This window comes from Gordonia westfalica (assembly GCF_900105725.1).
Classification (GTDB): domain Bacteria; phylum Actinomycetota; class Actinomycetes; order Mycobacteriales; family Mycobacteriaceae; genus Gordonia; species Gordonia westfalica.
Genome location: NZ_FNLM01000034.1, coordinates 3,786,906 through 3,901,897, shown reverse-complemented (window position 1 = coordinate 3,901,897; position 114,992 = coordinate 3,786,906). Strand labels below are relative to the sequence as shown.

General features: G+C 68.5%; 98 protein-coding genes and 5 pseudogenes (2 of these 103 cut by a window edge). 57 read left to right on the top strand and 46 right to left on the bottom strand.

Going from position 1 to position 114,992, the window contains the following annotated elements:
* Together BLU62_RS23350 and BLU62_RS23345 are read left to right on the top strand one after the other, a co-directional pair.
* Positions 1 to 565, top strand: the 3' portion of a protein-coding gene (locus tag BLU62_RS23350) for an HpcH/HpaI aldolase/citrate lyase family protein (protein WP_074852274.1). Its footprint begins 272 nt before the window's first position; only the last 565 of its 837 coding nucleotides appear in the window; its start codon lies off the left edge, out of view; the stop codon is at positions 563 to 565.
* Between the two features lie 97 nt (positions 566 to 662).
* Positions 663 to 2,234: a hypothetical protein gene (locus tag BLU62_RS23345; protein ID WP_074852273.1), complete on the top strand. Its 1,572-nt coding sequence runs from the start codon at positions 663 to 665 to the stop codon at positions 2,232 to 2,234.
* 34 nt (positions 2,235 to 2,268) lie between these two features.
* On the opposite strand, the gene BLU62_RS23340 is transcribed toward BLU62_RS23345, so the two are convergent.
* Positions 2,269 to 3,261 carry a polysaccharide deacetylase family protein gene (locus BLU62_RS23340; RefSeq protein WP_425284582.1) on the bottom strand — a complete coding sequence of 331 codons (993 nt, stop codon included), beginning with the start codon at positions 3,259 to 3,261 and terminating at the stop codon, positions 2,269 to 2,271.
* The gene (locus tag BLU62_RS34965) at positions 3,239 to 3,370 is read right to left on the bottom strand and encodes a hypothetical protein (RefSeq protein ID WP_425284581.1); all 132 of its coding nucleotides are present in this window, start codon (positions 3,368 to 3,370) and stop codon (positions 3,239 to 3,241) included. The genes BLU62_RS23340 and BLU62_RS34965 overlap by 23 nt, the downstream gene beginning before the upstream one ends.
* Before the next feature lie 252 nt (positions 3,371 to 3,622).
* Here BLU62_RS34965 and BLU62_RS23335 point away from each other — a divergent pair, with 252 nt between their 5' ends.
* Both BLU62_RS23335 and BLU62_RS23330 read left to right on the top strand, forming a co-directional pair.
* Positions 3,623 to 4,537, top strand: coding sequence for an alpha/beta hydrolase family protein (locus BLU62_RS23335; RefSeq protein ID WP_074853199.1), 915 nt, complete (start codon positions 3,623 to 3,625; stop codon positions 4,535 to 4,537).
* A 171-nt stretch (positions 4,538 to 4,708) separates the two neighbouring features.
* The gene (locus BLU62_RS23330) at positions 4,709 to 5,506 is read left to right on the top strand and encodes an SDR family oxidoreductase (protein ID WP_074852271.1); all 798 of its coding nucleotides are present in this window, start codon (positions 4,709 to 4,711) and stop codon (positions 5,504 to 5,506) included.
* 11 nt (positions 5,507 to 5,517) lie between these two features.
* Here BLU62_RS23330 and BLU62_RS23325 read toward each other — a convergent pair whose 3' ends face one another.
* Positions 5,518 to 6,477 carry a phosphotriesterase family protein gene (locus BLU62_RS23325; protein ID WP_074852270.1) on the bottom strand — a complete coding sequence of 320 codons (960 nt, stop codon included), beginning with the start codon at positions 6,475 to 6,477 and terminating at the stop codon, positions 5,518 to 5,520.
* Positions 6,478 to 6,655: 178 nt separating this feature from the next.
* Between BLU62_RS23325 and BLU62_RS23320 the strand changes: the two are divergent.
* A pseudogene (locus BLU62_RS23320) lies at positions 6,656 to 7,200 on the top strand (dihydrofolate reductase family protein).
* A 3-nt stretch (positions 7,201 to 7,203) separates the two neighbouring features.
* Here BLU62_RS23320 and BLU62_RS23315 read toward each other — a convergent pair.
* The 5 genes from BLU62_RS23315 to BLU62_RS23295 form a co-directional block, all read right to left on the bottom strand.
* The gene (locus BLU62_RS23315; RefSeq protein WP_074852269.1) at positions 7,204 to 8,481 is read right to left on the bottom strand and encodes a TY-Chap domain-containing protein; all 1,278 of its coding nucleotides are present in this window, start codon (positions 8,479 to 8,481) and stop codon (positions 7,204 to 7,206) included.
* 95 nt (positions 8,482 to 8,576) lie between these two features.
* Entirely contained in the window at positions 8,577 to 9,419 is an 843-nt protein-coding gene (locus BLU62_RS23310) for a hypothetical protein (RefSeq protein WP_244278293.1), read from the bottom strand.
* A gap of 150 nt (positions 9,420 to 9,569) precedes the next feature.
* Positions 9,570 to 10,745 carry a TY-Chap domain-containing protein gene (locus BLU62_RS23305; protein ID WP_074852268.1) on the bottom strand — a complete coding sequence of 392 codons (1,176 nt, stop codon included), beginning with the start codon at positions 10,743 to 10,745 and terminating at the stop codon, positions 9,570 to 9,572.
* A gap of 302 nt (positions 10,746 to 11,047) precedes the next feature.
* Complete coding sequence (locus BLU62_RS23300) at positions 11,048 to 12,712, bottom strand: DUF6777 domain-containing protein (protein ID WP_074853197.1); 1,665 nt, start codon at positions 12,710 to 12,712, stop codon at positions 11,048 to 11,050.
* A gap of 219 nt (positions 12,713 to 12,931) precedes the next feature.
* On the bottom strand, positions 12,932 to 14,452 hold the full coding sequence (locus tag BLU62_RS23295) for a flavin-containing monooxygenase (RefSeq protein ID WP_074852267.1): 1,521 nt from the start codon (positions 14,450 to 14,452) through the stop codon (positions 12,932 to 12,934).
* Positions 14,453 to 14,585: 133 nt separating this feature from the next.
* On the opposite strand from BLU62_RS23295, the gene BLU62_RS23290 reads away from it, so the two are divergent.
* Positions 14,586 to 16,814: a molybdopterin-containing oxidoreductase family protein gene (locus BLU62_RS23290; RefSeq protein WP_074852266.1), complete on the top strand. Its 2,229-nt coding sequence runs from the start codon at positions 14,586 to 14,588 to the stop codon at positions 16,812 to 16,814.
* A gap of 89 nt (positions 16,815 to 16,903) precedes the next feature.
* Here BLU62_RS23290 and BLU62_RS23285 read toward each other — a convergent pair whose 3' ends face one another.
* On the bottom strand, positions 16,904 to 17,563 hold the full coding sequence (locus BLU62_RS23285) for a fasciclin domain-containing protein (RefSeq protein ID WP_074852265.1): 660 nt from the start codon (positions 17,561 to 17,563) through the stop codon (positions 16,904 to 16,906).
* A 154-nt stretch (positions 17,564 to 17,717) separates the two neighbouring features.
* Here BLU62_RS23285 and BLU62_RS23280 point away from each other — a divergent pair, with 154 nt between their 5' ends.
* The gene (locus BLU62_RS23280) at positions 17,718 to 19,262 is read left to right on the top strand and encodes a molybdopterin-dependent oxidoreductase (RefSeq protein WP_074853196.1); all 1,545 of its coding nucleotides are present in this window, start codon (positions 17,718 to 17,720) and stop codon (positions 19,260 to 19,262) included.
* Between the two features lies 1 nt (position 19,263).
* On the opposite strand, the gene BLU62_RS23275 is transcribed toward BLU62_RS23280, so the two are convergent.
* The gene (locus BLU62_RS23275; RefSeq protein ID WP_074852264.1) at positions 19,264 to 19,833 is read right to left on the bottom strand and encodes a mycothiol transferase; all 570 of its coding nucleotides are present in this window, start codon (positions 19,831 to 19,833) and stop codon (positions 19,264 to 19,266) included.
* A 146-nt stretch (positions 19,834 to 19,979) separates the two neighbouring features.
* On the opposite strand from BLU62_RS23275, the gene BLU62_RS23270 reads away from it, so the two are divergent.
* Positions 19,980 to 20,597: a pyridoxamine 5'-phosphate oxidase family protein gene (locus BLU62_RS23270; RefSeq protein WP_074853195.1), complete on the top strand. Its 618-nt coding sequence runs from the start codon at positions 19,980 to 19,982 to the stop codon at positions 20,595 to 20,597.
* A 240-nt stretch (positions 20,598 to 20,837) separates the two neighbouring features.
* On the opposite strand, the gene BLU62_RS23265 is transcribed toward BLU62_RS23270, so the two are convergent.
* Positions 20,838 to 22,412 (bottom strand): AMP-binding protein, encoded by a 1,575-nt coding sequence (locus BLU62_RS23265; RefSeq protein WP_074852263.1) that lies wholly within the window; start codon positions 22,410 to 22,412, stop codon positions 20,838 to 20,840.
* A 95-nt stretch (positions 22,413 to 22,507) separates the two neighbouring features.
* Between BLU62_RS23265 and BLU62_RS23260 the strand changes: the two genes are divergently transcribed.
* A complete protein-coding gene (locus BLU62_RS23260; RefSeq protein WP_074852262.1) occupies positions 22,508 to 23,311 on the top strand; it encodes a LuxR C-terminal-related transcriptional regulator in 804 nt (267 codons plus the stop codon).
* A gap of 283 nt (positions 23,312 to 23,594) precedes the next feature.
* On the opposite strand, the gene BLU62_RS23255 is transcribed toward BLU62_RS23260, so the two are convergent.
* Positions 23,595 to 23,870 (bottom strand): DUF7218 family protein, encoded by a 276-nt coding sequence (locus BLU62_RS23255; RefSeq protein WP_074852261.1) that lies wholly within the window; start codon positions 23,868 to 23,870, stop codon positions 23,595 to 23,597.
* A 254-nt stretch (positions 23,871 to 24,124) separates the two neighbouring features.
* On the opposite strand from BLU62_RS23255, the gene BLU62_RS23250 reads away from it, so the two are divergent.
* Positions 24,125 to 25,213: an S-(hydroxymethyl)mycothiol dehydrogenase gene (locus BLU62_RS23250; RefSeq protein ID WP_074852260.1), complete on the top strand. Its 1,089-nt coding sequence runs from the start codon at positions 24,125 to 24,127 to the stop codon at positions 25,211 to 25,213.
* Positions 25,213 to 25,842, top strand: a complete 630-nt coding sequence (locus tag BLU62_RS23245) for an MBL fold metallo-hydrolase (protein ID WP_074852259.1) — start codon at positions 25,213 to 25,215, stop codon at positions 25,840 to 25,842. Before BLU62_RS23250 ends, BLU62_RS23245 begins: the two co-directional genes overlap by 1 nt.
* A 71-nt stretch (positions 25,843 to 25,913) precedes the next feature.
* On the opposite strand, the gene BLU62_RS23240 is transcribed toward BLU62_RS23245, so the two are convergent.
* Positions 25,914 to 26,492 carry a hypothetical protein gene (locus BLU62_RS23240; protein WP_074852258.1) on the bottom strand — a complete coding sequence of 193 codons (579 nt, stop codon included), beginning with the start codon at positions 26,490 to 26,492 and terminating at the stop codon, positions 25,914 to 25,916.
* 134 nt (positions 26,493 to 26,626) lie between these two features.
* Here BLU62_RS23240 and BLU62_RS23235 point away from each other — a divergent pair.
* From BLU62_RS23235 to BLU62_RS23225, 3 genes and pseudogenes are all read left to right on the top strand, one after another.
* Positions 26,627 to 28,079 (top strand): annotated as a pseudogene (locus tag BLU62_RS23235) (SulP family inorganic anion transporter).
* A gap of 61 nt (positions 28,080 to 28,140) precedes the next feature.
* On the top strand, positions 28,141 to 29,508 hold the full coding sequence (locus BLU62_RS23230) for an MFS transporter (RefSeq protein WP_074852257.1): 1,368 nt from the start codon (positions 28,141 to 28,143) through the stop codon (positions 29,506 to 29,508).
* A gap of 43 nt (positions 29,509 to 29,551) precedes the next feature.
* On the top strand, positions 29,552 to 31,069 hold the full coding sequence (locus tag BLU62_RS23225) for an ATP-dependent DNA ligase (protein ID WP_074853193.1): 1,518 nt from the start codon (positions 29,552 to 29,554) through the stop codon (positions 31,067 to 31,069).
* 92 nt (positions 31,070 to 31,161) lie between these two features.
* Here BLU62_RS23225 and BLU62_RS23220 read toward each other — a convergent pair whose 3' ends face one another.
* The 6 genes from BLU62_RS23220 to BLU62_RS23195 all read right to left on the bottom strand — a co-directional run bounded on the left by BLU62_RS23220 (position 31,162) and on the right by BLU62_RS23195 (position 36,725).
* On the bottom strand, positions 31,162 to 32,004 hold the full coding sequence (locus BLU62_RS23220; RefSeq protein ID WP_074852256.1) for an anti-sigma factor: 843 nt from the start codon (positions 32,002 to 32,004) through the stop codon (positions 31,162 to 31,164).
* A gap of 33 nt (positions 32,005 to 32,037) precedes the next feature.
* Positions 32,038 to 32,844 carry a DUF1295 domain-containing protein gene (locus BLU62_RS23215; protein ID WP_074852255.1) on the bottom strand — a complete coding sequence of 269 codons (807 nt, stop codon included), beginning with the start codon at positions 32,842 to 32,844 and terminating at the stop codon, positions 32,038 to 32,040.
* Positions 32,841 to 34,163 carry a class I SAM-dependent methyltransferase gene (locus BLU62_RS23210; protein ID WP_074852254.1) on the bottom strand — a complete coding sequence of 441 codons (1,323 nt, stop codon included), beginning with the start codon at positions 34,161 to 34,163 and terminating at the stop codon, positions 32,841 to 32,843. Before BLU62_RS23210 ends, BLU62_RS23215 begins: the two co-directional genes overlap by 4 nt.
* Positions 34,160 to 34,927 (bottom strand): DUF1365 domain-containing protein, encoded by a 768-nt coding sequence (locus tag BLU62_RS23205; protein ID WP_074852253.1) that lies wholly within the window; start codon positions 34,925 to 34,927, stop codon positions 34,160 to 34,162. Before BLU62_RS23205 ends, BLU62_RS23210 begins: the two co-directional genes overlap by 4 nt.
* On the bottom strand, positions 34,924 to 36,249 hold the full coding sequence (locus BLU62_RS23200) for an NAD(P)/FAD-dependent oxidoreductase (RefSeq protein WP_074852252.1): 1,326 nt from the start codon (positions 36,247 to 36,249) through the stop codon (positions 34,924 to 34,926). The genes BLU62_RS23205 and BLU62_RS23200 overlap by 4 nt, the downstream gene beginning before the upstream one ends.
* 68 nt (positions 36,250 to 36,317) lie before the next feature.
* A complete protein-coding gene (locus tag BLU62_RS23195) occupies positions 36,318 to 36,725 on the bottom strand; it encodes a YccF domain-containing protein (RefSeq protein ID WP_074852251.1) in 408 nt (135 codons plus the stop codon).
* A 96-nt stretch (positions 36,726 to 36,821) separates the two neighbouring features.
* Between BLU62_RS23195 and BLU62_RS23190 the strand changes: the two genes are divergently transcribed.
* Both BLU62_RS23190 and BLU62_RS23185 read left to right on the top strand, forming a co-directional pair.
* Positions 36,822 to 37,076 (top strand): hypothetical protein, encoded by a 255-nt coding sequence (locus BLU62_RS23190; protein WP_074852250.1) that lies wholly within the window; start codon positions 36,822 to 36,824, stop codon positions 37,074 to 37,076.
* A gap of 38 nt (positions 37,077 to 37,114) precedes the next feature.
* The gene (locus BLU62_RS23185) at positions 37,115 to 37,765 is read left to right on the top strand and encodes a hypothetical protein (protein WP_074852249.1); all 651 of its coding nucleotides are present in this window, start codon (positions 37,115 to 37,117) and stop codon (positions 37,763 to 37,765) included.
* A 135-nt stretch (positions 37,766 to 37,900) separates the two neighbouring features.
* On the opposite strand, the gene BLU62_RS23180 is transcribed toward BLU62_RS23185, so the two are convergent.
* A complete protein-coding gene (locus BLU62_RS23180; RefSeq protein WP_074852248.1) occupies positions 37,901 to 38,461 on the bottom strand; it encodes a maleylpyruvate isomerase family mycothiol-dependent enzyme in 561 nt (186 codons plus the stop codon).
* Between the two features lie 37 nt (positions 38,462 to 38,498).
* On the opposite strand from BLU62_RS23180, the gene BLU62_RS23175 reads away from it, so the two are divergent.
* The 5 genes from BLU62_RS23175 (at position 38,499) to BLU62_RS23155 (ending at position 43,630) form a co-directional block, all read left to right on the top strand.
* Positions 38,499 to 39,332: a helix-turn-helix domain-containing protein gene (locus BLU62_RS23175; protein WP_074852247.1), complete on the top strand. Its 834-nt coding sequence runs from the start codon at positions 38,499 to 38,501 to the stop codon at positions 39,330 to 39,332.
* Between the two features lie 104 nt (positions 39,333 to 39,436).
* Entirely contained in the window at positions 39,437 to 40,744 is a 1,308-nt protein-coding gene (locus tag BLU62_RS23170; protein ID WP_074852246.1) for a GAF domain-containing protein, read from the top strand.
* A 295-nt stretch (positions 40,745 to 41,039) separates the two neighbouring features.
* The gene (gene exaC, locus BLU62_RS23165; protein ID WP_074853191.1) at positions 41,040 to 42,563 is read left to right on the top strand and encodes an acetaldehyde dehydrogenase ExaC; all 1,524 of its coding nucleotides are present in this window, start codon (positions 41,040 to 41,042) and stop codon (positions 42,561 to 42,563) included.
* 59 nt (positions 42,564 to 42,622) lie between these two features.
* Positions 42,623 to 43,048: a DUF779 domain-containing protein gene (locus BLU62_RS23160; protein WP_074852245.1), complete on the top strand. Its 426-nt coding sequence runs from the start codon at positions 42,623 to 42,625 to the stop codon at positions 43,046 to 43,048.
* 99 nt (positions 43,049 to 43,147) lie between these two features.
* Complete coding sequence (locus BLU62_RS23155; protein ID WP_244278292.1) at positions 43,148 to 43,630, top strand: hypothetical protein; 483 nt, start codon at positions 43,148 to 43,150, stop codon at positions 43,628 to 43,630.
* 39 nt (positions 43,631 to 43,669) lie between these two features.
* Here the strand turns inward: BLU62_RS23155 and BLU62_RS23150 are convergent, their stop codons facing one another.
* The 3 genes from BLU62_RS23150 to BLU62_RS23140 all read right to left on the bottom strand — a co-directional run bounded on the left by BLU62_RS23150 (position 43,670) and on the right by BLU62_RS23140 (position 50,351).
* On the bottom strand, positions 43,670 to 45,196 hold the full coding sequence (locus BLU62_RS23150) for a dynamin family protein (protein WP_074852244.1): 1,527 nt from the start codon (positions 45,194 to 45,196) through the stop codon (positions 43,670 to 43,672).
* A complete protein-coding gene (locus BLU62_RS23145; protein ID WP_074852243.1) occupies positions 45,196 to 47,133 on the bottom strand; it encodes a dynamin family protein in 1,938 nt (645 codons plus the stop codon). The genes BLU62_RS23150 and BLU62_RS23145 overlap by 1 nt, the downstream gene beginning before the upstream one ends.
* Before the next feature lie 149 nt (positions 47,134 to 47,282).
* Positions 47,283 to 50,351: an IniB N-terminal domain-containing protein gene (locus tag BLU62_RS23140; protein ID WP_074852242.1), complete on the bottom strand. Its 3,069-nt coding sequence runs from the start codon at positions 50,349 to 50,351 to the stop codon at positions 47,283 to 47,285.
* Positions 50,352 to 50,643: 292 nt separating this feature from the next.
* Between BLU62_RS23140 and BLU62_RS23135 the strand changes: the two genes are divergently transcribed.
* The 3 genes from BLU62_RS23135 to BLU62_RS23125 all read left to right on the top strand — a co-directional run bounded on the left by BLU62_RS23135 (position 50,644) and on the right by BLU62_RS23125 (position 55,785).
* The gene (locus BLU62_RS23135; RefSeq protein ID WP_074852241.1) at positions 50,644 to 52,341 is read left to right on the top strand and encodes an Hsp70 family protein; all 1,698 of its coding nucleotides are present in this window, start codon (positions 50,644 to 50,646) and stop codon (positions 52,339 to 52,341) included.
* Positions 52,328 to 54,829, top strand: a complete 2,502-nt coding sequence (locus tag BLU62_RS23130) for a helix-turn-helix domain-containing protein (RefSeq protein ID WP_074853189.1) — start codon at positions 52,328 to 52,330, stop codon at positions 54,827 to 54,829. The genes BLU62_RS23135 and BLU62_RS23130 overlap by 14 nt, the downstream gene beginning before the upstream one ends.
* 236 nt (positions 54,830 to 55,065) lie before the next feature.
* A complete protein-coding gene (locus BLU62_RS23125) occupies positions 55,066 to 55,785 on the top strand; it encodes a hypothetical protein (protein ID WP_099047879.1) in 720 nt (239 codons plus the stop codon).
* An 87-nt stretch (positions 55,786 to 55,872) separates the two neighbouring features.
* On the opposite strand, the gene BLU62_RS23120 is transcribed toward BLU62_RS23125, so the two are convergent.
* The 4 genes and pseudogenes from BLU62_RS23120 to BLU62_RS23105 form a co-directional block, all read right to left on the bottom strand.
* Positions 55,873 to 56,337, bottom strand: coding sequence for a hypothetical protein (locus BLU62_RS23120; protein ID WP_074853188.1), 465 nt, complete (start codon positions 56,335 to 56,337; stop codon positions 55,873 to 55,875).
* 156 nt (positions 56,338 to 56,493) lie between these two features.
* Positions 56,494 to 57,783 (bottom strand): sensor histidine kinase, encoded by a 1,290-nt coding sequence (locus BLU62_RS23115; protein ID WP_074853186.1) that lies wholly within the window; start codon positions 57,781 to 57,783, stop codon positions 56,494 to 56,496.
* Positions 57,784 to 57,793: 10 nt separating this feature from the next.
* A complete protein-coding gene (locus BLU62_RS23110) occupies positions 57,794 to 58,432 on the bottom strand; it encodes a response regulator (RefSeq protein WP_074852239.1) in 639 nt (212 codons plus the stop codon).
* A gap of 2 nt (positions 58,433 to 58,434) precedes the next feature.
* Positions 58,435 to 59,492 (bottom strand): annotated as a pseudogene (locus BLU62_RS23105) (alpha/beta hydrolase fold domain-containing protein).
* Positions 59,493 to 60,077: 585 nt separating this feature from the next.
* Between BLU62_RS23105 and gltB the strand changes: the two are divergent.
* From gltB to BLU62_RS23090, 3 genes are all read left to right on the top strand, one after another.
* Positions 60,078 to 64,661 carry a glutamate synthase large subunit gene (gene gltB, locus BLU62_RS23100; protein ID WP_074852238.1) on the top strand — a complete coding sequence of 1,528 codons (4,584 nt, stop codon included), beginning with the start codon at positions 60,078 to 60,080 and terminating at the stop codon, positions 64,659 to 64,661.
* A complete protein-coding gene (locus tag BLU62_RS23095; RefSeq protein WP_074852237.1) occupies positions 64,654 to 66,108 on the top strand; it encodes a glutamate synthase subunit beta in 1,455 nt (484 codons plus the stop codon). Before gltB ends, BLU62_RS23095 begins: the two co-directional genes overlap by 8 nt.
* A gap of 131 nt (positions 66,109 to 66,239) precedes the next feature.
* Positions 66,240 to 67,127: a cutinase family protein gene (locus tag BLU62_RS23090; RefSeq protein WP_074852236.1), complete on the top strand. Its 888-nt coding sequence runs from the start codon at positions 66,240 to 66,242 to the stop codon at positions 67,125 to 67,127.
* Between the two features lies 1 nt (position 67,128).
* Here BLU62_RS23090 and BLU62_RS23085 read toward each other — a convergent pair whose 3' ends face one another.
* Entirely contained in the window at positions 67,129 to 67,827 is a 699-nt protein-coding gene (locus BLU62_RS23085) for a methyltransferase domain-containing protein (RefSeq protein WP_074852235.1), read from the bottom strand.
* 121 nt (positions 67,828 to 67,948) lie between these two features.
* Here BLU62_RS23085 and BLU62_RS23080 point away from each other — a divergent pair, with 121 nt between their 5' ends.
* Positions 67,949 to 68,512, top strand: coding sequence for a TetR/AcrR family transcriptional regulator (locus BLU62_RS23080; RefSeq protein ID WP_074852234.1), 564 nt, complete (start codon positions 67,949 to 67,951; stop codon positions 68,510 to 68,512).
* Between the two features lie 64 nt (positions 68,513 to 68,576).
* On the opposite strand, the gene BLU62_RS23075 is transcribed toward BLU62_RS23080, so the two are convergent.
* The gene (locus BLU62_RS23075; protein WP_074852233.1) at positions 68,577 to 69,011 is read right to left on the bottom strand and encodes an SRPBCC family protein; all 435 of its coding nucleotides are present in this window, start codon (positions 69,009 to 69,011) and stop codon (positions 68,577 to 68,579) included.
* A 594-nt stretch (positions 69,012 to 69,605) separates the two neighbouring features.
* Complete coding sequence (locus BLU62_RS23070; RefSeq protein ID WP_074853184.1) at positions 69,606 to 69,836, bottom strand: RNA-binding S4 domain-containing protein; 231 nt, start codon at positions 69,834 to 69,836, stop codon at positions 69,606 to 69,608.
* A 141-nt stretch (positions 69,837 to 69,977) separates the two neighbouring features.
* Between BLU62_RS23070 and lysX the strand changes: the two genes are divergently transcribed.
* The 9 genes from lysX to BLU62_RS23025 all read left to right on the top strand — a co-directional run bounded on the left by lysX (position 69,978) and on the right by BLU62_RS23025 (position 82,074).
* Entirely contained in the window at positions 69,978 to 73,391 is a 3,414-nt protein-coding gene (lysX, locus tag BLU62_RS23065) for a bifunctional lysylphosphatidylglycerol synthetase/lysine--tRNA ligase LysX (protein WP_074852232.1), read from the top strand.
* A gap of 3 nt (positions 73,392 to 73,394) precedes the next feature.
* Complete coding sequence (locus tag BLU62_RS23060; protein ID WP_074852231.1) at positions 73,395 to 74,312, top strand: alpha/beta fold hydrolase; 918 nt, start codon at positions 73,395 to 73,397, stop codon at positions 74,310 to 74,312.
* 34 nt (positions 74,313 to 74,346) lie between these two features.
* Entirely contained in the window at positions 74,347 to 74,835 is a 489-nt protein-coding gene (gene rraA / locus BLU62_RS23055; RefSeq protein WP_074852230.1) for a ribonuclease E activity regulator RraA, read from the top strand.
* Positions 74,836 to 74,901: 66 nt separating this feature from the next.
* A complete protein-coding gene (locus tag BLU62_RS23050; protein WP_074852229.1) occupies positions 74,902 to 76,455 on the top strand; it encodes a succinic semialdehyde dehydrogenase in 1,554 nt (517 codons plus the stop codon).
* Positions 76,456 to 76,513: 58 nt separating this feature from the next.
* Positions 76,514 to 77,734: a PQQ-dependent sugar dehydrogenase gene (locus BLU62_RS23045; protein WP_074852228.1), complete on the top strand. Its 1,221-nt coding sequence runs from the start codon at positions 76,514 to 76,516 to the stop codon at positions 77,732 to 77,734.
* Position 77,735: 1 nt separating this feature from the next.
* A complete protein-coding gene (locus BLU62_RS23040; RefSeq protein ID WP_074852227.1) occupies positions 77,736 to 78,551 on the top strand; it encodes a cyclase family protein in 816 nt (271 codons plus the stop codon).
* A gap of 10 nt (positions 78,552 to 78,561) precedes the next feature.
* Positions 78,562 to 79,410, top strand: coding sequence for an alpha/beta fold hydrolase (locus BLU62_RS23035; RefSeq protein WP_074852226.1), 849 nt, complete (start codon positions 78,562 to 78,564; stop codon positions 79,408 to 79,410).
* Between the two features lie 127 nt (positions 79,411 to 79,537).
* A complete protein-coding gene (locus BLU62_RS23030) occupies positions 79,538 to 80,635 on the top strand; it encodes a ferredoxin reductase (protein ID WP_074852225.1) in 1,098 nt (365 codons plus the stop codon).
* Between the two features lie 38 nt (positions 80,636 to 80,673).
* Positions 80,674 to 82,074 (top strand): fatty acid desaturase family protein, encoded by a 1,401-nt coding sequence (locus BLU62_RS23025; protein WP_074852224.1) that lies wholly within the window; start codon positions 80,674 to 80,676, stop codon positions 82,072 to 82,074.
* An 11-nt stretch (positions 82,075 to 82,085) separates the two neighbouring features.
* On the opposite strand, the gene BLU62_RS23020 is transcribed toward BLU62_RS23025, so the two are convergent.
* The gene (locus tag BLU62_RS23020) at positions 82,086 to 82,778 is read right to left on the bottom strand and encodes a hypothetical protein (RefSeq protein ID WP_074852223.1); all 693 of its coding nucleotides are present in this window, start codon (positions 82,776 to 82,778) and stop codon (positions 82,086 to 82,088) included.
* Between the two features lie 130 nt (positions 82,779 to 82,908).
* Positions 82,909 to 83,601 carry a DUF6474 family protein gene (locus BLU62_RS23015; protein ID WP_074852222.1) on the bottom strand — a complete coding sequence of 231 codons (693 nt, stop codon included), beginning with the start codon at positions 83,599 to 83,601 and terminating at the stop codon, positions 82,909 to 82,911.
* 116 nt (positions 83,602 to 83,717) lie between these two features.
* On the opposite strand from BLU62_RS23015, the gene BLU62_RS23010 reads away from it, so the two are divergent.
* On the top strand, positions 83,718 to 85,358 hold the full coding sequence (locus BLU62_RS23010; protein ID WP_074852221.1) for a TM0106 family RecB-like putative nuclease: 1,641 nt from the start codon (positions 83,718 to 83,720) through the stop codon (positions 85,356 to 85,358).
* Positions 85,359 to 85,392: 34 nt separating this feature from the next.
* Here the strand turns inward: BLU62_RS23010 and BLU62_RS33980 are convergent, their stop codons facing one another.
* The gene (locus BLU62_RS33980) at positions 85,393 to 86,370 is read right to left on the bottom strand and encodes a hypothetical protein (RefSeq protein WP_244278291.1); all 978 of its coding nucleotides are present in this window, start codon (positions 86,368 to 86,370) and stop codon (positions 85,393 to 85,395) included.
* Between the two features lie 295 nt (positions 86,371 to 86,665).
* Here BLU62_RS33980 and BLU62_RS23000 point away from each other — a divergent pair, with 295 nt between their 5' ends.
* The 3 genes from BLU62_RS23000 (at position 86,666) to BLU62_RS22990 (ending at position 89,129) form a co-directional block, all read left to right on the top strand.
* Positions 86,666 to 87,241: a helix-turn-helix transcriptional regulator gene (locus BLU62_RS23000; protein ID WP_074853180.1), complete on the top strand. Its 576-nt coding sequence runs from the start codon at positions 86,666 to 86,668 to the stop codon at positions 87,239 to 87,241.
* A 182-nt stretch (positions 87,242 to 87,423) separates the two neighbouring features.
* Positions 87,424 to 87,936 carry a hypothetical protein gene (locus tag BLU62_RS22995; RefSeq protein WP_074853175.1) on the top strand — a complete coding sequence of 171 codons (513 nt, stop codon included), beginning with the start codon at positions 87,424 to 87,426 and terminating at the stop codon, positions 87,934 to 87,936.
* The gene (locus tag BLU62_RS22990; protein WP_074852220.1) at positions 87,927 to 89,129 is read left to right on the top strand and encodes an MAB_1171c family putative transporter; all 1,203 of its coding nucleotides are present in this window, start codon (positions 87,927 to 87,929) and stop codon (positions 89,127 to 89,129) included. The genes BLU62_RS22995 and BLU62_RS22990 overlap by 10 nt, the downstream gene beginning before the upstream one ends.
* 15 nt (positions 89,130 to 89,144) lie before the next feature.
* On the opposite strand, the pseudogene BLU62_RS22985 reads toward BLU62_RS22990, so the two are convergent.
* From BLU62_RS22985 to BLU62_RS22975, 3 genes and pseudogenes are all read right to left on the bottom strand, one after another.
* A pseudogene (locus BLU62_RS22985) lies at positions 89,145 to 89,905 on the bottom strand (SDR family NAD(P)-dependent oxidoreductase).
* Between the two features lie 120 nt (positions 89,906 to 90,025).
* A complete protein-coding gene (locus BLU62_RS22980) occupies positions 90,026 to 90,748 on the bottom strand; it encodes a TMEM165/GDT1 family protein (protein WP_074852219.1) in 723 nt (240 codons plus the stop codon).
* A 149-nt stretch (positions 90,749 to 90,897) separates the two neighbouring features.
* Positions 90,898 to 91,419, bottom strand: a complete 522-nt coding sequence (locus tag BLU62_RS22975; RefSeq protein ID WP_074852218.1) for a peptidase — start codon at positions 91,417 to 91,419, stop codon at positions 90,898 to 90,900.
* 240 nt (positions 91,420 to 91,659) lie between these two features.
* On the opposite strand from BLU62_RS22975, the gene BLU62_RS22970 reads away from it, so the two are divergent.
* Positions 91,660 to 93,756, top strand: a complete 2,097-nt coding sequence (locus BLU62_RS22970; protein WP_074852217.1) for an ABC transporter ATP-binding protein — start codon at positions 91,660 to 91,662, stop codon at positions 93,754 to 93,756.
* Positions 93,753 to 94,505 (top strand): energy-coupling factor transporter transmembrane component T family protein, encoded by a 753-nt coding sequence (locus BLU62_RS22965; RefSeq protein WP_074852216.1) that lies wholly within the window; start codon positions 93,753 to 93,755, stop codon positions 94,503 to 94,505. The genes BLU62_RS22970 and BLU62_RS22965 overlap by 4 nt, the downstream gene beginning before the upstream one ends.
* Before the next feature lie 84 nt (positions 94,506 to 94,589).
* Here BLU62_RS22965 and BLU62_RS22960 read toward each other — a convergent pair whose 3' ends face one another.
* Complete coding sequence (locus BLU62_RS22960; RefSeq protein ID WP_074852215.1) at positions 94,590 to 95,219, bottom strand: superoxide dismutase; 630 nt, start codon at positions 95,217 to 95,219, stop codon at positions 94,590 to 94,592.
* A 200-nt stretch (positions 95,220 to 95,419) separates the two neighbouring features.
* Positions 95,420 to 95,572, bottom strand: a complete 153-nt coding sequence (locus BLU62_RS33080) for a hypothetical protein (protein WP_167544025.1) — start codon at positions 95,570 to 95,572, stop codon at positions 95,420 to 95,422.
* 175 nt (positions 95,573 to 95,747) lie between these two features.
* Between BLU62_RS33080 and msrA the strand changes: the two genes are divergently transcribed.
* Both msrA and BLU62_RS22950 read left to right on the top strand, forming a co-directional pair.
* On the top strand, positions 95,748 to 96,461 hold the full coding sequence (gene msrA, locus BLU62_RS22955) for a peptide-methionine (S)-S-oxide reductase MsrA (RefSeq protein WP_074852214.1): 714 nt from the start codon (positions 95,748 to 95,750) through the stop codon (positions 96,459 to 96,461).
* A 1-nt stretch (position 96,462) separates the two neighbouring features.
* On the top strand, positions 96,463 to 97,545 hold the full coding sequence (locus BLU62_RS22950; RefSeq protein ID WP_074852213.1) for a winged helix DNA-binding domain-containing protein: 1,083 nt from the start codon (positions 96,463 to 96,465) through the stop codon (positions 97,543 to 97,545).
* Between the two features lie 103 nt (positions 97,546 to 97,648).
* Here the strand turns inward: BLU62_RS22950 and BLU62_RS22945 are convergent, their stop codons facing one another.
* On the bottom strand, positions 97,649 to 98,419 hold the full coding sequence (locus BLU62_RS22945; RefSeq protein WP_074852212.1) for a VOC family protein: 771 nt from the start codon (positions 98,417 to 98,419) through the stop codon (positions 97,649 to 97,651).
* A 110-nt stretch (positions 98,420 to 98,529) separates the two neighbouring features.
* Between BLU62_RS22945 and BLU62_RS22940 the strand changes: the two genes are divergently transcribed.
* The 5 genes from BLU62_RS22940 (at position 98,530) to BLU62_RS22920 (ending at position 102,962) form a co-directional block, all read left to right on the top strand.
* Positions 98,530 to 99,393, top strand: coding sequence for a S49 family peptidase (locus tag BLU62_RS22940; RefSeq protein ID WP_074852211.1), 864 nt, complete (start codon positions 98,530 to 98,532; stop codon positions 99,391 to 99,393).
* Positions 99,394 to 99,798: 405 nt separating this feature from the next.
* Positions 99,799 to 100,161, top strand: a complete 363-nt coding sequence (locus tag BLU62_RS22935) for a rhodanese-like domain-containing protein (RefSeq protein WP_074853174.1) — start codon at positions 99,799 to 99,801, stop codon at positions 100,159 to 100,161.
* A 107-nt stretch (positions 100,162 to 100,268) separates the two neighbouring features.
* Entirely contained in the window at positions 100,269 to 101,171 is a 903-nt protein-coding gene (locus BLU62_RS22930; protein ID WP_244278290.1) for a DUF4328 domain-containing protein, read from the top strand.
* Positions 101,168 to 101,977, top strand: coding sequence for a glycerophosphodiester phosphodiesterase (locus BLU62_RS22925; RefSeq protein ID WP_074853172.1), 810 nt, complete (start codon positions 101,168 to 101,170; stop codon positions 101,975 to 101,977). Before BLU62_RS22930 ends, BLU62_RS22925 begins: the two co-directional genes overlap by 4 nt.
* 61 nt (positions 101,978 to 102,038) lie before the next feature.
* Positions 102,039 to 102,962 carry a DUF5926 family protein gene (locus tag BLU62_RS22920; protein ID WP_074852209.1) on the top strand — a complete coding sequence of 308 codons (924 nt, stop codon included), beginning with the start codon at positions 102,039 to 102,041 and terminating at the stop codon, positions 102,960 to 102,962.
* Positions 102,963 to 103,045: 83 nt separating this feature from the next.
* Here the strand turns inward: BLU62_RS22920 and BLU62_RS22915 are convergent, their stop codons facing one another.
* From BLU62_RS22915 to BLU62_RS22900, 4 genes are all read right to left on the bottom strand, one after another.
* Entirely contained in the window at positions 103,046 to 103,582 is a 537-nt protein-coding gene (locus BLU62_RS22915) for a ferritin (RefSeq protein WP_074852208.1), read from the bottom strand.
* Positions 103,583 to 103,678: 96 nt separating this feature from the next.
* Positions 103,679 to 104,836 carry an LCP family protein gene (locus BLU62_RS22910; protein ID WP_244278289.1) on the bottom strand — a complete coding sequence of 386 codons (1,158 nt, stop codon included), beginning with the start codon at positions 104,834 to 104,836 and terminating at the stop codon, positions 103,679 to 103,681.
* Positions 104,837 to 105,150: 314 nt separating this feature from the next.
* Positions 105,151 to 105,948, bottom strand: coding sequence for a CPBP family intramembrane glutamic endopeptidase (locus BLU62_RS22905; protein WP_074852207.1), 798 nt, complete (start codon positions 105,946 to 105,948; stop codon positions 105,151 to 105,153).
* Between the two features lie 61 nt (positions 105,949 to 106,009).
* Positions 106,010 to 106,762 (bottom strand): DUF2470 domain-containing protein, encoded by a 753-nt coding sequence (locus tag BLU62_RS22900; RefSeq protein ID WP_074852206.1) that lies wholly within the window; start codon positions 106,760 to 106,762, stop codon positions 106,010 to 106,012.
* 161 nt (positions 106,763 to 106,923) lie between these two features.
* On the opposite strand from BLU62_RS22900, the gene pheA reads away from it, so the two are divergent.
* Both pheA and BLU62_RS22890 read left to right on the top strand, forming a co-directional pair.
* A complete protein-coding gene (gene pheA, locus BLU62_RS22895; protein WP_074852205.1) occupies positions 106,924 to 107,895 on the top strand; it encodes a prephenate dehydratase in 972 nt (323 codons plus the stop codon).
* Entirely contained in the window at positions 107,895 to 108,554 is a 660-nt protein-coding gene (locus BLU62_RS22890; protein ID WP_074852204.1) for a histidine phosphatase family protein, read from the top strand. Before pheA ends, BLU62_RS22890 begins: the two co-directional genes overlap by 1 nt.
* A gap of 12 nt (positions 108,555 to 108,566) precedes the next feature.
* On the opposite strand, the pseudogene BLU62_RS22885 reads toward BLU62_RS22890, so the two are convergent.
* The 3 genes and pseudogenes from BLU62_RS22885 to BLU62_RS22875 all read right to left on the bottom strand — a co-directional run.
* Positions 108,567 to 108,848: pseudogene (locus tag BLU62_RS22885) on the bottom strand (hemerythrin domain-containing protein); the annotation flags it as partial.
* Between the two features lie 95 nt (positions 108,849 to 108,943).
* On the bottom strand, positions 108,944 to 109,294 hold the full coding sequence (locus tag BLU62_RS22880; RefSeq protein ID WP_074852203.1) for a metallopeptidase family protein: 351 nt from the start codon (positions 109,292 to 109,294) through the stop codon (positions 108,944 to 108,946).
* Positions 109,295 to 109,297: 3 nt separating this feature from the next.
* On the bottom strand, positions 109,298 to 110,488 hold the full coding sequence (locus BLU62_RS22875) for a septum formation family protein (protein WP_074852202.1): 1,191 nt from the start codon (positions 110,486 to 110,488) through the stop codon (positions 109,298 to 109,300).
* 96 nt (positions 110,489 to 110,584) lie between these two features.
* Here BLU62_RS22875 and BLU62_RS22870 point away from each other — a divergent pair, with 96 nt between their 5' ends.
* The 5 genes from BLU62_RS22870 to BLU62_RS22850 all read left to right on the top strand — a co-directional run.
* Positions 110,585 to 110,995, top strand: coding sequence for an ankyrin repeat domain-containing protein (locus BLU62_RS22870; RefSeq protein WP_074853168.1), 411 nt, complete (start codon positions 110,585 to 110,587; stop codon positions 110,993 to 110,995).
* 123 nt (positions 110,996 to 111,118) lie between these two features.
* On the top strand, positions 111,119 to 111,520 hold the full coding sequence (locus BLU62_RS22865; RefSeq protein ID WP_139180065.1) for a hypothetical protein: 402 nt from the start codon (positions 111,119 to 111,121) through the stop codon (positions 111,518 to 111,520).
* 145 nt (positions 111,521 to 111,665) lie between these two features.
* Complete coding sequence (gene serS, locus BLU62_RS22860; protein WP_074852200.1) at positions 111,666 to 112,925, top strand: serine--tRNA ligase; 1,260 nt, start codon at positions 111,666 to 111,668, stop codon at positions 112,923 to 112,925.
* A gap of 14 nt (positions 112,926 to 112,939) precedes the next feature.
* On the top strand, positions 112,940 to 113,875 hold the full coding sequence (locus tag BLU62_RS22855; protein WP_074852199.1) for a hypothetical protein: 936 nt from the start codon (positions 112,940 to 112,942) through the stop codon (positions 113,873 to 113,875).
* Between the two features lie 5 nt (positions 113,876 to 113,880).
* Positions 113,881 to 114,992, top strand: the beginning of a protein-coding gene (locus BLU62_RS22850; RefSeq protein ID WP_084811869.1) for an ATP-binding protein. It continues 1,630 nt past the right edge of the window; the window shows 1,112 of its 2,742 coding nt (coding positions 1-1,112); it begins with the start codon at positions 113,881 to 113,883; its stop codon lies off the right edge, out of view.

The following is a 114,992-nucleotide window of genomic DNA, read 5'->3' as shown; positions in this document are numbered from 1 at the left end:
CAAGTGCGATGATCGCGCGACCCTGGAACGCGTGGACCGGATACTCACCGATCTGGAAGCCCAGGAGGGGCGTCCGCCGACACCGGTCTCACCGCTGATCGAAACAGGTGCCGGACTGGTGAATGCACCGGCGATCGCCGCGGGTCCCCGGGTCGAGTTCGTGCAGATCGGTGAGGTCGACCTGGCCGCGGACCTCGGGGTCACGCCGGTCGTCGGCGACGAATTACTCTGGGCACGATCGCAAGTCGTGGCCGCCTCGGCAGCGGCACGGATCCGGCCACCCCTCGCGGCGGCATCGCCCGTGATCGACGACCCCGAGTCGTTCGAGACCGAGACCCGGCGACTCACCGGTCTCGGCTTCTTCGGTCGCGCGTGCATCCACCCGCGCCAGATCGGGCCCGCACGTGCCGGTCTCGCACCGACCGCGTCCGAGGTGGACACCGCGGTCGACGTGCTGGCAGCGTTCGACGCCGCCGGGCATGGAGCGGCGACCGACAGTGCGGGGCGACTAATCGACGAGGCGGTCGCCCGGATCGCGCGAAGGACCCTGGCTCGCCGGGTCTGATCGCCGAGAACGACATTTCTGTGACATGTTGCCGAAAAGGGCCGAGGTCTTCTCAGGAACTGCTCAGGTTGCCTGTTTTGTCCGCTAATGTTTAGCAATGCGCAAAGGCCTGAGCCATTCTCGACGTTCGACGCGTCCGCTGGTTGCGGCACTCGCGGTGACAATCTCGGCGACGTTCGCGGTGGCGGGGGCCGGAGCGTCTGACGCCGCACCCGTGGTGAACCCACAGGCCGGGAAGGTCGTCGCCCATTCGGGGTTCAACGTCAAACGTGACGGTTTCTCCTTCGAGAACTGGGGAGCCAACGACGCCCTGCACCGACGCGGCCTCACCATCGAGGGCATGCGCGCGGTCTTCGGCGACGAGGTGTGCGCCCGCATCGTGCTCGGCATCTGCTCGCCCACCACAGTCGCCGAGCTCGTCCAGGAAGAGTTCAACGAGTCGATGACCGGTGGCCACTGCTATGGCATGGCGGCGCTGGCGGGTCTGTACAACACGAAGCGGCTGAGCCAGTTCCCGTTGGCGCTGCCCGGACAGAGCGTCTACAGCATGCCCGCGTCGGGGCCGCTCGACGAGTTGATCGCCCGGATGTTCATCACCCAGGGTTTCCCTCCCACGGATCTCGCGGCCTCCGAGGTCTCGGTGCCGCAGGCCCTGTCGAAGCTCCGTACCGCATGGTCGCGCAACGACAACTACATTCTCGCCATCTACACCGACGACGAGAAGTCGGCCGGGCATGCGATCAATCCGATCGCCCTCCGCGACCTCGGTGACGGCAAGCGCGGGATCGTGGTCTACGACAACAACTTCCCGGGCACCGAGAAGATGGTGGTCGTCGACCCCGCCGCGGACACCTGGTACTACTCGACCGCGACCAACCCATCCGAGCCGACGATGCTGTTCCAGGGCTCGCAGAAGAACAAGATGATGCTGGTCCCGCTGTCCAAGGTCCTGGCGCGTCATCAGGATCCGGACCTGCGCACCGACGACACCGTCGTCGTGGTGTCCGACACCAACGGTTCGGCCAGGGGTGCCGGGGACGTCGACTGGGACGCCCGTGTCACCGACCTGTCCGGGAATCCGATTCCCGGTGTGGAGCAGCAGATCCTGTTCAACAACGACAACACGGCCCGATTCACCGTGCCGGCGGGCAAGAAGTTCAGGATCGTCGTCGACGGCGTCGATGCGGGACGTACCGCGGACATCACGGCCACCGCGCTGAGCGCCGGTGGCGCAGTGGCGGTCGGGGACCTCGAGGTGCCCGCGGGCGCGACGTCGGCGCTCGACATCGATCCCGTCCGCCACGCGATCCGGGTGACCTCATCGGCACCGACGACCGCCGAGTTCGAGGTCGCGACCGAGGATTCGCTGCGTTCGGTCTCGACCGAGACCTCACAGCTCGCGATCGGTCCGGGATCGTCGGTCTCGGTGGGTGCCACCTCACCCGTCGGCGTGACCGTGCAGACCGAAGGTCGTGCGCAGAAGTTCCGGGTCGCGGTCGAACGCAGCGACACCATCGCCGACCGAAGCGCGGTCACTCAGACTCCGGTGACCCTCCGCCCGGGCGCGAAGCTCGATGTGCCGGTGAATCTCTGGACGGGGTGGACCCCGCTGACCGCGACGGTGCGTGCCGGTGGGTCCACCACGGCGGTGCCCCTGACGGTCAGGTGATCGCGCCGTCAGGTGCGTCCGTCGCGGGGGTGTCCTAGCGGTGCGCGTCGACGGCCACCGGGGCCATCGAACGCCACTCCTTCAGAACCGCGGGGTCCTGCAATTCCATCCACGCGATGACGTCTTGATGGGTGGCGCAGATGACGTCCGGCTTGGTGCACGCGCGACGCATGAAGGCGGCGGTCGCCGGGTTGAAGGCGTTGGCGTTCCAGGTGTTCAGGTGGTTGGCGATCACGAGCGGCGCGCGGTTGCCCGCGTAGGCGCGACGCAGCATGTAGTCGTAGGTACTCGTCACGACTTTGGCGATGCGCGCCCGGTCGGCGGGCCGGTCGGTCGCCTTGTTGACGCTGTACCAGAAGTTGTAGTCGAGCGCTGTCTGGCGTTGCTTCAGGGCGGGCGACCAGACGTAGGGGATCGGGAACTCCCAGATGCCGTTGATCTTCGTCGGCCAGTAGACGCCGGGACGCGATGCCGGCATCGACGAATCCCACATCAAGTCGAAAGCGCGCAACGCGGGGAACAGTGCCTTCATCGATCCCTCGAGGCATTGTGTCCGGGTGCCCTTCACGGCTTCGGGTCCGAATGCGAGGTCGGGGCCGGTGCGGATCCCGTTGAGTTCCCGCCACTGCGTCATGAGCCGGAAGAACTGCGCCAACTCGTGACGCCACTGGGCGCTGGTCCACGACTTGCCAGGATTCTTTGTGCCCGCGCAGAAATGGCCGACGAAATGGGTCCCCATCTCGTGACCGTCGTACCAGGTCCGGTTGAGGTACCTGATCTCCTCGATCACGTCCTTCTTCGATCCGCCGAAAGCGATCGCCGCCTCACCGGGTTTGTATCCCGGACCGCGGTACTGTCGCTTCTTGGCGTCGGTGAGGAAGTAGAGCCCCGTCATGAGCGCGGTGAATCTCGCGTCGGATTCGGCGGCGGTGCGCAGGAAGAGATCCCAGTTCTTCGACACCCCCACGCCGTCGAAGGAGAACAGGATGAACTGCGGGGGCTTCTCACCCGGTGCCAACCGCTTCATCGGGACATTCGACGCCAATCGGGTCGGCGGTGGCGGCGGAGCCGGCGACGACGCTGTGCTGATGCTCGGTATCGGTTCGGGAACAGCCGAATTCGCCGACGTCGCGCATCCGGCGATGAATACGGAAAGGACGGACGCGAAGATCGGCGCCGTGACCGCTCGCTTTCCGCGCATGATCCCCAATCGATTACCCCTGCATTACTTTCGCTTTACCTTATGCGGCAGGATGCGTGATGGCCTTGTGGCCGGAAAGGCGGGCACAGAATTGTTGCCTTCATTGACCTCGAGCGATTCCCGGCGGTCCCGCTGGTCGCCTGTCCCACTACGGTTTCTGGGTCTGGCGCTCGTTGCCGGTCTGGGACTGACGGCGTGCAGCGCCGACGATCCGACGGCGTCGGGCCCGGTCGAGACCGGGACGACGACCACCACCGAAGAGGTCGAGTACCTCGACGAGGTCACCGTTCATCGGTTCGAGTACCCGACGCCCGGCGAGGCCGACAGCGACCAGAACTGGGCCGAGTTGTACCTCCCCGCAGGGGAACAGAAGATCGACTCGATCCCGCTCGTCGTCCTGATCCACGGCGGCGCCTGGCAGAGTGCGTTGGGCGCGGACATCTTCGAGCCGCTCGCACGCGATCTCGCCGATCGTGGCATGGCCGTCTACAACGTCGAGTACCGCCGCGTCGGCTCGGGTGGCGGGTGGCCGACGACCTTCCGCGATGTCGCGAGTGCGCTCGACCACGTCTCGGTGGTGGACAAGCAGTTCCCGCAGATCACCACCGATGACGAACTCGTCGTCGGACACAGTGCCGGTGCGCAGCTCGCCGTGTGGGGCGGGACCCGGCACAAGCTCGAGGACGACGAGGTGGGTGCGCGGCCGGTGTTCCGGCCCACCCGCGTGGTGTCACTCGCCGGTCCTCTCGACATGGTCTACGCCGCAACGCATGGCGACGATCGGATCGTGACCGCCCTCGGTGGCACACCGCGTCAGGTGCCGCAGCGATACACGATGGTCGACCCCATCCAGAACATCGATCCGTCGACGCCGGTGGTCGCCGTGCACAACACCGGCGACCGCATGGTCTCGTCGGTCAACTCGAGCCGCTACGTCGACGCCGTCGTGAAGCAGGGCGGCGAGGCCACGGCGGTGCTGATCCCGGGCGGCAACCACGGCTCGGTCGTGACCTCGACCGCGCCCGAGTACCCGAAGGTTCTCGACATCATCACCGGCGCCTCGGCGGCAGATCTGGACGACGTCGACGAGGTGAAGGGCTGACCCCTCGGGGCTATCGCTCACCCGTTCCGTTCCCGCTCACGAAGAACGGGTGAGCGGGAACGGAAATCGTGAGCGGGGCGGAGAGTCCTGCCCTCGGCGAGGGTCAGCCGCCGGAGATGATCCGCACGTCTGGTAGGTCTGTATCCAGACTCACCGATCGAAGGAGATCCCATGGACGTCGCGGGCAAGGTAGCAATCGTCACCGGCGGTGGGGGTGGGATCGGTGGTGCGCTCGCGCACGCGCTGGTCGAGGCGGGCGCGAAGGTCGTGGTCACCGACCTCGACGCGGCATCGGCGGAGAGCGTTGCCGAAGCCCTCGGCGAGTCCGCGGTCGCGATTGCCGGTGACGCCTCGAGCGACGATCACATCGATGCGGCGGTCCGCCTGGCCGAGTCCACCTTCGGGCCCGTCGACCTGTACTTCGCGAACGCGGGCATCGGCCGCGGTGGTGGCCTCGACACCGATGAGGCGATGTGGGATCTGGTGCTCGACGTCAACCTGCGCAGTCACATCCGCGCCGCGCGGCGTCTCGTTCCGGAGTGGGTCGAGCGCGGCAGCGGATACTTCGTCAGCACGGCGTCGGCCGCCGGCCTGCTCACCCAGATCGGCAATGCGCCGTACTCGGTCACCAAGCACGCTGCCGTCGGCTTCGCCGAGTGGCTCAACATCACCCACGGCGACGACGGTGTGCGCGTCAGTTGCCTGTGCCCGATGGGCGTCGACACCAAGCTGCTGCGCCCCGAGGACGACTCGGCCACACCGGACCAGAAGCTGATGCAGAGGGCCGTCGAGACCGCCGGCGAGGTGTTGACCCCGGGCGCGGTCGCCGCGATCGTGCTGGAAGCGGTTGCCGACGAACGATTCCTGATCCTCCCGCACGCCGAGGTGCTGGACATGTACCGCCAGAAGGGCGCCGACTACGACCGCTGGCTGCGCGGTATGCGCCGCTACCAGCGATCCCTGGCCTGACCTGCAGGCCGCTACTCGAAGTACCGACGCGGAACGTTGACGAGCATCGTCGTGATATCCGCGTCGCTGACGCCGCGTTCGCGCAGCGCGGGCAGGACGTCATCGCTGATGTGGCGATAGTTCCACTTGGGCAGCGCCTGCTTCTTCGCCTCGTGATCGAACCAGTCGATGAAGCACGACGCGTCGTGGGCGAGGGCCATGCGGTCGGCGTAGCCGCGCTTGCACAGTTCGGCGACCGTGTTCACCCGGTCGTCGAACGGCAGCAGCAGATCGAGACCGAATCGGTCCATGCCCAGGATGGAGCCGGCATCGGCGATCTTCATCAGGTAGTCGAGGTCGACGCTGTCGCCGGAGTGGCCGATGACCACCTTCGTGAGATCGGCACCCTCCTCGGCCAGCACCTTCTGCGCCACCAGACCCGACTGGGTGTGCGGGTTGGTGTGCACGGTGATGGGTGCGCCGGTCTGCGCGCTGGTCTGGCCGACGGCTCGCATCACCCGTTCGACGCCGGGCGTCAGTCCCTGCTCCTCGATGGCGCACTTGAGGAATGCGGCGCGTACACCGGTGTCGGCGATGCCCTCCGTCAGGTCCTTGGTGAACAGATCCACCAGCGGTTCGGGCACGTCGAAGAGCAGACCGGGACCCGCGTAGTGGAACTGGAACGGGATGTCGTTGTAGGTGTAGAGCCCCGTCGCGACGACGATGTTGAGGTCGATCTGCTCGGCGATCCGCTGGATGCGCGGGATGTACCGGCCGAGCCCGAGGACCGTGGGATCGAGGATGGTGTCGATCCCCAGTTCCTTCAGTTCGGCGAGGTCGTGGACGGCCTCGGCGACTTTCGCGTCCTCGTCCCAGTCGTCCTGGTAGTTCTGCCGGAACTCCTCGCCGACGATGAAAACATGTTCGTGCACAAGCACTTTGCCGAGGTCGGCCGAATCGACCGGGCCTGCTGCGGTGTGAACGGTGGCCATCGAGAACCTCCTGGAGGGGCGCCTCGTTGCGCACCCGTTGGGCCGAACCCTAATCGAGGCGGCTTCGGCCTGTACGTCGTTTCGCCGGGCATCGGCACATGCCGCCGATGAGTTCCGGACGGGCGACTGGTCTGACATCGTGACCACAACGCACACTCGCGAGCACAGGAGCATTCCGATGGGAAAGATCCACGTCCACGAATTCGTCACCCTCGACGGCAGTTACGAGAACCCCGCCTTCACGATGCCCTACGGGTTCCCCGACCGGATGGCCGAGGTGCTGGGGGTGGCATCACCGATGCGTGTGACGGAATTCTGCTGGGCCGCAACACGTTCGAGATGTTCGGACCGGCCTGGTCGACCCGCACGGTCGACGACGACCCGGGTGCGCCCTTCTTCAACGACACCACCAAGTACGTCGTCTCCGCCACGCTCGACGAGGCGAAGGGCTGGCAGAACTCCGAGGTCATCGGCGGTTACGACGCCGAGAGGATCCGGGAGCTCAAGAACTCCCACGACCTGTACGTCAGCGGTAGCGGTACGCTGGTGCGAGCGCTCCTGCGGGACAAGCTGATCGACGAACTGCACCTTCTCGTCTATCCGGTGGTCCTCGGCAGCGGCGCACGTCTGTTCGACGGCCTGGCCGAGCTGCCGCTCACGCTGGTGGAGACGGAGTCCTTCGACAACGGCGTGGTGCACCTGTCGTACGGGTCCACCGACTGAGGGTCAGGTCAGCTCCATCGCGCTGAGGAGCAACTGCGCCACCTCCGCGTAGGCGCGGTGCTCCGCCTCGCAGAACGCGATCTCGTCGTCACCGAGCTCGGCCTTGCGCGCCGAGGCGAGGTTGTCCATCCACTCGCGCATCTCGGCGGCGCAGATGTCGAAGAACTCGTGAACGCGCTCGGGATCGCGCCGGCAGGCGAGGAGGACGGTGGTCGGCGACAGCTTGTTGCCGGGCTTCTGGTTGACGCGCAGCAGTGCCAGCAACGCGCCGGGGAGTCGTTCGCCGCGACACCGGTGCGTGGACTTCTTGTCACCTTCGATCCGGGCGATCATCTCGGCACGGGCGGTGCCGGCGAACTCGTCCCAGCGGCGGAGAGCGGCGTCGAGGTTGGCGGGGCTGAACACCGCCACGTCGAGGCGCCGCTGCGCGTAGACCAGGCCGTTGCGGACGACCACCGCGATCTCGGGCCAGCGCGGAGAGAACTCGGAGACGAGCATCCCCAGGACCGACGGCGGTGGCACCGCCGAGCTCAGGATCGTCACGATCTCCAGCGCACGCGCATCCCGTGTGGGACGGAGAAGCGACGTGCCCGACGACCGCAGGAAGATGGCCTTGCGGGGGCTGATCACCACCGGCCGGCCCGCCGCCGACATCGCGGCGCGGACCAGTTCGACGAGATGATCCTTGGACTGCGGCACGACCCCGTTCTCGGCCGGTGCGTCGAGCGGACGGGCCAGCGAGGCGAAGCGGATGGTGTCGGCGTTGGTGGTCTCCGGATCGAGCGCATGCGACCCGAACTCGCGACCGTGCCGGTCGGTGGCGGGGGCGTCGTCGGTGGGCTCGACGTCGGCCGTTCCCGAGGTCAGGTGGTGCCGGGCGTACGACGGGTCGCTGATGCTGACGAACGACGGGTGGATGACTCCCCACACCTCGCGGAGGGCGCGTACCGCGGCGCGGGCCAGCTCGCCGAAATGGTGTTCGTCGACCTCGTAACAGAACGCACTACGACCCTCCAGACGACACCAACCCCGGTCGACGATGTAGGTGGCCTGCTGCATCCAGCGGTCCTTGTCGGTCCAGGTCAGGTCACCCGCGGAGATGGTGCAGCGCAACCGGTCCGCGTCGGCGACGGCGAACGTCATCCGCCGGCGCCAGCCACCGGCCGCCGCCTCGACGACCGTCAGCGACTGCCCTGGCGCCAGCTCGGGCACGCGGCCCGCGAGGGTGTCGGCGAAGTCCCGCCATGCCGCCTCGACGACGGCATCGAAATCGGGGGACATTCGCACTCCTTGGGGATCGATCGTCGTGCCGGGCAACCGCCGGGAAACCTGCGGAACCCGAATATTACGACGCCTACCTGACACCCGGGTGAGTTCTACGGGGTGAGATCCACCGGGGACGACGAGGACCTCGTCGTTCCACCTCTTGTCGTTCCACCTCTTGTCGATTCGCCGTAGGTCGAATACCACGGAAGTCGATGGTCGATGTAGTCCGCACAGGTCAGCGGCGAGTGTCGGGGGGTGCGGCCGGTCAGCGATTCCCAGGTCAGCGAGTTGACTATCCGGACGGCGGCGGACCCGATGAGGGTCGGATGCCACGTGTCGGCGGATTCGAGCGGACCGATCATCCGGGGGACCGCGGTTCGCGGCTGGGCGCGCGCACGCTCGGCCCGGGAGATGTCGCAGAGGATACAGGTGCCGGCGGTCGACGTGTGACGCCGGCGTCGCGCCCAGGCGTCGGCTCGCATCGGTATCACCGTCAGTTGCACGAGCGTTCCGCGCGGATCGGGCCCCTGGCGCGAGTGGGTCGACGGAGCGACGAACTGCCGGTGATCGCCCGCGCCCGTCCGGTACGACGCCAGGGTCTGCTGCGTGGGCACCTCGATGTAGTCGTCCGACTCGAAGTCGGGCGTTCCGGTGAACTTCTCCCCACTGATCGCGTTGACCCCGTCCACGCCGATCATCACCAGGAACGGGTGCTGATGGGGCGACGAGAAATCGATCCACGTGGCCTCCGACTGCCACATCGGGATGACGGCGTCGGCGTCACCGGTCGGGGAACCCTGCGCGAGCCGCAGGGTGGTGTCGGCGGTGAGTCCGGCCCGGTTGGCGAGATCGGTGGCGCGCAGTGTCCGCGGAAACGCGACGTGCAGGCGGGCGTCGGGTCCCGATTCGGGGAAGGCGAACGTCAGCGTGCTGCGTTCGGTGGTGAGGGTCATGCGATGCTCCGATGGATGCCGGGCGGGGTCGCCCGCGGGAGACCCTCTTCCGATATAGCGCACGCACCACCGATGCGCTCGTGTACCGAACCGAAATCCTTCGGGTGGACTACCGGAAACGGCGGGCGGGGAGCAGGGGCCCGATCGGGGCTACTTGGCTGACGGGCGACGATCGGCCACGTCGTCGTCGGACAGTACGACCACCCGGAGCGCGGCCCGGAGATTGTGCGTCGTCGCGCGCCACGCGTCGGCCTCATGGCGGCAGGCGTCGGCTTCGGCGGTATCGGCGGCCGCGGTCGCGTCGACCGCCGAACGCTTCCACGTGAGGTACTGCTCCTCGCAGGTGTGGATGAACGAGAGGATGTCGGCCTGGTTGTACCGGCAGATCTTGGCGACCTCGCGGGCGCTCAGCGACCGGCCGTCCGGATCGAGTTCCAGCAGGGTCTGCAGTGCATCCGGGAGGCGTTCCTCGGTCTCGGCGCGAGCCGGTGCCGCGGTCTGCGTGATCTGCTCGATGACGTTGGGGGCGCAGTCGGCGAGGAAGCTGAACCATTCGGCGAGCGCCGAGCTCAGGTTGTGGGGATGGAAGACCGCACATTCGACGGTCAGGGTCGCGAACACCTCGTCCTGCAGCAGGTGCACGCGGACCGCCGAACCCATCGTCGGCTGGGCAGCCACGATGTCGGCGGCGCGTCGACGGTCGGGGATGTCGCCGGCCAGGCGGGCGAAGAACTCGAAGCGGGGCGCGTCGGAACGCGGGCTCAGCCACGACGACACGGGCTTGGTCGGGAGCGCGATGTCGCCGTCGGCATCGGTCTGGATCCGGCAGCCGGTCAGGTCCTCGAGGGAGCCGACTAGAAGTGCACGCAGATGATCGCCGTCGAACGGCTGGACCGCGACCTCGATCTGCGGTTCGGCGCGAGCCGCGGGCGAGTGGTCGAGGAACGCCGGGTGCACGACCTCCCAGATCTGACGCAGCGTCGCCACCGTGGTGTGGGCGAGTTCGTCGACGCGGCGGCGACCCACCTCGTAGATGTGGGTGCCGTTGCGCAGCCGGCGCCAGCCGAGGGCGTCGAGCATCTCGAGATGCTCGAGGAAGTACTCCTCGGTAGGGTGCAGATCGGTGTCCTCGATCGTGCAGCGCAGACGGTTCGAACCGGTGAGGGTGAATCGCAGTCTGCCGTGAGGACCTTCGGGGATCAAGGGGTCCTGCTGAATGGTGAGTGTCGAACCGGGGGTGAGGTTGGCCAAGCGGTCGCCGACGTGAAGCTGGAATGTGCGCCAGGCGTCATCGATGTTCGAGTCCACGGTGAAGTCGGGTGTCATGTCGACTTCCTTTCTCGTGCGCTGCGATCGTGAGCACTCGGTGCGGCGGGGTGTGGAACGTGCGTCGGGTCGCGGCGGTGTCGGTGGGGGACGAGCGGCCCGGATGTGCCGGCTCGGACGCGGACCGACCGCGAACCTCTTCGGGATCAGGTTAGGTGACCGGGGTGACAATGTTGGTCGGTTGATCAGACCTCTTACGGAACGCTTGCTCGAACCGTACCCCGCCCTGGGTGAACCGGCTGACTCAGCAGACCGTTTTCCCCGTGCCGACAGCATCATGGCAGGTCAGAGGCATGTCAAACTCATGCGGCCGGGGATGAGTACGGCACCTCCGCAGGCGACTGGGAAGGCTGGGCGGGTTCTTCCGGCGGCGGGACGTATTCGCTCGTGGTCGGCTCGGTGGTCGTCGGGGTCTCCGTGTGGGTTTCCTCCGGCGGCGGCGCCTCTTCGGTCGACGTCTCCGCAGGCGGGGCCGACCCCGGGATCTCGGGCTGGGCGACGGTCCAGGATGCGGACCGGACCGCGACGGCCCGGGTCGACAGGGCCAGGGTCCAGACCCCCGTCGCGTCGGTCGCGCCGACGACGCCCGCACGCTGCAGGGCCGCCGAACTCACCGAGCGCGGTACACCGTCGGTGCACGTGAGTGTGATGGAGCCGGAGAGTGCGCCCGGAGGGACGGAGCAGCTGACCGACAGACCGGCGTCGTCGAAGACGAAGCTGCCGATCATGTCACCGGCACCGCTGAACGAGGTCGGGACGGACGCCGCCGACGGTGCACTCCGGGCGGCGGGATTCTCGGCATCGGGCGCGGTGGACGGCGAACCCGATGCCGGCACCTCCGCCGAACCCGGTACGCCGGACGGCTGCTCGGACGGCTCCTCGGATGACGAGTCGGAGGCGGGTGCGCCGACCGGCAGCCCGTTGTCCTCGGCAGCACGTTCCTCGACGGCGGGCGCGGCCGCGGGGTTGCCGGCCTCGATCAGTCCGTTGCGTTCGGCGTCGTCATCGGTGCCCGCCTCGAAGGGCGTGTTCAGGGCGGCGGGCGTGGGCAACGGTTCGGAGAGCGGTGGGAATCCCGACAGGTCGAGCAGACCGCCCAACGGTTGCGACAGGATCTCGCCGCTGAGGAAGTTCAGCAGCTGCAGGACCGACGACCCGGGTGTGGTCGCGACCGGCGTGGGGGCGCCCGGGACGATCATCGTCGTCCGGTTGACCGCGGTGACGTTCTGGTTGTTGTAGGCGATGCGGGTGACCTCGCGGCTGTGATAGTCGGGCCACGGCTGACCTTCGAGCCGGTAGCCGCCGAGGGGAGCGGAGGCCGGCGGCGCGAGGGGATTTCCGCAGGAGCACATCGCGCGCGGAACTCCCGCGGCGTCGACGTAGACCGATGTGCCGCGCTGCAGGACCGACTGGAACGGTTCGGCCCGGCCCGTCGTGTACGTGTGGTTGGTGACCCAGGTGTCGGCGGTCAGGACCACCGGGGTGAGGGTGTTGAGGTAGTGCGGGATGGCGGCGGTGCCGATCCCGAACACGCCGGCCCAGGCAGCGGCCTTCGCCGGGTCGGCCATGAGGCGGTTGCTGAGTGCCGCCGTGTCGCAGGCAGAGGTGTCACCGGTCGCGTAGAGGCCCGGTTCGGTGCCGTTGACCGCGCGGCCACCCATGTCGGGGGCGCCGGCACTGGCCGTCAGCGCGACGTTCTCGGGCAGGTTCCCCGCCCCGGCGACGAGAACCGGATCGGTGAACGGGTCGATGCCGGGATCGTTGACGGCGGCGAGCGTGAGACCGGGAACGTAGATGTCGCCCTTACGCGCCTTCACGACGAAGACGATCCCCGCGGCGAGCACGAGGGCCAGGACGACGACGATCGCGCCGAGTACGAGGGTGAGGGTCCGCCGGTTCTGGGGCTGGGGAGGGATCGCACCGAACGGCGTCGAGGGATAGGTCGGGGGACCGGGCGGATAGGTCATCGGGCGAACTCCTCTTGCCGACGCGCCGGTGACACCGGACGCGGTCGTGGCGGGCGGGCCGCTCGCCGAGTTCGAGTATCGGGCGACGATCAGACGCGGGGCAAGGCCTGACCTGCGAAGATCGGACATCTGCCGCGAAATCTAGATCGTTCGGACCACACCGCGTAACGCAGCGAATCCAACGAGCCGACAAACCGGCTCGGGCCGACCGGGCGTGGGTCAGATCCGGCCGAACACCATCGAGTCGTCGATCTTGCCGACGCGGTGGTCGAACGCGTCCCGGTAGTAGTTGTGGCGCACCTTCCAGTGCCCGTGGGTGCCCGACTTCGGCAACGCGTCGGGAGACCGCTCGACGTATCCGGCCTTGAGATCCCACAACGGTTGAGATGCCATCGGCTCCGAACCGAGATGCGGGTAGGCGTGGGTGTAGCCGTTCTCGCGCATGTACTTCACCAGATCCGCGACGGCCCGCGCCGTCATGTCCGCGCGCAGCGTCCACGACGCGTTCGTGTAACCCACCGACCACGCGAGATTGGGCACGTCCTCGAGCAGGTGGCTCTTGAAGACGAAGCGGTCGTGCGGCTTCACCTCGTCGCCGTCGACGCGCAGACGCGTGCCGCCGAACCCGAGTAACTGCAGACCGGTGGCGGTGACGATGATGTCGGCGTCGAGGTGCCGTCCCGAGGTCAGGCGCACCCCGGTCTCGTCGAACCGGTCGATGTGGTCGGTGACCATCTCGATCGATCCCTCGGTGATGCCGTTGAACAGATCGGCGTCGGGAACCAGGCACATGCGCTGGTCCCACGGGTTGTAGGTCGGGTTGAAGTGGACGTCGACCGGATAGTCGTCGGGCAGGTTCGCGGCCACGTTGGCGCGGATCAGCTTTCGGCCGAGCTTCGGGAACTTGTGGGTGATGTGCACGATCGCCGCGGTCTGCGTCGCATAGCGGAACCGGATCGCACGGTGGGCGGCGCCCGGCGGCAGCAGCTTCTTCAGAGCCGGTGCGAGGTACGCCTTCTGCTTCGACGAGAAGATGTACGACGGCGAGCGCTGCAGCATCGTCACGTGCGCGGCCTCGTCGGCGAGATTCGGGATGAGGCTGACCGCGGTCGCGCCGCTGCCGATGACGACGATGCGCTTGCCTCGGTAGTCGAGGTCCTCCGGCCAGTGCTGGGGATGGACGATCTGTCCGGTGAAGTCCTCGGCGCCCGCGAATCGCGGTGTGTAGGGCTGGTCGTAGTCGTAGTAGCCGGTCGCGAAGATGAGGAACCTGGCGCGGTAGGTCTCGGTGCGCTTTTCCTCGCCCCCACCGTCCCTGACACCGCCGACCTCGACGCTCAGCGTCCAGGTGTCGGTCGAGGAGTCCCAGTCCGCGGTCAGCACGTGCTGGGAGAAGCGGATCCGATCGGAGATGCCGTACTTGTGCGCGGTGTGCTCGATGTACTTCCGGATGTCGTCACCCTCGGCGAGCGCGCCCGGCTTGCGCCAGGGTTCGAACGGATAGCTGAGCGAGTAGATGTCGCTGTCGGAACGGACTCCGGGATATCGGAAGAGATCCCAGGTGCCGCCCACCCGGGCGCGCCGTTCGAGGATCAGATAGTCGGCGTCCGGGTTCTGTTCGCGCAGGCGATAGGCGCAGTCGATGCCGGACAGACCGGCTCCGATGATGATGACATCGCGCACGTGGGTGTCGGGATCGCTCGCTGATCGGGCGGCTTCGGTGGCGTCGATCTCGGTCACAGGGACCTCCTGACGTGAGATGCCTCGGGTGGTGTCATCATGCAACACTTGTCATCAGATGTGAACGGAATCACACCGACAATCACGACGATAGGCCTCGGGCCGACAATCCGCGGCCAGGGGGGACGGCACCATGACCCAGGACAAGCCCACCTACTGCCGGATCTGTGAGCCGCTGTGCGGGATGATCGCCACCGTCGACGGTGATCGGCTCGTCTCGCTCCGGCCCGACAAGGACCACCCGCTGTCGAAGGGGTTCGCCTGTCCCAAGGGCATCGCCTTCGCCGAGATCGTCAACGACCCGGATCGTCTACGTCACCCGCTGCGCCGTCGCGCCGACGGCGACTTCGAACAGATCTCCTGGGACACCGCCCTGGCCGAGATCTCCGACCGTCTCCTCCGCGTGCAACGCGCCCGGGGGAACGGATCGATCGGCTGGTATTTCGGCAATCCCGCGACCTTCTCGACCGGGCACACGCTCTGGACCGGGATCTTCATGAGCCTTCTCGGTACACCCCACGTGTACTCGGCGGGTTCGCAGGACGTGAACAACCGTTTCGTGGCGAGTCATTTTCTGTACGGCAATCCGGTCGCGGCACCCATCCCGGACATCAACCGCGTCGACTACCTGATCGTCATCGGCGCCAATCCCGTTGTCTCCCATGGCTCCGTGATGACCTCGCCCCGCATCCGCGACGGATTGCACGCCATCACGGCACGGGGCGGCACGGTGCTCGTCGTCGACCCGCGGCACACCGAGACCGCCCGCGAATTCGATTGGCTGCCCATCACTCCCGACACCGATGCGCTGTTCCTGCTGTCGTTGCTGCACGTGATGTTCGACGAGGGGCTGGCCGGGGAGGACCGGTTGCGGCAGCGGGCGCGCGGGGTCGACGAGCTGAAGGCGACGGTGGCCGCCTATGCGCCCGAGGTGACCGCGGTGCGTACCGACATCCCGCCGGAGCGCGTCCGGGAGATCGCGCGGTCCTTGGTCTCGACCGAACGCGCCGCCGTGTACGGGCGCGTCGGTACGTCCCTGGGTCGGACGGGCACGCTGACCACGGCACTGCTCGACATGGTCAATCTCGTGGCCGGCAATCTCGACGTGGTGGGCGGATCGATGTTCGGGGACCTCGGCATTCCCGGACAGCGGGTGGGTGTGGCTGCACTACAGCGTGTTTCGCGGTTCGCCTGGGGCAGGCGACGCAGCCGCGTCGGAAACATGCCCCAGGTGCTGGGGACCGCGCCGGCGTCGTTGATGGCCAAGGAGATCACCACTCCGGGGGAGGGACAGCTGCGTGCCCTGTTCGTCAGCGCCGGCAATCCCGTGCTGTCGGTACCCAACGGCGACGAACTCCGGGCCGCGCTCGATGAGCTGGATCTCCTGGTGTCGCTGGACATCTACCGCAACGAGACCAACGCCCACGCCGACTACATCCTCCCGGCCACCACGATGTACGAACGCGAGGACTTCCTGCTCCCGTTCCAGGCGCTGTTCACCACGCCGTTCAAGCAGGCCACCGAGGCGGTGATCCCGCCACAGGGCAAGGCGCGGGAGGAGTGGACGGTGATCAACGAGCTGATCGGCGCGCTCGCACGGCGGAATCCGCTGGTCGGTGGACTCCATCTCGGCAACGTGATCGCGCGACGTCTCGGACGTCCGATCACCCCGCGCGTGGTGTCCGACCTGGTGATCCGCCTCGGATTGGGCGGCGACCGGTTCGGTCTTCGACGCGGCGGGCTCAGCTATCGCAAGCTCGTCGAGGAACACCCGCACGGTGTCGTCGTGGCGGACGGTCTCGCTCCGGGGCAACTCAGCAAGACGGTGACGTTCGCCGATCGGCGGATCCGGCTGGCCGCGCCGGAGATCATGTCCGAGATCGGGCGGCTCAGCGTCGAGCGCGATGAGCGATATCCGTTGCGTCTCATCGGCATGCGCGAGATCCGTTCGGAGAACAGCTGGCAACACAACGCGCCGATGCTCCTGCGCGGCGGCCGCTCGCATGCGGCGCGAATGCATCCCGACGATGCGACGGCCCGGGGCCTCGGCGAGGGCGACCTGGTGACCGTCGCGTCACGGCACGGCCGGATCTCGCTGCCGGTGACGATCACCGAGGACATCAAGCCGGGCGTGGTCGCGATCCCACATGGCTGGGGGCACAACGGCTCCGGGGGCTGGACCCGTGCGAACGCGGCTGCCGAGAACGACCTCGGTGCCGGCGGGGTGAACGTCAACGCGCTGATCTCCTCGGACCCGGCCGACCTCGAACGCCTCGCCGGGATGGCCAACATGACCGGCGTGCCCATCCAGGTGTCGGCCTTGACGGCAGATTGCGCCGTCAACGAGATGGCCGAATACTGAACGCACGCATGCCGGTTCCCCGAACGAGCGGCGTGCTCGTCCAGGGAACCGGCATGTGGTTCCTCGTACCGAACCGATGGGATCGATGATCAGCCGGCGGCGGGCGGCATCAGGACCGTGTCGATCATGTAGACCTGCGCGTTGGCGGTCGCGACGCCACCGCAGGTCACGCTGCTCGTCTCGTTGACCTTGAGCATGTCCGGCGACCCGGTCACCGTCAGGGTCTGGCCCTCGAGGGTCTTGTGTTCACCGACAACCTTGTCCGGCGTTGCCTGACCCGAAACCACGTGGTAGGTGAGGATCTTGGTCAACAGTTCCGAATCGGTCTTGAGCTGGTCGACGGTTTCGGCCGGCAGCTTGGCGAAAGCGGCGTCGGTGGGTGCGAAGACGGTGTACTCACCGTTGTTGAGCGTGTCGACCAGGTTCACCTGCGGATTCAGCTGGCCGGACAAGGCCTGCGTGAGCGTCTTCAGTTCGGGGTTGTTCGATGCGGCAGTGGCGACCGGGTCCATCGCCATCCCGGAAACGGAGCCCGCGCCAGAGGGGTTGGCCGAAGCGTAGTCCGCACAGCCGGGACCGACCGGTCCGCTGGCGGTGTCGGCGGACTCGCTGGTCATCTCCGACATGGCAGTGGTCGTGGAAGTGCTGCTGTCCGAGTCGGAGTCGCTGGAACACCCGGCAACGACGCCGACGGCCAACACCAGTCCGGACGCCGCGACAACGAGGCGCTGAATTCGTTTGATGGCCATGGCCCATCCAATCTAGTAGGTCGTGGTCCGACCGTGTGGCCGGACTCACGACGTCATTCGCTGCCCGATTCGTTGCGGATTGCTCCGGTGCCGGATTGATCCAATCCGAGGCCTGTCGGTGAGCGAACTCCCGTCGGAGGAAAGGGAGCTGACGATGGTGCGAGTGTTTCGAGAGTCGACTGTGCGGGCAGCGGTGTCCGGTGTCGTCGCGGTGGCAGGCGGCTTGGCGGTCGGCGAACTCGTCGCGGTCGGTATCTCGCAGTTCGCGTCCCCGTATCGCGCGGTTGCGGCGTTTCTCGTCGACCATGCGCCTGCATTCGCCCGCGAGTTCGCGATAGACCGCTTCGGAACCGCGGACAAGCCGGCGCTGCTGGCGGGCATGGCGCTGGTGATTCTGCTGATAGCCGTGACTGCCGGAGTGTTGCAGGTCAAGCGCCCGCCCGTCGGGGTGCTGATCGTCGTGGCCTCCGCGGCGCTCGGCGTGGTTGCCGCGCTGACCCGCCCCACGGTGGAGATGTCCTACGTCGTTCCGCCGGTGGCCGCCGGATTGGTGGCGGTGGGTGTGCTGATTGTGCTGGGGCGCGGGAGCGCCGTCGGGAACGTGTCCGAAGAGGATGCGTCACGTTCAGGGGGATGGTCTCGCCGTCAGTTCGTCGGTGCGGTCGGGATCGTCGTCGTGACGGGTGCGGTGTGCGCCGGCCTGGCCCGGCGCGCCGCGGACACCGGTGGCGCTCTCGCCGAACGCATGCGGCTTCGGTTGCCGCGCACGACTTCTGCGAGCAGGCCGGTCCCGTCGGGTACCGAGCTGCGGATCGATGGTGCCACACCGTTCATGACCGGCAACCGCGAGTTCTACCGGATCGACACCGCGCTCCAGGTCCCGCAGCTGACCACCACCGATTGGCGGTTGCGGATTCACGGGATGGTGGACCGCGAGATGACGCTGAGGTGGGACGACCTGCAGTCGATGCCCGCGATCGAGCGGATCATCACGCTCACCTGCGTGTCCAACGAGGTGGGCGGCGACCTCGCCGGGAACGCACGCTGGCTCGGATATTCGATGCGCGACATCCTCGCCGAGGTCGGGGTAGACGCCGACGCAGACATGCTGCTGGCCACCAGCGTCGACGGATGGACGTCGGGAAGTCCGCTCGAGGCGATCCGGGACGGCCGCGATGCGCTGCTCGCCGTCGGCATGAACGGCGAACCGCTACCCCTCGAGCACGGATACCCGGTGCGGCAGTTGATCCCCGGTCTCTACGGTTACGTGTCGGCGTGCAAGTGGGTCGTCGACTGGGAGATCACCCGCTTCGATCGTGCCGAGGCCTATTGGACCCAGCGGGGCTGGGGTGAACGGGGACCGATCAAGACGGCGTCGCGGATCGATCGGCCCGCCCCGCTGTCGACGACGCCCGCGGGACCGGTGGTCGTCGCGGGCACCGCGTGGGCGCAGCATCGAGGTATCCGTTCGGTGGAGGTCCGCGTCGACGACGGACCATGGAACCCGGCCGAGCTCGCCACCGAGTACTCGACCGACACCTGGCGGCAGTGGACATGGACCTGGGACGCCACGCCCGGCCGACACACGTTGTACTGCCGCGCGACCGACGCCACCGGCGCGACGCAGCCGGAAGAGCGGGTGCCGCCCATCCCGGAGGGCGCGACCGGTTGGCACAGTCGGGCGGTGACCATCGAGTGAGCTACTGCATCCACTCGGCGTCGGCCCAGTCCTGACCCTCGGAGATGGCGCCCATCGTGGTCTGCCCGTCGAGGGCCTCGCGGATGATGTCGGCGTGTCCGCAGTGGTGAGCGGTCTCGCGGAGCAGCTGCAGGATCATGGTGCGGATCGTGGACCACTCGCGTTCCGGGGCCCATGGTGCGGTGGGCTGAGGGATGAGGTCGTCGAGGCTCTCGGCGTCGGCGATCACACGGTCGAATCGAGCGGCGTTGCGGTCGTAGGCCTCGAGCCAGCCGGCGAGGGTCTCGTCCTCGGTCAACTCGTATTCGGTTGCTGCGCGGCTCATGTCGAACTCGGCGTTCTCATCCCGCTCGGTGATGACCTTCGCGGCGTTCTCCTCCCCGTTGGCGAGGTGCTTGATCAGGGCGCCTATCGTCAGTGTGCTGACGGTGCTCTGCTTGCGTGCCTGTTCGTCGGTCAGGTTGCGGGCGGTGACCTTGAGCATGTTTCGCTGGTCCTGCAGGAGGGTGAGGAGTTCGAGCTTCTCGCCGGTGACGTCGGCGCTGAGTTCTGCGGTGGTGTAGGTGCCCATGGTGCTCTCCGGTTGGTCGTAGGTGATCGTTCGCGCTGGTGAGAACCACGTTACGAACCAATGCGGACAACTGATGTCCTCGTTGGAAAGGGATGTGGCGGCTATATCGGTTGAGCCGGCGGCAACCGTGCCCGACGATGGGCGCCATGACATCTCCGCTCGACGCGCTCACCCGGAAGCCCGACCGTGCCACCGACCGCGCCGCACTCGACGAACTCCTCGACGAGGCGAAGGTCGGCACGCTGAGCACGGTCGTCGAGGGTCTGCCGTGGTCGGTGCCGATGCTGTTCGCCCGCGACGCCGACGACATCCTGCTGCACGGATCGACCGGTGCAGGCGCGTTGCGGCATGTCGCGGCCGGTGCGCCCGTCACGTTCACCGTCTTCGTGATGGACGGGCTCGTCATCGCCGACACTCTCTTCGACCACTCCGCCAACTATCGGTCGGCGGTGGTGCGGGGTGTACTCGAGCCGGTCGACGACGCGAAGTCGGTGCTGGAGGTGTTGTCGGACAAGCTCATTCCGGGACGCGTCGCCGAGGTTCGCGAGACCACCCGCAGAGAGCTCGCGGCGACCGTGGCACTGCGGCTGCCGATCGTCGACGGCCAGTGGATCGCCAAGGCACGCACGGGCGGACCGGGTAGCGAGTCTGCGGACTGGACCGGTGTCGTACCGATGAGGACGGTCTACGACGAGCCGATCACGTATTCCGGTGAGACCGTGCCGGATTCGGTGCTGGCGCTGGCCAAGCCTCCGGTCGGGTAGGGCCGACCGCGTAGCGAGGTCCGCCCGGGCAGAAGTGGGCCGGCCGACGGGTCATCCGGGGGCGAATGACCCGCCGGCCGAGGGTTCGCGACAATGCGAACCGAATCGAGGTCACCGGGCCGGCCGGATTGCAGCAGCCGGTCACGGTTCTCGACGAGTACGCGGCCCAGCGGGAGGGGGGCACCCGCTGGGCCGCGCGTTGGGAGACCGCGCCCTGGGATCGCCGGGACGCGGTCGGCTCTATCCCTTGCGCAGCAGGAACCGCTGGATCTTGCCGCTGGGGGTCTTGGGGAGTGCGTCGACGAAGTGCACGACGCGCGGGTACGCGTGGGCGGCGAACTCGCTCTTCACCAGCTGCTGCAGCTCCTTCTCGAGGGCTTCGGTGCCCTCGACGCCGGGAGCGAGCACGACGAACGCCTCGATGACCTCGCCGCGCAGTTCGTCGGGCCGCCCGACCACCGCGACGTCGACCACCGACGGGTGCGTGATCAGCACGCTCTCCACGTCGAACGGTCCGATGCGGTAGCCGGCCATGATGATCACATCGTCGTCGCGGGCGCTGAAGAAGTAGCGGCCCTCCTCGTCGGCGCGACCGGTGTCGCCGGTCAGATACCAGCGACGGTCCTCGGTGAACCGTGCGGCGGTCTTCTCCGGGGCGTCGAGGTATCCGGTGAACCACATGAGCGGGCTGGCCGGGACGTCGATCGCGATCTGGCCGTCGACGATGCCGGCTGCGAAGCCCGGCATCGGCTTGCCCATGGAACCGGGGACGAGCGCCTCGTGGACGTCGTCGTGCCAGTGGTTGTTGATGAACATGCCGTGCTCGGTCTGGCCGTAGTGGTCACGCACCTCGGTACCGAGTGCCGTCTGCGCCCAGCCGATGACGTCGGGGGTCAGCGGCTCGCCGGCCGACGACGCGCGTCGCAGCGAGAACCCGGTGATCCGCGGGTCCTTGCTCAGGGTGCGGTAGACGGTCGGCGCCGCGGCGAAGTTGGTGACGCCGAGGCCGCCGAGGATCTGGGCGGTGAGCTCGGGGCTGAAGCCGGCGTGGAGCAGCAGGTTGCGGTGACCGGTGGCCAGCGGTCCGAGGATGCCGTAGTAGAGGCCGTACGCCCAGCCCGGGTCGGCGGCGTTCCAGAAGACGTCGTCGTCACGGACGTCGAGGCCGTAGTGCATGTACGCGACGAACGAGGCGAGTGCCCTCACCGGCACCGGAACGCCCTTCGGCGCACCGGTGGTGCCGCTGGTGAACAGCAGGATCAGCGTGCCGTCGCCGCCCACGGCCACCGACTCGGCGATCGGCTCATGCGACGAGATGAGCTCCTCGAACTGGTCTCCTGCGATGATCGCCTGGACGTCGTCGATGCCGTCCAGCTTCGACGCCTGGCTGGGCTCGGTGATCACGACCTTCGCGTTGCCGGCGCGGAGACGCATCTCGATCGCGGGGGTGGCGAACGCGGTGAACAGCGGGATGTAGACGGCGCCGAGGCGGGCGATGGCCAGCAGCGAGACGACGAGTTCTTCGCGCTTGCCCATGAGGACGCCGACGGTGTCGCCGCGGCCGACGCCGAGGTCGGCCAGTGCGGAGGCGAAGCGCTTGGAGCGTTCGGCGAGGTCGCCGTAGGTCACGTCGGTGGTGACCGGAGCCGGGGCGGAATCGGCGTCCGCGGAGGCCTCGACCTCGATCACGGTGAACGCGACGGCGTCGGGATCGTGACCGTCGACGAGGAGTGCTGCCGCGTTCGCGTCGGGCGCCCCGTAGATTGCCAACCAGCGGTCGACCATGTGGGTAGGGGTCATGGTGGCCTGTGTCATCGTGAACCTCGCTCTTGACTTCAGTAAGCTGGGTCACAGTGTGACCAGCGCACGTTGTCCCGGCCACCCTCCGAAGAGGGGGATAGAGAGGTGAGATGCCCGAGTCGCTGAGCGGGATCGTCACCGACGCGTTGCGGCGGGTGCGCAGATCCAGTGGTGTGCCGCTGGCCTTCGCCGGCGTCGTCAACAATTCGACGAGCCTGCGCCTCCAGCACTTCGCCGGTAGCCACGTCGGGGCGCTGAGCGGGCTGTCGGTCGACGTCGGGCACGGATTGGGCGGCAAGGTCGTCTCGCTGAATCGCCCGATGGTCGTCGAGGACTACCTGCGGACCCCGCACATCACCCACCGCTACAACACGCTCATCGAACGCGAGGGTCTGCGCGCGATGATGGCCGCGCCGATCATCGTCGATCGGACGCCGGTCGCGGTGATCTACGGCGCGTTGCACACCCCCGACCCGATCGGCGGCCGCATGCTCGACGTCCTCGCCGCCGAAGCCCGGGCCGTCGAACAGGAGATCGTGGCCTCCCGGGCCCGGTTGGAGCACGGTGCGCAGAACGAAGACGAGATGCGTGACCGCATGACCGCGGCCTATGCACGTCTGCGGTCGTTGGCCGACACGGTCGACGACGCCCGACTCTCCGAACAGCTCGCCGCGATCACCGACATCCTGGTCGCCGAGGCGGCGGCCGATTCGCCCGCGGTCGAGCTGACCGGACGTGAACAGGACGTGCTGTCGCTCGCCGCCCTCGGCCATTCCAATGCGCGGATCGCCGAGGTCCTCGGTCTGACCGTCCACACCGTGAAGAGCTACATGAAGGACGCGATGCGCAAGCTCGGCGCGTCGTCGAGGCTCGAGGCCGTGGTCGTCGCCCGGCGGTCCGGCCTGCTGCCCTGACCGCCCACGATCCGTCCCACGATCGGTAGAAAGCATGGGGATACAGCGCGCGGTCTCTCTACGGATCGCGGTGGCGGAGGTCACGCACGCACCTCTGGAATAGATCGGCGAACGTCGCAGTTGAAGAGCTCGACGGTGACGGATTCAAGCCCCGGGCCTCAACCCATCTGCCGCTTCGAGCGGCCACTCGCCGAGAGGCGCATTGACCGGCATCGTCCTTCAACACGCCGAAGCCGCCGACCCCACAAGGGACGGCGGCTTCGGTGCTGTCTGAGCTACCGGATCAGTGGTTGCGCAGCTTCTCGACCAGCTCGTCCTTCTTCAGATCGGAATACCCGCTGATGTCGAGCTCCTTCGCACGTTCCTTGAGCTCGTCGACCGTCCAGTCCTCATAGGAACCGGATTTGCCGCCACTCTTGCCCAGTTCCGATCGCGAACTGTTCGCCGCGGCGTTCGCGATCCGCGCCGACTTCTCCTTCGAGTTCCCCTCGTCGCGCAGCTTCTCGTAGAGCTCGTCGTCCTTGACCGACGGTCCCGGGTCGCGCTTCTTCTCCGCCATCGTCTGCCTCCTCGTGGTCGACACGAACGGTTCTCCCACGAGGCGTGCCCGTTCACGGGTACAACGAAACCCGGCCCGGTCGCCGGCGCAACGTGTGACTACCTGCAGTTAACGATGTTCACCACGAGAGGACGGCGGCGGCGACTACCGATAAGGTTGTGGCGATGTGTCCGGTGCGGGCGATCATGTCGTCGCGGTCGGGAGCACAGCCGAGCACGAAACGCTGACAACGCAGTTGCGGAAGGAATCTACGCATGTCTCAGACAGTCAAGGGAGTCATCTCGCGCAGCAAGAAGGCGCCGACCGAGGTCGTCGACATCGTGATCCCGGACCCGGGGGCGCGCGATGTGGTCGTGGCGATCAAGGCCTGCGGCGTCTGCCACACCGACCTCGCCTACCGCGAGGGCGGCATCAACGACGAGTACCCCTTCCTGCTGGGTCACGAGGCGGCGGGCGTCGTCGAGTCGGTCGGCTCGGATGTCACCCATGTCGAGGTCGGCGACTTCGTCGTGCTGAACTGGCGTGCGGTGTGCGGTCAGTGTCGCGCGTGTAAGCGCGGTCGCCCGTGGTACTGCTTCGACACCTTCAACGCCAGCGTCCCGATGACCCTCACCGACGGCACCGAGCTGACCCCGGCGCTGGGTATCGGCGCCTTCGCCGAGAAGACCCTCATCCACGAATTGCAGTGCACCAAGGTCAATCCCGAGACCGACCCAGCCGTCGCCGGGTTGCTCGGCTGTGGCGTCATGGCCGGCATCGGTGCCGCCATGAACACCGGCAACGTGGGCCGCGGCGACTCGGTCGCGGTCATCGGCTGCGGCGGTGTCGGCGACGCCGCCATCGCCGGCGCCAAGCTGGCCGGTGCGACCACGATCATCGCGATCGACCGCGACCCGTCGAAGCTGGAGTGGGCCAAGGACCTCGGCGCGACCCACACCATCGACGGCACGAAGGTCGACGACGTGGTCACCGCGGTCCAGGATCTCACCGACGGCAACGGCGCGGACGTGGTCATCGACGCGGTGGGCCGCCCGGAGACCTACAAGCAGGCCTTCTACGCTCGCGATCTCGCCGGCGTCGTCGTCCTCGTCGGCGTGCCGACGCCGGAGATGACCCTGGAGATGCCGCTCGTCGACTTCTTCTCGCGCGGTGGCGCCCTGAAGTCGTCGTGGTACGGCGACTGCCTGCCCGAGCGCGACTTCCCGATGCTCATCGATCTGTACGAGCAGGGACGTCTGCCGCTCGACAAGTTCGTCACCGAACGCATCGGCATCGACGACGTCGAGGCCGCGTTCTCGGCGATGGAGGCCGGTAAGGTCCTGCGCTCGGTGGTGGAACTCTGATGGCCGGGCTGCGGATCGACAACGTCGTCACCTCGGGCACCTTCAGCCTCGACGGCGGCACGTGGGACGTCGACAACAACGTGTGGCTCGTCGGCAACGACGACGAGGTCATCATCATCGATGCCGCGCATTCGGCGGCACCGATCCTCGAAGGTGTCGGCGACCGCACGGTGAAGGCGATCGTGCTGACCCACGGTCACAACGACCACGTCACCGTCGCGCCAGAGCTGTCGGAGGCCACGGGCGCGCCGATCCTCCTGCACCCCGGCGACGACATGCTCTGGAACGACACCCACCCCGACGTGTCGCACCAGGATCTCGCGGACGGGCAGAAGATCGGCATCGCCGGAACCGAGCTGACGATCATCAACACGCCCGGACACTCGCCGGGCTCTTCGGTGATCCACCTGCCCGAGGCCGGCGTGCTGTTCTCCGGTGACACCCTGTTCCAGGGCGGACCGGGCGCGACGGGCCGCTCGTACTCGAGCTTCCCGACGATCATCGCCTCGATCACCGAGAAGATCTTCACCCTCGACCCCGAGACCAAGGTGTACACCGGTCACGGCGACGGCACGACCGTCGCTGCCGAGGCACCCCATCTCGAGGAATGGATCAAGCGCGGCAGCTGATCCGCGGATCCAGGAGAACACCCGGCGCGGGCTGCCGATCAGGCGCCCGCGCCGGGTGTTCTCATGTCATGTCACGGGTGTTGCCGCGGCGGACCCGGCTGGTTGCTGCCGGGCTGATTGCCGCCGGGTAGGTGATCCCCCAATTCGTGCCTGCCGGGATGGGTTTCGGGATTGTGGGCGCCTGCACCGGGCGTTCCGGGCCCGGGCGTCCCGGTGCCGGGCACGCCGGCGCCGGGTGTTCCGGGACGGGCGCCTTCCCGGCCGGCGGGGTCATGACGATGGTCGTCCCCGACACGACCGCGGTCGCCGCGGACATCGGGATCGAGCTCGTCGGCGCGGGCCAGGGTGCTCTCGACCTCCTCGCGCTTCTCCGCGGCCTGTGTGCCGTGGGCTCGCGCCTGTTCGTTGAGTCGCTTGGCCTCGGCGGCCTTCGCGTCGGCCTCGGCCTGGGCCTTGCGCGCCCGTGCGTCGGACTCCTCGGCGATCGCCTCGCGTTGCCGCAACTCCGACACCTGGCCGGTCGCGTTCTCCCGGATCTGGTGCGCCTTCGTCCTCCGGACGTCCTGCCGCTTGCGCAGGAACAGCATCAGAAGAGCGAGCAGGACGATCACGACGACGACGGCGATGACGATCCATACAGCGGTATCCATGGGGGCCTCCTCAGGGGCGGGAACATGGCGTCGAACGGGTACCCAGAACGGATTGCCGTCAATCTGCACGTACACGTGCCCGGCCGGATGCAAGTGAGCCTGGGTTCCGGGTCTGCGGGGGTACCGTCTACGACATGATCGCGCTCGATGCGCTGGTCCCGCCGGCGCTGCGCGGTTACCGGCTCGCGTGGTTGCGCGCCGACATCACGGCCGGCGTGACGCTCGCGGCCGTCGCGATCCCGGAATGCATGGGCTACAGCTCGATTGCCCATGTACCGGTCGAGGCGGGGCTGTACACCATCATCCTGCCGACGATCGCCTTCGCGCTCTTCGGCGCATCACGCCTCCTGGTCGTCGGGGCGGACTCCGCGACCGCGGCGTTGCTGGCCTCGGGCATCGCCGGGATCGGCGTCGGCGGCGTTCACGGCGGCGGTGGTGTGCGTGCTCCTGACGTCGCGTCGCACGGTTCCGCGGTTGCCTGCGGCCTTCGTGCTGGTGGTGGCATCGATTGCGCTGGTCGCGGTCTTCGGCTGGGATGACAACCTCCCGGTCGTCGGCAATCTGCACGGCACGCTGCCGGATCTCGGTCTGCCCACCGGGTTGGGATGGGACGCGGTACCGAAGGCGGCGACCGTTGCCTTCGGATGCACGGTGGTGATCCTGGCCCAGAGTGCGGGTACGGCACGAGGACTCGCGCATTCACACGGCGAGACCACTGACGTGAACCGCGACATCGTCGGCCTCTCGGCGGCCAACATCGTTGCGGGACTGAGCTCTACGTTCGTGGTCAACGGAAGCCCGACCAAGACGCAGTTCCTCGACGAGCAGCGCGGCCGCACCCAGGTCGCGAACCTGACGATGGCTGCGTCGGCTCTCGTCGCCGTCGTCTTCCTCGGAAGTGCACTGGCCTACCTTCCGCACGCGGTGCTCTCGTCGATCGTGTTCCTGGTGGCGATCGACCTAGTCGACGTGCACTCGTTCCGCCGGATGTGGCGGATCCGCCGGGTCGAGTTCGGGATCGCGGTGCTCACCGAGATCGTCGTCGTGGTGTTCGGGGTGCAGAACGGGATCCTGACGGCGATGGTCGTGTCGCTTCTCGAGATCATCCGCCGGCAGTATCGGCCGGAGCGGTTCGTCGTCGGGGTGTCCGATCACGGACGTGCGCGAGAGTATCGGCCGGCCCGGCCGGGTCAACAGTCACTTCCCGGACTGATCGTGTTCCGTTACGACGCAGATCTGTTCTACGCCAACGTCAATCGATTCTCGGACGATGTGATGGCGCTCGTCGAGTCGGCTCCCGATCCGGTGCGGTGGCTGGTGCTCGACTGCACGGTGATCTCCTACGTCGACTATTCGGCGACCGGTGTCCTCGACGACCTCGTCGCCTTCGTGCATTCCCGGGGCGCCCATTTCGTCCTTGCCGGCGTCGATCCCGAGCTCGAGCATGTCCTGCGTACGGAAGGGCTCCTCGAGGATTTCGATCCGGCCCACGTCTTCCCGACTGTCGGAGCGGCAGTGCGGGCCTTCGAAACGGCGGATTCCCGGTCCGAGCCGGGGGACGACACCGGCGAGACGGATGGCCGGTGAGTGTCTCCGAGTGTCACCCACCTGCGTATGTGACCTGACTCGCAGGGGTAACCTGCGAGCAATGAGCGAGTCCGCGGTCCGCAACATCGACCACCCCGAACAGCCACCGGTCCCCCGGAGTCGCATCGTCCTCGCGTCGATGATCGGTACGAGTATCGAGTTCTTCGACTTCTACATCTATGCCACCGCCGCCGTGCTGGTGTTCCCGGTGTTGTTCTTCCCGAAGGGCGACGACACGGCCGCACTGCTGTCGTCGTTCGCGACGTTCGGACTCGCCTTCGTCGCGCGGCCGATCGGCTCGATCCTGTTCGGACACTTCGGAGACCGCGTCGGACGCAAGGCGACCCTCGTCGGGTCATTGCTCACGATGGGTATCGCGACCTTCATCATCGGCCTGCTGCCCACCTACGAACAGGTGGGCTACCTGGCCCCGGCACTGCTGGCGCTGATGCGCTTCTGCCAGGGCCTCGGTCTGGGCGGGGAATGGTCTGGCGCAGCGCTTCTCGCGACCGAGACCGCCGAGAAGGGCAAACGCGCCTGGGCCGCAATGTGGCCGCAGCTGGGTGCACCGATCGGGTTCCTCTTCGCCAACGGAACCTTCCTGATCCTGATCTACGGTCTCGACTTCGACGCCAAGACCGCCGCTTCCGACCACGCGTTCATGACGTGGGGGTGGCGAATCCCGTTCCTCGCCAGCGCGATCATGGTCGCCGTCGGTCTGTACGTGCGCCTGAAGCTCACCGAGACACCGGTTTTCGCCAAGGCGGTGCAAGAGGGCAAGAAGGTCAAGGCGCCTCTCGCCGAGGTCGTGAAGTCCAGCTGGCGTCAGCTGATCGCGGGCACCTTCATCATGGTCGCGACGTACACGCTGTTCTACATCGTGACCACGTGGATCATCTCGTACGGCACCGGCAAGGTGACCGATGCGTCGGGTGTGAAGCTGTCGATCAGCTACGCCGACTTCCTCGAGCTCCAGCTCATCGCCGTTCTGTTCTTCGCTGCGTGCGTGCCGATCTCCGGACGCCTCGCCGACCGCTTCGGCCGCCGATCCTTCCTGATCGTCATCACCGCCGCGATCATCGTGTTCGGACTCTGCTTCGAGCTGATCCTCGATCCGGCGTCGATGACCGACGGTACGATGCTCTTCTTCCTGATCCTCGGTATGACCCTGATGGGTCTGACCTTCGGTCCGATGAGCGCGATCCTGCCGGAACTGTTCCCGACCAACGTCCGCTACACGGGGTCGGGCATCTCCTACAACGTCTCGTCGATCATCGGTGCCGCGGTCGCGCCGTTCATCGCGACGTGGATCGTGTCGGACTTCGGTGTCGGCTGGGTCGGCGTGTACCTCGCGGTCGCCGCGTGCACGACGCTCATCGCGCTCATCAGCGTCCGGGAGACCAAGGCGGTCGACCTGAGCGAGGTCTGAACCACCCGCGGAAGTGTCGGGGCCTCGGCGTAACGTCGAGGTCGTGAGACTGATCGACGTGGTGCAGACATCCTCGGACGTCGCACGCGATCGTTCACGCACCCGCAAGACCGAGGTGTTGGCCGGTTTGCTGGCCACGGCCACCGACGCGGAGCTGCCGATCGTGGTCGCCTGGTTGTCGGGTGAGGTCCCGCAGGGCAGGCTCGGCGTCGGCTGGCGATCCCTGTCGAAGCTGACGTCCGAACCGGCGGCGGAGCCGTCACTCGAGGTCGCCGAGGTCGACGCCGCGTTCGGGGAGCTCGCTTCGGCGAGCGGACCGGGTTCGACGACCCGTCGCGCCGACACCCTCACCGCGATGTTCGGTGCCGCCACCGAACCCGAGCAGAAGTTCCTCGTCGCCCTGCTCACCGGCGAACTGCGCCAGGGTGCGCTGGCCGGGGTCATGACGGACGCGATCGCGAAGGTCACCGGTGAACCCCTCACCGCGGTGCGTCGGGCGCACATGCTCACGGGATCCCTCCCGGAGACGGCCGCCCTCGCACGCTTCGGCGCCGAGGCGCTGGCCGGCATCGGACTCGAGGTGGGCCGCGCCGTGGAGCCGATGCTCGCGACGCCGGCCGACACCCTCGACGCCGCCCTGGACCTCCTCGGACCCGACCTCGTCGTCGACTACAAACTCGACGGCGCGCGAATCCAGGTACACCGCAAGGGCTCCGACATCTCGGTCTACACGCGCACACTCCGTGACGTCACAAGCAACGTGCCCGACCTCGTCGAGGTGATCGCCGGGCTGCCGTGCGACTCGGTGATCCTCGACGGCGAGACCCTCATGCTCGGTGACGACGGACGGCCGAGGTCGTTCCAGGACACGATGAGCCGGTTCGGATCGGGGCCCACCGCGGCCGGTGAGCCGGAACGTCTGCTCAAGCCGTTCTTCTTCGACTGCCTGCACCTCGACGGTGTCGACCTCATCGACCGTCCGCTCTCCGAACGTCTCGCCGCGATCGACTCGATCGCCCCGCAACTGCGGATTCCGGCGGTCACGCGACCGACCGCGGAGGAGGCCAGGGACCACTTCGACGCCGCGATGGCCGACGGCCACGAAGGTGTGATGGTCAAGTCCCTCGACGGCCTCTACGTGGCCGGCCGGCGCGGAAAGGCCTGGCAGAAGGTCAAACCCACGCACACCTTCGACCTCGTGGTACTCGGCGCCGAGTGGGGGTCCGGCCGCCGGACCGGCTGGTTGTCGAATCTGCATCTGGGGGCTCGTGATCCGGAGACCGGCGAGCTCATCATGGTGGGCAAGACGTTCAAGGGCCTCACCGACGAGATCCTTCGATGGCAGACCGAGGAGTTCCCGAAGCACGCCACGCATGAGGACGCGCACACGGTGTACCTGCGCCCGCAGATCGTCGTGGAGATCGAACTCGATGGTGCACAACGGAGTTCACGCTATCCCGGTGGAGTGGCGCTACGGTTCGCGCGGGTCGTGCGGTATCGCCCCGACAAGACTCCGGACCAGGCCGACAGCATCGAGGCAATCCGGGCTTTGTTGAAGTGACCCCATCTGCTGCCGACCCCTCGATGCCTGAGGTGCGAGGAGCGTAAGCGACGAGCCACGAAGGCGCGCCGAGATGTGCACCCGGCCGCGCGTCAGCTCAACGACAGCTGAGCGACCGGAGCACTGGTCGGTTGCGCCGATCCTCCGGGGGGTTCGACGGTGAACGCCAGGGCGTCGGCCGTGTTGATGCCCGACAGCACCGCGGTGGTGACGGGTTCGACGTCCTCGTCGGTCATGGTGCCGGCCGAACGTGTGCCGCCGGGTCCGACGAGCCACATCTGGTACACGGTGCCGGGCTTCGGTGGCGGCACCGAGTTCATCACCAGCACAGCGGAGTCGGCGGACTGGGCCAGATAGACGGTGGCGCTCCCGGTGGCGACCGGCGCGCTCGTGGAGCGCAGGTCCTTGGCCGAGAACACCTGCTCGGCCGGTGAGGCGACGGGCGCGGGAGCGCTCGGTTCGTCGGAGTTCGACAGTCCGATGGCCCAGCCGAGTGCGCCGACCGCGATCGCGGCGACGGCCGCCGCGGTCAGGTAGGTGAAGCGACGTGAACGGCCGGTGCGTCGGGTGTCGAGATCAGCGGGCGGTTCGCCCGCCTCGGGTGCCTCGACAGCAGGCTTCTCGATGATCGGGACCCCGGGACTCGGAGCGACGTCCGGTGTCGGCGGCGTGTCGAGGCCGGCCTCGGCGCGCGCCGCGGCGAGCACCCGATCACGCAGCGACGGCGGTGGAGGCGTCGCGGTGGCGGCGCTGATCGCCGCCATGGCCTCGCGCGTGGCCCGGACCTGCTTGGCGAACAGCTCGCGAAAGTCTTCCGGAGCAGCGGCAACCCGCGTCTCGATGTCGTGCAGCTCGTCTACGGAGAGTGCGTTGAGCCCGACGACCGGCGCGAGTTCGAGCAATTCGGCAGCCTCGGGATCGAGGTGATCAGACATCGGGCGCCTCCTCTCCTCGGCGTCGTGCCGCCATCATGTGTCCGCGTGCCGCCGTGACCGGGGCGGCCGCGGCAAGAAGTATGACGTACGGCGCTGGTATTCGGGGTAGCCGGGCCGACGGCTCATGGTCTTCTCCAGAAGTCGTGCACCCGTGGCGTACACCAGGAAATAGGTCATGGCCACCGGGGAGAGGATGGTGAGCACCCCCGGCCAGGCACTTGCCGCGATCAACCACAGACCCCACCACACACTCGAGTCGCCGAAATAGTTCGGGTGTCGCGTCCACGCCCACAGCCCGCGATCCATGATCTTGCCCTTGTTCGCGGGGTCGGCCTTGAACTTTCGCAGTTGGGCGTCGCCGATCGCCTCGAAGGAGACCCCGACGATCCACAGCAGCGTGCCGGGCGCGAGGATCGGGAGAAGACCGGTGGACTCGGACACCGCCGACACCTGCAGCGGCAACGACACGAACCATTGCGACACTCCCTGAATTCCGAAGATCTTGCGTGCGATCGTGCCGAGGCCGTTGCCGCCGGAACGCTCCAACAGGTCCACGTATCGCGGATCCTCGCCTCGGCCCTTCGATTTCACGTACATGTGCCAGGTCAGGCGCAGACCCCAGACCGTCACGAGGATGGTCAGCAGCCAGTTCCGGAGCGGGTCTCCGCCACCGATCAGTACGCCAATCCAGGCGACGCCGACGAATCCGAGTCCCCACGCGACGTCGACCACGTTGTAGCGACCGATCCGGTGACCGACGGCGAACGTCGCGGTCTGGAGTACCGCGAGGAACACCAGGCTCGCGGTCGTGATCGTGAGGAAGCCGGCCCAGCCGGTCATCGGCCGGCCTCTCGGCCGCCCGCATCGCGGGTGAACACCAGCTGATGGACGTCGAGATAGCCTGCGCGGAAACCGGCTTCGGAGTAGGCGAGGTAGAACTGCCACATCCGCAGGAAGGTGTGGTCGAATCCCAGCCGGAGGACCTCGTCGGCATTGGCGAGGAAACGCTCACGCCACAGACGCAGGGTCTCCGCGTAGTGGGGGCCGATGGCGGTGCCGCCGGACAGGCGCAACGACGAGTGATCCCGAACCACCTGTCGAAGACCGGGAATCGAGGTGAGCTGACCGCCCGGGAAGATGTACTTGTGAATCCAGGTGTAGGTGTTGCGGGATGCCATGAGCCGGTCATGGGGCATCGTGATGGCCTGGATCGCGACCCGGCCGCCCGGCGCCAGTACGCGGTCGATGACCTGGAAGTAGGTGGCCCAGTACGCCTCACCCACCGCCTCGATCATCTCCACCGAGACGACCGCGTCATAGGTGCCGTCGACCTGGCGGTAATCGAGCAGATCGATCTGGACGCGGTCGGCCACCCCGGCCTCCGCGATGCGGGCACGGGCCAGCTCTTGTTGTTCCGACGAGAGGGTCACGGATCGGACCGACGCGCCGCGGGCAGCCGCACGCAGGCTCAGTTCGCCCCAGCCGGTGCCGATTTCGAGGAGTCGGGTGCCGGGGCCGACCCCGGCGAGGTCGAGGAGGCGGTCGATCTTCCGCTGTTGTGCGACGGCGAGCCCGGACCACTCCGGGTGACCGACGTCGTGCGGAGGGTTCCCGGACACCTCGAACAGCGCACTCGAATAGGTCATCGTCTCGTCGAGGAACGCAGCGAACAGATCGTTGGACAGGTCGTAGTGGCGGGCGATGTTGCTGCGCGTGTTGGCGGTGGTGTTCGCCTCCGACGCAGGATGTCTGGGGAGAGTCGCCGCGCGCAGCCACTGAAGCGGCCGGGGTACGAGGTCGCCGGCGTGTTCGGCGAACGGCACGAGGACGCCGACGAGGTCGTCGGTCGTCCAGTCCCCGGCCATGAACGCCTCACCGAAACCGATCAGGCCGCCGGTACCGATGCGTCGCCACAGGTCATCCGGCCGCCGGATGATCATGCGGGGCTGGACGGCGGTGCGGTTCAGGCCGCCTAGAGACCCGTCCGGATACTCCACGCGGATGTTCAGCCGGTCTGTCGCGCGCCGGAAGAGGCGCTCGGCGGCCGCCGCGCGTACCGAAGCGGTGCGTCCGGCCGGCAGGGAGGCCACGTCGGGCCACCGCGCGGCGTCGACCGGCCCGAGATCGGGTACTCCGGAGTGCTGCATCGGGATGCTCATCGAACCTTCTCCTCGAGCGCGATGGTGGTCTGTCGGGTGTGTTCCGGTCGTGCGACGACGGGGAGCCGTCGCAGCCACAGTGCGATGCCGTGCCGGCGGATCCGGGCGGCGACGACCGCGGGTGCGAACGGGGTCCGCAACTGGGTGGCGAGCACCGCTCCGGCGGTCGCGGGCCGCACCCTGCCCCGCAGCGTCGCGACGAAGGGCCGCTGTCCGGGACGATCGAGCGTGACCGACACGAAGACGGTGTGCCTGCCCGGCTCGGGCAACCGCAGCCGATACGTGCCGTCGACCGGGTTGAACGGCGAGACGTAGAACTCCTTGCCCACCCGCGCGTCGCCGCGCTCGTCGGTGCGGACGACGTAGCAGTGGCGTTGCCCGTAGGTGTTGTGGACCTCGGCGACGACGTAGGCGAGGGCACCGTCGGCGTCATGACACCAGAACACGCTGATCGGGTTGAACACGTAGCCGGCCACACGCGGGGACAGCAGTGCGGTGACGCGGCCGGTCGGCGGATCGACGCCCGCGCCGCGCAGGTGCGCGTCCAGCCGGTCTCGCAGGGTCGCACCGGGAGTGGCGGGTTCGGGGAAGTGGTCGTCGGCGAGGAAGCGTGCGAAGGGTCGCAGCGCACGGGGCGGCCGAGGCAGGTCGTCGAGGTCGACGAGCCACGTCGTACTGCGGTAGGTGAACGAATGCCGGACCGGTGTCGTGCGCGCGTGCACGATCTCGGCGTCGACGATCGCGGGAAGGGGCGGCGGCGTCATGCCGGCACCTCCGGCCTGGCCCAGGTGTAGCCGAGGCGGGCCGCGGCGCGCACGCCCGACGCGGCGCCGTCCTCGTGGAAGCCCCACCCGTGGTAGGCGCCGGCGAAAGCGATGCGGTCGGTGTCGATCGTCGGCAGTTCGGCCTGTGCCGCAACGGAGGTCGTGGTGTAGATGGGATGCTCGTAGGCCATCGCGGCGTGTACCTTCGCCGGGTCGACGAGGTCGGTGCGGCCCAGGGTGACCAGCATGCGCGGGGCGGTGGTGGGCAGGCTCATCAGACGGGTGAGGTCATAAGTTACCGCGACCTCTCCGGCGCCGGAGGGTGTCGTCGGCTCGTCGCGGATCTGGTAGTTCCACGACGCCCAGGCGCGTCGGGCGCGGGGGAGCAGGGAGGTGTCCGAGTGCAGGACAGCCAGTTTCGGCAGATACTGGATCGCACCGAGGATACGCTTCTGGTCGGGTGTGGGTTCGGCCAACATCGACAGCGCCTGGTGCGGGTGGGTCGCGACGACCACGGCGTCGAAGATCTGGGCCGGGCGGTCTCCCACGGTGACCTCGACCCCGTCGGCCGTGGGGAGCACCCGGTTCACCGGTGTGCCACAGTGGATCTCGCCGCCTCGAGCCACCAGGGCATCGGCGATGGCGGTGACGTACCGGATGGAGCCGCCGACGACGGTCCGCCAGGTGGGGGAGCCGAACACGCTGAGCATCCCGTGGTGGTCGAGGAAGGTGAACAGATACCGCGCCGGGTAGTCGGCGGCGGTCTGTTCGTCGCACGACCAGACGGCGGCCACGAGGGGGAGCAGGAAGTTGTCGCGAAAATTGTCCGAGAAGCCCTCGCGTGCGACGAACCGGGCGAGCGGCTCGTCGGCGCCCGGGTCGTCGAGGACACGGCGGGCCGCGCGATGGAAGCGCACGACCTCGCCGAGCATGCGCAGATAGCGGGGGCGCGTGAGGTTGCGAGCCGTGGGGAACAGGCCCGTCACACCGAGTGCCCCCGCGTACTCGAGTCCGGTGAGCTTCGAGGACACCGACATCGACATGTCGGTGTCGAGGGTGGCGATGTCGAGTTCGTCGAAGAGGCGCAGGAGCGTCGGGTAGGTGCGGTCGTTGTGGACGATGAACCCGGAGTCCACGGCGAGCGGACCCGTCGGCAGGTCGAGAAGGTGGGTGTGTGCGTGCCCGCCGAGGCGGCTGTCGGCCTCGAACAGTGTCACCCGCGCATGCCGGGACACGACATGGGCCGCGGTCAACCCGGCCACCCCGCTACCGATGACCGCGATCGATTGCGGTGCCCGGTCGGGGCCGGTCTTGAGTGTCATGCCCGGTCTTCGGACCCGACACCCTCATCGGATGGGTCGGAAACCCCCGCCGACCTCGGGTGGACGTATCAGATCCGGGTCGGCGCGCCGCCGGGCATCTGCTGGTCGGTGGGGACGATCTCGGCGCCCAGGGGCAGCAGCGACACCGGCACCATCTTGAAGCTGGCGATGCCGAGGGGAATGCCGATGATGGTGATGCAGAGGGCGAGGCCGGTGGCGATGTGGCCGAGGGCCAGCCAGATCCCGGCGACGATGAGCCAGATGATGTTGCCGATCATCGACGCCGCGCCGGCAGTCGGTTTGCGGACGACGGTGCGGCCGAACGGCCAGAGTGCGTAGTTGGCCATCCGGAACGACGCGATACCGAACGGGATGGTGATGATCAGGATGCAGCAGATGATGCCGGCGACGACGTAGCCGATCGCCATCCACAGACCGCACAGCAGCAGCCAGATGACGTTGAGGATGGTCTTCATCCGTCCATTGTCCACGCGCCGGCGCGCAGTGGGGACGAAAGCGTGACCAGCACTGACCTGCATACGCGGGGATGGGTCACATTACGATTGGTCCCCATGGGTGGTCGGTCGGGTCGGACGCGGGAAGCGGTGTGGGCGTTGGTCACCACGCTGGTCCTCGTCATCCGCATCCTGGCGACGATCGCCATGGTGCTGTTCGTGATCGGCTGGGCCGTCGCAGCAGTCCGCGACTCCCTCGACAACGCCTTCCTGTGGCCGGCGATCGGTGCAGGTGTCGCGTTGCTGCTGAGCACCTACATCTACAGCCATCTGCGGGCGCGGTACCCACGGCACAACGGCTGGATTCCGTAGGTTCGCCCCTGCGGACCCGTGTGCGGCAGGATGCGTGCATGGGTCGACTCTGTCTGTGGTTGATGCTCGCGGGAAGTGTGATCGCGGTGCTGACGGCCGCATTGTTCGAAGGACTCTCGGGGCCGGGCTTCGGTGAGTTCTACGCGATCTCCTCACCTGCCGGAGGGCCCGTCACTGTCTCGGAACCCGGCCGATACCTCGTCGTCGCGGCCGTGGGCGCCGTGGTGGGGTTGCTGACCGGCGTGGTCCTCGGTATCGCCGGCGCGCGGATCGACGAACGACGCCGCCTGGGTGTCACCGCCGTTGCGGGCCTTGGAGGTTGTGCGGTGGGAGTTCTTCCGGCTTTGGCACCGGCGTACAACGCAGCCGACTTGCCCGGCGGGATGACGCCGCTGGTGCTGTATGCGGTGAGTGGTGCCGTTGCCTACGGTTTGGCAGTGGCTGCGGTGTACTGGGTCCTGCGCGCGGGAGGTGATCCCGCAGCGCGAGCCACCGCCAGGACCACGGCTGTCGTGCTGCCCGTCGGCGCGGTGGTCGCGACCTTGGCCGGTATGGGTAGCGCGTGGCTTCTGGGGTTCTCCACCACCACCTCGACGTGGCTCGTGGTGGTGTCCGTGGTCCTGGTGTTCCTCACCGTCACGTTCGCAGCCGCGCGTGTGCTCGGGATTCGTTCGCACGAAACCGGGTGAGGCCGGATGCCGTCGGCTGACGTGCTGGTGGGGGCTTCGACGCGGTGCCTCGCTGCGCTCGGAACCGGCTCAGCCGGCGGGGGTGGATCGGTTCGGCCGGCGGGGGTGGATCGGTTCGGCCGGCGGGTCGCTGAGTCAGGCCCGCCGGCCCAGCCGGGCGAGCAGCGTCGTCTGGCGATCGGCGCCGGCCGGGACGTCGACGCGTTCACAGACCCCTTCGGAGTAGAGAGCGTCCCCGAAGCCGTCGGCTGCGGTCTCCATCTCGGTGAGCTGGTCGTCGGTGAAGCGGTGGTCGAGGCCGGCGGCCGCGGCGATGTCCCACCGGTGGGCGATCATGTCGAAACCGTAGAAGCGGACCAGGGTTTCACCGATGGTCGTCGGACCGAAATGGCCGTCGAAGGCGCGGTCGGCGATGGTCGGGTCGGCGAGACGCGCGGAGACGGCGTCCCGATGAGCACGCCAGGCCGCCACCGGGTCGTCGAACGACGGGGCCGGACCCAGGTCGACGTCGTGCCGGGTGAAGAAGTCGCGCTGGGTGTCGACGACGTGCGCGACGACGTCGCGGGCGGTCCAGCCGTCACACGGCGACGGGTTGGACCAGGCCTCGGCGGTCAGCGTCGCGAGGACGTCGCCGAAACCGTCGGCGTAGGAGTTGTAGCGGGTCAGCAGTGGTGAATTGTCAGTGTTGGTGGTCATGATGACAGTCAAGCGCGAGGGCAGGGGGCGGTGATTGATGAAACCCGACAACTCGGGATCGACGCGACTCGACGACGTCGAACGCGCTCACCTCGTCGACCCGGCGGACGCGAGCTACCGCATCGGCCGATGGGGGCCGAGTCCGGACCTCGACGAGATGATGCGCCGGTTCTGGGTGCCCGTCTGGTCGGTCCCGCCCGGGGCCGAGGCGCCGCAACGCGTGCTGCAGTATCCGGTCTGCCTGCTCGTGATCAGCAACACCTACGCCCGTTTCTACGGAGTCGTCACCGGCCTGTCGGAGACGGTGCTGACCGGTGACGGCTGGGCGGTCGGCGTGATGTTCACCCCGGGTGCCGGCGGGTTGCTGGTGGACGACGTCGCGCAGTGGACCGACCGGTTCGACGAGCTGTCGGTGGTCTTCGGCGAGTCCGGCGAAGGTCTCGCACGGTCGGTACGCGCGGTGATGGAACGCGCGCCCGAGGACGAGGAAACCCAGCGCGCCGCCACCGACATCGTCGAGGAATGGTTGCGCGGATATCTCCCGATGGATGATGACGGCCGGCTCGTCAACGCGATCGTGGAGTGGGTCGAGAACGATTCGACGGTGGTGGCGGTCGCGCAGATCTGTGAGCGGTTCCACGTCACCGAACGCAGCCTCCAGCGGCTCACCCGACGCCGGTTGGGCCTCACACCCAAGTGGCTGATCCAGCGCCGACGCCTGCAGGAGGCAGCCGAACTCCTTCGCGAACCCGACGAGACACTGGCCGAACTGGCCGCCCGACTCTCCTACGCCGACGAAGCCCATTTCGTCCGTGACTTCAAGGCCGTCACCGGGATGACGCCGAGGGAGTTCTCCGCAAGGTTCGCCTGAGCGGACCGAGTACACTCTCTACACGCGTCTGGAAAGCCCGATTGTTGCCGGGATCACACTTTGCCAGGCAGAATCGTCGACATATGGCGAGCGACGGAGGGCGCATGACTGACGCGGCTGCGGTGGCGACACGCATCCGCCGTGCTTACGAGGAGTTCCTCTCCGGTGTCACGCCTCCGTCGGATGCGGTCCGCTCGATCGTCCGTGATTCGTGGGCCCGGTCGTTGAGCCGCGGCATCGACCCCAGCGACGTCAACCCGGCCGACGGCCTGCCGACCGGCGAGTCGGTGCCGATCATGACGGCCGACGAGTTCGCCGAATACCGGGCGACACATCCGATCACCGCGGTCCGGCCGCTGGTGCAGTCGTTGATGGTCGACGCGATCGCCGACACCGGCGTCGTCGTCGCCCTGACCGATCAGGTCGGACGGTTGCTGTGGGTCGAGGGTGACTCCGCGGCCCGCGACAAGGCCGGCCACATCAACTTCGTCGAGGGCTCGATCTGGAGCGAAGAGGCAGTCGGGACCAATGCCCCCGGTCTCGCGCTGGCCGTCGATCGCGGGGTGCAGATCGTCGGACCCGAACACTTCGCCGGCCCGGTTCAGGAATGGAGCTGCGCGGCAGCACCGGTGCACGACCCGTTCACCGGTCACGTCATCGGCGTGATCGACGTGACCGGCGGACGCGAGGTCGCGGCGCCGTTCGCCCTGGCCGCGGTGCGGTCGGTGGTCGCCGCGGTGGAGCGCGAACTCCAGTCGAGCGCCGTCGATCTCGCCGACCCGTCGACCTTCCGCCCGGGTGTCTCGCGGACGAGCGCCGCATACCTCACCGTCCTCGGCGACGGTCCGCATCGGTGGCGTCGCACCGCGGATGCGACGAGTGCGCGCACCGTGTCACCCCGTCACGCGGAGATCCTGGTTCTGCTGCAAGCGTTTCCGGAAGGCCTCAACACCGAGCAACTCGCGCTGAAGCTGGCCGAGGAAGGCCTCGACCCGGTGAGCGTGCGGGCCGAGATCTCCCGGCTACGGCGCGATCTCGGCGCCGACGTCCTCACGAGCCGCCCCTACCGTCTCACCCTCGACATCTCCTCCGACATCGAGGAGATCCGAACACGCATCGAGACCGGCACCGATCTGGCAGCGGTGGTCGACGACCTCGGCCGCGGTGGGCTGCTGTTCGAGTCGACGGCGCCGGGCATCGTCGAGATCTTCGAGGAACTGCGTGAGGACCTGCGGTCCCGGCTCATCGCCGGCGGCGACGTCGCGGCCTTGCGCAAGTGGACGTCGTCGGTCCATGGTCGCGACGACCTGGGCGCCTGGCGTCGCCTTGAGCACCGGCTGCCCGTCGGGCATCCCGACCGCCCCGTCGTCGGCGGGCGCATCAGGTTGCTGGACAAGCGCTACGGCGTGTGACGCTCTCTGCTCCCTGAGGAGGACCGTCCCCTGCTCCCTGAGGAGGTCCGGAGCCTGCGGAGGACCATCCACTGCTCCCTGAGGAGGTCCGGAGCCTGCGGAGGGCCATCCACTGCTCCCTGAGGAGGTCCGGAGCCTGCGGAGGACCGTCTCGAAGGGCACCTTCCGAACGTTGCAACCCTTGTGCAACGAGTCCGCACCTACCGTGTGGAACAGATCACACCGGACGTCCAGTGGTGTCCCACGTGACAGATTCCAGTGCCCTCGAGAAGAGGCCGACACGCAAGGAGTGACCATGACCGTCTTCGCAAAGCCCGGTGCCGATGGCTCGGTGATGAGCTACGAGTCGCGCTACGACAACTGGATCGGCGGCCAGTGGACCCCGCCGGTGAAGGGCCAGTACTTCGAGAACCCGTCGCCGGTGGACGGCAAGACGTTCTGCGAGGTCGCGCGCTCGACCGCAGAGGACATCGACCTCGCCCTCGACGCCGCCCACAAGGCCGCTCCCGGGTGGGGCAAGACCCCCGTCGCCGAGCGTTCCCTCGCACTGCTGCGCATCGCCGACCGCATGGAGGAGAACCTCGAGAAGCTCGCTGTCGCCGAGACCTGGGACAACGGCAAGGCCGTCCGCGAGACCCTCGCCGCCGACATCCCGCTGGCCATCGATCACTTCCGCTACTTCGCCGGTGCGCTGCGCGCCCAGCAGGGCGGGATCTCCGAGATCGACGAGGACACCGTCGCCTACCACTTCCACGAGCCGCTCGGCGTCGTCGGCCAGATCATCCCGTGGAACTTCCCGATCCTCATGGCCGTCTGGAAGCTGGCCCCCGCTCTCGCCGCCGGCAACGCGGTGGTGCTCAAGCCCGCCGAGCAGACCCCGGCGTCGATCCTCTACCTGGTGAGCCTCATCAGCGACCTGCTGCCCGCCGGTGTTCTCAACGTGGTCAACGGATTCGGCGTCGAGGCCGGCAAGCCCCTCGCCTCGAGCAACCGCATCCGCAAGATCGCCTTCACCGGTGAGACCACCACCGGCCGCCTCATCATGCAGTACGCGTCGGAGAACCTGATCCCGGTCACCCTCGAGCTGGGTGGCAAGAGCCCCAACATCTTCTTCAACGACGTCATGGCGTCCGACGACGGCTTCCTCGACCGTGCGCTGGAAGGCTTCTCGATGTTCGCGCTCAACCAGGGCGAGGTGTGCACCTGCCCGAGCCGCGCGCTGATTCAGCAGGACATCTACGACGAGTTCATCGCCAAGGCCGTCGACCGCGTCTCGAAGATCAAGCAGGGCAACCCGCTCGACACCGACACGATGATGGGTGCGCAGGCGTCGAACGACCAGTTCGAGAAGATCTCCTCGTACCTCGCCATCGGCCGGGACGAGGGTGCCGAGGTGCTCACCGGCGGCGAGGCCGCGGATCTCGGCGGCGACCTGTCCGACGGCTTCTACATCAAGCCGACCGTCTTCCAGGGCAACAACAAGATGCGCATCTTCCAGGAGGAGATCTTCGGCCCGGTCCTCGCGGTCACCACCTTCAAGGACTTCTCCGACGCCATGCACATCGCCAACGACACCCTGTACGGCCTGGGTGCCGGCGTGTGGAGTCGCGACGGTGCGACCGCATACCGTGCGGGACGTGAGATCCAGGCCGGTCGCGTGTGGACGAATACCTACCACGACTACCCGGCGCACGCGGCCTTCGGCGGCTACAAGCAGTCCGGCATCGGCCGCGAGAACCACCTGATGATGCTCGAGCACTACCAGCAGACCAAGAACCTTCTGGTCGGTTACGCCCAGAACGCGAAGGGTTTCTTCTGATCTGACCCTTCGAGACGCTCGCAAGCTCGCTCCTCAGGGGGCGGGGGAGGTGATTGAGAATGACCACCGAACAGAGTGCTCCTGATCGGGTGGTCGCCACAGACGCCGCCGTGCAGCTCCTGACGAAACTGTCGGAGTTGCACGGCGGACTCATGATCCACCAGTCCGGTGGGTGCTGTGACGGCTCGGCCCCGATGTGTTATCCGGTGGGGGAGTACCGGGTCGGCCAGCGCGACGTGTTGGTCGGCGAGATCGAGCTCCCCGAACCCATTCCCGCCGTGCGGGTCTGGATCAACGGCGACCAGTTCGAGTTGTGGAAGCACACCCAGCTCATCCTCGACGTCGTGAAGGGACGCGGCGCGGGGTTCAGTCTCGAAGCGCCGGAAGGCGTGCGGTTCCTCTCGCGGGCGCGGGCCTTCACCGAGGAGGAGAACCAGCTCCTCGCCGCGTCGCCGCCGCTGACGGGCGCGACGGTCGGCGACTGAGGAGACTTCCGCAGAGTGCGTCGTGAGTGTCGAAATCCGATACTCACGACGCATTCTCGGTTTCCCGGCAAGACGTCGCCGAGCGCATACCATCGGAGGATGTCGATCTCCGGCGATACACCACCACCTCGTCCGCGCGTGGCCATCACGCCGATGCGTCCGCAACGGTCGACCGAACGCGTGGGAGCCGTCCGCTGGGCGGTGCTGGGCTGGATCGTCACCATCGCGTTGACCGTGGTCACGGTGGTGGTCGTCGTGGCTTCGCTCGACGACATCCGCGCTGTCCTGGCCGCCGACCTGATCCGCGAGCATCCCGAGAGCGGCACCGACGCCGGCCGCGCCGTGGACGTCTCGCTGCTCGTGGGCGCCTGTGTCGCCCTGGTCGTCGTGGTGCTGGGGCGGCGGGTGCGGCGCTGCTGTGGGCCGGGCGTCGGTCGGGGCGGACGATGCTGGTGGCCGGCGCGCTGGTCGCGACCGCCGGCGCGGTGGGCTTCCACCTCACCGTCAGACCGTCGGCGGCAGGGCTTGCCGACGCCGGATTGCCCACGCCGGTGCAGTGGGTGCCGGCGGCCGCGGCGGTGATCGCGCTGATCGCCACCGGGGTCGCGTTCACCCGCGCGGTCAGTGCCTCTCTGCGCTGAATCCTGCTGTCCCGGAAGGTTCCTCGTCGAGGCCGGCGACGATTCCCTCGGCGCTCCGGACCGCCACCTGACATGCCGACGCGACGTCCGGGGCCATCAGCGGATGGCCGGCGAGGGAACGCCACGCGCGAGCGGCCTCGATCGCCGATGCGCGCAGGTCGGGCGCGTCGATCCCCGCCGGGAGACCCAGACGGGTGGCCGGGTCGATCCCCGAACCGCCGATAAGACGGGTGAGTTCGGCGATCTGATCCGCGGGAAGGTCGAGACCGCCGACGCGAATGTTGCTGAGCAGTCGCAATTCCCGGAAGCCGTGCACGTCGGCGAGTTCCCGGCGGACCGCCGCACGCAGTTCGCGCACCTGTGTCGAGGACTGCGTCGCGAGCAGGTGATCGAGCGTCACCAGCGCCGAATGGGATTTGAGCGCCTCGGCGCGCTGGGCGAACTGGGTGTCGATGATCGCGCTCAATTCCGACAGGCCACTGCGTTCGACGAGTTCGGCGGCCAACGCGGTCGACGACGTCGCGCCGAAGCGGATGAGGGTCACCGCGAGCCGGATGCCGAAGACCCCGAACCGATCGGCCAGCGACCGGCGGAGTTCGGCCGGGATGTGGGGCAGGATGTCCGGGCGGGCGAAACGGTCCATCGTCAGCAATGCGGCCTCGAGTTCGGGGCCGGGCGTCGAGGCGAGCTGCGCGAGCGCCCGGAACTCGACCTCGCGGAGCGTCCGCGCCCCGAGCGCGAGGAGTCCGGCGACGGGGACCACGGCCTGGCAGAGACCGGTCCGTTCGAGTTCGCCGGCGAAGCGTCCCGCGATCTGCTGGGCGGAGATCATCGCGTCCATCCGACCAGCACCCAACTCGTCGGCGCGGGAGACGACGCCGATCACCCCCAGCGGACCCGACGACCCGCCGATCGCGGTGCCGATGCGTCGCAGCATCGCCGTGTCGGTGGCGGTGAGCGACCGCAGCAGATAGACCACCGCGTCGACGCCGGACCGGCCCCGGGGTTCATCGCCCCCGGACTCGTCCACGGGCGCCAGGAGGCGGATCGTGGAGTCGGACAACTCCGTCGACAACGACGCGGTGCCCGGCGTGTCCACGATCGTCGTGGATTGCAGTGCGCGGGCGGGCCATTCGACGTCCAGATGGTCGACCTGCTCGGCGGTGAGGCGTCCGAAGTCGAAACCCAGCCGCCCGTCGATGCGGGTCACCGGGATGCCGACGGCACGACCGTCGTCGACGTGTGCGGTCACCGACGGCGACCGACCGTTGCGATACCAGGTCACGACCCGCGTGCACTCGGTGGCATCGGTCGGTGCGATGTCTTGCCCGACAAGTGCATTGAGCAATGTGGACTTGCCGGCCTTCAGTGAACCCGCCAGCGCGACCCGCACCGGCTGATACAGCCGGCGTTCGCAGAGGTCGAGCTCCACCTGCGCGCCGGGGTCGCCGGACAGGGCGCCGCGGGCGGCGTCGAGAAAGCCACGCGCACGATCGATCCCGGCCATCAGCGGGGCTGCTCCGAGGCGGGGCGACCGGAGGTCGGTCGAGGTGCGTCGCGTTGATCCGGGCCGAGTTGATCTGGGTCGAGATGATCCGCGGCCTTGCGCAGCGCGGCGACCGCGGTCAGCCGGGCCTCGAGTTCGGCGGTGCGCCGGGCACGCTCCGACTCGGTGGACGTGGCCGCCGACTGTGCGGCACTGAGGGATTCGGAGATGGAACGGGCGGTCTGTTCGGCGACCGAGCTGAAATGGTCGCGCAGCACGCGCTGGATGACCCGCAACCGGTCGCGGGACTCCTTGCCCACCTGGAAACTGACGTCGTCGGTGAAGGCCCGCACCGCCACCTTCGCCTTGGCGCGCCGCTCGAGCACCTTCGCCTGCTTGTCGTCGCGATAGGCCTTGGTGCCCAACAGGAGTCCGGCGCCGACCGACACCGGGTTGATCAACGCCATGCCGACCATCGTCGAGATCAGCCCGAACATCAGCACCCCGCCGTAGGAACCGCGCATCCCGATCAGCAGTTTCTGCGTGACTCCGACCTTGCCGCTGTCGAGTTCGGCGAGTTCGGCCACCGAGTCGAGCACCCCGGTCAGATCGGCGATGTCCACGTCGGGGAGTGAGCTCTGCCCGGCGGCCGCGAAATGGTCGGCGACCCGCTCGGCGAGCCAGACCGACCGCTCGTGAGCCCACACGAAGTTGTCGCCGATCACCGCCGCGGTCTGGTCGGCCAGCCATTCGCTGAGCTGCTCCCAGTCGACGCCGGGATCGCCCTCGTCGATGGCGCGTTCGGCCTCACGGGTGACCGCGCGCAGACGGTCGCGCAGATCGTGATCGATGTCGGCGGCGAGGTCGGCGACACCGTCGGCCAGCGTTTGCTGCCACTGAGCCGATTGCCGGCGCATCGCCTCGGCATCCGTCTTGGCCTCGTGCAGTGCCCGGACGGCTCGGTTCGCGGTGTCCGGATCACGGAGTGCGGCCAGTTCGCTCCCCAGCGTGAGGGCGAGATGTTCGCTGACCACCCGGAGATCGGTGGCGACGGCGCCGCGGGCCGCCTGCCGTGCGGTGGCCACCACCCGCTCGCGCAGGTAGCGGTAGAGATCCAGGAAGCCGGCCTCGGTGTTGAGTTGTTCGTCGTTCAGACGCAGCGCGTGAGTGCGCAGCACCGACGAGACCGGCAACACCGGGATGTCGATGTCGGCGGTCCGCAGGTGGGCGCGGTCGGCCTCGGCGACGGCCCGCCAGTGCGGATACAGGTCGGTCTTCGTGATGAGACAGGCGACGGTCGGGCACAGGCCGATCACCTGCTGGAGGAACGCCATCTCGGGTGCGGTGAACTCCTGGCTGGCATCCGACAGCACCAGTACGGCGTCGGCGGCCGCGACCATGCCCAATGTCGCTGCGGCGTAAGGATGTCCGTGCCCGCCGACGCCGGGGGTGTCGACGAGGACGAGACCGTCGGCCAGCAGTGGTCCGGGCGCACCGATCTCCAGGCGCAACACCTCCCGGCCGCCGGCGAGCGGGGAGTCGGGGGTGATGTCACCGATCGCCTCGAGCGGAATCGGAATGCGATTGTCGGCCGACGGACCGTCGACGACGAGGTGCGCGGTCGGCTCGGGGGCGTGCGAGATCACCGTCGGCACCGCGGTCGTCTCGTCGTCGCCCACCGAGCACACGTCGAGGTCGAGCAACGCGTTGACGAAGTGGCTCTTCCCCTGTTTGAGCTGTCCCACCACGACTATCCGCAGGCGAGGGTCGGAGATGCGGGTCCGCGCGCCGTCGAGTCGGGTCACGAGGTCGGTGCGGCCGGCTTCCCGGGCCACGTCCGACATGGTGGTCAGCAGTTCGCCGATGGTCGACGGGGGATTCGGGGTCGACACGGCACCGGGGGCAGCGGTGACCTGCGCGACGCCGGCCTGCGGGGATTCGGCGGGTGAACTGGTCATGATGTCCTCACGGTAGTGGTGAGCCGGTGCGCACGGTCGGCATTGTGCGTGTCCGCGGGTCCGCCGCGGAAGCGAGGTCGGCCCCGGCACCACCCGCGGCCGTTGATGCGGCCGTCGGGCGATGCCGGGGCGAATCCATCGGGGTGGGGTCAGCCGGCGTCCGGTCCGGCGTCGACGTCTCCGGAAGCGGCCGCACCGGCATCGGAGTCGGCGCCCAGCCCAGCCGTCAGCCCGCCGGTCAGGTCGCCGGTGAGACCACCGGTCAGGTCGCCGGTGAGTCCGCTCGTCGTGTCGGCCACACCCCCGACCGTCGAGTCCAGTGCGCCGCCGAGGTCGACGCCGGCCTCGCCGCCGCCGGTCAGAGCGCCGGAGAAGTCCCCGGGAACCTCGGCGCCGGGAAGCTCTGCGCCGAGACCGCCGACGGCGTCGGTCGTCGCGTCGAGGGTCCCACCCAGTGTCGAGTCGATCGCACCGCCTGCGTCGCCGCCGACGTTCACCACGCCGCCGGCCGCGCCGGAGACTGCGGTCGTCAGGTCGCCGGTGATCTCCGCCGGGAGTGAACTGTCGAGGCCGAGGTCTCCGTCGAGGCCGAGTCCACCGCCGAGACCCAGACCGCCGCCGAGCCCCAGATCACCGCCGAGGCCCAGGCCGCTGTCGAGGGCCGACCCGACCCCGGCGTCCAGCGTCGTCCCGAGCCCGGCGAGTCCGCCGCCGAGTCCGGTCTCCAGGGTGCCGGTGAGATCGCCGGCGACGGTGCCACCGAGTCCGGCGGTCGTCAGGATCGGGGCGCCCACGCTGATGCCGTCTTCCGGGGAGATCACAAGACTCGGGTTGAGCACCGCGCCGAGCTCACCGGTGAGCACGCTGCTGAGACCACCCGTGGCCTGCAGTGTCGAGTCCAGGGTCGTGACCAGGCCGTTGGTGGCCGACAGATCGACCTCGAGGGCGTTGCTCAGCGTGCTGCTCAGCGCGCCGGCGAGGTCCGCTCCGCCTGCCAGTCCGCCGGCGAGGTCGCCGCCGAGCTCGCCGCTCAGTGCGGTACCGAGAACGGCGCCCAGGGAAGCGCCGACGTCGGCTCCCACGTCGCCGCCGGCGCCCAGGACCGTCTCCAGCGTCCCGGTGAGGTCGGTGGCCGTCTCGGTGACCACGCCGAGATCGGCGCCCGCCGCGAGTGCGGCGTCCAGTGCCCCGCCGAGCTGGGTGATCAGGGCACCGTCGACGCCGAGCGCGCCGCCGAGGTCGGCGGCCAGCAGTTCGCCGACACCGAGGCCGGCTCCGGCCGCGGCGTCGAGGATGCCGTCGACGCCTGTACTTGCGCCCAGAACCCCGCCGAGCGCGGCACCCAGCTCGGCAGCGAGTTCGCCGCCGCCGCCGATCGCGGCGCCGAGCTGGGCGGCCAGATCGGTGGTGAGGTCCGCGTCGAGGAGACCGGTCAGATCGGTGCCCAGGACGCCGCCGAGCTCGAGTGCCCCGCCCAGCGCGGCTCCGAGATCGGCACCGGCCGTTGCTCCCAGGACGCCGCTGAGCACGGTGCTCAACGCGGTGTCCAACCCGGCGCCGGCCGACAGCAGCCCGCCGAGTGCGGCACCCAGCTCGCCGCCCAGGCCGCCGACCACGTTCAGTCCGCCTTCGAGGGCGCCCCCGACGGAGCCCTCGATGACGCTGCCGAGGCCGGCGCCCAGTCCCGACCCGAGACCCAGACCGGTCTCGAGTGCCCCGCCGAGACCGGTGGTCAGTTCGGCCGCGAGGCCACCGTCCAGCGCCGCGGCCAGGGTGCCGCCGAGTGCCGCGCCCAGTGCGCCCGCGGCCTCGCCCCCGGCCTCGAGGCCCGCGGCGAGTGCGCCGGAGAGGGTCGCCCCCAGGTCGCCGCCCGCCGCGAGCGTCGACTCGAGGTCGACGAGGCCGCCGGCCGCGAGCACCGACTCCAGCGTCGCCGCGAGACCGGCCTGTGCACCTCCACCGACACCCAGAACCGCGGTCAGCGCACCGCCGAGAACCGCGTTCGCGCCGGCGGCACCGGTCAGTGCCAATCCGCCGGCGGCGGCTGCGCTCGAGGTCAGTGCGACTCCCAACGCGGTGCCGACCGACGCGGCGGCCGTGCCGCCCGCGGCCAGGGTGGAGCCGAGCGCCCCGGTGAGGGTTGCGCCGAGCTCGCCGGAGAGGTCGGCAACGGCCTGCGCGTCGAGCAGTCCGGAGAGCGTCGCGGACAGGTCGCCCGCGACGTCGAGCGTCGAGGTGAGGGCGGCGGTCAGATCGCCCGACAGGTCGGCACCGAGGCCGAGCGCACCGGAGAGGACCGCGGAGATCGCGCCACCCGCACCGAGTCCGGCGGCGAGCGCCGTGGACAGGTCGGCACCGAGCGCACCGCCCGCACCGAGGGTGGCGCCGACCAGCCCGCCGAGGGTGGCACCGAACTCGCCGGCGAGTTGGCCGCCCGCGCCGAGCGCCGTCGACAGCTGTGCGGCGAGCCCGCCACCGAGTCCGAGGCCGGCGCCCGCGGCGAGGACGGCGTCGAGGGATGCGCCGAGTTGACCGACCAACGCGCCGTCGGCGTCGAGCGCGCCGGCCAGCGCGCCGGCGATCAGCGGTCCGGCGCCGGCACTCAGTTCGAGGCCTCCGGCGACCACGGTGTCGAGGGCGGCACCCAGCGCGGCGCCGAACTGTGCCGCCACGTCGCCGCCGGCGCCGAGTCCGGCGGACAGGGCAGCTCCGAGAGCGACGGCCAGCTGACCGGCCAGGTCGAGGTCGCCGAAAGCGATTCCGCCGAGGTCCAGGTCTGCGAGGGAGAGACCGGAGAGGTCGACTCCGCCGAGCCCGATCCCACCGAGGAAGCCGCCGAAGTCGATGTCGCCGAGGCCGATTCCGCCGAGGTTGATGTCACCGCCACCGACGTTGATGTCGCCGAGGCCCAGTCCGCCGAGACCGAACCCGAATCCGCCGCCGGCGCCACCTCCGATGGCACCGCCGATCGCCCCGCCGCCGATTCCGCCGACGCCACCGCCGGCCCCGATGATGGCGCCCAGGCCGCCGCCGGCAGCACCACCGGCGGCCAGTCCGGAGTCGGCGACGAGCGGAGCCGCAGCCGAGATGTGTGCGGGCGTGATCCCGGTGAGCCCGGCGCGGTCGATCGCGGCCTGGGGATTGCCGCAGTAGCTGTTGAACGCGTCCTCGTCGCGGAGCAGACCGAGGATGAAGTCGAGTACCGCATTGGTCGGCATGGCGTCGTTCCTTGCGTCGGGGAGATCGCAGTTCGATCCCGTGTCGAGTCCGACGCTAGGTGCCGGCGCGGTCCGGGACATCGGGGTGAATCCCCAGTCCTGGCCGCGATGGCCGATAGGGGGCCGGGCCCCCGGGGCCGGCGTCGCCGGGGCGCGGAGGGATAGGGACAGGGGAGTTTCCCCCTAATCGTCGTCGAAACGCTAACGACCCGATGGCCGTCGGCGACACACTCCTTGAAGTGCACGGTCGCGCAGGCCGCGGCACGCGTTATCAGACAAGGAGCTGACCGACATGGGGATCGCGATCGGTGTGAAGATCGGGAGCGCGAACAGTGTCGCGGTCGTCGCCTCGGAGCAGTCGTGGGAGAGCTCGCTCTCCGCCGAGACCGCCGCCCTGGTGGATGTCGCCGATTTCCTCGACCGCGTCGGCGATCCGGTACCGGTGCTCGACGACCACGGACGAAGCCGGTCTGCCGCGCAGATCCACGCGGAGGCGGTCGCCGAGCTCGTCGCCCGACTCGAGCAGGCCGACGACTCCGTTGCTCACCTGACCGTGGTGCATCCCGACACCTGGACGCCGGAGGCGGTCGACGAGGCGCGTGCGGCGTTGGTCGCGCGCGACGGCGGGCCCGCGTCCGAGATCAGCTGGGTGGCGGAATCGCTTGCGACGCTTGCGGCGATCGAGCACAGCGAGGGTGCCTTCGGTGACGGTCTGGTGATCGGCTACGACCTCGGCGCATCCGGTCTGACCGTCACCGTCCTCGCCACCGGCACCGAACCCCACGTGGTGGGCCGGCCGCTGCGCGTCGACTCCGTCAGCGGGAACGAATTCGACCGGCTGCTGCTCGGACACACACTGCGGGTCACCGGCGTCGACGCCGAGCTCTCCGATCCGGGCCGTGCCTCGTCGGCGCTCGATGATCTGACTCGTCTCCGGGCCGAGTGTCGCGGCGCCAAGGAATCGCTGTCGGTCGACACCGACGCGGTCGTCGACGTCCGGGTGGGAGAGGCGACGACCGTCGCACGGCTCGTCCGCGATGACATCGAGGACCTGGTGCGAGCACTCATCGCGGAGTCGGTGGCAGTGATCCGCGAGGCACTGGCCGGTGCGGGCGTCGACCAGGCGGGAGGCCACCGGGTCCCCGTCTCGGCGATCGTTCTCGGCGGTGGGGGCGCGTCCATCCCGCTCGTCACCGAGGTGCTGTCCTCGACCCTGCGCGTGCCGGTGATCCTCGACCCCCAGCCCGCGACCGCTTCCGCGGCCGGTGCCGCATTGATCGGCATTGCCGCGTTCGGTGCGCATGACCTCGCGCCGACGGTCGGTGTTCCCGGGCAGGAGCTCGCGGTGTTGCCGGGGGACCGTCCGCTGCGCGAGATCGAACCGGCACCCAGCACTCCGGTCACGGCACCTGCACCTCGTCTGTCCCGTCGCCGGCGCGGAATCCTGATCACCGCCGGCGCCGCCGCGCTGGTGCTGGTCTCGGCCACCGGACTCTCGGTGGGGACGGGGCTGGTGGGATCCACGGGCGAGGCGACGCCGCCTCCCGCCGGTGCGGTGACCACGTCGGCCGGGTCGGCGCCGGTCACACCCGGGGCTCCTGCTCCGACCGTGGCCGGAGCCGACTCGCGAACTCGCACCGCCGACGCCGCGACCGACACGGGTACTCCGGCCCCGGGCACCGGCGCCCCACGCCGGACGACGGTCGCCGCGCCGAGTGCCGGTTCGCCGGCGCCCGGGACCACCACTCCCCGCGGTCAGGCACCCGCGCCCGGCGGACAGACCCCTGCGCCGGCGGCTCCGCCGGCGCCGTCGAACCCCGGTACCTCGCCCGTGCCCGACGAGAACCCCCCGGCGGATTCCCCCGAGCCGAGCCCCGGAGAGGGCTCAGGCGGTGGCGGAATCACCCCGGGTGGTGTACTGCAGGTGCCCGGCAAGGTCCTCGACGGTACCGGTCAGGTCCTCTGTGGCGTCACCGGTGTCATCTGCTGACGCGGGGCGAGCGTCGACGCCGCCGACCCCGACACTCGTCGATCGCCGGGACCCCGCCCTCGCGTCGGACTGGGTCGACGACATCCTCGACCGTGCCCGGGCCCAGCTCCCGCTGTGTGCCGTCGTCGTCGGGACACCGGGAAGCGGACGTACGGATCTGGTGAAGGTCGTGCACGAGCGACTGCGAGTTCTCGACGTCGCGGTCAGCGTCGGCATGCCGCCGGACGAGGTGTCGTCCGGACGGCCGGTCGTACTCGCCGACGACCTCCACACCTGGCCGGGTGACCTCGTCGCACGGATGACCGCGAGGGTCGACGCCGGAACCATCGCGCTGGTCGCCACGACCGAGCCCCGCGACACCGACCAGGTCCTCCGACGGGTCCTGGACCTCGCCCGACGCTCCGGCACGCTCCTCGAACTCGGCCCGGTGAGCACCGCGGACGTGCTCACCGACGCGGCTCGTGGCGGTCTGAACCTGACGCCGGCAACCGCGTCTCAGATCCGTCGACGCTGCGGCGGAGCGCGCACCGTCGTGACCGCCGCGCTGCTGGCGATCCGGGAGGCGGCAGTGGCCGCCGCACCCGGGGAGACGGTCGATTCGATGGCGGTCGTCGAAGGCGTGGCGCGTGACCACCACCATCGGCTCCTCCGGGGGCTCGACCCGACGACGTTGTCCGTCCTGGCCCTGGCGTCGGTACGGGGACCGCTGGACCCCGACAGCCTCGCCGAGACGCTGGATGTCCCGCGGGACGCGGCGCTCGAGGCACTGGACCGCGCGCGGGGAAGTGGTCTGCTGCGCGGAGCCGACGTCCTCGTCTCCGCCGCAAGCGATCCCCTGCACGCCGTTCTCGGAGGCCGGCGACTCGACGAGCTCCGTCGCGCGTCGGTCGCAGTGCGACTGCGGTCGACCGAGCTGACCGCCGACGACGCGTTGCACGCCGCGGAGTCCGGGGTCGAGGACCCGCGGCTCGTCGACACCCTGCTCGCCGGTGCGGCTGATGCCACCGCCGCGCGTGCGGTGGTCCTGCTGCGGGCCGCCGATCGCGTCGAACCGGGGCGGGACGACGTCCGTCTCCTGATGGCTCAGCGCGCGTTGGCGTCTGGTGACGTCGACGGGGCCGGTGTCGTCGCGGACACCCGGCTCGAGACGGCTGACCCGGGTGAGAAGGGGATCGAGCACTGGGTGGGGGTCGCGGCGGTGGTCGCGGCACACCGCGGCTTCGCATCCCATGCGGCGGATCTCTATCGCTGGCTCGGATCGGATCGCATCGTCGCAGAGCAACTCTCGGCGGTGACCGCGCTCCTGGCGGTCGGGGACCGGGCGGCCGCCTCGGCGATCGCCGCAGCGGATGACGGGCAGCCGCCGGTGGGTGCCCGCGCGATGCGTTCGCTGGCGATCCGCGGTCTGCTCACCTCGGTCGGGTCCCCCGACGACGGTCTGGGCGACGGCGTCGACCTCGTGGTCCGTGGACTCGCCGCCGCGACGAGCAGGACGGGGCCGGCCGCTTCGAGTACGTTGCATGCGGCCGTCGCGCTCGCGCTGAACGGCGGCGACCTGAATGCGGCCAGGACACTCCGGGGAGCGGTCGGCGACTCCGCCGACGGTACCCTGCTCGACGCCGAGATCGCGCTGGCCGGCGGTGACCTCGAGTCAGTCACCCGTCTGCTGCCGACCACCGAACCCGGCGGCATGGTCGACCGGCTCCGAATCCACGCCATCCGCCTCGGCCTGGCGCGTCGCAACGGTGACGTCCCGGCGCTGACGGCGCTGTGGCCGGAGGGCTTGTCACTGCTCGCCGCGACCGAGGTCGACCTCTATCTACTGCGTCCGCTCGCGGAGTACTGGCAGGCCGCCGCCCGGTTGGCCGACGCCGCCTCGATCGAGCGGTACATCATCACGGCCGATCGATTGCTCGACACGCTGGACAACCCGGTGACGTGGTCGGCTCCTTGGCATTTCGCCGGAGTACAAGCAGCCGTCATCGCCGCCGACGGTCAGCTCGCGGCCGAGCGACAACGACACCTCGACGCCGCGACCGCGCCGTACGCGCGGGCGTCAGGCCTGGCGATGGCCGCCCGCACGTGGTCGGCACTCACGTTCGATCGGGTGGGGAGCATCACCGACGACGAGGTCTCCGCTGCGGTCGCAGCCCTGCGATCGAACGGATTGGACTGGGAGGCAGTACGTGTGGCGGGAGTTGCGGCGTTACGCGCCGAGGACCCGAGTGCTGCCGCGAACCTTCTGGAGACCGCCCATTCGGTCGACGCGGATCGACGACGCCCCCGACCGATCGACGGTGTGCTGACCGAGCGGGAAGCCGAGGTGGGCCGAGAGCTGTTGCAGGGGTTCACGTATCGGGAGATCGGTGCGCGTCTGTTCATCTCGCCGAAGACGGTCGAGCACCATGTGTCGCGTATTCGACGTCGACTGGGTGCGGGATCGCGCTCGGAGTTGATGTCGGCACTACGGGCCGCCGGATGCGGCTGACTCCCACCACCGAAAAGTCGGTCGGATATGTCGTGCTGCGGGACAATACGAGAATTCGGCGATCTGTCGGGATTGTCGAGAGTCGACGAATTGCATTGGCAATTATGTGAAATTGAATGTGTGATGCATTCGACAACAGGGGTGTTCACTTGCGTTGTCGTTTGTTACGTTCGGCGAAGCCCGTTGTTACGTTCGGTCAAGCCCGTGAGCCGAAATATATATGGAGGCAAACGAATATGAAACGAAATCTCATTCGTGTTACCACGATTGGTGCAGCTCTTGGCATTGCCGGCCTGATCGCACCGGCCGGAGCGAATGCCGCGCCGGTATCCGAAGCGAATTGCGCGAAGCAATCGACCCCCGGTAACCCAGCCGGGTGGGGAAACACATTCGGTGATGAACGAGGTCAGGCAGGAAAAGTGACTGCGACGCAGGTGGTGGACGAGGACGGCTCGCTCGAATTCGTCACCACCGAGCAGACACCGCGTCAGGCGTCGTACCATGGCGCCGGCCGGCTTCCGCTCGCCGACCTGGTGACGAGCAGCAAGGCGCTGACCTTCGAGAAGTCCGCGGGGCAGGCCAATTGGCAGATCCGCGTGACCGGTGCGAACACGGGTGCCGGCGATGGATTCCTCACCCTGGTGTGGACCGCACCCGAGGGTGCCGGCAAGACCGCGGACGCCGCGGCGTCGAATCAGTGGTGGGCCACCCGCGACCTGCCCGGCATACCCAAGAACACGAAGGGCACGCTGGCCGACTTCGTGAAGGCCGCGAACAGTGAAGGCAAGACCACTGTGGTGGACCACTACGGCATCTCGAGCCAGCCGCCGGCCGCGACGCCTGCCGGCAAGGTGAACGTCGACAACGTCTCGTTCAACGGTTGCACCACGAACTTCGCGGCCACGGGCGCCGGCGGTGCCTTCGGCTCGCTGGAGAACATCTTCCCCATGAATTGAGTAGAGCCGCCTCGAAAACACTCCGGGCCCGCGACCTTTCGGTTGCGGGCCCGGAGTGTTTTCCGGTGATCAGCAGGCGTCCTCCACTCACCACTGGTCGAATCCGACATTGGCCTGCGGGAAGCCGGTGTCGATGTGGCTGTTCATCCAGTACTGCTGGGACTGCGGTCCCCAGATCCCGCTCATTCCGGTGTTGACGTTGAACTTGTGGTTGGTGAGCTGGTAATTGGCGGTGGGGCCGAACGCTCCGATGCGGTACATGGCATTGACGTCGAGGTGGTTGTTGAAAGGTGCGACGGCCGTGATGGTTTCGCTGGCACCGGGGTAGAGGACCTTCTGCGGTGCGTTGACCCACTGACCGCCGTCGGCGTTGCTGCCGATCAGGTACTCGGGCTTGTTGGTGTGGTTGGTGATCGTCATCGCGACCGTCGGCTCGCCCGGGCGGGTGATCGGCATGGTGCCGGCGTGTGCTGCTCCGGCGGCGCCGAGTGCGATTCCGGTGGCTGCGGCGAGTCCGAGGGTGCCGGCTGCGATGCGGGACGCGATCTTCATGGTCTTCTCCGAGTCTCTGGTGAGGTTCTGTGTGGTTGTTCCGGGTTGTCCCGGTGACACCAATGACTTTCCTCGGAAAAGGCCGCGCCGGGATTCCGCCGACCGGGTGATGGACCGGTGGAATCTCCCATCCCCCGATCGGTGGACACGGGACCCTCAGACCTCGCGCGCCGGTACCTCGACGACGGCAACCGTCCCGCCGCTGGGCCTCGTGGCCAGCGAGAACGTGCCCCCGACACCCTCGATGCGGACCCGCCGCGACGCCAGCCCGATGTGGCCGGCCGCCTGTCGTCGACGCATCAGCTCCTCGACCCCGACGTCCTCCGGCAGTCCGACGCCGTCGTCGACGACGACCAGCCGCGCGACCCCGTCGTCGAACTCGGCGGTGACCTCCGCGGTGTCGGCTTCCGCGTGTTTGAGCACGTTGGTGAGGAGTTCCCGGGCCGCGGCGAACAGCAGGGAGTCGGCGGAGGTGCGCAGCTCCGACGGCCAGGCGGCGGTGTCCACGGAGATCGCCGGAGCGCCTGCGCGGCTGCCGTACGAGGATGCGAGATCGGTGAGGGCGACGGCCAGCCCGGCTTGTTCGAGGACCACCGGATGCAGTTCGCTCAGCGTCGAGCGGAGCAGCTGTGCCGAATCGCGCAGGGCGCCGTCGACGCGGTTCAGTGTCACCGGATCGGCCGAATCACGCAGTGTCGCAAGCTCTTGCCGAGCCGCGAGCAGATACTGCAGAGCGCCGTCGTGCAGATTGTCGGCGAGGTCTCGTCGTTCGCGTTCCTCGATCTCCATCGTGGCGTCGAGCAGCCGGGCACGTTCGGCGGCAAGCGATCCGATGGTCGTCACGCGGGAACGCTGCAACTGCGACAACAGGATCGCACCGACGGCCAGGGCAGACACGACGAGCACGCGCAACACGATGATCGACCACGGTTCGCCGTTCGACTGCCGGGCGAGGATGTTGGAGACGGCATAGACCACCACGGTCGCGATCACGACGATCGCGCACAGGCGCGGCTGCAGCGAGATGGCCGCGATCATCGGTACCAGGGCGAATCCGGTGAGCAGGGCGTCGGTGGTCCAGCTGACCTCGTTGGACATACCCGCGACGACAGCCAGGATCGTCAGTAGCAGTAGGTCGATCGGCAACGCGATCCAGGAGTAGCGGACCATCCACGCCTCGTGGCGCCGCACCACGACGGCCCCGGCGATACACCACGCCGCGTACAGAACGGCGGTGACGACGCTGAACGCCGTCGCATGGTCGGGCGGATCGAGGCAGACCGTCAGGAGCACGAAGAGCGCCAAGAACAGTCGCAGGAGAACCTGGATGCGGATGCCGCGGAGCACGTGGTCGACGAGGATGCGATGGATCCGCGGTTCGTCGGCGAACTCGCCGAACCCGAGATAGACGGTCAGCCCGGCGATCTCGACGTCGGAGTTGCGTATCACACGCCGGCTACTCGAGAAGGCCACGACGCATCGCCTCGGCCACCGCGGCTGCGCGGTCCGAGACCCCGAGCTTCTCGTACAGACGCTGGGTGTGGGTCTTGACGGTCGAGGCGCCGATGTACAGCTCGGCGGCGACCTGCGGAATCGATTGTCCCCGAGCGAACCCGGCGAGTATCTGGCGCTCGCGCTCGCTGAGGGCCGGCGCGTCGCGCTGAGTCTGGGCGCGGATCTCACCGGCGAGACCGGACGCGAGCGCCGGGGGCACCACCGTGTCTCCTCGGGCGATCCGGGTCACCGCGCCTACGATCTCGTCGCGGTCGGCGTCCTTCGACAGATAACCGGCGGCGCCTTCCTGCAACGCCCGGAACACGATCGGCCCGTCGGTGACCGCGGACAGCAGGAGCACGCGCGTCGGCAGCTTGTCACGGGTGACCGCATGTGCCAGCTCCACACCCGTCATCCCGGGCATCTGATGGTCGACGACGGCGACGTCCGGATTCTCCCGTCGGATGAGTTCGAGGCCGGCGGCGCCGTCCGCGGCCTCGCCGACCACCCGCACCCGGCCACTCTTCGTCAGACCCCGCGACACCCCGTCCCGGAAGAACGGGTGATCGTCGACGACGACCGCGGTGACGAGTTCGTCCACACTCAGCTCGCCGACTCGGTCCGGATGGGCGCCGTGACGGTGATGAACCGGGCCGCGGTCTCCACCGCCTGCCGGGCCTCCGAGGACAACCGCGGCATCAGCTGGAACACGTGCCCCTGGTCCGGCCACGCCTGGATCACCGAAACGCCTCCGGCGCCGACGATCTCGTCGTGGGTGGCCCGGGCGTCGGCGCCCATGACCTCCAGCGATCCGTACTGGATGAGGGTCTTCGGGAGGGTCATCTCCGGGGTGAGGCGGATGCGCATCCGCGGATGGTCGGGATCGGCGGTGCGCGTGTACAGACGGAGGATCTTGCGGGCGGTGATCGCGTTGATGATCGGATCGTGGACACCGCTGCGCTGATTGTCCACGGCGAGATCGAAAGTCGGGTCGTAGAGCGGGGAGAACAGCACCATCGAACCCGGTTGCGGCGTGCGGGTCGCGTGGTTGACCGCGAGGATGTCGAGCGCGAGGTGCCCGCCGGCCGAATCACCGGCGATCACGATGTCCTCGGCCCGATAGCCCTGAGAGAGCAGCCACCGGTATCCGCGGATGGCGTCGTTTCCCGCGCACGGCCAGGGATGTTCGGGACCGAGCCGGTAGTCGAGGCTGAACGCCGACAGCTCCGTCAGATTGCCCAGCCGCCCGACGAGCCCGCGATGCGTACGGGGCGAACACACCACGTAGCCGCTGCCGTGCAGGTAGTAGATGATCCGGGTGCCGGGCCGGGGGTCCGCGGCTCGCCGGCCCGTCACCCATTCACCACGGATCTGGCCCCCGCGGAAGGTCTCCCTCACCAGCCCGACCTGCGTCCCGACGGTGGTGGATTGAGCCGTTCGATGGTGCGGTTCAGTCCCGGGCGGGTCCGCTGGATCATCTGCGCGGTCACCCTGGGGTGGCTCCGGCGCGCGGCCAGCATCATCGGCCAGGTGACGCGCGCGAGATAGGCGTTGACGGCCCGTGACCGCCGCGAGCCGTGGGGATCGACACCCAGACGTCCGAAAGGGTGGTCTTCCGCGGGTCCGCCGGGGACACCGCCCGCGGGCATGGTGACGCTCATCACCCAGACGCTAGCGGTCTCCGATGTCCGATGCGCGCCGATCGTGCCGCCCGAAACCCGACCGCGACCGCGCCGCGATCGAGTGGCGCTCTCGTCGGATCCATCTCGTTACGTACAGAAGGCCGTCAGCTCACTTCGACGGGTTCTCGCGGTGATGTCCGTACACGCCCGATTTCTCCCTGACGTGCAGTATCGAGGCCGTTGTGGTAGCCGGATTTCGATAGTGGGCACCCCACGTGGAAAAATGACCCACAATGCTCATACGGCAGCCCGCGGGCGCCCTCTGTAGTGCTGCGCGCAAAGCCGAGATGAGCAGGGTGTTCGGGCCCCGACGATGCGGCCCGAAATTCCGTCAGCAACGGCGCTGACGGGGCCACCGCCTTTGTGATTGTCGGCTCTGCCCCAGGTCAGCCCCTTGGGGGTGGATGACGACGACGCTGTGGGGACAGCGAGGTCCGCAGGGCGACGGGACATTGAGGTCCGGAAAGCAAGGCCGGCAACGGAGCCGGTGATACAGGCGGGGTGGCCCCCAAAACATTGACGACGGTTAGTGCGTGCACCCTCCGCACGCAAAGTGAGGCGAATATGAAGCAGGCTCCGGGACCGGTGGGTCTCTACGACCCACGCAACGAGCACGACTCGTGCGGCGTGGCGTTCGTCGTAGACATGCACGGACGACGCAGTCGCGACATCGTCGACAAGGCGATCATGGCCCTGGTCAACCTCGAGCACCGCGGTGCCGCGGGTGCCGAACCGAACACCGGTGACGGCGCCGGGATCATGATCCAGGTTCCCGACCGTTTCCTGCGTGAGACGGTCGACTTCGAGCTGCCCGCCGAGGGCAGCTACGCGACGGGTATCGCCTTCCTGCCGCAGGGCTCCGAGGACGCCCGCCTGGCCTGCGAGGGCGTCGAGAAGGTCATCGAGTCCGAGGGTCTGACCCTGCTCGGCTGGCGCGAGGTGCCCACCAACGAGAACTCGCTCGGTGCGCTCGCCCGCGACGCGATGCCCACCTTCCGCCAGGTCTTCATCGCCGGCGCCGAGGGCATGGAACTCGAGCGCCGCGCGTACGTGGTGCGCAAGCGCGTCCAGTACGAGCTCGGCAACAAGGGCGCCGGCGCCGACGGCCCCGGTCGCGAGACCGTCTACTTCCCGAGCCTGTCGGGCCGCACCTTCGTCTACAAGGGCATGCTGACGACCCCGCAGCTGCGGGAGTTCTACGTCGATCTGCAGGACTCGCGCGTCGAGAGCTCGCTGGGCCTCGTCCACTCGCGCTTCTCCACCAACACCTTCCCGTCGTGGCCGCTCGCGCACCCGTTCCGTCGCGTCGCCCACAACGGTGAGATCAACACCGTCACCGGCAACGAGAACTGGATGCGTGCCCGCGAGGCGCTCATCGACACCGAGGCCTTCGGTCCCGACGCCGCGTCGAAGATCTTCCCGGTCTGCACCCCCGGTGCGTCGGACACCGCACGTTTCGACGAGGTGCTCGAACTGCTGCACCTCGGCGGACGCAGCCTGCCGCACGCGGTCCTGATGATGATCCCGGAGGCCTGGGAGCGTCATGAGTCGATGAAGCCCGAGCACCGCGCGTTCTACCGCTACCACTCGGCGCTCATGGAGCCGTGGGACGGCCCGGCGTCGGTGTGCTTCACCGACGGCAACGTCGTCGGCGCCGTGCTCGACCGGAACGGTCTGCGCCCCAGCCGCATCTGGGTCACCAAGGACGGCCTCGTCGTGATGGCCTCCGAGGTCGGCGTCCTCGACATCGACCACTCCGACGTCGTACAGAAGATGCGTCTGCAGCCGGGCCGCATGTTCCTCGTGGACACCGCGGCGGGCCGCATCGTCGACGACGAGGAGATCAAGGACGAACTGGCCGCCGAGCACCCGTACGCGGAGTGGCTCGAGAAGGGCCTCGTCGCCGTCGACGACATCGAGGCGGCCCCGCACGTGCACATGCCGCACGACCGGGTCGCGTTGCGCCAGCAGGTGTTCGGCTACACCACCGAGGAACTGAACCTCCTGGTCGCGCCGATGGCCAAGACCGGCGCCGAGGCACTCGGTTCGATGGGCACCGACACGCCGATCGCCGTGCTCTCCCAGCGACCCCGCATGCTGTTCGACTACTTCCAGCAGCTGTTCGCACAGGTCACCAACCCGCCGCTCGACGCCATCCGCGAGGAGGTCGTCACCAGCGTCGGATCGACCATCGGTTCCGAGGCCGACCTGCTGCACCCGACCGCCGAGTCGTGCCGTCAGATCGCGCTGCCGCAGCCGGTCATCGACAACGACACGCTGGCAAAGCTGGTGGAGATCAACGGCAACGACGCCTTGCCGGGCTTCCGCAGCGTCCACATCCACGGCCTCTACCCGGTCGCCGAGGGCGGTGCCGGTCTGCGCAAGGCCCTCGACGAGATCCGGGCCAAGGCCAGCGCCGCCATCGAGGACGGCGCCAACCTGATCGTGCTGTCGGACCGTGAATCGGACGAGACCTACGCGCCGATCCCGTCGCTGCTGCTGACCGCGGCCGTGCACCACCACCTGGTGCGCGAGCGCAAGCGCACCCGTGCGGGCCTCATCGTCGAGTCCGGTGACTGCCGCGAGGTCCACCACGTCGCCACGCTCGTCGGTTTCGGTGCGGCAGCGGTCAATCCGTACATGGCCTTCGAGTCCATCGAGGACATGGTGGAGCGCGGCGTGCTCGGCGACATCGATTTCGCCACCGCGCGGAAGAACTACATCAAGGCCGCCGCCAAGGGCGTGCTCAAGGTGATGAGCAAGATGGGCATCTCGACCATCGCCTCGTACACCGGCGCACAGCTCTTCCAGGTCATCGGCCTCTCGCAGGAGACGGTCGACGAGTTCTTCACCGGGCTCAACAGCCAGCTCGACGGCATCGGTCTCGACGAGATCGCCGCCGATGTCGCCGTGCGACATGCCCTGGCCTTCTCCGAGCGTCCGTCCGAGCGCGCCCACCGCGAGCTCGAGGTCGGCGGCGAGTACCAGTGGCGCCGCGAGGGCGAGTACCACCTGTTCAACCCGGACACGGTGTTCAAGCTCCAGCACGCCACCCGGACCGGCCAGTACAAGGTCTTCAAGGAATACACCAAGCTGGTCGACGACCAGTCCGCGAAGATGGCGTCGCTGCGCGGCCTGTTCGACTTCAACTTCGGTGATCGCGATCCGATCCCGATCGAGAAGGTCGAGCCCGCAAGCGAGATCGTGAAGCGCTTCTCCACCGGTGCGATGAGCTTCGGCTCCATCTCCGCCGAGGCGCACGAGACCCTGGCGATCGCCATGAACCGTCTCGGCGGTCGTTCGAACTCCGGTGAGGGCGGCGAGGATCCGCGTCGTTTCCACCACGACGAGAACGGCGACTGGCGACGCAGTGCGATCAAGCAGGTCGCGTCGGGACGTTTCGGCGTCACCTCGCACTACCTGTCGAACTGCACCGACATCCAGATCAAGATGGCGCAGGGCGCCAAGCCCGGTGAGGGCGGCCAGCTCCCGCCGCACAAGGTGTACCCGTGGGTCGCCGAGGTCCGCGGTTCGACGCCGGGCGTCGGCCTCATCTCGCCGCCCCCGCACCACGACATCTACTCGATCGAGGATCTCGCCCAGCTGATCCACGACCTGAAGAACGCAAACCCCAAGGCGCGCATCCACGTGAAGCTCGTCAGCGAGGTCGGCGTGGGTACCGTCGCGGCCGGCGTCTCGAAGGCGCATGCCGACGTGGTGCTCATCTCGGGTCACGACGGCGGCACCGGCGCAACGCCGCTGACCTCGGTCAAGCATGCGGGTGCGCCGTGGGAGATCGGTCTGGCCGAGACGCAGCAGACCCTGCTGCTCAACGGTCTTCGCGATCGGATCGTCGTGCAGGTCGACGGACAGCTCAAGACCGGCCGCGACGTGGTCGTCGCCGCGCTGCTCGGTGGCGAGGAGTTCGGTTTCGCGACCGCGCCGCTGGTGGTCGCGGGCTGCGTGATGATGCGCGTCTGCCACCTCGACACCTGCCCGGTCGGTGTGGCCACCCAGAACCCGCTGCTGCGTGAGCGTTTCGCGGGCAAGCCGGAATTCGTGGAGAACTTCTTCATGTACATCGCCGAGGAGGTCCGGGAACTCCTGGCGCGCCTCGGTTTCCGCACCCTGCAGGACGCCGTCGGTCACGTCGAGGCCCTCGACACCACCAAGGCGCTGGCGCACTGGAAGTCGGAGAAGGCGGGCAAGCTCGACCTGTCGTCGATCCTGACCATGCCGGAATCGCCGTTCATGAACCAGGATCTGTACTGCTCGGGCGTGCAGGATCACGCGCTGGAGAAGGCGCTCGATCAGCAGCTGATCGCGCAGAGCCGCGAGGCGATCGATCACGGTACCCGCGTGTCGTTCACCTCGAAGATCACCAACGTGAACCGCACCGTGGGCACGATGCTGGGCCACGAGGTCACCAAGGCCTATGGCGCACAGGGTCTTCCCGACGGAACGATCATCGTCGACTTCACCGGTTCGGCCGGTAACAGCTTCGGTGCCTTCGTCCCCAAGGGCATCACGCTGCGCCTCGAGGGCGATGCCAACGACTTCGTCGGCAAGGGCCTGTCGGGCGGCCGCTTGGTGGTCCGGCCGGCGCGCAACGCACCGGCCGAGTTCGTCGCCGAGAACAACATCATCGCCGGCAACGTGATCGGCTTCGGTGCCACCTCGGGCAAGATCTTCCTGCGCGGCATCGTGGGCGAGCGCTTCTGCGTGCGTAACTCGGGTGTGACCGCCGTCGTCGAAGGCGTGGGCGATCACGGTTGTGAGTACATGACCGGTGGGCGGGTCGTCGTCCTCGGTGAGACCGGCCGCAACTTCGCGGCGGGTATGTCGGGCGGTATGGCGTTCGTGTACGACCCGGACAACAAGCTGGCCGACAACCTCAACACCGAGCTCGTCGATCTCGAGCCGCTCACCGACGAGGATGTCGAGTTCCTCGCCGCAGCCATCGACGAACACCGTGCCGAGACCGAATCACCCGTCGCCGCAGCGCTGCTCGACGATTGGGAAACCGCACAGACCAAGTTCGCCAAGGTCATGCCGCGCGACTACAAGCGCGTGCTGCTGGCCATCTCCGATGCGGAGAAGTCCGGGCGAGACGTGAACGAAGCGATCATGGAGGCCGCACGTGGCTGATCCCAGAGGATTCCTCAAGCACCCCGAGCGGGAGCTGCCCGACCGTCGTCCGGTCGAACTGCGACTGCTGGACTGGAAAGAGGTCTACACCGACTTCGACAAGGGGCACCTGAAGACGCAGGCCAGCCGCTGCATGGACTGCGGTATCCCGTTCTGCCACAACGGCTGCCCGCTGGGGAACCTGATCCCCGAGTGGAACGACCTGGTCTACAAGGACCAGTGGCGCGACGGGATCGAGCGGCTGCACGCGACCAACAACTTCCCGGAGTTCACGGGTCGCCTGTGCCCGGCGCCGTGCGAGGCGTCGTGCGTGCTCGGGATCAACCAGCCGCCGGTGACCATCAAGCAGGTCGAGGTCGAGATCATCGACAACGCCTTCGACAACGGCTGGGTCACCCCGGTTCTGCCCTCGGAGAAGACCGGCAAGTCGGTGGCCGTCGTCGGTTCGGGTCCCGCCGGACTCGCTGCCGCACAGCAGCTCACGCGTGCCGGTCACGACGTGACGCTGTTCGAGCGGGCCGATCGCATCGGCGGTCTGCTGCGCTACGGCATCCCCGAGTTCAAGATGGAGAAGCGCCACATCGACCGCCGCCTGGCGCAGATGGAGGCCGAGGGCACCGTCTTCCGCACCGGCGTCAACGTAGGCGTCGACATCACCGTCGAGCAGCTCCGTGCCGACTTCGACGCGGTCATCCTCGCCAACGGTTCGACCATCGGCCGTGACCTGCCGATCCCGGGCCGCGAGCTCGACGGCATCCACCAGGCGATGGAGTTCTTGCCGCAGGCCAACCGGATCCAGCTCGGCGACACCGTCGAAGGGCAGATCTCGGCGAAGGGCAAGAAGGTCATCATCATCGGCGGCGGCGACACCGGCGCCGACTGCCTGGGCACCTCGCTGCGCCAGGGCGCCGAGATCGTCCACCAGTTCGAGATCATGCCCAAGCCGCCGATCGAGCGCGCCGAGTCGACCCCGTGGCCGACCTACCCGCTGATGTACCGCGTCTCGTCGGCCCACGAAGAGGGCGGCGAGCGGGTCTTCTCGGTCAACACCGAGCAGTTCATCGGCGAGAACGGCAAGGTCACCGGTCTGAAGGCGCACGAGGTCGTCATGCGTGACGGACGCTTCGAGAAGGTCGAGGGCACGGACTTCGAGCTCGAGGCCGATCTGGTCCTGCTGGCCATGGGCTTCGTCGGACCGGAGCGCGAGGACCTGCTCGACAAGATGGGCGTCGAGTACGACCCCCGCGGGAACGTCAAGCGCGACAACGACTTCGCTGCCATCGGCCAGCCGGGCGTGTTCGTCGCCGGCGACGCCGGCCGCGGTCAGTCGCTGATCGTGTGGGCGATCGCCGAGGGTCGTTCGGCCGCTGCGGCCGCCGACAAGTTCCTCACCGGGGCGTCGGATCTGCCGGCTCCGATCGTGCCGACCCAGGTCGCCCAGCGCTGACCCTCGGGTCACCAGAATCGAGGACTCCCGCCCACCGGAACAGGTGGGCGGGAGTTCTTTTTCGGCTACACATCCGGGTGAAGCCGCCATACACTCGGCCTATCGCGATCCACCTACCGAAGGGGCAGCCCATGCGTCGAATCCTCGCCATCATGTGCACTCTGTTGTGTGCGGTCTTGGGAGGGTTCGGGCTCACGACGCCGCGCGCGGACGCGGCGCCGGCCGGTTGCCCGAAGGTCTACGTCCTCGCCGTCCCCGGAACCTGGGCCAACGGTGTGAGTCCCGGCATCCTGAGCAGCGTCACCTCCGGGCTGGGACCGGAGACGAAGGTCCAGTACGTCGGCTACGACGCGACCGCGTTCCCGTGGGAGAAGGCGATCTACGGGAAGTCGAAGGCACAGGCCGTGGCCAACACCCGTGGCCTGGCACTGCAGATGCTGCAGCGTTGCCCCGGCACGCGGATCGCACTGGTGGGTTACAGCCAGGGCGCCGACGCGGCGGGCGACCTCGCGTCGGAGATCGGGACCGGTCGCGCGGCGATCCGGCCCGGCCAGGTCGCGGGCGTCGTGCTGATCTCCGATCCGCGACGCTCCCACAAGGACAACGTCGTCGGTCCGCCCCTGCGCGGTGAGGGCAGCGGCGGACCCCGCCTCGACGGTATGGGCTGGGTGCTGCCCCGGGCCTTCACGCTCTGCGAGCCGTCGGACATGTACTGCAACACGCCCCGGGACTTCTACATCACCCGCATCGCCGGCTACCTCGCCGAGACCAGCGATCCGACGCCCAGTCAGATCCTCCAGTACCAGGCCGAGGCTGCCGTGATCGTGCGTGAGCTGCTCACGCTCGGCGGTCCCGGCGCGATCGTGCAGGAACTCGGCAACAAGCGGGCCCGCGAGCAGATCATCTCGTTCAACAAGTTCCTGCAGTCCGGATCGCACGGCACCTACGGCGATTTCCAGGTCAAGCCCGGCGTCAGCGCCGTCACCTGGGCCAACCGCTATCTCGCCGGCCTGGCCTGAGTCATCCGGCGCGACCGGGCTTACGGCCGACGAGGGCTCCGGTCGACGACCCGACGGTGCGGAACTCCACCGACGTGAAGCCCTGGCGGGTCAGGTCCGGGATGTAGCGCCTGATGTCGATGGCGTCGATCGGGTCGGCGTGGCCGGCGACCCCGTCCGAGGTGTGCCGAGCGGCCGACCGCGACATCGCCCGAATCAGGATCGGCAGGATCGGGCCGCTCGGGTGGGCGTCGGCGAGCAGCACGGTGCCACCCGGTCGCAGCACCCGGAACATGCCGGCCAACGCGGCGTCACGGTCGGCCTGCGGGATGTGATGCATGACGAAGGTCGAGGTCACGACGTCGACGGACTCGTCGCTCAGGGGAAGGTCCTGTGCCGCTGCCCGTTCGAAGCGACTGTTGGGCAGGGCGTGTGCGGTGGCGTGGTCGATCATCTCGGGGGACGGGTCGATGCCGACGACGCTGCCGTCGGGTCCGACGCGGTCGGCGAGCGCGGCGACCAGGTCTCCCGGCCCGCACCCGATGTCGGCGGCGTCGTCGCCACGGCGCGCTCGCGTCAGCGTGGCCAGCTCGCGGTAGAGCGGTCGGCTGCGTCGTAGGAGCAGCGCCGCTCGCAGCCGCCGGTAGGAGCGCGGATTGTCGAGGACGATGCCGACCTCGTCGGAGGGATGGACTTCGGACGGTTGTTTGTTTCGGGACATGTGGTCATGATCTGGGTCCACACTGGGGGTGACCAGGCGCAGTTCCGACGGTTTCGTCCGATTACGGACAACTGTCGGCACATTGTCCGGGAACAGGCCGGCTGATCGGGAGGAGGCGACGATGGTCGAGCATGCGGATCGCCGGGTCCGGCGGACCAGGGCGAACCTGCATCGAGCGCTCATCGAGCTGATGGTCGAGCGCGACTACGACCGGATCAGCGTGCGCGACATCCTCGATCGGGCCGACACCGGACGGTCCACCTTCTACGCGCACTTCCGTGACAAGGACGATCTGCTCCTGGCGAGCAGCGTCGAATACCTCCGGGACCTCTTCGCGGTTCCGTTGCCCCCGGACGCGGCGACGCCGCCGGACAGCGATCGGCTGGCGCCGGTCTACCGACTTCTCGTACTAGCGCAGCAGTACCCCGACGTCTATCGGGTCCTCGTCGGCCGGTCGGCGGGCGGGGTGGTGCTGCGGTCCACGCGGGACGTCGTCGAGCGACTGCTGACCGATCAGATGGCCGGACGACTCGAGGTAGCCGAACAGGATTTTGCCGCGACCATCGCGTTCCTGTCCTGGGGCGTCGTCGGGATGCAGGCGGCCATTGCCGATTCCGGCGGCGCGCTGACCGCCCGGCATGCCTACGACGTCGTCGCGGGGCTGTTGTCGCCTGCCGATTCATAGCTCGAGAACGCGCTCAGCGCGGCTTCGAGCTACAAGACGGGTCAGAGCCGATTGAGCACCGTTCCTACAGCCGATTGAGCACCGTCGAAATCTGACGCGGCACCGAGTCGGCGAGGCGGTTGAACGCAAGTTGCGCGAGCGGGTCGGCGAGACGCGCGAGTCCGTTGAACGTGACGTGCGCGCGGTAGGTCATCGAGGTCCGCGACGGGCCGTCGGCGCGGAAGGACAGATCGTCGACGCTGGTCGCCGTCTTGTTGGTCCCGGTGAACACGAGGTGGTCGGGGTCGTCGCGGGTCAGCTCGTAAGTGAGGCTCGTCGAGATGCCGTAGAGATGCGACTCGTTGTGCCATCGTGTGCCGAGCTCGATGGGATCGGTCCCGATCTGCTCGCATCGCTGGGTGCCGGGATCCCAGTCGACGGCGTTGGCGAAGTCCCGCATGTATGCGACGACCGTGTCGATCGGTTGCTCGACGATGAAGGTTCGCGACACCTCGACCACAGCTGGCTCCTCGATTCTGCTCTCACCCGCCACCGCTGGGGGATGGCAGCCATTCGGTTGTCGGACCGTGATCGGATGGGTCGGTGGCGGAATGTGGTCCGAGTGGATGGCATACGCCGCGGCGTTCGCTGCGTAGCATTGGTGCTGGTAGATGCCGCGTCGCTACCCGGAGCGTAACGACTCCCGTGCCATGATCGATTAAGTCGACATGTACGGCAGCCGCGTTTCCGGGACACCGGGGACGTGGACTCTCACATGTCGACGGGGCTCGGGGTTAGTGGCGAAGGCCACGAAAAACCTGGAGACAGCGATGGGTACTGTCGCTACAGTAGATCAAAGTCAGAGTCCGTTGTAACGAATGTGAATGCACCAGGAAGTGATTGGTCATGAAGTTGGCTGACACATTTCACTCGCCCCGCCGGGGCTCATTGCTGAATTCGCTCACCGGGGGGCGACTCGGCGGACGCCGTCCTTCGACGTCGATGTTCCCTGCGGAGGCCGAACGCCTCATCACGCCGGCCGAACTCAGACGCCTCGGCGTCCGTTCCTGATCCGGGGGATCAACGCCGGGGGTTCCGGTATCCGGGGGGATTCTCAGACCTCTTCGCGGGTGACCCGCACGCTCATCCCGCCCACCTCGACGACATCGCCGAGCGTGAGCTGACGTCCGCGCCGGGTCTCGACCTCGCCGTTGACCGTCACCAGACCGTCGGCGATGACTTCTTTGGCCTCGGCACCGGATTCGATGAGGTTGGCCAGTTTCAGGAACTGGCCGAGTCGGATGGAGTCGTCGCGGATCGTCACGTCGTACACGGTCCCGATCATGCCCCGTGTTCTCAGCGTCGGCCACACCGGCACCGCGACACCGGTACGGGGATGCAGATGTGTGCCGGGATATGTGCCGCCGCATGACCGATTCAGCGTGGAGTACCGGAGCACACCCCCGCGGACGACTACCGTCGACGCATGGCCACCGACACCCCCCTTGCGCCGGTCGACCCGTCCAGCCCCGATGATCATCCCGAGGCACCCCGGCGGACTCCCACCGCAGCCGACCGACGCTCCCTCGTCCTCCTCGACAAGATCAGGCGCCCTACCGGATTCGGCCGCAATGCGCCTCAGGTCGCGGGCACCGTCGTCGGTGTACTCGCGACGATCGCGCTGCTGTCCAGCCTGTTTCCGGCCTTTCGCCATCTGATCCACGACCCTCGGCGCTACGTCGACGACTACATCATCACGCTGCCCGACACGAGTTTCGCGTGGGCTTTCGTCCTGGCGCTGGTCGCGATCGCGTTGTCGGCACGCAAGCGGATCGCCTGGTGGATCAGCGCGATCTACCTGGTGCTCTTCATGGTGGGCAACGTGCTCTACCTGATCCCGGCGCTCGAGGACGACCTCGACGTGACGTCGTGGGATCGGACCAACCTCTACATCGGTCTGGTCATCGACCTCGCCGCGTTGGTCTTCCTCGTGGCGACCTACCGACAGTTCCACACCAGAGTGCGCCGGGGTGCGATCCCCGCGGCGATCGCCACGCTGGTCGTCGGTCTCGGCATCGCAACGCTGCTCGGCTGGGCGCTGGTCTGGGCCTTCCCGCATACGCTGACCCGCGCAGATCGCCTGCCGTACGCGTTCAACCGCGTGGTCGCCTTCGGCGCGATCGACCAGGAGGCGTCCTTCGACGGTCGCCATGCCCCGGTTTTCGTCAACGGCCTGCTGGGTCTGTTCGGTGCGCTCGCGCTGATCGCCGCGGCGGTCGTGCTGTTCCGGTCGCAACGACTGCGCTGGCTGATGACCGCGGAGGACGAAGCACTCATCCGCGCCCTCATCACGAGGTTCAACGACGATGACTCGCTCGCCTACTTCTCGACGCGCCGCGACAAGGCGGTCGTGTTCTCGCCCGACGGCCGGGCCGCGATCACCTACCGGGTGGAGGTGGGCGTCGGGATCGCCGGCGGTGACCCGATCGGCGACCCGGAGTCGTGGCCCGACGCCATCACGGAGTTCCTCACCCTCTGTGAGAAATACGGTTGGCATCCGGCTTCCATCGGGTCGAGTTCACGTGGCGCCGCGGCCTACGACGCCGCCGGTTTCATCTCGCTCAACATCGGCGACGAGGCCATCCTGCACACGCGCGAGTTCAGCCTGAGCGGGCCGGCGATGAAGGCCGTGCGCCAGGCCGTCACCCGCACCCGGCGTGCCGGCGTGACGGTCCGGATCCGACGCCACGGCGACATCGGCGATGCCGAGATGGAGAAGGTCGTCGCACGCGCCGACGAATGGCGGGACACCGACGAGGAACGCGGCTTCGCGATGGCGTTGTCGCGCATCGGCGATCGCGCCGATGACGCCTGCCTGCTGGTCGAGGCCGTCGTCGGCGAGGGCACCTCCCAGGAGAAGGTCGTCGGCATGCTCTCGTTCGTCCCGTGGGGCCGCCGCGGCGCCTCGCTGGACCTGATGCGGCGCGACCGTCAGGGACCCAACGGCGTCGTCGAGACGATGGTCGCCGAATTGTGCCGCAACTCCGAACAATTCGGGATCACCGAGGTCTCACTCAACTTCGCCGCCTTCCGCGCCTTCTTCGAGCAGGGGCCGCAGATCGGCGCCGGACCGATCATGCGCGCGGGCTATTCGGTGCTGATGTTCGGTTCGCGGTTCTTCCAGATGGAATCGCTGTACAAGTCGAACGCCAAGTACCTGCCCGATTGGGAGTCGCGGTACCTGTGCTTCGAGGACAACCGCATCCTGCCGCGCGTCGGTCTCGCCGCGATCGTCACCGAGGGGTTCATCACCCTTCCCTCGTTCGGGCGGGCCAAGCACTACATCGAGGGCCAGCCGTCGATCCCGGCGGGCGTCGATGCACCAGCGCTGATCGCCGAACTGGAGGCCGAGGCAGCGACTCCCGAGGGCGCGGTCGTTCACCGACCCGAGCAGGTGCGAGTCCGGCTCGAGAAGATGGACCGTCTGGTCGAGCGTGGTTTCGATCCGTACCCGCCCGCCGACCAGCCGACACACACCATCGCGCAGGCGCGGACCGAACCCGAGGGCACCGTCGTCACCGTCGCCGGCCGCGTCACGCGTCTGCGCGACTTCGGCAAGGTGGTGTTCGCCGACATGCACGACTGGTCGGGTGAGGTTCAGGTACTGGTCGAGGATTCGCGGATCATCTCGGGTACACCCGACTTCGGCACCGACGTCGACCTCGGCGACCTGATCCAGGCGCGCGGTGTCATCGGCACCAGCCGCAAGGGTGCGCTGTCGATCCTCATCGACGCCTGGCGGATCAACGGCAAGTGCCTGCGACCCTTGCCGGACAAGTGGGCCGGTCTCACCGACCCCGAGGCACGCGTGCGTCAGCGCTACGTCGACCTCGCCATCAACGAGGAGACCCGGAAGAACCTAGCGATCCGCAGCGTGGTGGTGAAGTCGTTGCGCGACTTCCTCGGTGCCCGCGGCTTCCTGGAGGTCGAGACGCCGATCCTGCAGCAGATCCACGGCGGCGCCAACGCGACACCGTTCCAGACGCACATCAACGCCTACAACCTCGACCTCTACCTGCGGATCGCGCCGGAGCTCTACTTGAAGCGACTGTGCGTCGGCGGTGTGGAGAAGGTGTTCGAGATCGGCCGCAACTTCCGCAACGAGGGCGTCGACTTCAGTCACAACCCGGAGTTCACGAGCCTGGAAGCCTATGAGGCACACAGCGATTACCTGAAGATGCTGGACCTCACCCGCGAGATGATCCAGCACGCGGCGACGGCGGCCTACGGCGAACCGGTCATCATCCGCACCGACGCGGACGGAAACGAAGAGCGCGTGGACATCTCGGGGGAGTGGCCGGTGAAGACCGTCCACGAGGTGGTGTCCGAGGGTGCGGGAGAAGAGATCACCGCGGAGACCTCGGTCGAACAGCTCCGCGCGGTGTGTGATCGCCTCGAGATCAACTACCGCCCGGACTGGGACGCCGGACAGGTCGTGCTCGAACTCTACGAACACCTCGGCGAGGACCGCACGACGTTCCCGACGTTCTACACCGACTTCCCGACGTCGACGTCGCCGTTGACCCGTGCCCACCGCAGCAAGCCCGGCGTCGCGGAGCGCTGGGATCTCGTCGCGTGGGGTGTGGAGCTCGGTACCGCGTACACCGAGCTCACCGATCCGGTGGAGCAGCGCAAGCGTCTCACCGAGCAGTCGATCCTGGCCGCCGACGGCGACCCGGAGGCGATGGAACTCGACGAGGACTTCCTGCAGGCCCTCGAGTACGCGATGCCGCCGACCGGCGGACTGGGCGTGGGCGTGGACCGCGTGGTCATGCTCATCACCGGTCAGTCGATCCGCGAATCGCTGGCCTTCCCGCTGGCCAAACCGCAGGACGCCTGACGCATGGCTCCCACCGACGGTGACGAACCCGCAGCGCCAGGCACCTTCGTCACCGTCGGGGATCATCGCCTGCACGTGCTCGACGAGGGGTCGGGGCCACCGCTGTTGTTGATGGCGGCGCTGGGCAGCAACTGGTTCGACCTCGATCCGCTGGTCGCCCGTCTGGTGTCGTCGTGGCGGGTGATCCGTTACGACCGCCCCGGCTACGGGTTGTCGAGTCCGGTTGGCCGCCAGCACTATCCGACGCTGCTCGGCGAGGTCGAGCGGATGATCGCGGTGCTCGACGCCCGTGGCATCGACGAACCCGTTGTGGTGGTGGGCCATTCACTGGCATCGCTGTATGTGGAGGCATTCGCCCGGCGGTACCCGGGTCGCACCGCGGGCGTGGTGGTGCTCGACGGTTCATACGTGCTCGTCCCCTGGCGTCTGGTGCCGTTGTCGTTCCGGATCGGCAACGCGCACCGGGCCGTCGGGGCGGCGAGCGCGGTGACCAGCCGGGTCGGTATCCGACGCTGGCCCAGCCTGCGCGTCTGGACACGCGTGGTGCCGGCTCCGCCCGAGGGGCGGGGTGAACAGCAACGGCGTTGGAGCAAGCGGGTCTTCGGACAGCCGCCGTTCCTGCTCGCGATGATGGTCGAGAACGCCGCGTTCGGTGCGATGAACAAGACCCTGAGGGGCCTTCGCCGAACCGCTCCGATGCCGCGCGTGCCGGTCGTCGTCGTGGTCGCGTCGTCGACGATCCGCGGTTGGCGGGTGTTCTGGGAGTGGAAGCAGCGCCGCTACGCGGACCTCCTGGGTGCGGGCGAGACGGTCGTGCTGTCCCGGGCGAAGCACTTCCTGGTGTCGGAACGTCCGGACGACGTCGCGGAGATCATCAACGGCCTCGGCAAGGGGCCGTCGGCCGAACCTACCCGCGAGTAACCCGGCACTTGCGGTAACACCTAAACTGGTCGGCATGAGTGAGCTGACCTTCACCCCGACGGCCGATCTCGTCGACGAGATCGGGGCCGATGTCCGTAGTTGCGACACCCAGTTCACGCAGTACGGCGGCAATCGGGAGTTCGTCGGACGCGTCACCACGGTCAGGTGTTTCCAGGACAACGCCCTGCTCAAGTCCATCCTGAGCGAGTCCAACCCGGGCGGCGTGCTGGTGATCGACGGCGACGCGTCGGTGCACACCGCGCTGGTCGGCGACATCATCGCCGAGCTCGGCCGGTCCAACGGCTGGGTGGGGATCATCGCCAACGGCGCCATCCGCGATGCCAAGACCATCGGCGGGATGGCGATCGGCGTCAAGGCGCTGGGCACCAACCCGCGCAAGTCCACCAAGACCGGCGACGGTGAGCGTGACGTGCCGCTGACCATCGGCGGCGAGACCTTCACCCCGGGCGACATCGTCTACTCCGACGACGACGGCATCGTGCTCGTCGGTCCCGAGAGCTGATCCACCCGGATCCCGATCCGACCACCCGCAACCGCCGAGAGCCGGCACTGCACCGAGGAGCCCGAAATGCCGAAGCCCACCGCCGAATATTTCGCCCGACTCGGGGCCCTCGTCGCGATCGACGACGCCGCGAGCCGACCCACCCGGCCGGTGCTGGAGGCATTCAGCGGCGCCGAGATGGCCACCATCCCGGTCGCGACGGCCGAGGACCTCGAGAGCGCGGTCGCCCGCGCGCGTCAGGCCCAGCAGGGATGGGCCGCCCGGACCCCGGCCGAGCGCGCCCGGGTCATCGACAAGTTCTCCGATCTGGTCTATCGCAACGCCGAGTCGCTGATGGACATCGCGCAGGCCGAGACCGGCAAGGCCCGGATCTATGCGCAGGAGGAAGTGCTCGACGTCGCGATCACCGCACGTCACTACGCGACCGCCGGCCCCAAGCTGCTCGCCGACCGCAAGGTCAAGGGCATGCTGCCCGGCGCCACCAGCGTCCGGGTGCGGCACCTGCCCAAGGGCGTCATCGGCGTCATCAGCCCGTGGAACTACCCGTTGACGCTGGCCGTGTCGGATGCGGTCGCCGCGCTCGTGGCCGGCAACGGTGTGGTGATCAAGCCCGACAGCCAGACCCCGTACTGCGCTCTCGCGCTGGCCGAGTTGCTGTACCGGGCGGGTCTGCCCCGTGAGCTCTACGCCGTGGTCCCGGGACCGGGTGGCGTTGTGGGACAGGCCATCATGGCCACCACCGACTACGTGATGTTCACCGGCTCGTCGGCCACCGGCGCCACCCTCGCCGAGCAGGCGGGGCGTCGACTCATCGGCTTCTCGGCCGAACTGGGCGGCAAGAACCCGATGGTCGTCACCGCGAACGCCGACATCGCCAACGCCGTGCAGGGTGCTGCGCGCGCGGCGTTCTCCAACTCCGGCCAGCTGTGCATCTCGATCGAGCGGATCTACGTCGACAAGCGGATCGCCGACGAGTTCGCGGAGCGGTTCGCGGCATTCGTCTCGATGATGAAGCTCTCGGGCACTTACGATTTCACCGCCGACATGGGTTCGCTGGCGTCGGCCGCCCAGATCGACACCGCCGAGGCGCACGTCCAGGACGCGGTCGCCAAGGGCGCCAAGGTCCTCGCCGGCGGCAAGCGGCGCCCCGACCTCGGCCCGTTCTTCTTCGAGCCGACGGTGCTCACCGACGTCACCGACGACATGGTCTGCTACGGCAACGAGACCTTCGGTCCGGTGGTCTCGATCTACCCGGTCGACTCCACCGACGAGGCCATCAAGCTCGCGAACGACACCGAATACGGGCTCAACGCAAGCGTTTTCGCCGGTAGCAGCGCCGAGGCGCAGGCCGTGGCCGAACAGTTGCGGGCCGGTACCGTCAACATCAACGAGGGCTACGCCGCCGCCTGGGCGTCGACCGCCGCACCGATGGGTGGCATGGGTATCTCCGGGGTGGGCCGCCGCCATGGCGAGGAGGGGCTGCTCAAGTACACCGAGGCGCAGACGATCGCCGAGCAGCGCTTCATCGGCATCGACCGTGCACCGCTGGTGCCCAAGAAGGTCTACCGCGCGATCACGCCGACGGCGGTACGAGCACTGAAGTACCTGCCCGGCCGCTAGGTCTCGATCTCGCTGTTTCGCCCTGATCCGACGCCGGGTCGCGGTTACGGTGACTCCTGTGACCCGGACACGTCGTGAACGCAGCAGACTCACCCGATCGTCGGCCCGCGGGCTCGTGGCGATCACCGCGTCGGTGGCGGCGATCGCCGCGATGGTCGTCGCCGCTCCGGCAGCGAGTGCGCAGCCGTCGCTGCAGGTCACGCCCCTGGCCGACGGCCTGACCATTCCCTGGGGCGTCGTCGTGGCGCCCGACGGCACGGTCCTGACGGGTGAACGTGCGGGAAGATTCGTCGCGGTACGTCCCGGCGGACAGCGGGTGAACGTGCAGGCCGATCTGTCGAAGATCTTCGCGGTCAACGAAGCGGGTCTGATGGGCCTCGCCATCGACCCGCGGTTCTCCGACACCCGGCGCGTGTACTCGTGTCAGGCGGAGTACACGGTGCCCGGAGCCTTCACCCTGCCCGGTTCGGTCGCCGAGGTACCCCTCCCGGCGCCGCAGACCGGACAGACCGTGAAGGTGGTGTCGTGGCGGGTCAGCGCGGACTGGACGCAGATGGTCCGCGAACGCACCCTGCTCGGTGGCATCCCCGTCACCTCGGCCGGCCGTCATGCCGGCTGCGGCCTGGCCGCGACCGCCGACAGCGTCTGGGTCGGTACCGGTGACTCTGCGACCCCGTCGGTTCCCCAGGACCGGAAATCGCTGGGCGGCAAGGTCCTGCGCATCGGCCTCGACGGGGCCCCGGCGCCGGGCAACCCGGTTCCGGGCAGCGTCGTGTACAGCACCGGGCACCGCAACATCCAGGGAATCGCAGTGGCCCCCGGCAGTGGTCGCGTCTATGTGGCCGAGCAGGGGACGAGCCGGGACGACGAGCTGAACCTGATCGTCGCCGGCGGCAACTACGGCTACAAACCGGACCGCGCACCGCTGATCTACGACGAGTCGGTGCCCATGACCGACGCCGCGCGGGTCCCGGGGGCGATCGGACCGGTGTGGAGCTCGGGCGCCACGACCATCGCGACGCCGGGCATCGCCTTCCTCCCGGCCACCGGGTGGGGCCCGTACAGCGGTGGGCTCGTCCTCACCGCGCTGAAGGGTCAGCGCCTGGTCTTCCTGAAGCTCTCCGACGACGGGCGTCGCGTCGTGTCGAAGACCGAGGCCCTCGAGCAGAAGCACGGCCGGCTGCGGAGCGCTGCCGTGGCACCCGACGGGTCGCTCGTGCTGACCACCAGCGACGGGGACGGGGCCGACCGCATCCTGCGGGTGCGCTGGGCGGACTGACATGTGCGACGAGGCGATCGTGCGACATGCGCACGACGAGGCGCACCGGCTGTCGCGGCGAAAAGCGTTCCGGATGGCGGCCGGCGTGGCCACAGGTGTGTCGGCGGCGGTGGCCGCCGGAGTCGGTGTGATGGCACCGGGTCACGCGGCGCCGCCGCCGGGAGGGGGTCGTCGAGTCATCGACCTCACCCACACGCTGTCCCCGTCGTTCCCGCTGTGGCCCGGCGAACCGCCCGTGGTGACGGTACCGACTTCCCGAGTGGGACCGGGCAATTCGGGATTCGCGACCAACTGGATGTCGTTCGCCGAGCACAGCGGCACCCACGTCGACGCGCCCGCACACAAGATCGGGAACGGCATCACCGTCGACCGGATCGACCCCGAGGACCTGGTGGCGCCGCTCGTGGTCATCAGCATCGCGGGGCGAGCGCGCCGGAATCCGCGGGCGACGCTGACCGACCGAGACGTCGCCGGCTGGGAGAAGACCCATGGTCGAATCCCGCGGGGTGCACTGGTCGCGCTGCACACCGGCTGGGAGCCGCGAACCGGTGGCGCACGCGCGGCCGGCTTCTCCGGCGACACGGTCGACATGCTCGTCGCCGAGCGGCGGGTCGTGGCCATCGGAACCGACACCCTCAGCATCGACATCTTCGACGAAACCGCGGCCCACGCAGCGATCCTCGGCGCCGGGCGGTATGCGGTCGAAGCCATGGCCGATCTCGATGCGGTGCCGCCGGTCGGCGCGACGGTGATGGTCGGGGCACCTCGGTTCGCGGGCGGAACCGGCGGTCCCGCCCGCGTTCTGGCGATGGTGTGAGAGGACGGAGATGACCGACCGGCTGACGACTTTCCGGCGCGGCCCGTACACCTTCGACGTGCTGGACGCCGGTCCGCCCGATGGAGAACCGGTCGTTCTGCTGCACGGATTCCCGCAGCGTGCGAGCTCGTGGGACCTCGTCGCTCCGCTGCTGCACGACAGGGGTTTTCGCACGATCGCCCCGGATCAGCGCGGCTACTCGCCCGGTGCGCGACCCACCAGGCGGCGGGAGTACGCGCAGGCGGAGCTGGTCGCCGACGTACTGGCCATGCTCGATGCCGCGGGTATCGGAGACGCGCACATCGTCGGACACGACTGGGGTGCCGCGGTCGCGTGGACCCTCGCGGCACACCACCCCGATCGGGTGAGAACGCTGACCGCGCTGTCGGTTCCGCATCCGGGGGCGTTCGTGCAGGCCATGCCGCGTGGGCAAGTCCTCCGCTCCTGGTACATGCTCGCGTTCCAGATTCCGGCGCTGCCCGAGAAGGCGCTCGGCCGGCTGATGACCACACGCCCGGACTTCGGTGCGCAGATGGGCCTTCCGGAACCCTTCGCCTCACGCGTCACGACCGAGATCGCCGAGTACGGTGCGCTCCCCGGAGCGTTGGGCTGGTATCGCGCGATGTTCATCCCCGACAAGCGTTCTGCGCCCAGACGGGTGCAGGTGCCCACGACATACCTCTGGGGCGACCGGGACATCGCCCTGGGCAGGGCCGGCGCCCGGCTCTCCTCGGGTTGGGTCGACGCGCCGTACGAGTTTCTCATCCTGCCGGGCGCCGACCACTGGCTGCCGGAGGCCCGGCCCGCCGAGGTGGCGGCGGCGATCGTGGCCCGCATCGACGCCGCGGGTGACCGGTAGGTCCTACTTGTCCTGATCTGCTCGGATCGATATCCCGATCCGGGTTTGATCCGTCGGTCCGGTGGTAACCCGCCGGTTGTGAACCGATCTGATCGAGTGAACCCCCTGCGGCGAGAGAGGCCGTGCCGTGGCTGAACGTGGCGCAACACCCCGGGTGTCCCCGCTGCGCCGCGGGTTCCTCGGCGCGATCCGGCACCTGTTCAACCCCCTGCACCCCGACGACTACCTGGAGCTCATCAACCCGCTCTGGACCACGAGGGAGCTCCGCGGCAGGGTCGTCGAAGTACGGCGCGAGGGTGCGGACGCGGCCACCGTGTGGATCAAGCCGGGATATGAGTGGCCGGGTCACCAGCCGGGGCAGTATGTGCGTCTCGGTGTGGTCATCGACGGGGTGTTCCACTGGCGCGCTTACTCGTTGACGTCCGATCCCCATCCGCGGGACGGCCTCATCAGCGTGACGCCGAAGCTCGTGGAAGAAGGAAAGGTCTCGCCCTTCCTCGTCCGGCGCATCCGGCCGGGGGCGATCGTGCGGCTCGGTGAGATCGAGGGCGTCTTCACGCTTCCCGATCCACTGCCGAAGAAGATGCTGTTCATCAGCGCCGGCAGCGGCATCACCCCGATCATGAGCATGCTGCGCGACCTCGACCATCGCGATCGGGTCGACGACGTGGTGGCCATCCACTCGGCGCACAGCGACGACCAGGTGATGTTTCGTGCCGACCTCGAGTCGATGGACGACCGGCACGACGGGTTCGACCTGACGCTGCGCATCACCGGTCGCGACGGCCGGATCAAGGCCGCCGACCTCGACGAACTCTGTCCGGACTGGCGGGAGCGGGAGGCCATGTGTTCCGGGCCGCGGGAACTCCTCGACAGCCTCGTCGAGCATTTCGAGTCCGAGGGCGTCGGGGACCGAATCCATCTCGAACGTTTCCAGCCGGTCATCGGTGGGAATCCCGGCGAGGGCGAGGGTGGCACCGTCCGGTTCACGCGCAGCGACACCGAGGTCACCTGCGAGCCGGGCACGCCGATCCTCGTCGCGGGGGAGGAGAGCGGGCTGGATCTGAAGTTCGGTTGTCGGATCGGTATCTGCCACACCTGCACCGGCGTTCTCAAACAGGGGAACATCCGCGACCTGCGCACCGGTGAGGTGAGCTCACCGGAAGGCCAGAGCATCCGCATCTGCGTGAACACCGCCGAGGGAGACGTCGACGTCGATCTCTGAAGGTCGACTTCGGAGATCATCGACCGGAAGGACAGAACATGACAGCCACCGATTCCGGACAGCGCGAGGCGAGCCCGCTGGCCCATCTCGATCAAGAAACGATCGAGCGACTGGCCGAGGAGTTCGACGCCATCCACGACGAGGTCTACGGCGACCTCGGGGACCGCGACCGCCAGTACATCAAGACCGTCATCGCCACGCAGCGGCAGCTGGCCGCGCTCGGGCGCATCGTGCTGCTCAACTCCCGCTCGCGGGGGGCCTGGGTGGCCGGGACCGCGTGCCTCGGCATGGCCAAGATCCTCGAGAACATGGAGATCGGCCACAACGTCATGCACGGGCAGTGGGATTGGATGAACGATCCGTACATCCATTCATCGAAGTGGGACTGGGACACCGCGTCGACTGCGGAAGCATGGAAGCACTCCCACAACTACATCCACCACACCTTCACCAACATCCGCGGCAAGGACAAGGATCTCGGCTACGAGATCATGCGGATCGACCCGAACCAGAAGTGGCATCCGGTCTATCTGCTGCAGCCGTTCTACAACGTCCTGCTCACGGCGTTCTTCGAGTGGGGCGTCGCCCTGCACGACCTCGACCTCGAGGCGATCAGGCGCGGTGAGAAGCCGATGTCCGAGCTCGCGAAGGACCTCAAGGGCATCGCGGGCAAGATGCGTCGTCAGATCGTGAAGGACTACCTCGGCTGGCCCGCCATCAGCGCGGGCGCATTCCTCCTCGGCCAGGCGGCGACCGGCGGTGCCATCCGGCAGCCGCGGACCTCGCGGATCGGCAACGCCATCCGGCGACGCGGGGGCGGGCGGGGACGCACCGCCGCGACGTTCGCCGATCGGGTGCTGCCCGGCGCCGAGAGCACGTTCCTCCGCACGCTGGCCGCGAACTTCACCGCGAACGTCATCCGGAACGTGTGGGCGCACGCGATCATCTTCTGCGGCCATTTCCCGGACCAGACATACACATTCAGTCAGGAAGAGGTCGAGGGCGAGACCCGCGGCGGATGGTATGTCCGCCAGCTGGTGGGAGCGGCCAACATCGAGGGCAGCCCGCTGTTCCACGTGATCAGCGGCAATCTCGGCTATCAGGTGGAGCACCACCTGTATCCCGATATGCCGAGCACCCGCTACTCCGAGGTCGCGCCCAAGGTCAAGGACATCTGCGAACGCTACGGATTGCCCTACAACACAGGGCCTTTCGGTCAGCAGTGGGGACAGGTCCACCGGACCATCGCGCGTCTGGCATTTCCCGGCGGCAAGCCGCGCCCGAAGCCGGGTGCGTACCACCGGCCGCCGCATTCGAGCGGAGGGGAGCCCGGCGTCAGCGAAGCCGCCCGGTTCCGTGGTCGCCTACCCGCCGATCACCCGGACGCCGGGCCCGAGCACGAGTCGGGTGGCGTGGAGGTCTCGCCACCCCCGCGGTAGCGGAACGCGCGTCAGCGCAGAACGCGACGGAGGATCACGAAGACGATAAGAGCCACCACCCCGGCCAGTCCCGCGTAGGCGGGGGTGAGGTTGGTCGTCGGCGGTTCGGTGGGTGCGCCGGACCGGAGTTGCGCGAAAGTGGCTTGCGCGGCGTCGGATTCGGCGACGGCGTCGACCGGCGGATGCGCCGGGACGGGCGGCGGGGTCTGGGTCACCGGCGGAGCCGGAGGTGCGACCGGAGCGGCGGCGACGGGAGGCGCATCGGCGACGGGAGGTGCCGACTTCGGCGGAGCCTTCTTCTCCGGTGCCTTCTTCTCCGGAGCCTTCTTCGCGGGCGCCTTCTTGGCGGGAGCGGCACCGGCGGCCTTCTTTGCCGGAGCCTTCTTCGCGGGTGACTTCTTGGCGGCCTTCTTGGGCGGCAGCTTGTCACCGCCGGATTCGGCGGCGGCACGCTCCGGCGCGACCTTCTTGGCCGGTGCCTTCTCGTCCGCTGCCTTCTTCGGCGCCGGCTTCTTGACGGGGGGTTTCTTCGCGGGGGCCTTCTTCGCGGGGGCCGCGTCGACCGGTGTCACCTCCGCCGGGCCCGGCGCGGCGGGTTCGGCCGCGGCGGGTTCGGACTCCGGGGGAGTGATGGGGAACAGGGTCGGTTCGTCGCTGTTGGCACCGCCGTCGGACGGCGTGACGTTCGGCTCCTGCTCGGTCATACGGCGCTCCCTTGCGTGTGTCCCGGGGCGTGCGCGCAAGGGTCAGCCCCCCCACGCGACGCGTGGGACCCATCCTAGTGGGTGTGCACCCGGGCGCGGCGAGGGTCGAAGGCCACCGCCTCGCAGCAGGTCAGGAACGAACGCCCAGCCGCGCGAGGATGTCGGCGTCGATGGCCACCAGCTCGTCGTCGATGGCCTGGTGTGCCGTCCGGCGTGCTGCGGCCGACATGGTCTCGGCGGCACCGACCGCGATGTCCAGGTTGTCCAGGCGCTGCGTCATCGCGGCGACGAAGTCCTTGGCGTCGGCGCTGGTGTCCTGTGCGACGACCTTGTCGAGCGCGGTCCGAGTCGTCGCGATCCGTGCGGAGAGCGCCGCGCCGTGACCGCTGAACTGGCGCAACACCTCTGGCGACACCCCTGCGCGGCCGGCCTGCAGCGCCGAGAGCTGCGCGCGACCGGCCACCGCGGCGCGGTAGGCGATGGGGACCGCGATGGGGGCCACGAGGCGCGCGACGGTGAGGTAGCGCTTGACGCTCGCCGGGCTGAACACCTTGGCGTCGGCGGCGGCCTTCGCCTCGGCGTCCACCTTCTTGGTCTCGGCCTTGACCACCTTCTCCCGGGCCTTCGCCAGCTGCTTGGCGGTCTTGCTCTCGGCCTTCAAGTCCTTCTGGAGGTACTTGTGCTCGGTCTTGCGACGAGCCTTCAGGTCCTTGCGCCGGTTCTTGGCGTCGAACTTCGCCTCGAGCTTGGCTTTCGTCTTGAGCGCCTTGGTCTCTGCACGGCGCTGAGCCCGAGACCTACCGTCGGAGGAGAGCAATCCCATCGAATGACCTTTCGCTGCTGCCGAGTGGAGCGCCGCGGGCGTGGTAACAAGTACAAGCATGACACGTGGTGCGGTCCGGCCACGCGTCCGACTGCTCGAGCCGAGAAAGGGATGGCGTGGCCTCTGTGGTGTTGTCGCCGCGCGATCTCGCGGGGTGCGAGCATCGGGTCGCCCTCGACTTCGGTCACGAGGGGCGTCCCGGTACCGAACCCGACCCGCCGGGCGTGCAGCGGCGCAAGGAGGCCGCCGCCGATCATCGGGCCGCGGTCCGTGAGCTGCTCCGCGGCATCCACAGTGATCAGCCCGGCGCCTTCGTGGCCGTGGACGCCGAGTCCAGGGCCCCGGAGCGGGTCGCCGCCACCCTGAAGGCGTGCGACGCGGGCGTCTCGTGGATCTGGAATGCGGCGCTGCCCACCGACATCGAACACGGGCGGCGCGGCCATGCCGAGCTCCTCGTCAAGGTCGGCGACGGCTACGTCCCGGTCATCGTGGTCAACCACCGGATCACCCAGCCCGCGAGATCCGCGCCGGACCCGGGTCGTCCGCCGACGCTGGTCACCAGTCCGCTCTGGGGGTGGGCGCCCACGCTCGATCCATACCGCACCGCGCGGCCCAACCGCCGCGACAACCTGCGTCTCGCTCAACTGACCGCGATGCTGGTCGAGATCGGTCGCGCGCCGTCGGCGGAGACCGGGGGCCTGCGTGGCGGCGTGATCGGCGTCGACGCCGACTGCATCGTCGTGCACGACATCGGTGCCATGCTCGACGATTACACCGAGGTCCTGGACCGTCGCCGGGCCATCGCCGCACAGCAGGTACCGACCGAGCCACGACGCGTCGCCGAATGCCGATCGTGCCCGTGGTGGGAGAAATGCGGGCCGGAACTCGAGGCCCGCCGCGACGTGTCGCTCGTCGCCACCGGTAATCAGGGCGCGGCACTCATCGACGCGGGGATCACCACGATCGACCAGCTCGCCGCCCAACGCGGGGACCCGCCGGAGAACTGGCCGGGCAGCGCACGTTTCGACGATGCGGTGATCGGCGCGATCGCCTGGCTGACCGGCACCGAACTGGTGCGACGCCTCGACACGCCTCGGGTGCACCGCGCCGACATCGAGGTCGACGTCGACATGGAGAGCTACGGCGAACACGGCGCCTACCTGTGGGGCACCCTGCGCACCGACACCACCGAGCCCGACGCGCCGGTGATCTACCGGCCGTTCGTCACCTGGGATCCGCTGCCCACCCGAGACGAGGCGAGATCGTTCGCCGAGTTCTGGGCCTGGCTGACGGCCGAACGGGTCGCCGCACGCGACGGCGGGAAGACCTTCGCGGCGTACTGCTACTCGCAGCAGGCCGAGAACCGCTGGCTGCTGGGTTCGGCCGACCGGTTCGAAGGTGAACCCGGCATCCCGTCACGCCGGGAGGTGGAGGCGTTCATCGCCTCCCCGGAATGGGTCGACATCTACGAGGCGGTCGGCGACAACTTCATCTGTCCCCGCGGCAAGGGCCTGAAACGGGTTGCGCCCGTGGCGGGATTCGCCTGGCGCGACGACGATGCCAGCGGGGAGGCGTCAATGGAGTGGTACCGCGCCGCGGTCGCACTCGGTGGCGGACGCCCCGACCTCGGCCAGCGGGAGCGGCTCCTGGAGTACAACGAGGACGACGTCCGGGCCACGAAGGTGCTGCGCGAGTGGATCTCTGGCAGTGCCGTCGACGAGATCCCGCACGAGCGAGACCTTTTGGCCCGGTACTGAGCCGTTCGTGAATGGGGATTGTGGGTCCGGGGCGTCAGGAACGCAGTGACCGCAGTGATTCCAGGAACGACCCGCTGCCGAACAGTGCGACCGCGCCGAGCAGCAGCAATCCGCCGGGGGCGACACCGATCAGGAACTTCTTGACGCCGGTCCGGATCGTGCCGGGCGACTCGCCGGGCAGGGCCTGCGGTCCGGACGGACCCTGCGGGCTCGCCATGAGGACGGTCGATTCGTCGGCATCGGGTGCGTCGGAAGCGGTGCTCTCCCGATCGGTTTCGGTGGTGGACCGCTCGGTGCGGGGTCCGGGCCCGGGGCCACTCGCAGGTGCGCCCGGCGCCGCCGGAGGTCCGGGAGCCGCGGCGGCCGGTGCAGGCGGGGCCGCCGGCGCGGGCGGGCCGCTGGGTGCCGCGACGGACGGGACCCGAGCGGGAGCGGGGGGGTTTCCCTCGTCTGAACTCGGAGGGGTCGACGGGAGGGGAGGCAGAGGCGCCGACGGCACGTTCGGCCCGCCGTTCGCCCGCGGAACCGGTACCCAGATCCCTGACGTCGAGGTCTCTGCCTCGGACGACGTCTCTGTTTCGGAGGTCTCTGTCTCGGACGTCTCCGTCTCGGGGGGCTCGGTTTCAGAGCTGCTCGTCGACGAACTCTCGGTCGACGCGCTCGGTCCGGTCGAGGTGCCCGACGGCGTCGTCCCGTGCCCGTGCCCGTGTCCGTGGTGCCCGTGCCCGCCACCGTGATGCCAGGAGTGTCCCGGGCTGCGGTTGCCCGACCGGGACGAGGCGTCATCTTCCCCGTCGGCGTCGTTCTCGCCCGAATCATCGGAGGTGTTCTGCGAGCCGTAGCCGCCCGACCCGGACTGTCCCGAACCGGAGCCGTCTCCCGAGCCGACCGGGCTCGTCGAGGCGATGCCGGGTGCGAGAGCGAGGAACGCGATCACGGCGACGGCGGCGAGCAGGGACGCGAGAGAGCGCCGTCGGCGGCCACCGTGATGCACCGGCAGGCGGTGCGTCATCGGTGCGCTCCAGGCGTACAGTTGTCTGTGAGATCAGGGGTTCGCCGACGTGGCCGCAGGCCATTGGGTGCAGTCCAGTGAGGTCCCCGGTTCGTGTGTCGTATGCATGCCGACAACGCGTTACCCCCCGAAATGTGAAGAACGCCACACTAACGTTCGTTACATCATCACCACAGGTGATACGCATGGCGTGCGGCGGTCCGGTACGTTCTGAGCGTACCGGTCATTGCGACGGCCGTGTGCAGCGGGCTTTAATGTTTGCAAATTCAAGTTTTGCGTTTCGGAGAAGATGGTCATGACTTCAGGAGGGGCGGAGAAGCCTATGGGCGACACCGGACGCACCGACCCCGATCGTTCGAGAACGAAGGAATCGGATGCACTCGATCCGGGGTTGTTCGCCCGGCGACTCGAGGAGCTTTTTCGGACCGTTCCAGGTCCGAACGGGAGGGCATACAGTGCCAAGGCGATCGCGGCGCGATCGACGGAGCGGGGATTCCGTCTGGGCGAGTCGTATCTGAGCCAGTTGCGATCGGGGAAAGCAAAGTCCCCGTCGTTCCGAACCGTCGAGGGAATCGCGGCCGCGTTTGGGGTCGACGTGCATTACTTCCTCGAGGATCGGGCCGCGCAGCGCACCCGCGATGAGATCGATCTGATGCGGTTGCAGGCGGATACCAACGTCCAGTTGGCGGCATTCCGGCTTGCGGGACTCTCGAGCGATTCGGTCACCGTGGTGAACGAACTGATCAAGGTGCTGCGTGAGCAGCAGGGGCTGCCGAAGGATCCACCGGACGTCATCGCAGCGGGGCTCAGCGACGAGAAACCGTCGGCTGACTCGCGTCTACGAGTGGTGGGGGACCCGGGAGAGGACTGATCCGACTGGCGTCGGACTGGTCTGGATCTGCGTTTTCACCGATCACGAGCGTCACTGACGTTCTCGGGCCGAGGGGTGTCGGTCTGAGGGTTCAGACGCCGTTTGACCGGGGGAAATGTCTGGTCCCTGGTTTTGTGGACACGAATCGCGTGGTTGTTCGCGCTCATGGTTCGATGGTCGTCATGCGTCGATCCGAACGTGCGTTGCGGGCGCTGTGTCGCAAAACGGTGAAAGGGCTGGATCTCGATCTCCCTCTCGACGTGACCCAGTTGTGCGATCGGTACGGCGAGCGGCGCGGACGACCCATCCGCCTGATCGCGCATCCCCTGCCGACCGGGGTGCCCAACGGCCTCTGGCTGGCTGCGGCCGACGCGGACTATTTCTTCCATCAGGCGAACACGTCCCGTCTCCACCGCGACCAGATCGTCATCCACGAGTTCGGTCACCTCATCGCCGGACATCAGATCCTCGGCGAGGTGTCGGCCGAGGGTCTCGCCGCGCTCACCAACGACGAGTCCGACGCGGCGCTTCGTCGTACCTGCTACTCGGATGATCGTGAGTGGGAGGCGGAGATGCTGGCGTCGATGATCCTGGCGTGGGCCGAGGAGGCCGGCACCCGGGTCGGAAGTACGGCGTCGCACGATGAACTGCGCGGCTTGCAGCGACTCCTGGGCGGTCACCGCGGATGGTTGTGAGAACTGCGGGAGAGGGTGCCGTCGTGTTCACGGCCCTCTCGGAGAACATCGATGCCGGGATCGGGGCGGTCAACGCGATAGCTGCCGCCGTATTCGCCTTCGCCTTCTGCTGGCGTCTCGATCAGATCCGGCGTGCCGGATGGGGGCTCCAACCCCTCGCGATGATGGTGGCGGTCGCCTCGCTGACGCTGGCGTTCGTCGTCATCGACGAGTCGGTCGCGGCCGTGCTCAACGAGAACGGGTTCGAAGGCCTGTCGCGGGTGGCGTTCTACGCACTCCTCGCGATCGGCGTGGCCGCACTCGTCATCGTGTTCTTCTTCCCGGATCGCGTGACTCGTGAGCGCCGGGCCGGCTGGGAGGCCCTGCCGCTCGTGGCTTCGCTTGTCGGACTCCAGGTCACGATGCTGGTCATCCCGGTGGAGATCCGTACCGCGACCATCAGTGAGTGGACGGTGCAGAACTGGGGTTTCGCGCTCTTCATCCTCATCGCCAGCGGATATCTCACCTATGGATTCGGCGCGTGCGTCAACAGCGTACGCAAGTTCTATTCGACGGCCGACGGATATCTGCGTGTCTCACTGGGCCTGCTGATCGCCGGTCTGGGACTGCTGGCGCTGAGCGCCGTGTGCCAGATCGCCTTCGTCATCGTCTCCGCGACCGGTGTGGTGAGGTCGCCGTGGCTGGTGACGACGAACCGCGTCGTCGCGATCCTGGGAATCGTGGTCTTCCTGCTGGGTATCAGCTACCCGATGGCCCATGCGCGGGTGCAGAGCGTGCTCGCCAACCGGCGACGCCGTCGACTCGACACCGATCTGCTGCCGTTGTGGCGTCTGGTGACCGACGCGGTCCCCGAGGTGGTCCTCCCCGATCCGGGTCAGCTGTCGCCGACCACCAGGCTGCACCGGCGCGTCGTCGAGACGCGGGATGCGCTGACCCAGGTCAGCCCGTACCTGCCGGTCGCCTTCGACTACGCGGAGGTCGGGGTCCAGGCCAGGATGCTCCGCGCGGCGGTCGCCGCGATGACGTCGACCGAGACCGGAGACAAGACCAGCGGCGCGGTCCGCGACCTCGCCCCCGCCGATGGCGAGGGTCTGGAAGCGGATGCCGCACCGCTGATCAGGTTGTCCACCGCGCTTCTGGTTCCGGAGGACACCGACGTGTCCCCGGGCAGTCACGCGGAGGCGGCCGGCTAGCTCGAGGCGTTCGGACTAGCGCGGGGCCATCCGGATCGCGCCGTCCATGCGGATGGTCTCGCCGTTCAGGTAGTTGTGCTCGGCGATGAACGCGGCGAGTTGTGCGTACTCGTCGGGCTCGCCGAGGCGCTGCGGGAACGGGATCGCCTCGGCCAGAGTCTTCTGGAACTCGGGGTGACGCCTGCCAGCATCGGGGTGCTGATGGTGCCGGGGGCGATGGTGCAGACGCGCACGCCGATGCGGGCGAGGTCGCGTGCAGCGGAGATGGTCATCGCGTGGACGCCACCCTTCGATGCGGCGTACGCGATCTGACCGATCTGGCCCTCGAAGGCCGCCACCGATGCGGTGTTGATGATGACGCCGCGCTGGCCGTCACCGTCGATGGTGGTCTCCTCGGCCATGCGGTTGGCGGCCAGACGCATGACGTTGAAGGTGCCGACCAGGTTGATGTCGATGACCTTGCGGAACAGGTCGAGCTCGTGCGGGCCGTTCTTGCCGAGGATGCGTGCGGCCCAGCCGACGCCCGCGCAGTTGACGGCCACGCGCAGCGGTGCGCCCGACTCGGCGATGGTGTCGATCGCGCCCTGGACCTGCGCTTCGTCGGTGACATCGGCGGCGATCAGCGTGACGCCGTCGACGGGGGCCGCCTTGTCGATCGAGGCCTGCAGGTCGAGGCCGAAGACCTGTGCGCCTTCGGAGGCGAAGCGGCGGGCGGTGGCTGCGCCGAGGCCCGAAGCCCCGCCGGTGACCAGAACGGAAGCGCCTGAAACGTCCATGGGTTGAATAGTCCTTTCGCGGTACCGATTGCCGCCGGACCCGTGTCCCGGTGAAGTGGACGACGTGCACCGGCGCAGGGTGCACGTTCACGATAGTCAGCGGTCGCCGAACGCCCGCGTTCAGCCCTCGTGTCCCCCGAGCGAACGCTCGGGAGTCGGGAGTTCGACGTCGTCGTCGGCGTGGAGCCGGCGATCGCGGCGGATGAGGAACGTCCCGACGCCGACGATGACGACGGCCGCGGTGATCGTGGCGGCGATCATCGGGGCAGACGCCCCGACCAGGCCGGTGGCGGTGAGCCACACCGCGAAGCCGAAGAACAGGACGGCTGCGCCGATGGCGATGACGCGCTCGGGGAGGTGCTTGCCGAGGAGGACGCCCACGGCGATCGCCAGGGCGTCGGCGACGACCATGCCCAGGGTGGAGCCGATCCACACGCCCAGCCAGTCGTGGTCGGTGGCGATCGTGATGGTGGCGAGCATCGTCTTGTCGCCGAGTTCGGCGAGGAAGAAGGCCGACATCACGGCCAGGAACACCGAAGCGCCGACCCGGCTCGCCCGGTTCTGCTCCGCCTCGTCGAGGCGGTCGCCGTAGACCGTCCACAGGCCGAAGACGAGCATGGCGAGTCCGGCCAGGACCGACATCAGGTCGGTCGGCAGTGACATCCCGAGGAAGTGTCCGAAGAAGACCGACACCGCATGGACCGCGGTGGTGGCCACGGTGATGGCGAGGAGGACGACCCACCAGCGGTAACGCAGGGCATAGGTCATCGCCATCAGCTGTGACTTGTCGCCCAGTTCGGCGACGAAGATCACGCCGAAACTCAGGAGCAGGGCAGTAATCACGAACGTGAGGTTAGTGAGACCTAACTGGCGAATGCAACTCCTCAGTAACCCGTATCTGCGCAGGTCGGGGGTACAAAAAGTAATGTTCGGCGACCCGGAAACCGGCGTGCGGGAGCCCGGTCGAACACCTTCGGGAGGCCTCGGGGTGCCTAAGCTGCGAGAAGCATCGCGAGCACGGCGGTGTCGGGATCGGCGTTGGGGTCGATGCCGACCTCGTTGCGGAGGTTCACCACGGTGCCGTCGGCCTCCGCCTCGGCCCAGCCGGCCCGGTGCTCGAGTCCCAGTTCCGGTAGCCCGGGCAGCAGCACGCACCCGGAGGCGACCTCCGAACACTCCGGCAGCGAGGGTCGCGTCTGCGACGGGGGATGCAACATCACCAGGGCCGGGGGATTGTTCAGGAACCGGCCCGCCTCGACGAAGCTGTCGTCGGTGACGTTGCCGATCGCCACCATCATCCCGACGGTGTCCTCGCCGCCCCGGGCGGGACGCTGCTCGACGACACCGAAGATCGTCGTCGTCGGGAGGAAGCCGGGCCGGCAGGCGATCCGCACCGAGCCGACGAGGGTCTGTGTCCATTCGAGTGTGGACTCCGGCCAACGTCCGGAGATGAGGATTCCGTTCAGCTTGCCCTCATGCTGGAACGGGGTGAGTCCGATCGGGATCGACTGCATCGTGACGTGCCTCCAATCCGGGTGGGGGACCTGGTCATTGGGACCCAGGGGCTCCGATGACCACCCGTGTGAAAAGAATCCACCGCGGGCGCGAAACGGACAAGCCGAACCACCGTCTTGTGACGCTTCGTTTACATGCGATCGACCGACGGCGGGGCGTCGTGGACGACGGTCGCGGCGGGGCCGGCGGCGGACACCAGGCACACTGGACCGGTGAAGAACTCGCCTCCGCTGCGGCCCATGGAGTTCGCGTCCGTCGCGATCTTCGGTGGCCTGACCGTTGCCGCGGTGGTCATCGCCTCGGTCATCCCGCTCGCGCAGGCGGCCGGGCTGCTCGCACCGGTTCCCCTCGCCCTGATCGCGGCCCGCACGCGGCCGCGGGCACTGATCACCGCCACCGTGGCCACGACGGCAGTCGCCTTCGCCATGGCGGGCACGGGTGCGATGGCCACGGTGCTCGGCTCGGCGTTGATCGGCGGGATCGTCGGGGACATCAAACGGCGCGGTCGCGGATTCGGTGCGCTCGGCCTGGCCACGCTCGTCGCGTCACCCGTGCTCGGCGGCGTCTCCGTGTTGATCCTCCTCGTCCTGGTGCCACTGCGCACGCTGACCATCGAGGCGATGACCAACTCCCTCCACGGTGTCGCGAAATGGCTGCACGGTTGGGGGCCCACCGATGGTGTGGGGAACGCCCTCGATTCGATGAGCCGCAGCATCGCCAGCCACTGGTGGTTGTGGATCTGGGTCTCCGGAACCGTCGGTACCGCGATCTCGCTGGTGGTGGCCTGGTGGATTCTCGGCGGCGTCATCGCCCGCCTGCGCGACGTGCCCAGCGAGGACACGCTCACCTCCGACGGCCCAGGGTCGTCGGCGACCGGCGTCGCGCCCCTGCCGATCACCGTCGAACACGTCGGCTTCTCCTACAGCCCGGGGGCGAGGCCCGTCCTCCACGACATCGACCTGCGCATCGACCCCGGGGAGTTCGTGGCCGTCGTCGGCGCCAACGGATCGGGGAAGTCGACGCTGGCGAAGATCCTCGCCGGCCGCGATCCGTCCACCGGCGTCGTCCACCGTCCGGGGCTCGCGGGACTCGGCGTCCACGGCGGTACCGCGCTCGTCCTGCAGCGGCCGGAGATCCAGATGCTCGGGTCGCGGGTCGCCGACGACGTGGTGTGGGGCCTCCCGCCCGGCGCCGACGTCGACGTGGAGGCACTGCTCGCCGAGGTCGGACTGAGCGGTCTCGGAGACCGCGAGACCACCGATCTGTCCGGCGGGCAGCAACAGCGCCTCGCCATCGCGGCGGCTCTCGCCCGGGACCCGCGACTCCTCATCGCCGACGAGGTCACCTCGATGGTCGATCCCGAGGGTCGCGGACAGCTCCTGCACCTGCTGGCGTCGCTGCCGGTAAGACGCGGCATCGCGGTCGTGCTCATCACCCACCGCGGCAGCGAGGCCGCGGCCGCCGACCGCGTCATCCACCTCGAGGCCGGTCGCGTGGTTCCCCACCCGCCCCGCTGGATGCCGGACCCGCGCACCGACCTCGACCGTCCCGCCCCGGCCGATTCCTCGGCGACGTCGCTCGCGGCGCCCGGACCGCACCTCGGCGGCCCGCTCCTGGTGCTCGACCACGTGGGATACGCGCACCTGCCCGGCTCTCCCTGGGAGGTCGTCGCCCTCACCGACATCTGCCTGACCGTCTACCGCGGTGAGGGATTGCTCATCGTCGGCGGCAACGGGTCGGGCAAGACGACCCTCGCCTGGATCATGGCGGGGCTCCTGTCGCCGATCTCCGGAACCTGCCACCTCCTCGAATCGTCCGGGAAGTTCACTCCCGCAGCAGGTTTCGACCCCGGTGAACCCGTCACCGATCATGTCGGCGCAGTCGGGCTGGGCTTCCAGCACGCACGCCTGCAACTGCAGAAGGTCACCGTCGCCGACGAGATCATGGCGGCCGGTGGCGAAAAGGTCGGCACCGCCGAGGTCGCCCGCGTTCTCGAACTCGTCGGGCTGCCGCGACAGATGGCGGCGACCAAGGTCGATTCCCTGTCGGGAGGTCAGATGCGCCGTGTGGTGCTGGCCGGGCTCATCGCGCGCCACCCCGACATGCTGGTGCTCGACGAACCGCTCGCGGGGCTCGACCCGCATGCGCGCGAGGAGATCGTGGCGCTCCTCGCGCGCCTGCGCGCGGACGGGATGACCATCGTGATCATCTCGCACGACTTCGAATCGCTGGACTCGGTGTGCACGCGCCGGGTCCGGCTCGTCGACGGGCGGTTGCTGCCCGAGACCCATGAGATCGTCGATCAGCCGTCCGGCTGGGACGGAGGTGCCCGATGACGATGCGCACGGTTCCGTTGCGGCAGGTGCCCGGCGATTCCTTCGTCCATCGGTTGTGGGCGGGAACCAAATTGGTGATCGTGCTGATCCTGGGCATCATGACCTGGGTCCTGCCCTCGTGGCCCGCGCTGGGGATGGTGGCCGCGATCGTCATCCTGACCGCGCTGCTCGCCGGGATCCCGTTGGGCGCCATCCCCCGTCCACCGTGGTGGTTCTGGGGCCTGATCGGAATCGGGGTGGCGTTCAACGCCTCGTTCGCCGGGCTCCACGGCGCGCTGATCTTCCTGCGGGCGATCACCCTCGCGCTGGTCCTCGTCGCGAGTTCGATTCTCGTCATCTGGACCACCCCGATGGCCGACGTCGCTCCCGCACTCGCGCGGCTGATGCGGCCCTTGCGCAGGCTCCGGTTGCCGGTCGACGAATGGGCGGTCGCAATCGCATTGTGCCTGAGGGGACTTCCGCTGCTCATCGAGGAACTGCGCATGCTGCGCGCGGCTCATCGGCTGCGGCCGACGGCGAAGGGGCGCAGCGACCACCCGTCGGCGGAGATGGGGATCATGGACCTCATCACGGCGGCCATGTCGTCCGCGCTCCGCCGCAGCGCGGAGATGGCCGAGGCCATCACGGCGCGCGGTGGCACGGGTCGCCTGACCGCTCATCCCGCGCGGCCCGGACGGTCGGATGCGTTGGCGCTCTTCGTGATCGTCGTCGCCTGCGCCGTGGCCGTCACGGTGACGCTGATCCTCTGAACCGCACCCCTCGCTCCCCGAGCAAAGCAACGGCGCCGGCCACCCGAAGGTGACCGGCGCCGTTGGTGTCTGGCGAAGGGAGGATCAGGCAGGCACGATGAGGCCGCTGCCCTGGGTCTTCGCGCGACCGAAACGCTCACCGGCGTCGGCCCAGTTGACCACGTTCCACCAAGCCTTGACGTAGTCCGGCTTGACGTTCTGGTAGTCGAGGTAGAAGGCGTGCTCCCACATGTCGAGCATGACGACCGGGATGATCGCGGCGGGGATGTTGCCGCTCTGGTCGGTCAGCTGCAGGATGACCAGCTTGCCGCCGATGGTGTCGTAGCCCAGGATCGCCCAGCCCGAACCCTGGAGGGTGGTGGCGGCGGCGGTGAAGTGGGCCTTGAACTTGTCGAAGCCACCGAACTGCTCGGTGATCGCAGCGGCGAGGTCACCCTCGGGCTCGCCACCGCCGTTGGGGGACAGGTTCTTCCAGAAGATCGAGTGGTTGGTGTGGCCGCCCAGGTGGAAGGACAGGGTGGCGGAGAGTCCGTAGACCTTGCCGGCGATGCTGTCGTCCTCGCGGGCCGCGGCCAGCTTCTCCAGGGTGTCGTTGGCGCCCTTGACGTAGGTCGCGTGGTGCTTGCTGTGGTGGAGCTCCATGATCCTGCCGGAGATGTGCGGCTCCAGTGCCGCGTAGTCGTAATCCAGATCCGGCAAGGTGTATTCAGCCACGATGTTCCTCTCTGAGGTGCTTTTCGTATTCCCTGTTCACGCGTGGGTCCGCCAACCGGGTCGGCGCCACGCGGATGCTTCCAGCCTTCCGCACACCATGGGTGATTGCAACAAAGACGCCGCAACAAATATCAAGTGCGGTTGAAGATCACCGCCGCGCAATGGCGCCCACTGTGTCCGGGCGAGATGTCCGGATCTGCTCAGATCAACGTGAGCGCAACGATGACGGCGAGGAGGGCGACGATGCTCAACGCGATGGTGCGGCAGCGTCTCGCCACGTCGTAATTGGCGCGCGGGGCGCTGCGAGAGGTCCGAAGCCCACTTCGGAGGTCTCCGGTCGCGTGCGTCGCCATTGTCGCCTCTCATCAGCGGTCGGCCGGCCATCCCGCGCCGCCGGTCTCACGGACCACCGGCCGGACGTGACGGGTATCACAGACCCGGGATGTGACCGCCATCATAAACAGACTGGGACGGCTGACTCAACTCGGAGAACCCGGGACGGTCTCCCGGCACGCGTAGACTTGGCCCATGTCTTGGCTCGACCAGCTCTTCGCTGCCAGTTCGCACAAGCAGGAACTCATCGCGGCCGAGTCCGCACTGCCCGGGCGCGACACCGAGATCACGGTCCCGGGAGATCATCTGGTCCTGAAAACGCCCATGCGCGGACGTCCGGAGGCCGACGGCGCCTACGCCAACGGTGGTGTCGGCACCTTCGGCGACGGCCTGTCCGCGGTGATCCTGGCGGGTGGCTGCTTCTGGGGGATCGAGGAGATCTTCTGGCAGGTCCCGGGTGTGTACACCACCGCCGTGGGTTACGCCGGCGGCCACACGCCGAATCCGACGTACGAGGAGACCTGCACCGCGCGGACCGGCCACACCGAGTCGGCGCTCGTCGTCTTCGATCCGGCGGTCATCGACCTCGAGGGGATCCTCAAGATCTTCTGGGAGTCCCACGATCCCACCCAGGAAATGCGCCAGGGCAACGACATCGGTACCCAGTACCGGTCTGCGGTGTACACGTTCTCCGACGCCGACCACGCGGCCGTCGTGGAGTCCGCGGGGAAGTTCCAGACCGCGCTCGACGCGGCCGGCGAGGGTTCGATCTCGACCGAGATCAAACCCCTCGAGGCGGCGGGCGACGGACGGTTCTACTACGCGGAGGGCCACCACCAGCAGTATCTGGCCAAGAACCCCCACGGGTATCGCTGCCACGCGGCGACCGGCATCAGCTACCCCGCTTGAGGTGACCCGGCCGATCACCCTGCGGCAGTGGAACCGCACCCTGCTCGCACGCCAGCACCTGCTCGATCGGGTCGACGAGGACGCGATAGAGGTGCTGGACCGGTGCGTCGGGATGCAGTCCCAGGACCCACGGGCGGCCTTCTTCGGATTGTGGTCCCGCGTCGAGGGATTCGAGCCGTCCGAACTCGACGGGCTGCTCACCGAGCGGGAGGTCGTGCGCATCGCCTTGCTGCGGTCCACGGTGTTCCTCGTCGACGCCGAGGACGCCAGGTGGATCCGGCCACTGGCCGAGCCGATTCTCCGGCGCGAACTCACCGAGGCGCACGCTCCGCGGCTGGTGGGTGCGAATCCCTCGCAGGTACTCGCCGACGCCGCCGAGCTCCTCACCGGTCGTGAACTCGGTGGCGCCGACCTGGGAAGGCAACTGGCCGTCCGGCATCCGGGGGAGAACCCGGCGACGCTCACCGGGATCGCCCGGTGTGGACTGCCTCTGGTGCAGGTGCCGCCACGTGGACTCTGGCGGGGACGCGGGACGCCGACCTACCGGTTGTTCGACGAATGGGTCGGTCCGGGCGAACCGGCGGTCTCCGGCGACGACGCGCGCGCCGACCTGATCCGGCTCTACTTGCGCGGCTTCGGGCCGGCGACCGTGAAGGCCATTCAGACGTGGGCCGGGATCACCAGGCTCGGGCCGCTGATCGAGAAGCTCGAGGCGGATTGGGAACTCGTCCGGCTCACCGGCCCGCACGGTGAGACCCTCTACGACCTGGACGGACTCGGCCTCGCCGACCCCGACGCGCCCGCCCCGGCTCGTCTCGTCGCCCCGTTCGACCACGTCATCGGGGTCTCGGCCGACCGTGTCCGCGTTGCCGATCCGGAGTTGTTCCGCCGGACCGTGACACCCAACGGCCGCTCGCCGGGCTTCGTCTTCGCCGACGGATTCCTCGCCGGCACATGGCATCTCGACGGTGACGACGTACGGATCGAGATGTTGCGCGAGATCACCCGAGCCGAGCAACGGGAGGTCGACGCCGAGGTCGACCGGTTGCGCGAGTTCCTCGCCTTCGACCCCGACTCTCCCTGAGTCCTTTCGATACGCCCCTCCGCAAGCTCCGGGGCTACTCAAGGAGCGGGGTCGGATACGCCCCTCCGCAAGCTCCGGGGCTACTCAAGGAGCGAGGGCGGGCTCAGTCCCCGGTCCGCGGATTGCGTGAGGTGATGCAGTACGGGCGCCCCATCGGGTCGACCATCGTCGTCCAGTGCGGATAGTGGTCGATCGCGCGGGCGCCCCACCCCTCGTGACGCGCCACCTCGTCGGGGACGGAGTTGGTCGCGAGGTCGAGGTGCCCGGTCGCCGGTGCCGAGCCATCCCGAGCGGAATCGTCGTCGGGCCCGGACTGCCTGTGCTGCAGCAGGATTCCGACGGTGATCGACGGGTCGCGGCGTAGTGCCACCAGCTCGGGCCTGCTGCCCGGGGATTTGGGCGGCCAGCCGGTCAGGTTCGTCCAGAACTCGACCTCCGCGTCGAAGGCGGATGCCGGGATGTCGATGCACAACTGGTCGATGATGCTGATGGCGTCACCGGGCCACCGGATCGGTCGCGACCGTTTCGCCTCCCCTTCCCACGGAACCAGACAGAAGACGAATCCTGCCGGGGAGGAGAGGACGAGGTGGGTGCCGGCGTCGTGGATCAGGGTCGCCCCGAGCCCGACGGCTTCCTCGGCCGCGGCAGGGGGGTCGTCGGCGTGGATGTCGAGGTGGACCCCGCCCGGACCCTCGTCGACCCGCTGCACACGCAGATGGGGGTCACCGAAGAACGGTTCGAGCGACGCGAACTCGCGATGTTCGCCCCGTGGCGGCGACACGGTGCTGCCCGAGATCGCACGCCAGAAGGTCACCTCGCTGCCGAACTCCTCGGCGGGGAAATCGAGGAATGCGCTGAGCCACCTGACCTGCACGCGAGGGAGTCTACGGTGCGGGTGCACCGGGCGCGCTGCAGAATGCGTGGGCGCCCCGTGGGCGCCGTGCCGGGAACAGTGACTGTGGATGCGCCACTAGACTCGGGCAGATGACTGCAGGACCGCTGGCGGCGGTGGGCAAGAAGTTCGCGAAATCGCGTGCCGAGCACGTTGCGGTGGTCCGACTCGACGGCCCGATCGGCGCGGCCGGCATGGGCAAGCACGGTCTGACGACCGACACGGTCGAGCCGGTGCTCAAGCGGGCGTTCGCCACCGATCGGCTCAAGGCCGTGGTGGTCGTGATCAATTCTCCCGGCGGTTCGCCCGCCCAGTCGGAGTACATCGCCGAGCGCATCCGGCAGCTGTCCGCGGAGAAGGGCGTGCCCGTTCTGGCGTTCTGTGAGGACGTCGCGGCGTCCGGCGGTTATTGGCTGGCGTGTGCGGCGGACGAGATCTACGCCGCGCACACCTCGATCGTCGGTTCCATCGGTGTGGTGTCCTCGGGCTTCGGGTTCTCGGCCGTTCTCGACCGGTTCGGCGTGCAGCGTCGTCTGTACGCGACGGGTGAGAACAAGGCCCGGCTCGACACCTTCTCGCCGGAGGTGCCCGAAGACGTCGAATGGCTCAAGGGCCTCCAGGCGCAACTGCACGAGTCCTTCATCGCGTGGGTGCGGCAGCGCCGTGGAAAGAAGCTGACGGCGTCCGACGACGAACTGTTCAACGGTGACGTGTGGGTCGGGCGCCGCGCCGCCGAACTCGGTCTGGTCGACGGCATCGGTGTCATGCGTTCGGTGGTGGCCGAGCGGTACCCCGATGCCGAGATCACCGTCATCGAGGCACCCAAACCCCTGCTGGCACGGCTGGTCGGCAATCAGATGTCGGTGTCCGGTCTGGCCGAGAGCGTCACCACGGGCATCCTCGCCGCGTTCGACCGCGCGCCCGCGGTGCGGACCGGGTTTTCACACCGTGACTGAGGGGTAATACCAGACCCAGTTGTGGGGGTTTCCCCAAGGGTTTGTCCCCACGTTATCCACAGGTGTGTGCACTGCAAAGAAAATGCACCACCGGTCGACCCCTGCAGTTTCGTGAATTTCCTGCGCGCACACTCGCCCAAACTAGTGATGCCAGTCACATCCGTAGGCCCGTTGGCCAGGGTTTTTCCACAGTTTCCACAGCCTCATCCCCAGGTTGACGGTGAGGTGTGGATTGTGGACAGATGCCCAATCGCAGCATGTGGATAAAACTATGATGATCAACATAGGCCGCTTTGGGGGATCTGCCACATGCTGAATGTGGAGTTCACCACACTGCTGAGAATGTCCGGGGAGATGACGTGGCACGCGCTGCGCCGTGACTGTGCCACCATGGAAATCGTGACCATGGGCGACATCACGCAGGTGCCGGTGACCGATTTGCCGAATGACTTCACCGCGACGGCCGACGCGGTGATGCTCGACGTCCGTGAGGACGATGAATGGGCCAACGGGCACATCCGCGGGGCCGTCCACATCCCGATGGGCGAGATCCCCGGGCGGCTCGGCGAGATCGATCCGGACGCCGACCTCTACGTGGTGTGTCATTCGAGTGGCCGATCGATGCGGGTGCTGCAGTACCTCGCCCAGGTGGGATACGACGGAATCTGTGTGCGCGGCGGCATGCTCGCCTGGCAGGAGAACGGCAAGCCGGTCGAATACGGTGCCGCGGACGTCCAGGGCAGCGGCGGGAGCGACGCCCTCCGATGATCGACCTCTGTCCGCGGTGCCGCATCCAGGCGCCGCATCGTCCCGGTCGCGAGCACTGCCCTCGCTGTGGCGGTCCGCTGAGTGTCGTCGACGACGCTTCGCGCGCGATGGCCGCGCAACCGGTGGGAGCGCCGGCCCGCCACGCGGCGCCCGCACGACCGGCAACCCCCTCGCCGACCGGTCGTCTCTACCGGAGCCGGAACGTCCGATGGGTCGCTCGGCGTCCCCCCGAGGCCGTCCCCGTCCGCCGCGGGCCGTCGGGTCCGCGTGGCCGCGGACTCATCCCGCGCTACGTCTACATCCCCACCTGGGGGTTGCACGACGAGCCGGTGAAGCCCGACGCCGCCCACGACCGGATCGACAACGCGCGGGCTCGCCTGGTGTTCGCGCTCATCGTGGCCGGGACCGCGCTCGCGGCCTCCGCGGTGATCCACCTGCTGCGCTACCTCCTGCTCGTCGTCAACCGCACCCAGCCGCTTCCGGAGCCGCTGATCATGATCTCCGACTGGCTGATCGTCTTCGTCGGTGTCGCCGCATTCCTCTCGTTCGTCTGGGCGACCCTCGCATTCATGCGCTGGGTGATGGACCTGCGGGCCGGTGCCTATGAGGACGCCGGGTTGCTCGACCCGAGGCGGCCGGTGTGGGTCGGCGTGCTGGTGGGAGTGCCGCTGGTCAATCTGGTCGGCGCACCGCTCGTGCTGGGCGAGGTCGTGGCCCTGCGGGTGGCCGACGACCCGTCCCTCGACGCCGAGCGCGTCGGACGCCGGGTGCGCCGGCTGTGGGTGGCGTGGTTGATCGTCAACGTCACCGCGCTACTGGCGCTGGTCGCGCGTGTCGTCGCGTGGGGCTCGGACTCGGTGCAGACCGGAGCCAACGCACTCGCCATGGTGATCATCAGTGCGGCCGTGTCGGCGGCCTTCGCGTTCTGGACGGCACGTCGCGTGCCGGAGCTGTTCGACGCCGCCGCGGCGGTTCCGGTCCCGAAGAGAAGGTGGGTGGCGGTCGGATGAACGCAGGTGTGAACGTGGGTGCGGCCGAGAAGGTGTCGCGTTCGGGTAAGCCCGCGGTGGTCGCGCACCGCGGCGCCTCGGGCGACCGCCCGGAACACACTCTGGCCGCGTACGAGCTCGCACTCGCGCAGGGCGCCGACGGACTCGAATGCGATGTCCGGCTCACCGCCGACCACGAACTCGTCTGTGTGCACGATCGCACCGTCGACCGCACGTCGAACGGGTCCGGCATCGTCAGCGAGATGACCCTGGCCCAGCTCCGCGAACTCGATTTCGGGAGTTGGCATTCCGCGGGCGACCCGGCGTCGATCCTGACGCTGCGTGAGCTGCTCACGCTCACCCTGGACTGGCGTCGACCGGTCCGGTTGTTCATCGAGACCAAGCATCCCGTGCGGTTCGGCAGTCTGGTCGAGCAGAAGCTCCTCGAGATCCTGCACGAGTTCGGGGTGGCGACGCCGCCGTCGGCGGATCACAGTCGCGCGGTGGTCATCTCGTTCTCCTCGGCCGGCGTCTGGCGTATCCGCCGTCATGCCCCGATGCTCCCGACCATCCTGCTCGGCGACACCGCGCGCGTGCTCGGCGGCAGTGCGGCGACGGCCGTCGGGGCAACGGGGATCGGCCCGTCGGTGGTCACGCTGAGGCAGTACCCGGATCTCGTCGACCGTGCGGCTGCGGCCGGGCGCGTGACGTACTGCTGGACGGTCGACGAGCTGGTGGACGTCCAGCTCTGCGCCGACCTCGGCGTGCGCTGGCTGGCGACGAACCATCCGGCCAGGGTGCGCGACTGGCTGGTGACCGTCGACTGAGCGGTCTTCGCGGTGCCCCTGTCTTCTCGGTGCTGCCACCCGCTCATGAGAGAGTGGACCGATGGGCAAGAAGAGCAAGCGGGGCAGTGGACCCCGCCCGGGAAGCAATCGCGCCGAGCGGGTGGCCGCTCGTAAGGCTCGGCAGGCGGCGTCGATGGCGCCGCCGCCGCGTCCCTTCGCAGGGCTGGCCTCCGAGTGCGACTTCGTCGCGCTGCGGACCTTTGTCGCGTCGGCCACCGCACGTCTCGAGCTGATCGAACCCGCCGACTCGCGCAACGACGTCTCGATCGTGACGATCCTGCCGGGTGCCGGGCCCGCACTCGCACGTGAATCCGGTGACGGCACAGAGGGTGTCGTCGGTCTGCAGACCGAACCGGATCGGGCGGCGCCTGCGGTGGAGCTCGCGGCGGCCATCGCGTGGGCCGCTCACGCCGAGGCCGGTGAAGAGTTCGACCTCGAGACCGCCGAGGAATCGCCCTCGCTCGACGGGGTGCTGAAAGCCGATGCGATCCTGGACATCACCGTGCACCAGGACTTCGCGTGGTGGTTCCCGGAGGGCACCGAGATTCCCGCGGAGATCGCGCCGATGTTCAAGCGCGCCAACGATTCCGTGCTGCCCACCGCACGGCTCGTCGTCGAGAGCGGTTCGGGTGCCCCGTGGTGGGTCGATGCCGGGGAGCGGGCCCACCTGCGGTGGATTCGTCCGGAGCCGGAGGACGACCTGATGGCGGCGATGGCCCGCCTGCACGCGGCCGGCCGTCTGACGATGGGGGAGGGCTCGCGCTTCGCGGGGTCGTTCCGTACCCACGGCCTGCTGGTCCCGGTCTTCGATCTCGACAACGAGATGCACCACGAGGAGTGGCAGGCCGGTCTCAACCAGCTCGATCAGTGGCTGGGCGAGGCGCTCGCCGACTCCTCGGAGCTGACGATCGCCGAGCGGAGTTCACGTGACGGCATCCGCGGCCGCCAGGTCACCCTGCGCTAGACCGCACAGAAGCCTGAAAACCATTTCGGCGGCGCGACTTCGAGTGAAGTCGCGCCGCCGAGGTCATGCCGGCCGGACTCGGCCTAGATGTTGCCGCCGGCCACTCCGGGCGCGGTCGGGTCGTCGGCCTTGGGGCCGTTGAACTCGCGCTCGACGAAGTTCTCGAGGTCGAACAGGTTGCCCTTGCAGCGTTCGGCGATGGTCTGCAGCGTCGTCATGGTGGCGACCTCCTCGACCTGTTCCTTGAGGAACCACTGCACGAACTGCTCACCGAGGTAGTCGCCGGTGTCGCGGGCCGACTTCGCCAGGTCGACGACCTGCTGGGTCACGGTCTTCTCCTGCTGGAGCGCCAGCTCGATCGGTGCCTTGTAGTCCTCGAACTTGTTGTTGGGGGCCGGGATACCGGGGATCTCGACCTCCATGTCGCGGTCGAGGAAGTACTGCACGATCATCATCGCGTGGTTGCGCTCTTCGACGGCCTGGCGGTAGAAGAGCTTTGCCAGTTGCGGCATGTCGTGGTTGTCGAAGTGGGTGGCGACCGCGATGTACTGCTGAGAGGCGTAGAACTCGTTGCCGATCTGATCGTGCAGCAGCTGATGGAACTTGGTGAATTCGGTCATGTCACCCATCGTAGGTGCCGAAAACCGCCTTCTACCAGCAAGTTCAGGCTAACTAAGGCTAGTCTGACCTGTCTTTGGGCAGCCTCTCCACCGTCGTCACCTGGCGTCGACGAGCAACTCGTCGGGAATGGGTTGACCTGCGCGTAAGAGTCCGAAGAACTCTTCTGTCCGATCGGTGACGGGCAGTGCGAGGCCGTCATCGGTGTAGACGCTCTCGCCCGTCGGTGTGGTCGTCGTCACCGGATCACGGAGGGCGAACATCAGCGAGGCGAGGTTCCAGATGTGATCTCGCTCGTCGACGGTGAGCGCGTCGATCGCTCCGCCGATGAAGCCGAACAGCCGGAACGGGTTGAACAGCACGGCCGGGCTCGTCGCGCGGGAGACCAATGCGGCCAGGAACTTCCGCTGGTTGACGACACGCTCGAGGTCGGCGCGCGGGAAGGCGCGGGTCCGCACGAGACCGAGCGCCTGGCGACCGTTCAGGTGGTGGCAGCCCTTGGACAGTTTGAGTCCGGCCTTGGGGTCGTTGAGCGGCTGGTCGATGCACATGTCGACACCGCCGACCGCGTCGACGAGCGTGTCGAACCCGCCGAAGCCGATCTCGGCGTAGTGGTCGATGTGGATGCCGGTCAGGTTCTCGACCGTCTGCACGAGCAGGGCCGGGCCGCCGATGTTGTACGCCGCGTTGACTTTCAGGCTTCCGTTGCCGGGGATCTCGACGTAGAGGTCGCGCGGGATGCTGACCACTGTCGCCTTCCCGCTCCCGGGCGGGTTGTGGACCAGCATGATCGTGTCGGTGCGGGAGCCGTCGGCGTCACCGGTGGACAGATTGGTGCGCTGGTCGTCGGACAGGTCCGACCGGGAATCGGTGCCGACGATGAGCCAGTTGGTGCCGGGGGTGTCCGACGGCCGGCCGGCATAGGCGGGCAGGGCGTCGATGCGGTCGAGCCGCGAGTCGTAGTAGAAGAGCAGCCCGGTGCCGCCGAGCACCAACACGAGCAGCAGGATCAGCACGACCTTGCCGACCCGGACCGTACGACGCCCCCGACGACGCGGACGCGGCGGCTTGGCGGCGGGCGGGGCGGTGGCCGGTCGAGCGGGCGGGGGCGGTGGCCGGTGCCCGCGGGTCCGATCGCCTGCCGGGACGGGTTCGGGCTTCTGGGTGGGGGCGTACTGCCCGGCGCTTGCGCGGCCCACGGGGGGTGCGCCGGGTGCGCGACCCGGGGGCGGTCCATGGGAGGGGATCCGGGGCATCGCCTGGGGATGTGCGGACGGAGCGGGACCCTGCGGATGGGGTCGTCGGGGTGCGCCGGGAGGCGGTCCCTGACGTGGCGGTATACCTCCCGCCGGCCGGCCGGGCGGTACCTGAGGCCCCGGACGACCGCGCCGCATGATCGGCGGGTCCTGCTCGTTCATCCCAACCAATGTACGCATCGACGGGGGTCGGCCACCGATTCGACGGATGGTTGTCGACTTCCCGCCGGCGTGTCTCCTTCCCGCTGGTCAGATCCAATCAGCGGAAAGGAAGCGGCCCCGCGGGAAGGAAACCCGCACGCGGGACTCCGGGCTCAGCCGACCCAGGACAGATGGTCGCGCAACAATGCGTAGCCGATGAACGCGACGACGTCGATGACGGCGTGGGCGATGACGAGCGGCCAGGCGCGGCCGGTGACCTGGTAGAACCGGCCGTAGACGACGCCCATCACCACGTTCCCGAGTCCGGCGCCGAACCCCTGATAGAGGTGGTAGCCGCCACGGAGCACCGCACTCGCGGCGAGTGACCTGGCGTCCGAGACGCCGAGCTGCCGGAGCCGGGTGATGAAGTAGGCGACCACCACGATCTCCTCGGCGGCCGCGTTCCCGATCGCGATGAGGATGAGGACCGGCCATTCCCACCAGGTGTCCGCCTGACTGGGGACGAGGCTCGCGTTGAGTCCGAATGCCCGGGCTATCGCGACGAGTGCCAGTCCGGGAATCCCGATGATGGCGGCGAGGACGAGTCCGGCGGGCACGTCGCGTCGCGGGGTCCAGCGTCCGAGGCCGACGCGCGACAGGCCGAGTCCGCTCCGCCACAGGAGGTAGACGCCGAGAGCGGCGATGGCGAACAGTCTCAGGACGCTCATCATCTGACGTGCGGCGTCGATGAGGGCGAGGTCGGAGCGGCTGGGGTTGAGGGCGACGGTCGTGCCGCCGATGCCGCCGGCGAGCTGGGCCTCGAGAAGTGCGAGCGCCGCAGACACCGCGGAGAACGCGAATGTCAGGACGCCGACGATGACGAGTTCGACGATCAGGCCGCGACGTTCGGTGCGGTCGGTGACGACCGGGATGCCGTGGGGCGACGGCCGCAGGTACTCGCGCAGTGGCATGCCGGAAAGCCTAAGCGCCATGCGCTCGCCGAGGAGCGCAGCGACCTCCCGCTCCGGTGAGTCAGTCGGGCATCGAGTTCATGAACGGGCAGCCCGCGAGGTTCCGCAGTGCTCGCGACAGTTCGAAGACGTCCGTCACCGGGCGGGGGAAGGGGAGGCGTACGTCGGAGTCGCCGTCGGCCCCCTCGACCCGGAAGCGGATGCCGAAGCGATCGAGGCCGAGCGGACGCACGCGACCCTGGCGCAGGTCGGTGGGCAGCTTGCGGGCCAGCTGGCCGACGAGGTCGGCGTGGTCGGCGTCGAGGTGCTCCAGCCAGCCGGCCTCGCACTCCCAGAAGGGGTCGGGGTCCGCGTCGGCCAGTTCGCCGGCCGGCACCGACGCCGCTCCGGTGCTGGATGCGATCACCGCGGAGTCGACCTGGAGACGCAGCATCGACGCACCGTGGCCGATGTCGAGCAGGCCGTCGTCGGGGTGCTCACCGGCGATCTCGATGGCCAGGTCCCGCTCCAGGTCGCGCGGGACCGCGTGCAGGGTGCCGTTGAGCCAGATGACCGATCGCACGCGTTCGCGCAGGTCGATCGGTGCCCAGTCGGTGACCTCGAGCATGGCGGGCGTGCCCTCGGCGTCGTCCACGGCCGCCAAGGCCTCACCGTTGGTGGGGACGAGGACGAAGGCCTGGGACTCGAAGAGGTGGACGACGTCGATCGGTGTCGTGTCGGCGCCCTCGATGGCGAGGATGGCGGTGCCCACCCGGCGGCACGCTGTCTGGATCATCTCGGCATCCGTCGGTCGGTCGGTCGTCGTACGCGTCATGTCTGTCTCTCCGGTCGGCGCGGTCGGCTGCGGGGCGAAGCGGTGTTCAAAGGTAACCCTAACCTAAATAGGTCTGCCTAACTCGTCAATGGGTACTTGGACCGTCCCCGGTCGGGGACTCTGCCCCGCCCGGAGAGGTCACCCGCGTCCACTAGGCTCGTGTGGTGCCTGTGATCGCCTACTTCGGCCCGCCCGGAACCTTCACCGAGATGGCACTCGACGCGGTTCTCACCGCCCATGACCCAGCCCTCGGGGGTCTCGACCTCTCGGGTGACGTCACGAAGGTGGACGCCTCGAGTCCTGCTGCCACCATCGCGATGGTCCGCGGCGGCGAGGCCGACTACGCCTGTGTACCCATCGAGAGCTCGCTCGAGGGATCGGTGCCGGCGACGATGGACGCCCTCGTGCCGCCGGCCGCCCTGGGCGCCGACGGGCGGGTCCAGGCATTCGCCGAGACCGTGGTCGACATCGCCTTCGCGATCGCCGCGGCCACCCCGCTCGCGCCGGAGGACGTCCGGACGATCGCGGCCTACCCGGTCGCGGCTGCGCAGGTGCGACAGTCGGTGGCCAAGCTCTTCCCGAACGCCGAGTTCGTCACGTCGGGTTCCAATGCCGCTGCCGCCCTGGACGTCGCGTCCGGCAAGGCCGACGCCGCGGTCACCACCGGTCTCGCCGCGCGACTGTCGGATCTGACCGTCATCGCCGACGGTGTCTGCGATGCGAAGGAGGCCACCACGCGGTTCCTCGTCCTCGGACGCCCCGCGGTCCCCACGCGCCGGACCGGCGCCGACCGCACGTCGGTGATTCTCGACCTGTCCAACGAGCCCGGCAGCCTGATGGCCGCGATGAACGAGTTCGCCTCGCGCGGAATCGATCTGACACGCATCGAGTCGCGTCCTCAGCGCGACGAGGCGGAGGGCCGGGCGATCGCCGGGCGTTATCGCTTCTTCCTCGACGCCGTCGGCCACATCGACGACGCGGCGGTCGCGGAAGCCCTTGCGGCACTCCATCGCCGGTGCGAGCGGGTCGTGTACCTCGGTTCGTGGCCCGCGGTGCGGACCACGGGTTCGGCGCCGCCCGACCATGCCGAGTCGCAGGCGTGGATCGACTCGATGCGACAGGGTGAGGTCTGATGGCGCGCCTCCATCTCGTTCGGCACGGTGAGACAACCGCGAACGTCATGCGTCGTCTGGACACCGCCCTGCCCGGCGCGGCACTCACCGATTTCGGTGCGCGACAAGGTGTTCGGTACGGCCTCGAGAACCGTCCGGAGCAGGCCGCGGTGTTGGTCAGCTCGGAGGCCCGGCGCGCCCGACAGACCGCGGAGCTGATCGGCTCGGTGTGGGACGTCGACACCGAACCCGTCGACGGCGTACACGAGGTGCAGGCCGGAGAGCTCGAGGATCGCAGCGATCGGGAGGCGCACGACGTCTTCCACGACGTCATGGAGAAGTGGCACGCCGGTGACCTCGACGTGCGCATCCCGGGCGGCGAGTCGCTCGCGATGGTCTACGACCGCTACATCCCGACCGTCGAAGACCTCGCACGCGCGCATCTGTCGGGTACCGACCAGCGCGACGTGTTCCTGGTGAGCCACGGTGCGGCGATCCGCCTCATCGCGGCGCGCCTGGCCGGCATCGACTCCCGCTTCGCCGCGGCGACGCACCTCGGCAACACCGGTTCCATCGAACTCGAGTACGTCGACGGCATCTGGGTCTGCCACCGCTGGGGTGCGAAGACGGCGCCGTTCGAGCGGGTCGACGAGCCGCTGGTCGACGACCCGATGGGCTAGTCACCTGATGATGTCGGGTTTCAGCGCAGCGAGTTCCACGACGAGGACATCGGCGACGTGGTGTTCCTCGTACGACTCGAGGATGTCGTCCTCGAGATCGGGTACGCGCTTACGGATCTCCGGGTACATGCACTCGTTCTCGATGTAGGTGTGCACGGTCAGGGCCTCGATGATCTTGTCGACGATCTTGCCCTTGGTCTTGACGGCGTTCGGGCCCTGGGACTTGAAGTCGCGGAAGAGTTTGCGGATCTCTTTGTGGTCGTCTTTCAGGATGACGATGGCGTCGGTGGACATGGCGGGACTCCTGGATGTGGGCTGGACATCGGTTCCTCGGTATTTCGCAATACGTCGGCGATGAAACATCCGTCTGAGCTGGGATTCGGTGGTCCCTAACCCCACCCGTTGGCGTGCAGCCAGGCGTCGTCGATGCCGAAGTGGTGTGCGATCTCGTGCATCACGGTGACCGCGACCTCGTGCACCACCTCGTCCCGGGAGTGACACATCGCCAAAATCGGGTCCCGGTAGATGGTGATCGTGTCGGGGAGGAATCCGCCGTAGTCGTGGTCGCGCAGGGTCAGCGCGACGCCCTGGTAGAGCCCGAGGATGTCGGGTTCCTCCGGGTTGTGGGGCTCGACGAGGATCACCACGTTGTTCATCGCGCCGGTGAGTTCCGACGGGATGGTGTCCAGTGCGTCGGAGACCAGCCCGTCGAACTCGTCGTCGGACATCGTGACGGCCATGCGTCAGCCCGCCGGTGCGGGGGCTTCGTCGGGGTTCGGTGCGATCCCCGGCGGGAGCGGCACCGGAGTCGGCAGCGCGCGCCCGGGTGGGGCCGCCGGCGGCGGGACGGGTGCCTTGCCGTTGATCAGCAGCGCGCCGCCCTTGGCGTCGCCGACGAGGGTGGCGAATCCGCCCCGCTTGTCGGGTAGGCCGAGGTAGCAGACCACCTTTCGGCTTCCGGCCAGCCAGCTCGGCTCGCTGAGTACCGACCACTGCACGTTCAGTGTCGTCGCGTCGAGGGCGGGCGCGCCGCCGGCGAATCGCTCGGCCTGCTTGGGGCAGATCGAGCCGAGGTAGTTGTTCTGGGCGCCGGTCGCCGGCCACGGCTTGTTCGACATCCGGTCGCCGAAGCGGACCGCGAGGTCGACGATGCCGGTGGTCTGGAATGCGTGCGGTTCGGCGCAGTTCACCGCGAACCCGGTGGGGTTGCGGGTCTCCGGGTCGATGCCGATGCAGGTTCCCTCGGGCCACACGTACGACTGGTTCTGGTCGGCGACGCGGCCGGAGAACTGCGCGGGCTGCCCGTCGGGGCCGTTCTCCTGGATGCCGCATCGCAGCTGGCGGGCGCCCTTGTCCCACTGGGCCTGCGACGGGTACATCATGCCGACCGCGAATCGTCCCTGCGGGTCGAGCCGGCCGTTGAGGTACTGGTCGACCATGACCGGGCACTGCTCGTCGCGGATGGCGGCGAATCGCTCGGGCCCCGGCCACAGGGCGTCTTCACCGAATTCGACGCCCGGGATGAGCGAGGTGTCGATACCGCCGGCCACCTCGAAGCGATGCTTCTGTGCACAGTCCACCGCGGCGGGCTTACCGGGGTTGCCGGCCGGCCAGTCCAGGCAGTCACCTGCGACGGACTGGGTGAAGGCGTTCTGGACGAGTCGTTCGCCCTCGCCGATGTCGCTGCCGCCGACGCTGCCGGAGTCGTCGAAGGCGCCCATCGCGAAGGCGATGCCACAGGTGACGAGTGCACCGACGACGATCGCCGCGAGGACCACGAAGACGGGATTGCGCGTGGCGGCTCGCGGGGGCCGGGTGGCGGCTTTGACCGGCTCGTCGTGCGATTCGACCGGGTCGACGGCGGTGAAGTCGTCGTCGGTGGCGTCGTGCACGTCGGGGTCGGGCTGGTCGCGGTCAGGGTCGGGCTCGTTCATCGGGATCCATCATGCCTGGTCGATCGGACCGGGCACACCCGCATCAGCCGATGCGGAGACCGGCTGCCTCGTCGGCCGCTGCCTACACTCGCGGAGGTGTCCGCCGATTCCTCACCGCCCGCACCGGAACCGTCGCCCGACCCGGAGGTCGTCGAACTGGCCACGCGGCTGTTCGACATGGCCCGATCCGGTGACGCCGCGCTGGGTGACTACGTCGACGCCGGCGTGCCGGTGGACCTGCGCAACCAGGCCGGCGACTCCCTGCTCATGCTGGCGGCCTACCACGGGCACGAGGCGGTGGTGTCGGCCCTGCTGTCCCGCGGCGCCGACCCCGATCTGGCCAACGACAGAGGTCAGACGCCGTTGGCCGGTGCGGTGTTCAAGGGATTCGACGACGTCGTCCGGGTGCTCGTCGACGCCGGGGCCGACCCGCACGGCGGTACCCCGTCGGCCGCCGGCGCCGCCGCGATGTTCGGCCGTGACGATCTGCGCGCGCTCTGGAGCTGACCTGCGAGGTGCGTATGTTGCTCGTCGATATTCGAGTAGAGGACTACACACGACACGGTTGCCGGCCCGAACCATGGTTGTTGACGTGCGGAAACTCCGCGCATTCGACACCAGGAGGTCGTTATGACCAGATCAACAACGAAGCGTCGTTCGGCGACGCTGGCGGCTGGATGCGTCGCCGCTGTAGCCGGGACGCTGGCCGCTGCCGCGGTGGCAGTGGCTCCGGCGTCGGCCAACGTATCGGGGCCGGTGAATCTCAGTCCGGGGTTCGCCGGCCGCTACGGGGTCGGCTGCACGTACATCATCTCGGTGACCGCCGACATCGGCGGGCCCGTCCTGTTCCGGGAGCAGGGAATACCCTTCGCATCGGTACCCGTGGTGAATGGGACGGCGACGACGACGTGGGCTCCTACGGCCTCCGGACTGCGGACACTGTCTGCGCGCCAGGGTGCGACTCCGCCCGTCACCCGGACGGTGAACGTCGGCACCGGCATCAATCTCGGGTTCTTCTGCCCGGTGTTCTGAGATCTGTGTTCGCACGGCTGCGCCCGGCACGGGTGTGGCCTGAGTCAACCGCCGGGGCCTGGGGGTGCCCCGGTCTTTCATGTCGACCGAGCTGATGAACCGCTGGTGACAGACGTCGGCACGCGCTCAAGTAGGGTTTGAAGGCGTGATCGACCTGAAGATTGTTCGTGACGACCCGGATCTGGTTCGTACCTCGCAGCGCACCCGCGGCGAGGACCCCGGCCTGGTGGATGCTCTGCTCGATGCCGATGCGGCCCGTCGTGCGGCCATCGTCGACGCCGACACGTTGCGCTCCGAGCAGAAGGCTCTCGGTAAACAGGTCGGCAAGGCGCAGGGCGAGGAGAAGCAGGCGCTGCTCGCCAAGGGCAAGGAACTCGCCGAGCAGGTCAAGGCCGCGGTCGCCCGCCAGTCCGAGGCCGACGCGGCTGCGTCGAAGGCGCATCGCGCGATCTCGAACATCGTCGCGCCGGAGGCTCCCGCCGGTGGCGAGGACGACTACATCGTCCTCGAGCACGTGGGTGAGCCCCGCGAGATCGAGAACCCGAAGGATCACCTCGAGCTGGGTGAGTCGCTCGGCCTGCTCGACATGGAACGCGGCGCCAAGGTGTCGGGTTCGCGGTTCTACTTCCTCACCGGACAGGGTGCCTTCCTGCAGCTCGGCCTGCTCAACATGGCCGCGCAGAAGGCTGCCGCCAACGGCTTCACGCTGATGGTCCCGCCCGTCCTGGTGCGGCCGGAGGTCATGGAGGGCACCGGCTTCCTCGGCGCCCACGCCGACGAGGTCTACCACCTCGACAAGGACGACGACCTGTACCTGGTCGGTACCTCGGAGGTGCCGCTCGCCGGCTACCACATGGACGAGATCCTGGACTTGTCCGACGGTCCGAAGCGGTACGCCGGCTGGTCGACCTGCTTCCGCCGCGAGGCCGGCAGCTACGGCAAGGACACCCGCGGCATCATTCGCGTGCACCAGTTCGACAAGGTCGAGGGCTTCATCTACTGCAAGCCCGAGGACGCCGAGGCCGAGCACCGGCGACTGCTGGGCTGGGAGAAGGACATGCTGGCCGCGATCGACGTGCCCTACCGCGTCATCGACGTCGCCGGTGGTGACCTAGGGTCGTCGGCGTCGCGCAAGTTCGACTGTGAGGCCTGGGTTCCCACCCAGAACACCTACCGGGAGCTCACCTCGACGTCGAACTGCACGACGTTCCAGGCCCGACGCCTCTCGATCCGGTACCGAGACGAGAACGGAAAGCCGCAGACCGCCGCGACGCTCAACGGCACGCTCGCGACCACGCGGTGGCTGGTGGCCATCCTCGAGAACCACCAGCAGCCCGACGGTTCGGTGAAACTGCCGCCCGAGCTCGCGAAGTTCGTCGGCACCGACGTCCTCACCCCACGCTGAACTGAGGCCGCGCCGTGACCAGCGGGATCGTCATCGCGGTGATCGGTGCGCTGGCGTTCGCCGCGGCCGCGGTTCTCCAGGCGCTCGGTGCGGAACAGGTCTCGCAGCGTGCCGCCATCCGGGAGGAACGACGACGCTCCGCCGCGGCGCATCCGTCGTTGAAGTCCACTGCGCTGACGATGCTCACGGTGCCGTTTCTGATCGGGTTCGTCTTCGACATCATCGGGTTCATCGCGACGATCATGTCGGCCCGGCTCATCCCGCTGTTCCTGTCGCAGACGATCATCTCGGCGCGGCTGGTCGCCACCGCGATCCTCGCCATGGTGGTGCTGAAAGTCGGCCTCACCCTGCGTGATTGGATCGCCGGTGCAGTGGTCGTGGCGTCGCTGATACTGCTCGCGATGTCGGCTGGTCGCGAGGGGGTGGACCACACCACCTGGATGCGGTGGGCGGTCCTCGTCGCCGGTCCCGGCCTGTTCCTGGTCGGTCTGATCGTGATGCGGCGCTTGAAGACCCACATCGCCACGGTCACCGGGCTCATCGCCGGCGCGGTGTTCGGCGTGATGGCGGTGGCGTCCCGCATCCTCGACGGTCTCGACCCTCTCGACCTGACCGTGCTGTTCACCGACCCGGCACTGTATGCGTTGCTGCTCAGCGGGATCGGCGGCTTCTACCTGTTCACCGTGGCACTGCAGACCGGCTCGGTGAACGGTGCCGCGGCGGCACTCGTCGTCGGTCAGACGGTTCTGCCGGGTGCGGTCGGCATCGCCTTCCTCGGCGACGTCACGCGGGCCGGCTGGGGTCCCGTCGCGATCGTCGCCTTCGCCGCCGCCGTCGGCGGGGGAGTGGTCCTGGCGTCGTCGGGCGCGGTGACCGCGGTGGAGACCGCAGATGCCACCAATGCGCCGCGGGGATACGGACATCCGCCGCGTGTGGAGCACCGGGACTGAGAGCTGTGGCAGCTGCGGGCGATGCACCGGCCGGCCTGGTCGGGCGCGACGACGAACTCGCCGCACTCGGGAGCTTTCTCGACGTCGCCCGGACCGACGGGGCCGCACTCCTTCTCACCGGCGACGCGGGGGTGGGTAAGACCGCCTTGCTCGATGCCGCAGTCGAACTGGCCGTCGCCGCGGGGATGCGTGTCATCCGCGGTAGCGGTATCGAGTTCGAGTCGGAGATCAGTTTCGCCGTCCTGCATCAGCTCGTCCTGCCGTTGTCGGCCGAACTCGATCGGCTGCCGGCGTCCCCACGTGCGGCTCTCGGCGTGGCGCTCGGGCTCGAAGATGGCAACACCCCCAGTCGGATCGCTGTTCTGAACGCGACGCTGGCACTGTTCACCGAGGCGGCGAACGAGAGTCCGGTGCTGCTGGTGATCGACGATCTCCACGTGGTGGACCAGCCGAGCATCGCCGCGATCGGTTTCGTCGCCCGACGGGTGACCGGCCGGCGCCTCGGAGTCCTCGCGGCCCGGCGTTCGGGTCCCGACGGTGCGTTCCGTCCCACCGGCGTTCCCGAACTCGACGTCGCTCCGCTGAGCGATGGGGATGCCCTGAGGCTGCTGTCGCGGCGGTTCGCGCACCTGCCGCGTCGAGTCCTGTCCGCTGTCGCCGACGACGCGCAGGGCAATCCGCTTGCGTTGCTGGAGTTCGCGGGCTCCACGGAAGTATCCGGGGACAGGGCCGGGTGGACGGGCGGCCCGGCTCGAGATGTCAACGCGCTCTTCGGTGACCGGATTCGTAGACTCCCCGGACGGACCCGCGACCTGCTGCTGTTGTCGGCGCTCGAGGGTTCCGGCGACCTCTCCATCGTCCAGTCTGCCGGTGCTCCGGGCGGACTCGAGGAACTGGCGCCGGCCGAACGCGATCATCTGGTGATGGTCGCGGAGGACGACCGCACGATACGTTTCCGGCATCCGCTGGTCAGATCGGCGGTGGTCGACGGCTCCACTGCCGAGCAGCGCCGTGCCGCGCACCGGCGCCTCGCGGACGTGCTCGTCGACCAGCCCGAGCGTCGTGGCGTCCACCTGGCGAAGTCCACGACAGCGCCCGACGAATCCGTCGCCTCGGT

Coding starts and splice junctions, on each gene's coding strand:
- BLU62_RS23230 (WP_074852257.1), top strand. CDS start 28,141: ATGAGCGAGTCCGCGGTCCGCAACATCGACCACCCCGAACAGCCACCG.
- gltB (WP_074852238.1), top strand. CDS start 60,078: ATGAAGCAGGCTCCGGGACCGGTGGGTCTCTACGACCCACGCAACGAG.
- BLU62_RS22905 (WP_074852207.1), bottom strand. CDS start 105,948: ATGCCACTGCGCGAGTACCTGCGGCCGTCGCCCCACGGCATCCCGGTC.
- BLU62_RS22920 (WP_074852209.1), top strand. CDS start 102,039: ATGGGCAAGAAGAGCAAGCGGGGCAGTGGACCCCGCCCGGGAAGCAAT.
- BLU62_RS23035 (WP_074852226.1), top strand. CDS start 78,562: ATGACCGACCGGCTGACGACTTTCCGGCGCGGCCCGTACACCTTCGAC.
- BLU62_RS23205 (WP_074852253.1), bottom strand. CDS start 34,927: ATGACGCCGCCGCCCCTTCCCGCGATCGTCGACGCCGAGATCGTGCAC.
- BLU62_RS23040 (WP_074852227.1), top strand. CDS start 77,736: ATGTGCGACGAGGCGATCGTGCGACATGCGCACGACGAGGCGCACCGG.
- BLU62_RS22965 (WP_074852216.1), top strand. CDS start 93,753: ATGACGATGCGCACGGTTCCGTTGCGGCAGGTGCCCGGCGATTCCTTC.
- BLU62_RS23275 (WP_074852264.1), bottom strand. CDS start 19,833: ATGGGCACCTACACCACCGCAGAACTCAGCGCCGACGTCACCGGCGAG.
- BLU62_RS33980 (WP_244278291.1), bottom strand. CDS start 86,370: ATGACGCACCGCCTGCCGGTGCATCACGGTGGCCGCCGACGGCGCTCT.
- BLU62_RS23270 (WP_074853195.1), top strand. CDS start 19,980: ATGACATCTCCGCTCGACGCGCTCACCCGGAAGCCCGACCGTGCCACC.
- BLU62_RS23310 (WP_244278293.1), bottom strand. CDS start 9,419: ATGACCCTCACCACCGAACGCAGCACGCTGACGTTCGCCTTCCCCGAA.
- BLU62_RS23025 (WP_074852224.1), top strand. CDS start 80,674: ATGACAGCCACCGATTCCGGACAGCGCGAGGCGAGCCCGCTGGCCCAT.
- BLU62_RS23255 (WP_074852261.1), bottom strand. CDS start 23,870: ATGGCGGAGAAGAAGCGCGACCCGGGACCGTCGGTCAAGGACGACGAG.
- BLU62_RS23240 (WP_074852258.1), bottom strand. CDS start 26,492: ATGGATACCGCTGTATGGATCGTCATCGCCGTCGTCGTCGTGATCGTC.
- BLU62_RS22975 (WP_074852218.1), bottom strand. CDS start 91,419: ATGCAGTCGATCCCGATCGGACTCACCCCGTTCCAGCATGAGGGCAAG.
- BLU62_RS22925 (WP_074853172.1), top strand. CDS start 101,168: ATGAACGCAGGTGTGAACGTGGGTGCGGCCGAGAAGGTGTCGCGTTCG.
- BLU62_RS23085 (WP_074852235.1), bottom strand. CDS start 67,827: ATGTCCCGAAACAAACAACCGTCCGAAGTCCATCCCTCCGACGAGGTC.
- BLU62_RS23280 (WP_074853196.1), top strand. CDS start 17,718: ATGGTGCGAGTGTTTCGAGAGTCGACTGTGCGGGCAGCGGTGTCCGGT.
- BLU62_RS23170 (WP_074852246.1), top strand. CDS start 39,437: ATGACTGACGCGGCTGCGGTGGCGACACGCATCCGCCGTGCTTACGAG.
- BLU62_RS23260 (WP_074852262.1), top strand. CDS start 22,508: ATGCCCGAGTCGCTGAGCGGGATCGTCACCGACGCGTTGCGGCGGGTG.
- BLU62_RS22880 (WP_074852203.1), bottom strand. CDS start 109,294: ATGGCCGTCACGATGTCCGACGACGAGTTCGACGGGCTGGTCTCCGAC.
- BLU62_RS23090 (WP_074852236.1), top strand. CDS start 66,240: ATGCGTCGAATCCTCGCCATCATGTGCACTCTGTTGTGTGCGGTCTTG.
- rraA (WP_074852230.1), top strand. CDS start 74,347: ATGAGTGAGCTGACCTTCACCCCGACGGCCGATCTCGTCGACGAGATC.
- BLU62_RS23200 (WP_074852252.1), bottom strand. CDS start 36,249: ATGACACTCAAGACCGGCCCCGACCGGGCACCGCAATCGATCGCGGTC.
- lysX (WP_074852232.1), top strand. CDS start 69,978: ATGGCCACCGACACCCCCCTTGCGCCGGTCGACCCGTCCAGCCCCGAT.
- BLU62_RS23060 (WP_074852231.1), top strand. CDS start 73,395: ATGGCTCCCACCGACGGTGACGAACCCGCAGCGCCAGGCACCTTCGTC.
- BLU62_RS22935 (WP_074853174.1), top strand. CDS start 99,799: ATGGGCGACATCACGCAGGTGCCGGTGACCGATTTGCCGAATGACTTC.
- BLU62_RS23135 (WP_074852241.1), top strand. CDS start 50,644: ATGGGGATCGCGATCGGTGTGAAGATCGGGAGCGCGAACAGTGTCGCG.
- BLU62_RS22900 (WP_074852206.1), bottom strand. CDS start 106,762: ATGACGCGTACGACGACCGACCGACCGACGGATGCCGAGATGATCCAG.
- BLU62_RS22875 (WP_074852202.1), bottom strand. CDS start 110,488: ATGAACGAGCCCGACCCTGACCGCGACCAGCCCGACCCCGACGTGCAC.
- BLU62_RS23245 (WP_074852259.1), top strand. CDS start 25,213: ATGGCCGGGCTGCGGATCGACAACGTCGTCACCTCGGGCACCTTCAGC.
- BLU62_RS23195 (WP_074852251.1), bottom strand. CDS start 36,725: ATGAAGACCATCCTCAACGTCATCTGGCTGCTGCTGTGCGGTCTGTGG.
- BLU62_RS23215 (WP_074852255.1), bottom strand. CDS start 32,844: ATGACCGGCTGGGCCGGCTTCCTCACGATCACGACCGCGAGCCTGGTG.
- BLU62_RS33080 (WP_167544025.1), bottom strand. CDS start 95,572: ATGGCGACGCACGCGACCGGAGACCTCCGAAGTGGGCTTCGGACCTCT.
- BLU62_RS23145 (WP_074852243.1), bottom strand. CDS start 47,133: ATGACCAGTTCACCCGCCGAATCCCCGCAGGCCGGCGTCGCGCAGGTC.
- BLU62_RS23345 (WP_074852273.1), top strand. CDS start 663: ATGCGCAAAGGCCTGAGCCATTCTCGACGTTCGACGCGTCCGCTGGTT.
- BLU62_RS23180 (WP_074852248.1), bottom strand. CDS start 38,461: ATGACCACCAACACTGACAATTCACCACTGCTGACCCGCTACAACTCC.
- BLU62_RS23220 (WP_074852256.1), bottom strand. CDS start 32,004: ATGTCTGATCACCTCGATCCCGAGGCTGCCGAATTGCTCGAACTCGCG.
- BLU62_RS23000 (WP_074853180.1), top strand. CDS start 86,666: ATGACTTCAGGAGGGGCGGAGAAGCCTATGGGCGACACCGGACGCACC.
- BLU62_RS22930 (WP_244278290.1), top strand. CDS start 100,269: ATGGCCGCGCAACCGGTGGGAGCGCCGGCCCGCCACGCGGCGCCCGCA.
- BLU62_RS23300 (WP_074853197.1), bottom strand. CDS start 12,712: ATGACCTATCCGCCCGGTCCCCCGACCTATCCCTCGACGCCGTTCGGT.
- BLU62_RS22990 (WP_074852220.1), top strand. CDS start 87,927: ATGGTTGTGAGAACTGCGGGAGAGGGTGCCGTCGTGTTCACGGCCCTC.
- BLU62_RS23125 (WP_099047879.1), top strand. CDS start 55,066: ATGAAACGAAATCTCATTCGTGTTACCACGATTGGTGCAGCTCTTGGC.
- BLU62_RS23020 (WP_074852223.1), bottom strand. CDS start 82,778: ATGACCGAGCAGGAGCCGAACGTCACGCCGTCCGACGGCGGTGCCAAC.
- BLU62_RS23155 (WP_244278292.1), top strand. CDS start 43,148: ATGTCGATCTCCGGCGATACACCACCACCTCGTCCGCGCGTGGCCATC.
- BLU62_RS23140 (WP_074852242.1), bottom strand. CDS start 50,351: ATGCCGACCAATGCGGTACTCGACTTCATCCTCGGTCTGCTCCGCGAC.
- BLU62_RS23265 (WP_074852263.1), bottom strand. CDS start 22,412: ATGACACAGGCCACCATGACCCCTACCCACATGGTCGACCGCTGGTTG.
- BLU62_RS23175 (WP_074852247.1), top strand. CDS start 38,499: ATGAAACCCGACAACTCGGGATCGACGCGACTCGACGACGTCGAACGC.
- BLU62_RS23120 (WP_074853188.1), bottom strand. CDS start 56,337: ATGAAGATCGCGTCCCGCATCGCAGCCGGCACCCTCGGACTCGCCGCA.
- BLU62_RS23080 (WP_074852234.1), top strand. CDS start 67,949: ATGGTCGAGCATGCGGATCGCCGGGTCCGGCGGACCAGGGCGAACCTG.
- BLU62_RS23250 (WP_074852260.1), top strand. CDS start 24,125: ATGTCTCAGACAGTCAAGGGAGTCATCTCGCGCAGCAAGAAGGCGCCG.
- BLU62_RS23210 (WP_074852254.1), bottom strand. CDS start 34,163: ATGAGCATCCCGATGCAGCACTCCGGAGTACCCGATCTCGGGCCGGTC.
- BLU62_RS23070 (WP_074853184.1), bottom strand. CDS start 69,836: ATGATCGGGACCGTGTACGACGTGACGATCCGCGACGACTCCATCCGA.
- BLU62_RS23050 (WP_074852229.1), top strand. CDS start 74,902: ATGCCGAAGCCCACCGCCGAATATTTCGCCCGACTCGGGGCCCTCGTC.
- BLU62_RS22940 (WP_074852211.1), top strand. CDS start 98,530: ATGACTGCAGGACCGCTGGCGGCGGTGGGCAAGAAGTTCGCGAAATCG.
- BLU62_RS23305 (WP_074852268.1), bottom strand. CDS start 10,745: ATGACACCCGACTTCACCGTGGACTCGAACATCGATGACGCCTGGCGC.
- BLU62_RS23290 (WP_074852266.1), top strand. CDS start 14,586: ATGACCCAGGACAAGCCCACCTACTGCCGGATCTGTGAGCCGCTGTGC.
- BLU62_RS34965 (WP_425284581.1), bottom strand. CDS start 3,370: ATGCGCGACGTCGGCGAATTCGGCTGTTCCCGAACCGATACCGAGCAT.
- BLU62_RS23315 (WP_074852269.1), bottom strand. CDS start 8,481: ATGTCCCCCGATTTCGATGCCGTCGTCGAGGCGGCATGGCGGGACTTC.
- exaC (WP_074853191.1), top strand. CDS start 41,040: ATGACCGTCTTCGCAAAGCCCGGTGCCGATGGCTCGGTGATGAGCTAC.
- BLU62_RS23160 (WP_074852245.1), top strand. CDS start 42,623: ATGACCACCGAACAGAGTGCTCCTGATCGGGTGGTCGCCACAGACGCC.
- BLU62_RS23285 (WP_074852265.1), bottom strand. CDS start 17,563: ATGGCCATCAAACGAATTCAGCGCCTCGTTGTCGCGGCGTCCGGACTG.
- BLU62_RS22890 (WP_074852204.1), top strand. CDS start 107,895: ATGGCGCGCCTCCATCTCGTTCGGCACGGTGAGACAACCGCGAACGTC.
- BLU62_RS22865 (WP_139180065.1), top strand. CDS start 111,119: ATGACCAGATCAACAACGAAGCGTCGTTCGGCGACGCTGGCGGCTGGA.
- BLU62_RS23325 (WP_074852270.1), bottom strand. CDS start 6,477: ATGGCCACCGTTCACACCGCAGCAGGCCCGGTCGATTCGGCCGACCTC.
- BLU62_RS23150 (WP_074852244.1), bottom strand. CDS start 45,196: ATGGCCGGGATCGATCGTGCGCGTGGCTTTCTCGACGCCGCCCGCGGC.
- BLU62_RS23015 (WP_074852222.1), bottom strand. CDS start 83,601: ATGGGATTGCTCTCCTCCGACGGTAGGTCTCGGGCTCAGCGCCGTGCA.
- BLU62_RS22970 (WP_074852217.1), top strand. CDS start 91,660: ATGGAGTTCGCGTCCGTCGCGATCTTCGGTGGCCTGACCGTTGCCGCG.
- BLU62_RS23190 (WP_074852250.1), top strand. CDS start 36,822: ATGGGTGGTCGGTCGGGTCGGACGCGGGAAGCGGTGTGGGCGTTGGTC.
- BLU62_RS22995 (WP_074853175.1), top strand. CDS start 87,424: ATGCGTCGATCCGAACGTGCGTTGCGGGCGCTGTGTCGCAAAACGGTG.
- BLU62_RS23340 (WP_425284582.1), bottom strand. CDS start 3,261: ATGAAGCGGTTGGCACCGGGTGAGAAGCCCCCGCAGTTCATCCTGTTC.
- BLU62_RS22915 (WP_074852208.1), bottom strand. CDS start 103,582: ATGACCGAATTCACCAAGTTCCATCAGCTGCTGCACGATCAGATCGGC.
- BLU62_RS22910 (WP_244278289.1), bottom strand. CDS start 104,836: ATGCCCCGGATCCCCTCCCATGGACCGCCCCCGGGTCGCGCACCCGGC.
- msrA (WP_074852214.1), top strand. CDS start 95,748: ATGTCTTGGCTCGACCAGCTCTTCGCTGCCAGTTCGCACAAGCAGGAA.
- BLU62_RS23330 (WP_074852271.1), top strand. CDS start 4,709: ATGGACGTCGCGGGCAAGGTAGCAATCGTCACCGGCGGTGGGGGTGGG.
- BLU62_RS23185 (WP_074852249.1), top strand. CDS start 37,115: ATGGGTCGACTCTGTCTGTGGTTGATGCTCGCGGGAAGTGTGATCGCG.